A 108,870-nucleotide genomic window follows, 5' to 3' on the forward strand; every position below is an offset into this window, starting at 1 on the left:
GAAGTTTAAATTCTTTGTCATATCTCTTAGCCATTGTTTTAGGACACCTCGTTCATTATAGTTATTTCTATTATAACTCAAATCTCCATTCTATGTGTCCAATTTTTATTCTAGCATCATTTCTTAACCATACTCTTATCCCCTATCGTCTCCATATAATTTTTCAATATATTCTTCTTCCCTTCGCAACAACTCTTCCATGTCCCAATTATGTGAATACGTTGTCGTAAATTTAGTCTTGTTATTAGCTGGTTGTCTGTTATACATTCTAGGTGCAAAAGTTACTTGATCTACTTGTTGAGTACCTACTGTAGCCTTAGTAGTAACGTAATCCTGTTTAAGTTGTTTAGCTTTTTGAGATACTTTTTTAGCTACTTCTTTTACAGCTTCTACAACTTGTTGAACAGATTGTTTAAATGTAATTGTACGTTTAGCTACTTCTTTTGAATTAGGCTTATATTCTAGTGTTATATCTAAGTAACCTTCTTTAACAAGTTTTGAAATAATATGGCTGACTCTACCTTTACTAATACCTAACATAGATGCGATTTGGCTATTTGATAGGAAACACCCTTGAGTAAGTGTTTTAGCTAATGATAGGATAAATTTTTCTTGGATATTCAGATTAGGTAATTCTAAAATTTCAATAGGCATTGTAACGTATTGTAGCATATTATTTTCACCTCGCTTCTAGTAGTTTGTTTATAGCATTAGTATATCTCCAAAAATATATACTGTCAATACTATACATCCTCAAAGATTATATATTTTAAAAAATATATTTTCAACACACTATACTACTAACCTTATATATTTGGTATAATATAGTTAGAGGTGATATTAATGAAAGTATTTCTAAATGAAATTCTAGAGAAACAAGATAAAACTTTGTATTGGCTTAGTAAAGAAACTGGTTCAACATGGCAAACCCTTAAAAAGTTCGCCAATAACGAAACAGATTCTATTAAATTCTCCGTACTAGACAAGATATGTGATGCTCTTAATTGTGAGATAGGTGATATAATGAAACATAGGACTGACCAGGAATAATGGTCGGTCTTATTTTTTTGCTTATCTTCCCCACACATAGTATATTTTTATTTATAAAGTTTTTATAAGAATATTTAACCTTCTGATTATCAAAATATATAACGAGATTTCGAATATGACTATATTCAGTACACCGATAATATCTACATAAAAAAATTACAAACAAAAAGACTAGGAGTCCCCACCTAGTCTTCAATAAACACCCATCTTAACTTTTCTACTAAAGCTAATATTGTCCTATCTTTTAGATAAATTTTGTTGCCAACCCTTACATATTTTACGAATCCTTCATCCTGAAGTTCTTTTATATATTTTCTTTCCGTAGCAACACACACATTCAGTTCTTCTGCTACCCTATTTCTATTTAATTGAATGTATAGTCCTTCTTTATCTTTTCGAACTTCTTTATAAAAGAAATCAGACAATATTATTGCGTATAAGTTTCTAGCTCCAATACTAATCTCCCTAATAAAGATAGTAGATCCCAATAATTCACTTATCATATCCTCATACATTTTACTTCCTCCATTACTAAGACATATAGTGTACCCTATTCCGAATAATTTTATAAAGATATAATCAGACAAAACCTACAACTTCTTTAATAGGTTGATCTTATTTTGATACTGTGGATAGTTTATATTTTTATATTTAATTTTGTGGATTAATTTATCATAGCTATTTTTAAGGATAGGGTATGTAGGATTATGGCTAGAGGTATAGTTGTTTTTAGCCATAGGATATTTTATTGCATAAAAAGGATACATATAAGAATGCATCCTTTTAAGAACATTATTTTTTATTGACTCTAAATTCATACTAGATTAACTTTATATATTATACATCTTTTTTACTGTACTCATATAATCAACTACTTCGCCTTGACTTCCCATATCTATTACTATTGGCGCAAAATACACTCTATTGTCTCTTATAAAATAATGATACTCCATTAAAATAATTTCATCTAAAAATCTTATTTTATTACTTAGAGACTGATTAGGAATACTATTATTCGTTACTAATTCAAGAACTAATTGTTTTATAAGTTCCTTTTTATAATCATCAGTTAGATTCAAAGCACCCTCTTGCAAAAAAACAAAATGTTCATCGAAAAATCTAGTCCATATTTCTGTTATTATTTCATTCAAATAATTCATTATCTCTATACTATCACATTGAAAAAATTCTCTATTATCACTACATCTCTGTTTCTCAAATTTTTTATGCACTTTCTCTTCTATTTTTTTTGCATTTGGTACTAATCTTTCTAGCACTGTATAAAATTTCGAAGGTACTCCTGTTGTAGAAAGTTGATTCATTCTTTCTTCTACGCTCCCATTTGTATAACCTATTTTGTATACATTTTCCTCAAGATAAAAATGTCTTGCTACATAAACATGTCCATATTTAATCCCTTCCATTATAATTCCTCCTATGTCATTAACTTAATAAACCTATAGTGTGTAAAACTAGAATTTTATATTCATGTATCTTATTATTTTTTAGTTTATTTATACGTTAAATTAAAAAATGCTTATATATTCTCTTATTTCAATGACCTATTTTCACTATTTTACTGATTTATATTATTATAAAAATGCTTCTAAACCATTGATAATATTAGATTTTTAATATATATTTCAATTTATAGGTTAAATTAAAAAATGCTTATTTTAAACGTGATTTTTGGGTTATATTGGTAATATAATATCTTCTCTCATCTTATATTTTAGTGTCTTCCTCAAAGGAAAAGACTAACTCTTTCACATCTAACTACCTTATTGCCACTATTGGCAACAGTTCCTCCAAGTAAAGCCTATATCTAGATCTTCTTTATTGCAGTTATGTGCGAAACCATTATTCTTGTTGCCCCTTTAATGTATAAGGATTGCTTATCCTTTTCCCAACATTTTGGGAAACCCACATTTCACGATTTTGACCTGAAGTAAAGATTGTTTCCATTAGCTTTTAATTCTCTGGCAAAACTTGCAACGCCTCTAAGTGTCGGAATATTATTCCGAACCTTTTCGTCTTAACCAACAAGTTGTTAGTTAAAACACTTTATTTTAATTCTAAGATAAAGATTACTTCCCACAGAATTCGTAAAATAGGCTTTCTGGTATGTAATCACCTTTCGACACTTTTGCCGAAAACCCTAACTCTTTTTAGTAGGTTGTAAATTACAACTTACTAACTACTTCATTGTCACTATTGGCAACGTATGGGTGATGTCCACGCCTTATTGTCATGCATCAGATACATTTCTTTACTCGTCATCTCGTGACGGGTGGATTTAAAGTCAATAAAATCAATTACTCAAGTTAGTTAATTGTAAGGACGTGACATTTTGTCACCCCATCTTTTCATAAATACTTAATAGTACCTTTCGCAACTTGTGGCGAAATCAAGCTACTTTTGATGAACCTGTTTATATTGTTTATCGTCATATTCGACAAGGGATATTTTACCCTCGTTAATGTTATCTTCTATGTAATGGCTTTAAGTCGTTTACCTAATAACCAACCACGATTTCGTGATGCAACTATCGTTATTAACGATGGTAGTAAACGTATCCTTTGTACGGATACCTAACGTCGCACTTTACGACCTTAGAACTGAATGGAATTTTCCGTTGAGTATCAAGGATTCCCCCAAAGTGAGGCTATTTCTTCTTGAGATAAGGAGTGGCGACTGTTGCCTGTCCATTGATTTGTTCCATGCTTATTTCCTACCAACCCAACATACTCAGCAACTACCTTTACCTGTTTAGCAGTATCTACTGTGAGTATATATTCATCAGTTGTTTTATTTCCCCTTCCTGTGGCTTTCACAGTTTTGTGAAACCCAACGTAGTCTACATTTTCAACAAATCCCTTGCCTACAATTTTTCTTTTTGAGCTGAGTCGGCAAATTGCCTTGTCAGTTTAAATTAGAATAGATCATGCTAAAATTTTAGCATAGTGTATAAGAAGTTTTTGCTCTGTACTTACAAGTACACACCAAAATCAAGACTTTGCATTGGTTGCTCAAAAAAGAGCGACTAATAATCCTAAGAATCCATGGACTACAGTAACAGACCATGCTATGAAACTCTAGACTTTGTAGGGCTCGACATAGTGTCGAGGGTACTAAAATATAAGATTTTGCTATCACTTATTATACTAAACTCAATTAACTCATTTACTTTGTTTCCTACCTTTTGAAGTGACCATGAAACTTTCGGGGGCTGTTACAATTCCAAGTATCAAGCACACAATAATATAAACAATGTAATTCAAGATTGGGTGGGGTTCACCATCATGGTGAGGGTAACAGAATATAAGGTTTTGCTATTACGGACATTTTTGTCCACAACTGAAATGATAAATGATTAGTATACTGTGGATAATAATAAAGTTTGTGTGAAAAGAAATATTAGTAGTACTAAAGCAGATAATCTAACAAATTAAAAATTCATCCAAACAAGATGGACATATAATCTTATTACTATAGGGACATTCTTAATGGACGGAATTGCACCAACTTACAGTAGTAAACGGTGTTAGATTAAAAAATTTCCCTAAGTGTCTCTCTGTATAGTAATAGTATATAGATAGCAATAGAGGGAAAAGAAAGGATGATAGCAGCTAATATGTACCCACTTACTAAAACTCAATACAATATATATGAATTAAAGTAGATGGGGATATATTAAAGCAAGTAAAATAACTAATTAAAAATTTCACCATATATAGCTGTATATATATAAAGAGACTTACACATATACATGGTGAAAAATTGCACCAAGTATAGCTGTAAGTTACTCTAGACTACTAATTTTGTTGATTTTGAGTTCAAATAAAAAGTTTAAGTCGTTCATAATGGCTTAGAATTAAAAGTTTTAAGGAAAATGTTGATATTATTGACTTTAAAAAAGACGTGGGCGACACCCACAACAATTTAGCATTATTTGGATATTCCAAACAAGCAATACCCCGTCACCTCAAGTGACACCTCTATAAAAATAAGAAGGATACGCAAACTTTGTGTACCCATGGATGCAACCAAGACTTGATTTTAGAAACTATAGAATCATATTCCCAAAACGGGAATCTTGTAAAATACATGTTGATGAAGATGATACCCTAAAACAGGGCATCATAGATAACTTAGGTAGAAAGCTGATACACCAAATTAGTGCACCAGGTCAAAATCGGAATATAGTAAAACCACTACCCTAATTCAGGGGACTGATTCTAACTGCAAAAGCAAGAACCTTACTTTGTATGAAAAGATGTGGTAGAAGCATTAGGTTATGCTGATACAAAAAGTGCAATAGCTGACCATGTTGACACAGAAGATAAACAAATAATTCAAAAGGGGCAATTTACCACCTTAGAAATTCCAAACAGAGGATTAACAGTAATCAACGAAAGTGGGCTTTACTCACTAATACTAATTAATAAATTTTCATTAGCTAAAGAATTTAAAAGTTGGCTATACATCAAAAATATTGCCATCAATTATTATCTTAGTGTACTAATTGCACCACTTTTTCCCCTCTTGTGCTTAGATAGTATAAGAGCTAAAATAATGGTTGAAATAGTATAATCTTTTAGTATAGAACTGAACTGTAAAAAATAGTAAAACACGTACAAGCATTGATAATACTGAAAAATATTGTAGTACTTATACCCCCTTAAGGCAATTCCTGTATATACTATTAATAGCCTAGATAGTATAATAAAACTAGATCACTTTTCTAAAGGAGGATTTATGATGAAAAAACCTATTTTTACAGGTTCTGGTGTTGCTATTATTACCCCATTTAATGAAACAGGGATTGATTTTGATAAATTAGGTAAACTTATTGAATGGCATATTGCAGAAGGCACAGATGCTATTATCATCTGTGGTACAACAGGTGAATCTCCAACACTTCCTATTGAGGAACATAAAGAAGCCATCCGTTATACAGTTGAAAAGGTAGCTGGGCGTATTCCTGTTATTGCAGGTACAGGCAGCAATGACACACATCATTCCATTGAAACAAGCCGTTATGCAGAAGCTGTTGGCGTAGATGCTCTTTTATCTGTAGTTCCTTACTACAATAAAACTTCTCAAAGAGGACTTTATGAACACTTTAGTGCTATTTCACATGCTGTTAAACTTCCTATTATTCTTTATAATGTACCAGGACGTACTGTACTTGATATGAGTCCTGAAACGACAGCTAAACTTGCTCAAATTGAAAATATAGTAGCTATTAAAGAATGTAACTTCTCTCATGTAGGTGAGCTTATGAACCTATGTCCTGAAGACTTTAGCATTTACTCTGGTGAAGATGGATTAGTACTTCCTTACCTTGCCTTTGGTGCTAAAGGGGTTATCTCTGTTATGGCTAACATTATTCCAAAAGAAACTCACGAACTTTGTCAAGCTTTCTTCGATGGTGATATCGATAAAGCAAGAGCGCTTCAACTTAAAACCCTTCCACTTGTTAAAGCACTTTTCTGTGAACCAAGCCCTGTACCAGTGAAAAAAGCTATGAACCTTATGAATATGAATGTAGGTAAATGCCGCCTACCACTTATTGATATGGAACCTCAGAATGAAGCTTTCCTAGTAGAAACACTAAAAAGCTATGGACTTATTAAATAATTCAGCACTAAAAAATGAGTAGGCTACTTATTACTAGCCTACTCATTTTTCTTTGCATTTTATTGCATCCCCTACAAACTCTATTCTCTTTATAAATTAGTTAAATTTTTAAGTGAAAAATCTAATATAGGTGCCGAATGTGTAAGTGCTCCGCAAGACACATAGTCTACACCTATTTCTGCAATCTCCTTAAGACGCGCTTTAGTAACATTCCCAGAGCATTCCGTTTCTGCTCTACCATTTACTAAGCTTACCGCTTCTTTCATCATCTCATTAGACATGTTATCAAGCATGATAATATCTGCTCCTGCTTCTAAGGCTTCTTCTAACATCTCTAGATTCTCAACTTCTACTTCAATCTTTCTTACAAATGGAGCATATTCTTTTGCTAAACGTATAGCTTCTTTTACACCACCAGCTGCCCCAATATGATTATCTTTGATTAGGATTCCATCTGATAAGTTGAAACGATGATTGTAGCCACCACCAACTTTAACTGCATACTTCTCAAAAACACGCATACCTGGTGTTGTTTTACGTGTATCTAAAAGTTTTGTAGGCCTCCCTTTAAGCTCACTTACTAAACTATGTGTTAAAGTAGCAATACCACTCATCCTTTGTAAGTAATTAAGCGCCACACGTTCACCTGATAAAAGAATTCTTGCATCACCTGTTACAGTTGCAATAAGGTCTCCTTTTTTAATATGATCTCCCTCATTAAAGAAAGTCTCAAATTCAATTTCTCCTAAAAGTTCAAAAGTACGTTTAAAGACTGGAAGTCCTGCCAGGATGCCATCTTCTTTACAAATCAGTTGAACTCTAGAGCGTGTATTTTCTCTAATAATTGCTGCTGTTGTTACATCTTCACCAGTAATATCTTCCTGAAGTGCTAGACGTATTTTATCATCCACATTGATAGTCATTGTGACACCATTTATCATAAAAATCCCCATCCTTCTTTTTAATTTCTTCTAAGATTAGCGCTTTATAATCTTCTTCTAGTTTATCCATCTGATAGTTTTGTACATCTATAGGAACGCACTCATCTAGCATGCCTAGTCCTTCTTCTACTATACGGCACGCTGCTCTTTTGGCAAAGATTAAACTCTCAAGCAAGGAATTACTTGCAAGCCTATTACGACCATGTACACCATTGCAGCTTGTTTCCCCTACAGCATAGAGGTTGTCCATTGTTGTCTTACTATACTTATCGACCTTAATGCCCCCCATAAAATAATGCTGCGCTGGCGTAACTGGAATAGGCTCTTTTAATAGGTCATATCCCTCTTCCATACAACGCTCATAAATATTAGGGAATCGCCTTTTAATCTTTTCTTCTCCTAAGTGCATAAGTGAAAGCCATACATAAGGGCTCTCATCTTTTATCATTTGGTCATAAATAGCTACACTTACCACATCTCTTGGTAAAAGTTCATCTACAAAACGTTTACCCGCACGATTCAGAAGATGAGCTCCTTCTCCCCTTACTGCTTCAGATATAAGGAATCTTCTACCCTGTGTTTTACTATATAGTGTAGTAGGATGAATCTGAATATAATGAATGTCTTGGAGGGCTATATGATGTTTGAGAGCTATAGCCAGACTATCTCCCGTTAAATGTTTAAAGTTCGTAGAGTTTTCAAATAAACCTCCAATACCACCTGTTGCAAGTATAACCTTTTTGCTATAAATAGGATGTATATATCCTTGGTGAGATACTACAATACCTTGGCATACATTCTCTTTAGTAATAAGATCTATCATAGTAGCATGGGTTACAAGCTCTATATTACCTTGCTCTTTAACACGTTCAATTAACTTTGAGGTAATCTCTTTTCCTGTTATATCTTGATGATGTAAAATACGATTAATACGATGAGCACCTTCCCTTGTATAAGAAAGTTCTCCATCTACTTTATCAAACTCCACTCCTAATGCAATAAGTTTTTCAATGGTATTGGTGGACTCACGAATCATAATATCAACAGACTCTCTATTATTTTCATAGCGACCTGCTTTTAAAGTATCTTCAAAGTAACAGTCATAATCCTCTTTATTTCTTAAGGTAGAAATACCCCCTTGTGCCAAATAAGAGTCACTATCTTCTAATCCTTCTTTAGTTATCATAAGAATCTTTAAGTCACTTGGTAAATGAAGTGCCCCATATAACCCAGCTACTCCAGTTCCTACTATAATAATGTCGTATGAATCACGCATACTATCCCTTCTTTTCCTTGTTTAATCTGTCTTAATCTGCTAGTCTATGCATTGCAAGAAGTGCTTCTTCTGCAGCTTTTCTTTCAGCTTCTTCTAATACAACTTCATACTTCATATCTCTTAAAGCTTCATAAAGTTTACTAAGTGTAATACGTTTCATATCTGCACATTCTTTTTTCTCCCCTACAAAGTAGAAGTTCTTATTTGGATTGTTCTTTTTAAGCTCATACAGAATACCTATTTCCGTACATACAATAAAAGAATCTGCTTGGCTTTTCGCTACGTAATCAATAATACCTGTTGTACTTCCTACATAATCTGCTAAGTCTACAATTTCACTTGGACATTCCGGATGTACAAGTACTTGAGCTTCTGGTCTAAGTGCTTTTTCTCTAAGCACTGCTTCTTTTTGAATGCTTCTATGTATATGGCAATAGCCATCATTAAAAATAAATTCTTTTTCTGGCACTTTAGATGCTACATAAGTCCCTAAATGCTGATCTGGCACAAAGAAAATTTTAGATTGTTTAAGAGTTTTTACAATATTTAAAGCATTTGCAGATGTAACACAAACATCAGATTCTGCTTTAATCTGCGCTGTTGAGTTAATATAGCATACGACAGCTAAGTCTTCATGCTCTTGTCTTACTTGTTTTATCTGCTGTGGTGTTACCATATGCGCCATAGGACAGTCTGCTACATCATCTGGTAATAAAACCGTTTTGTGTGGATTTAAGATTTTCGCACTTTCTCCCATAAATTTTACACCACAGAAAACAATAACTTGCTCTTTTGCCTCCCTTGCTACTTTTGATAGATAATAAGAATCACCTACATAATCTGCAATTTCTTGTAAATCATTATCTGTATAATAATGCGCTAAAATAATCGCATCTCTTTCTTTTTTTAACCTCTTAATCTCCTGGATATATTCTTCTCGTTTCATATTGCACCTCACCTCAATGTCATATAGGTGTTAATATATCACTAATTTTACTTTTTTACAATACATGTGTCTTGTCACATGTGTTATTTTTTTATCCATATGTATTGCTTCCTTATAAATGCATAAAAAAAGACTACCCAATTGGGTAGCCTTTTAATAAGAACGTTCTAATAACATTGTAACGATTTCGAGTAAAATCTCTTTATACGGATTATCCGGAAGCTTATGAATTTCTTTATACGCTTTATCTGTATATTTTTTAGCAAGATTTTGTGCTTTTTCAATGCCTTCGTAATTTTTCACTAGCTGAATAATCTGTTCTACATCTGCATCTTCATAAGCTTCTTTCTCTAAGAGATTTATAAGATCCTGTGGCTTCTTCTCTAAAGCATAAATAAGAGGAAGGTTATAAACGCCTTCTCGTATATCTTTACCTTGATCTTTTCCTACAGTCTTTTCATCACCTTTATAGTCCAGAATATCATCAATAATCTGGAATGCCATCCCTACATGATGCCCAATACGGTGGAATCTCTTAGATAACCTCATATTACAGCCACTCTCAGCTGCTCCAATATAAAGACTTAATGAGAAAAGTTCTGCTGTTTTACCTGCAATACGTCTTAAATAATTTTTAAGTGAAACATCTGTGTCAAATCGAGAATTAAGCTGTTCAATTTCTCCAAGACAGATGCGAGACATAGCTCTGCTATCCATCTGAATACTTTGTAGTGACGCTGTCTGAGCAAGAATTTTAAAACAAATACAGAATAGGTAATCACCAATATATACGGCATATTCCTTCCCATATTTAGATTGAATAGTCTCTCTCCCACGTCTTAGCTTAGCATCATCAATGACATCATCATGAACCAGGGTAGCCATGTGAAAGAGCTCCACAACAGCAGATAAAGCACGAACTTTCTCTGATTCATAGTCTCCAAAATGCGCTGCAATAATTGTAAAGGCAGGCCTAATCATCTTTCCGTTAGCATGTACAAGTTCTTTAATTGAGTTCTCAATTATTTTATCTTTGCACTTTGCATTTTCATCCATCAAGTCAATAATTGCTTCAAGTTCTAGTTTAATATCTGGATATCTATTCCAAATGATATGCATGCCTTTACCTCTTTCTACTAACTACTTTTTATAAATGTGCCCTTTGCCGCCTACCCAAAAGTCACCAACCACCTTATTAATCCAAGGTAATACATAATGGTCTAAACCAAATGTACGTCCGCTACCATTCATAAGAGCAATACTTCCGAAGAAGAACCATAAAATATCCCAACCAGCCATTGCTGATAATACAAAGTTAATAACCATAAATGCTGAAGCTGCTGATGCAAGCCATGTAAATAAACCAGCAATTAATGCAAGACCAATACCAATCTCAGTAGCTACTACGATTGTTTGGAAAAATACTGCTACGTCTGGATTTGGAATGAAAATTTGCATAAGAGATTCATAGAAATTAGGCATTTCTTTAAGGATTGGCTCTGCAAAAGTAGTAGCTGCGTCACCTGCTTGTGATGCTGAAGATACAGCATCATATAGCCACTCGAATGGCATTTTTACATTACCAACTTTAATCCAGCTGTCTGAACCGATTGTGAAAGCAAATTCACCTTTTTGAAGAAGAGCATCCCATGCTGCATCCCATGTGCCTTCACCAACTAATTTTTTAAGACCTTCGATTAACCATAAAATACCGATATAGAATCTAAGTGGTAAAGTCCATAAACGGTTACCAAGTGAAGAAATATGCCCACGCATAATATTTCTATTTTGCTTCATTCCAAAGAATTCATGTTGTAAGTAATGATATACTGCGTAAACGTTTAACACACCAAATAAATAGTACATATTCACAATGTGTTTCATAACCATAGCAAAGAAACCAGATAATTTAATACCTGAAAGGTTAGCTACGCCATAACGTCCACCAATAGATACCATGAACCCATGGTAGTTACCTTTGAATTTTGATTTTTCTTTATTATCAATAGAAGCAATGATGTTTTTAGCAGCTGTTGCAGCTGTTTGTTCTGCAGCTTCTACAATTTGAGGGTTTGTACAGTTGCCATTTTCATCATTATATGCACAGTCACCTATTACATATACATTTTCGTAACCTTCTGCTTGCATATATTCATTTGCTTTAAGACGATTTGCACGTGTTTTTGGTGCATCAAGAGCTACTGCACTTTCAGCACATTGGATTCCACATGTCCAAATAAGTGTATGTGTAGCAATTTTTCTACCATCTTTAAGTGTGATACCTTCTGCTGTTACTTCTGTAATTGGAGCATTTTTCATGACTTCAATTTTATGTTTTGTCATGTATTTTTCTGCTTTTGCTGCTTGCTGTTGATCAAGCATATTTAAAATAGAGCCTGCTGCTTCTACAACATATACTTTTACTTCTTCTACATCTACATGGTATTTTGCTGCAAGTGTGTCTTTCCATTCTAAAAGCTCCCCTGCCATTTCGATACCAGTAAATCCAGCACCTGCTACAATGAAAGTAAGAAGTTCTTTTCTTCTTTTTTCATCTCTTTCTAAAGATGCTTTTTTGAATTGCTCTTTAATGTGCTCGCGAATTGTGAGCGCATCATCTAATGACCATAAGCTAAAGCCATGTTCTTTAACACCTGGCACGCCAAAGTATTCTGGCTCGCTACCAAGACCTACCATTAAGTATGAATATGCATATGTACCATGTGTTGTTTTAACAACTTGCTTCTCTAAATCAACATTTTCAATGTAATCTACAACTACATTCACTTTAGTTCTATGGAAAATTTTATGAAGATCTAACTTAACAGATTCTTCTGGAACACGTCCACCTGCTACTTCATGAAGCTCTGTCATAAGTGTGTGGTATGGATTTTTATCAATGATTGTAATCGTTACATCATTATTTTTTTTGTACTTCTTAGCGAGTTTCTTCGCTGCGTGTACACCAGCATAGCCTGCACCTAAGATTACAATATTCTTTGCTGCCATATCTTGTCTCCTTTTCTAGCTTATATATATTTTGATTCTTTAACTACCATATATTACACAAAATACCTATTAATGTCTAGTTTAAAAATTAACATTTTATATTAAAAAACTAATTTATGTTATTTTTATTTTAACTTATAATTAATTTTTTATCTATAGTTTTTAATCATTTTCCATCAATTTCTTTTATTAATTATGACTTATTTTACTATATAGTAAAAATTATATTTTACCCATTAATAATTTATTAATTTTTTATTTATTTTTTATTCATATATAATCTCTAAAATAAGTGAGTGCTTTTTAACAAAGTACATTTTAAATTTTACTCATGTATAAGAGGAGAAAAAAAATGAAAATGAAAAAACTTTTAGCTTTAATCTGTGCATCTGTACTTGCAATTGGAGCTCTTACTGCTTGTTCTTCAAAAGAAGAGGCTCCAGCTCAATCTGAAGCAACTACACCAGCTGAGACAGACAAAAACACTGAAGCTACTGGCTTACAAGATGGAACATACAGAGCTGAATACGATAAAGAAGATTCACGTGGCTGGAAAGCATTCGTAGAAGTAACAGTTGCTGATGGACAAATGACAGAAGTAAACTTTGACTACATCAATGCTGATGGTGCTTTAAAATCAGAAGATGAAGGCTACAATACAAGCATGAAAGAAAAAGCAGGTACAAATCCAGCTGAATTCAAAGTTGCTTTAGCAGAAAGCTTAATCGCTTCTCAAGATCCAACTAAAGTTGATGCTGTAACAGGTGCAACAAGTTCTTCTGAAGAATTTGTTACTTTCACAACAGCACTTATGGAACAAATGCAAGCAGGTAATACAGAAGTATTAGTACTTGCTGCTCCAGCTGAATAATAACTTTTATTAAATGGGGTGTTCGGTTTTCCGAACATCCTTTTTATTTTTATCCCATAGCCTACTTCTAACATTTAGGGTATGCTATAGTAAATGTGAAAGGAGATTACTTTTTATGTGTAATTTTAAAAAACGCTTCGGCCTATTCATGTGCTGTTTAACTTTAATGATTTTTACAGGGTGTGGATTAGGCCCTAATGGCTCCAAAAAAACATCCCCCTCAGATCCACTTAGACGTACTGAAGTTTTAATGGGTACGACTGTAAGTGTTTCTCTCTTTGACCACCAAGATGAAACTATTTTAGATGAAGCCTTCGAACGGGTGAAACTTCTTGAAAATGAATTAAGTCTTAATAAAGATAGCACTCTTCTAACAGAACTTAATGCCTCTGCGGGTACAACCCCTCATCCTGTCAATGAGGTACTCTTTGATATTGTACAAAAAGGATACTACTACAGTGAACTTACAGATGGCTCTTTTGATGTATCTGTGGGGCCTCTTGTAAAGCTTTGGAACATTGGTCTTCCTGAAGCTCGTGTGCCTTCTAACGATGAGATTCAAAATGTGCTGCCACTTATAAATTATAAACAAATAGATTTAGATGAAGAGGCTAAAACAATCTATCTTCAAACACCAGGTATGCAACTTGACCTTGGCGGAATTGCAAAAGGCTATACAGCTGATAGCCTTGCCACTCTTCTTAAAAGTAAAGGTGTTGAGCATGCACTTATTGATTTAGGTGGTAATATTTATGCACTTGGTACTAAAGTAGATGGCTCTTTATGGAAAGTAGGTATTCAAGATCCTTTCGAAAGCCGTAATAATACAGTAGGCTATATACCTATTGCTAATCAATCTGTCGTTACTTCTGGTATATATGAGCGCTACTTAGAGGCTGACGGAAAAAAATACCACCATATTTTAGACCCTTCTACAGGGTATCCTTTCGACAACGAAATTGCCGGTGTGACTATTATTAGTGAAACTTCTATAGATGGAGATGCTCTTTCAACAGCAGTTTTCTCTAAAGGTCTTGAAGAAGGGCTTGAGTTTGTTAAGTCACTTCCTAATATAGATGCCATCTTTATTACTAAAGACTCCAAAGTCTATCTAACAGACGGTATTAAAGATGATTTTGTACTGACTAATGGTGCCTTTACATTAGGGAATTAACTCTATTTCCCTGCAAAAAGAGTGTCATCCATGACTGTATTCATGGATGACACTCTTTTTCTTAAATTTCTATTCTATTTATACACATACTTTGCTGCAACATTAATTGCTGCTTGATGTTGTGGGTCTACTACTGCTGCAATATTACCCTCTTTATGTCTTTTACTCCCCCTAAAGTGTAAGTCTATAACACCATTCATACCATTCCCCTTAATCTCATTTAAGGAGTCCCCTGCATGTGGCATACCAGCAAGTGATGCTGCTAAATAGCGTCCATTAAACTCTACAATAACTGGACGTCTTTCCCAACTAAAGCCACCCCATATCCCCTTAATAACTTGTGTATCTGCCTTTGTCAGCGCCTCCACATCTGCATGGTTTGTGCCAAAGGTACGCTTGATTTTGAATCTCTTGCCTGTATATACATCTAAAATAGTAGCTACGCTCCCTCTTGGCATTACTTGGTTTGCCGTAGCCCAATTTAGTACTTCTACTTTTTGAGTTTTAAACTCTTTAACTGGAAGAAGCTTTAAACTCGTATCCTTTAACTGATCTTTATAAATAAATCCTTCAGTTTGATCTGATAATACTACATTGTACCAATTCCCTGATTGATAAAGTACACTAACAACCTCCCCTACTACAAGCTCTTCTACTAACTGTGCATTTGGCGAAGGTTCCTTCCTTACCTTAGTTCCTTCTACTGTAACAGGTGCTATGACTTTTCTAATATGTAGAAGGTTTTTATCAATTTCCGCTATCTGGCCTTCTATATCAATTCTATAAGTATCCTTTTCCTCTTGGAGGTCCACTACTCGTAGATTGCTTCCTTTGCTGATTTCATAAATAGCACGTGCTTCATTGCAATAAGCTACTGCGCCTTTATCTTGTACAACTGCAAATACGTTAGCAAAAATAGGCACGCTTTGCATCATCAGTAATCCTAAAAAAGCTTTCTTCATAAGTTGTTGTTTCATGTGTAATCTCCTCGGGCTTATATTATTATGTGATTATTAAAATGTATTACATAATTGTTAAGTAATCCTATTTTAATCAAATTACACACCTTTATCAAGCTTTTCAGGAGTATTTATACTTATGTCAAAACTATTACAATACTTTACTTAAAAAGAGTTTCGTACGCTCTTCCTTAGGATTTTCAAAGACTTCCTTAGGATTACCTTGTTCTAAAATTTTGCCCTCATCCATAAAAACAAGTCGTGTTCCTACTTCTTTGGCGAAGCCCATTTCATGAGTTACAATCATCATGGTCATCCCTTCTTGAGCAAGTTCCTTAATAACTTCTAATACCTCTTTAACCATCTCAGGATCAAGAGCAGAAGTTGGTTCATCAAAGAGCATCACTTCTGGATTCATAGCTAAAGCACGTGCAATAGCAATCCTTTGCTTTTGTCCACCTGAAAGCTTATTAGGATATTCATTCGCCTTTTCTTTAAGCCCTACTTTATCTAAAAGTTTATATGCTATTTGTTTTGCTTCTTCTTCACTCATTTTTTTCACTTGAATTGGAGCAAGTGTAATATTTTCTAATACCGTCATATGTGGAAAAAGATTAAAATGTTGAAATACCATACCTACTTTTTGACGTATTTCATTAATATCTATACTTTTATCTGTGATATCTACACCGTCAATAAGGATCTGACCTTGTGTTGCTTCTTCCATATAGTTGATACAACGTAGGTAAGTAGACTTTCCTGAACCAGATGGTCCAATAACAACGACTACTTTTCCTTTATTTATAGAGTCATCAATTCCCTTTAATACTTTTAAATCCCCGAAACTTTTACATAATCCTTTAACCTCTATCACAAATTTCACCTCTTTTTATACATTCTCTAAGTTTCCTAGGAAATATTTCCCTAAAATCTACCTTTATTCATTCTTTTCTCAATCACACGCATAATCATTGTAAAGGTACTTGTGAGTACAAGATATGTTATAGTCACAATCAGAATTGGCCATATAAAGCTTCCTGTATCTGACATCATAATGTTTCCTGCACGCATAATATCACGTCCACCAATCATACCAATAACGGCAGTTTCCTTAATTAAGACTATAAATTCACTTACAAGCGCTGGAAGCATTTGTCTAAATGCCTGTGGTATAATAATAAGTTTCATTGTTTGAAAATAAGAAAGTCCAAGTGAACGTCCTGCTTCCATTTGGCCCTTATCGATACCTTGAATACCTGCTCGAATAAGCTCTGCCATATAGGCGCCACTATTAATCCCAAAAGAGATTCCTCCTACTACAGGACGCGCCATAACTACATCAGCTAATACAACAAGCCAAATAAAACTTACTTGTACAATAGCTGGTGTTCCACGAATAATATCTACATAAAGCTTAGCAATCCCTTTAAGGATTTTCTCTAACCATTTAAGTTTTCTTGGAAATTCAGAGACTTGAATAATCGCTACAAAAATACCAATAATTAAACCAATAACTGTAGCAATAGCCGTCATAAGTAAAGTTTCTTGTATACCACTTAAAAGGGTCATGTAATACTTTCTTTCTATAAAAGTATTAAAAAACGCAATCATTGTTTCATAACTAAACATAAAATTCCTCCCTCATCTGAAAAACTTCACCTATAGGTATGCCCCCCTATAGGTGAAGTTCAATACTCTTATTCTTATTCTTATTCTTATTCTGTTTTACCGAAGTACTTTTCACAAAGTGCATCATAAGTACCATCAGCTTGAATTTCTGCAAGTATTTCATTAATATCCTCTAAGAGTTCGGTATTACCTTTTTTTACAGCAAGTGCATAGTTTTCATTAATGAATGGTGCTTCTATAATTTTAACACCTTCGTAGTTTGCTACAATTTTTTTAGCTGGTTCTTCATCGAGTACAACGGCATCAATTTTACCAAGGCTAAGTTCTGCTACAGCTAAAGCACCTTTATCAAATTGAATAACTTCAATTGTACCGCCATTTTCTTCTGATGTATAACCTGATACGAAAATATCTCCTGTTGTACCAAGTTGTACCCCTACTTTTTTATCCACTAAATCTTCTGCTTCTACAATATTATCATTATCTTCTTTAACAATAATAACTTGTTTAGATGCGAAGTAGTTGTCTGAAAAGTCTACTTGCTTAGCACGTTCTTCATCTACTGTCATACCTGCTGCTACAAAATCAACTTTTCCACTAGCTACAGCCCCAAGCAATTGATTAAATTCCATATCTTCTACCTTAAGTGTTTTGCCGAGTTTCTCTGCAATGATTTTACTAATATCCACATCAAATCCTACGATTTCATTGCCTTGGATTTCTTCGAATGGAGGAAATGTCGCATTTGTACCCATTACAATCACATCTTCACTTTTACTGCATCCAGTAAATGTTCCTAAGCTTAATATCCCTGCTAAAACAACTGCACTCATTTTTAATAATTTATTTATTTTCATCTTTTAAGCCTCCCAAAAATTAATTTTTATACCACAATTCAATTATTCATTCACTATACGCATAATTATAAACAGTTATGAATGAATAGTCAATAACTTTTTTCTTTATTTCCTCCTTTATCCTAGTATAAATTTCAATATATCTGTTCTAATCTCTTATAAACACTAGCCTTAATCCTTTCTAATGAATTTTAAATTTTTATTCCTCTATTTTCTCTTATAAATTTTACCAAACATATGTTTTGTGTACAGGCAACTTGTGGATAATGTGCATAACTCTGTTTATAACTTGATTACTATAGGTTTGTCCCATTATTTTCATGTGAATAACTTGTTTATTCTATGTATAAAACTCAATTTATCTGTATTGTAAACACACTTATGTTTATACATCAAAAATAAGAAAATAACTCCATAGCTATTCTATAAAGTAAAACTTTTCTTAATAAAAATTTATCTATGCCCCCTATCTCTTTCGCTAAATAATTTTAGATTCTCTTTAGTGACAAGAAACACTCCTCTTAGATACTATTAAAAAAAAGTGGATATACTTATTCTGAATCCTTTATATCCCTAGAAAAGTATAACCTTACTAGATTATAAAAAAAGAGCGAATAAACCTTCTTATAAGGAAGGATTTTATTCACTCTTTCATTTTTATCTTATTTGATTTTATAAATGTTTTAATTAAGCAAGTACTTCTCTAGCTACTTTCATAACATTTTCTACAGTAAATCCATGTTTTTTGAAGATAAGATCAGCTGGTGCTGACTCACCAAATGTGTCCATAGAAATGATTGCACCTTCGAAGCCTGTATATTTATGCCAGCCGAATGAGCTTGCTGCTTCTACTGCAATACGTTTTGTTTTATTTTTTGGAAGTACTTCTTCTTGGTATGCTTTATCTTGCATATCGAATAAATCTGTAGATGGCATACTTACAACTGCTGCTTTAATGCCTTCTTTAGCAAGCTCTTTTGCTGCTGCTTCAATAAGTTGTACTTCTGAACCTGTAGCAATAAGGATGATATCTGCATCTTTTGATGCTACATCACCAATGATGTATCCACCACGTTTTGCATTAGTACCTGTACCAGCAAGATATGGTAAGTTTTGGCGTGTAAGAACAAGTGATACTGGATGGTCTTTGCTGTTTAATGCATATTCCCAAGCAGCTACTGTTTCTTTACCATCAGCTGGACGGATTGTAACCATGTTTGGCATACTACGAAGCATTGCAAGTTGCTCGATTGGTTGGTGTGTTGGACCATCTTCCCCTACACCAATACTATCGTGTGTAAGTACGTATGAAACTGGTAAGTTCATAAGTGCTGCAAGTCTCATAGAGTTTTTCATATAATCACTGAATACGAAGAATGTAGAACAGTATACTTTCATGCCACCGTGTACAGCCATACCATTTGCGATAGCTGCCATAGCATGTTCACGGATACCAAAGTGAAGGTTACGTCCTTCGTAGCTATCTTTTTGGAAATCACCTTTGCCTTCCATATATGTTTTTGTAGAAGGTGCAAGGTCAGCTGAACCACCTACAAAGTTCTCTACTTTATTAGCAATTTGGTTAATAATCTCATAGGATGTTTGACGAGTTGCAAGTGCTTTTGAAGTATCTGCATAGTTTGCATATAATTCTTCAAGACTTACTTCTTCGTCGCTATGCCATGCTGCCCATTCTTTTGCAAGTTCTGGGTAAGCTTTAGCGTAATTTTCAAATAGTGTATTCCATGCTGCTTCTTTAGCTGCATTTTCTTCATTGATTGCCTTGATGTTTGCTTTAACTTCGTCTTCTACGAAGAATGCTTCATCATGGTGATTTAAGAATTTTCTTGTTTCAGCAATGTTGTCATTTCCTAAAGGTTCGCCGTGTGCACTTGCTTTACCTTGTTTAGCAGGACAACCATAACCAATTTGTGTTTTCACTTCGATGAAGTTTGGTTTACCAGATGCTTTTGCTGCTGTAATAGCATTTGAAATGGCTTCTATATCATTACCATCTTCTACTAAGAATGTAGCAAATCCTTGTGCTTCAAAACGTGCTCTTACATTTTCAGTGAAAGCGATATCTGTATTTCCTTCGATTGTAATATTATTTGAATCGTATAATACGATTAATTTATCAAGACCTAATGATCCTGCAAGTGATGCAGCTTCATAGCTAATACCTTCCATAAGACAACCATCACCTACTAAAGCATAAGTATAATGGTCTACAACGTCATAACCTTCTTTGTTGAAGTGTGATGCTAAGTGGCGTTCTGCCATAGCCATACCTACTGCTGATGCAATCCCTTGTCCAAGTGGTCCTGTTGTAAGTTCTACACCTACTGTATGACCGTATTCTGGATGACCTGGTGTAAGGCTTCCTTCTTGTCTAAAGTTTTGAAGGTCCTCTATTGTAAGGCCATACTCAAATACGTGAAGTAAAGAGTAAAGTAATGCTGAACCGTGACCTGCTGATAATACAAAGCGGTCTCTATTTGCCCATTTTGGATTATGTGGATTGTGTACTAAATGTTTGCCCCATAATGTATAAGCCATTGGTGCAGAACCAAGTGGTAAACCTGGATGTCCTGAATTAGCTTTTTGAATGGCTTCGGCGGACAAAATACGGATAGTGTTAATTGTCTTTTGGTCTCCTAAATTCATTTAAAATTTCCTCCTTAAAATACATACAGCTATTCATATACCTATTTTTCATTATAATATGCTTTGTTCATATTGTATACAAGTTTTAACAGAAGTTTCCCTTTTTCTACTCTTTATGAGTTTTTTATTAAAGACAGACTTTTGTATTCGCTTCACTTATGTCCATGACTAATGCTTTTATTATTTGTATAAATCTCAGAAAATATAGCTGCTAGTTAATTATAAAAAAGACTCTCACTTAACTTATTATAAGTCATGTGAGAGTCTCTTTTATTTCTACTTGCCAAGACATTATTCTAATCTTCTTTTTTCTCTTCTTTTATAACACTTTCACTTATATATAAACTGACTGGCAGTTTATTATAACGATCTAAATGATAGTGATGATATGGGAATTTAGGAATATTCTTTGTATCCTCTTCTTTAATTACTATTGTTGTGCTTGGCTTAATGACTTCACCCTCTTTTATAGGTAATCCTTGAATTAAATTAAGGAGCTGCTCATAAACGGATAAATCTGTATAATGATTTGTAGCAATATCACCTACTGTAATACCTGGATTAATATACATAAGCTCTACTTGACGGTTACGTTTAACGCCAAATTTAAAGGTAAATAGGCCTTCTGTCTCACTATCTTTTAAAATTTTCTTAGCATATCTTGAAAGCTTTGTATGCATGGCCTTTGAAACATCTGCTGGCATATAAATGTATTTCACAGCTTCATCATTTAAAGCTTCTTCCTGTACTGGATAAGTGCATACTTTATCACCAGCTTTTAATGCTGTAACACTTAAGAATCTATCATAATCATTGATTTCCTCAATAAGCCATTCAACAGCTGATTCATCGATTTCAAATAAGAAATTCTCTAAATCATCTTTTGTGTATACATCAAGTACATCATAACGATTTTCATAAATTTGATACAGTCTAAAAGGAAGTTCAATTTGTTCCATTTGTTTAAAGAATGTAAGCTTGTTATTTTGGTGATAATACTTAGGTGTAGGTACCTCACAAAGCTCAGCTGCTGTAAGCTGATGTACACGGTTACCTATAAGTTGTAAACCGTCATCACTTGGGTAAATCACATGCTCTTTCATAAATTTGGATGATAGAACAGGTGGATTACCTGTGCATAAAATAATAGCATCTGTTTTAAGAGCAAGTCTTTTAATCGTATCTTCTGTAATAGGTGCTGTAATATGTGTATCACAAGCTTCTCCTGCTATATTATTAAGTTCAGGTTCAAGAAGAACTGTTTTAATACATCTTTTTTTAGCTTCTATACAAATCATATTTGCAAGGAGATTTCCTCCTACAAGACCTAAAGTTTCTATTTGCTTCATCTTTATTCCTCCATCTTTATTGAAGTAAGTAATTAACCACCTCTAAAGCTTTTTCCATATTTTTAGGTGGATTGATTAGTGAAATTACAAGAGGTTCTAAAATGGTAGCACCTTGGAAGGCATTGGACTTTTCGATTTTAATACCATAAACATGTTCTTTACCATCTTCTGCACCTTTAGCTGTAAGAAGTTGGTCTTTATGTGCTTCAAGTATTGGCTTAAATTCAGGGACTTCTTCAAGTGGCATAAATGGGTCGAAGCCCTCTATCTCCATATATCTGTCAAAACGTGCCTGAGACATAGCAAAAACGTCTGCTTCTCGTACTTGTATTTTCAGCATCATCATTTGGTCATTTACAATCGTTGCCTGGTCTGTTACGCTCCAGTCTGCAGGAATATAATAAATATCTGAATTAAAGTTTTCCTTGAAGTAAGCCCTATCTAATTCTTCTTTATCTGTATCAAGGGTCATCATAGCTGTTACAATAAGGTGATTATCAAAATTAGGTTTTGGCTTAAGCATAGTATAGACCAGATTCCCTACTAAAAGTACACCTATTATTGTACCTAATATAGTAAATCTGTAATATTCCCAGATATACTCTAGTTTTTGCTTACTGTTCATACTCTTAAACTTTTCTTTATTTGTTTTCATTGTATACTACTCCTTCTTCTCTTATTCCCTCTTTTACTTCATTTTTTCCTATGCTATACTTGAAGCAGAATTATTTATATTACTATCATAATTTAATACTATAATTATACCATATGTACATGGTATGTACTTTAAATATTTTTAAGGAGGACTTTTCATCATTATGCAATGGTTATATAAGCTTGAAAAAAAGTTTGGTAAATATGCTATTCCCAATTTGATGCTGTATATTTTATCTTTACAAGCTATCGTGTTTTTAGCCGTTAATTTACTAGGCCCAGGCATTTTAAGTGCACTTGTATTTGATAGGGATTTAATTTTATCTGGACAAGTTTGGAGACTTATTACCTTTATCTTTGTACCAGATGACTTCAATCCACTGTGGTTTATCTTAATGCTCTTTATTTATTACTCTATCAGCAATCAAATTGAACGTATTATCGGAAGTTTTAACTTCAATGTATTCTACTTCTCTAGCATTATTGCGACAATTGCTGTATGTTTCATCTTCGATATTAGATTACTTTCTCTTGCTTACTACATTAATTTATCTTTATTTATTGCCTTTGCTACACTTATGCCTGATGCAACATTTTATTTATACTTCTTTATACCATTTAAGGCAAAATACTTATTAGTCTTCTACTTTGTGATTTTAGGTATGCAAATGCTTACTGGTGGTCTTCCTACAATTGCTTTAATCTGTTCTTCTTTACTTGGATACTTCATCTTCTTTGCGTATCCAGCACTTAAACATCAGAAATTACGTCGCAAAGGGCTAGCAGGGCAAAAACAATTTAGAGCTGCTAAACGTGAATTAGATGCAGAAAAACGTGCACCTATTAAAGTAGCTTTCCACAAATGTCATGTCTGTGGTAAAACAGAATTAGACGATCCAGATATGGAATTTAGATACTGCTCAAAATGTAATGGTAACTATGAGTACTGCATGGATCATCTAAGAAACCATGAGCATGTAAAATAAATTATCTTACACATGGACATGTATGCTTAATAAGAAATGAACATTCTAAAGGGAGTGCTATAAAACGAGTTTATACTCAGTTTTGTAGCACTCCCTTTTCTTATGAGTTATTGATTCTTTATTACCTTACTTACTACTTACTTTCTATCCTTTTGCTTATCTTCCTGCCTACTTCCATCCTCTCGCTTAGCCCTTATCTTCTTTCCTACTTCTTAGTTCTTATTACAGTACTCTTCTACCATAAAAATAAGTTCATGTAACACTGGCATAAGCAGGATAATGCCACTAGCCTGTAAACCTTTTGGATGTATGTAATAACCAAGTAAAGTAAGAATAAGTCCAAATGTAAGGATAAGACACCCTGTAAGGAAGGACTGCGCTTTAGTTGAACGTACTTTAGCATGATCTCCATAGGCTAGTAGCGCATAAAGAGGTACAACCGTTGATGTCCCTAATAGATTAAAAAATAAAGGCACAATCCATATATGTCGCATCATCTTATAAGTGACTAATTTCTTATTCTCATAAATAGGTACGCTATAAGCATGATGCCAGCCACTTGCTATAACCAGTAAACCTTCTAGAATATGTAAGATTCCAACTAGGCTAACGAGCATGGGATAATTGAGTTGATAGAAAATTCCTCCTATAATTCGCATTCCCCCTTCTATCATAAAAGCTACTGGAATCACATAAGAAAAGCAACCAAATCTCGGGTGTATCATAATAAGTAAAAAGGCAATAGGTATTAAAACTAAAATATTAGTATCTACTTCAAAATTGATTCCCTTATAAGATAGAAGACAGCTTCCTATAATACCTATGAATATCCCTACTATCAAATCTTGTCCAATTGCACCAACTAAATATTTGAAAGGGATTTTTCCCTTTATCTTTTCTATTTGTCTTTTGTACACAACTATGCTATATAAGACCATAATAAAAAAAATGGGGTCTCCTAATATGAGCCCCATTTTCCTAGCCATATACAGTATAGCATACTGTACAAAAGCCGTCATAGTTAGCCCCCTACCTTATTGAATCTGCTCTCTTAATACCTCTACAGCTTTTTGAAGCTGTAAGTCTTCATTGTATTCTAACTTAGCTTTTATCATAAGTTCAGGTGCTAAATCCACTTTATAATCTGGTTCAATACCTTCTCCCTGGATACACACACCACTTGGAGTAAAGTATTGAGAAGTTGTTACTTTAATAGCTGATCCATCTGTAAGCGGCATAATGGTTTGCACAATACCTTTACCAAATGTACGATTACCTACAAGAATAGCTCTATTATGATCTTTTAAAGCCCCTGATAAAACTTCTGAAGCACTTGCACTTCTTTCATTAACAAGTACTACAATAGGTATATCTACATACTGATCATCTGAAGTCATTTCTTTGACTTTACCATTTTTATCTTTTGTTGAGACAATAACTCCCTCTGGAATGAGTTCATCTACTATTTGAACTGTTACATCTAAAAGACCACCTGTATTATCACGTAGGTCAATAATAAGCCCTTCAGCGTTAGCTTTTGTACCTTCATCTAATGCTTCTTTAAACTGGTCATAGGTAAGCTCTTCAAAGGAACTAATTTTAATGTAATTGATATCCCCTTCTAACATTTTATGTGAGACTGAAGGATAAATGACATTTTCACGCTTCATTTCTAAATCTAATGTTTCATTGGTTGAAGGTCTAAAGACAGTCACAGTAACTTTTGTTCCTGGCTTACCTTTAATAATTTTAGGTGCTTCATTAAAGTCATCTCCTGTGAGGGGCTGCCCTTCTGCTCCTACAATTTTATCCTTTGATAACATACCCGCTTTTTCTGCAGGAGAACCTTCAAATACATCTGTTACAAGAATAGTATTATCTGTCTGGTCAACCATCATTTGTACACCAATTCCTGCATAGACACCACTTGTCTTTTCCATAATACTGTCAAATTCTTCTTTTGTATAATAAGTAGTATACGGGTCACCCACAGAAGATACAAGCCCTTTATAAATGCCTTCCTCCATCGCTGTCTTATCCAGTTCACCAACATAATATTTGTCTAATGTTTTTTCAATGACTTCAATCTTTTTATCAATAAAATCATATTTGTCTGCAAATACTGTCATCCCAAATAAGATAGTTGTTGATAATACAAAGCCAATTGCTGTACCTTTTATAAAACTTTTCTGTTTCACTTTGTATCACATCCTTAAAATGAATTAATGATAGGTTACGTCAAACTGTAAATTCTTATCCTTATTTTAGTACCTCTATTGCTTTTTGCACTACAACGTCATTCTCCAGTTTTAACATACCTGTTGTAACAAGTTCTAATGTATTATCTGTAGTAGTTTTCTGTGCAACATCTGGTGTAATGCCCTCATCCATAATTTGATTACCTGTAGCATCTAATACAATACCTGTAGTGATAGAAAGGCCTGAGCCATCTTCTAAAGGAACACGTATATGTGTTGTGCCATTTCCTGCTGTCTTGTCACCTACTACAAGGCCTCTATCAAAAGCCTGCACAGCTGCTGGGAAAGCTTCTATAACACCTTCAGTAAATGTACTCGTTAGGACTACTAGCGGTATATCATAAAGAGCTTCTGTAGTACTATAAGGCGTAACTGAACCATCTTTGTTCTTTACAGAAAAGACCTCCTCATTACCGATAAAAAGATTAGTCAAAGCTTGTACAGCTTCACAGTTGCTACTTGACGCACTTCTAAGGTCTAAAATCAGCTGTGTAGCACCATCACTAAGCAATTGATCAATAGATTGCTTTAATAAATCTGGTGTATCCTCTACTAGGCCGCTTAGCTCAATATAACCAATATGATCTTTTAGTAACTTAGAGTCAATTAGATTAACCTCTACTACATCTACTACAAGCTGAACCGTTTTGGTTTCAGTCTCCTCATTATTCATAAACACATATTCGACCGGATTGTTTCCTGTATAGGCTAACTTTTCATAGATTTTTGTATCGTTAGAACCCATGGCCTTGATGCCATCAATTTCAAAGATTTTATCTCCTACTACAATACCTGCTTGATCAGCAGGAGAGTTAGGCACTACATCCGTTACGACTAAATGTTGGTTCGTAATCCCCCATGTGAAACGAATGCCTGTACCAATATAATTTCCTTGCTCTTCTGTTTCTTCTTTGCTAAAGTTATCGGCATCTAGGTAAGTCGTATAACCATCACCTACACCATACACATAGCCTTTATAAATTCCCTCAACCATATCCTCATTATTAGTTTCCCCAATATATGCTGTACGAATAACCTCACTAAGCGCCTTAGCTTTCGTTTGATTATAAGCCCCCTTATTTAATAGCCCTGGTACCTTCTGAAAATCAGCTATAACTCCACCTTGACCATTACTATTTAAATAACTTATTCCATATAAAGTGCCCACGCTTATAACCCCAACTAAAATACCAGCGCCAACACCCATCCATCCTCTTTTCTCCACTAGCCTACCTCCTTAGGGACGGTTCATCCATTTTTATTATTTATTGAATCTTTCTCTTATTTCTTGGTAATACTCTAATATCTTTTATAGAAAGGAATTCCTTTATATGCCTAGAGTTGCACGTATTAAAACTAATAATAGTATGTTTCATATTATGGTTCATTCTATCTCAGAAATTCAATTATTTAATGATACAGAGGATAAAGAAATTTACTTAGCCCTTATTAAAAAGGCCAAGGCTAAATTTAACTTTAAACTCTATGCTTTTGCACTTATGAATACACATGCTCATCTAGTTATTGATTGTTTTGGGAGTGACATTTCTAAAGTTATGCATTACCTAAATCTTTGCTACTCTATCCATTACAATAATAAATATAATCGTCGTGGTCCTGTGTTTCAGGACCGATTTAAAAGTAAAATCATTGATTCTACTAAATACCTCATTAATGTATGTAGTTATATTCATGCCAATCCCAAAGATCTCTTAGGTAAGGATAATAAATTAATAAACTATCCTTATAATAGTTTAATTGATTACATGCAAGGTTGCAATCGATTTAAAATTCTCGATTCTTCTTTTTTAGTCACCTTATTAGGATTAAATCAAACTATAAACAAAAAACAATATTATAGCTTTATTAGTCATGATATAGATACTTCTATTATTAAAGATGTCGAAATTCCTTTCTATATGTCACAATCTAATACTACTAGAACGTACATTCCCCGCCTATTATCCCCAGATCTTATTATTAACTATGTAGCTCACTATCTTAATGTTTCTCCTAAATATATTTATATGAAGTATTCTCATGAATATACAACCTTACGTGCATTAACTTGTTTTATGCTCCATGCCTTTTCAAATCTATCCCATAAAGCTATTAGTAAGTTGCTTGGTAATATTTCTATATCACGTATATCCTCTCTTATTAATCACGGCGTATATCTTGCAAGTCATATTTCTATTATTGAAGATTTTATTCATCTTAATGCTCAATAGAAAAATAAACCTCTATAAGCTTACTGCTCATACAGGTTTATTTCCTATGTTCAAATTTATATCTTAACTCTTTCATATACATTTAAGAATGTTAATTTTGCACTCACCCTAAATTTTTCATTCTAATAGTGTATATTTTTATTAATCTTTATGAACCGTCCCTATTTCTTTAAATAATTCCACGGGGAGGTGTGGCTGCCGTTGATGCGGACTTCAAAGTGGCAATGATTACCTGTAGAACGTCCGGTGCTACCAATTTTGGCTACTTGTTGGCCTTTACTGACTTGATCACCTACATCAACTACTACAGAGGAATTATGTCCATATATAGTTACAATACCACTTCCGTGATCAATCATAACTGTATTACCAAATCCATTTACCCAACCAGCTACAATAACTTTACCGCTTGCTGCTGCATTAACGCGTTTGCCATATGGTGCGGGTATATCAATACCTTGATGAAATTCTGGAATCTTTAGTACAGGATTTTCACGTGGATTATATTCTGAACTTATTCTATAGTATCCTGGCACAGGCCATTCAAACTTTCCACCACTATATTTTACTGTGCTATTCTCCGTCAGCCTTTTAATATCTTTTTCCAACTGTTTAGAAATAGCTTCCATCTCATCGATTTCTGCATTTAGACTATTTGCCTTAGAATCCTTGGCCTTAATTTTAGCATTTTTATCTGCTCGCATGCTTTCTAATTCTTTCATAGCTGAACTTTGGTTAGCATACAGTTTCTTAATTTCAGTTTCTTCTTGTTCAAGTGTTTGCTTTTTATTCTCAATCACTTTTTCTTGCTGTTTATATTCTTCTAAAAGCTGATTATCATATTCCGAAATAACTTTTATGTATTTAGTACGATTAAGCAACTCGCCTAAACTTCCTGATGAAAAAATCAGCTCTATGTAGCCAGATTTTTTATTTTTATACATCTGAGCCATACGCTCTTTTGTAGCTTCATACTGATACTCTTTTTTCTTTATAGCATCGGCTAATTCACTTTCTGCTTTTTGTACCTGAGCTTTCTTTGTTGCCATATCCTTTTCGATGGCTAAAAGTTTTTCTTCAGCATTTATAATCTTTCTATCAAGCGCATCTACTTCCTTTTCTAGCTGCGCTTTTTCTGCTTCTACTTGTTCAAGCTGATTCTTGGAATCTTTGATGCTTTGCTGAGTAGCCTCTAGCTCGTCTTTCTTCTTGCTTATACTTGAAGCCTGAAGTGGCATAATACTTACCGCAATAATAGTCATCCATAAGACTAATTCATTTCGTTTCATTCTATGCCCCCTATACCTTAAGGTGTTTACGGATGGCGATCGCACTGCCTATCATACCGATCCCTACACCAATAGCAACAAAGATAGGAACAAGCCCTTGCATAATTTGCGCACTAGGTACAAGATGCATTCCACCCATAAAACTTCCTAATGAATCTCCCATAACCTCTATCAAGAACTGATACCCTTCTTTAATAGCATAGATAGGAATCATACAGCCAATAATCCCAATAAGCACACCTTCCACTACAAAAGGTAAGCGGATAAAGGCATCTGTAGCGCCTAAATACTTCATAATATTAATCTCTCTACGTCTTACATAGACAGTTAACTTAATGGTATTAGTAATCAAAAGAAGTGCAATAATAACTAAGCATCCAATAATAACAGTAGATACAAGCTGAATGGATCTATTCACATTCATAAAAATCTTAGACTCATTTTTAAAGTATTCTACTTGTAATTCTGGTATTGCACTTAATTTGGCTACAACTTGATCTTGATTTTCTATTTGATCTACTTTAATTTCAAAAGAAGCTGGTAATGGGTTATCATTTTTAAACTGCTCAAACAGCGTATCGTTTTCTTGTCCCTGAGCGAAAGTTTTAAGCGCATCTTCTTTAGATACATAAGTCACCTCATTGACATGAGGCGTATTCTTAATGAGCGCTGCAATCTCTGTAAGCCTTGCTTCCTCTATTTCTTCATTAACATAAGCAGAAATGCCTAGCTGAGTCTCTACTTGATGCATAATATACTCAATATTTTTAGCTATGGAGTAGGACATACCTAAAATGAGGAGGCACAACACTATAGTCCCTGCGGATGCAAGTGCCATAAGGCGATTTTTCCATAGCCCAAGAATCCCTTCTTTAAAGAGGTACTTGATGGTATTCCATTTCATCCTCATAGCCCTCCTCATAGATGTCTTTTACAATCATACCGCTATTTACTTCTATCTCACGTTTTTTCATCACGTTTACAATTTCTCTCTCATGTGTTGCCACAATAACTGTAACCCCTCTTAGATTAATGTCTTGAAGTAAAGTCATAATCTCCCACGATGTTGCTGGGTCTAGATTTCCTGTCGGTTCGTCTGCAATCAAAATAGGCGAATTATTGACAATAGCACGTGCAATGGCTGTACGTTGCTGTTCCCCCCCTGAAAGTTCATGTGGGTAACATCTTGCTTTTTTAGCCAACCCTACAAGTCCAAGTACAACGGGCACAGCTCTTCTAATCTCTTTATTAGTTGCCTGTACAACTTGCATAGCAAATGCTACATTTTCATAGACTGTCTTATTTGGCAAAAGCCTAAAGTCTTGAAAAACAACTCCAATGTCTCTTCTTAAATACGGAACTTGTCTACGTCTTAGCTTGGTAATCTCTTTATTATTTATACTAATTTTACCATGTGTAGGTTCTATCTCTTTTAGCATCAGTTTAAGTAAGGTGGATTTGCCTGAACCACTATTTCCTGTAATAAAGACAAATTCTCCTTTTTCAATACTTAGTGAAGTGGGCTTAATCCCTACTGTTCCATTAGGATAGGTTTTAGAGACATTATTTAAGTAAATCATTTGGCTCCCCCCACTTTATAGCTTCCCAGTATTTTGTCTCTCCATATATTCCATGTACTGGCTTACCATAATTGTAATTTTAAATACAATAGCATCGTCGAATTTTCTAAGGTCGAGACCTGTCATTTTAAGAAGTTTATCTAAACGGTACACAAGTGTATTTCTATGGATATAAAGTTGTCTTGATGTTTCTGACACGTTCAGACTGTTTTCAAAGAATTTATTTACAGTCATAAGTGTTTCTTCATCAAAGTTTTCTACTTTTTTACCTTTTAAGACTTCTTGAATGAACATTTTGCAAAGTGGTAATGGTAATTGATAAATGATACGACCAATTCCTAATTTTGAATAAGTTGAGATATGATCTTCACAATTGAAGATTTTACCTACCTCAAGTGCCATACTTGCTTCTTTATAAGAGTTAGAAACATCTTTAAGATCAGATACAATTGTACCTACTGCAATATGCACGTTACTCATAGCTTCTGCAGTTAATGTATCATAAATCATTTTTGAGTAAGTATCTACTTCTGTTTCTTCTCCTGAATTTACTTCTTTTACTAAAATTACACTACGTTCATCTACTGCTGTTACGAAATCTCTCGATTTGTCTGGGAAAATATTTCTTAATACTTCCGAAATATTGCCTTCTTTACTTTGGTTAGATTCAATTAAAATTACTACACGTGGTACAGTATTTTCAATGTGTAATTTTTTAGCACGACTATAAATGTCTACTAATAAAAGATTATCTAAAAGTAAGTTCTTTATAAAGTTGTCTTTGTCGAACCTTTCTTTATAAGCTACAAGTAAGCTTTTAATTTGGAACGCAGCAAGCTTACCTAATTTATAAGCTTCATCATCTGCGCCACTTACAGCAAGTACATATTCTACTAAATATTCATCATAAATTTTAAAATAATGTAAGCCTTGCATTTCTTGACTATCTGCATGTGAATTAATGAAGGCTTCTACTTCTGGTACATATTCTGTTGTACCATTTTCAATAGTTGTTGCTACAATTTTAGCTTCAGCATCTAGTATATTAAAATCACGTCTTGTAATATTCTTAAGGCCGTCAATGGTGTTTTGTAAAATTTGATTCGAAATCACATCTATCAGCTCCCAACTTGTTATCAATTTAAAATAGTTTTATCGCATTATATCTTATTTTATCCTATTTTAGTATAAAAAAAAAGTGGCTAGCCTCCTTTTATCAATAAATTTACACCTTTCTTAGAAACTATTAAAAAAAGCCCACTCTTACGAGCAGGCTTTTTATGCACTAATAAATTAGTTTGTAATTGTAAGTTGTGTTTCAATATCGAAGATATGAACTTTAGTTGTATCGATACCGATAGCAATTGTGCTACCTGGTTTAGCTTTACAGCTTGGGTTAACACGGCCTGTTACATTGTGGCCTTCACATACCATGTAAAGGTATGTTTCAGAACCAAGCATTTCTGTTACTTCTACTGTAGCAGAAATAACTGCGAATTTAGCTTTTTCATGATCGCCTACTGTTTCCATATCTGCCATATGTTCTGGACGGATACCCATCATAACTTCTTTACCTACGTAGTTACCAGCTTTTAATTTTTCAGCTTTTTCTTGTGGTAATGCAACTGTAGCATTACCGAAAGCAAGAGCTAAATCTGAACCATTAGCTACTACTTTAGCTTCAACGAAGTTCATTTGTGGTGAACCGATGAAACCAGCTACGAATAAGTTTTCTGGTTTTGAATATAATTTAGTTGGTGAATCAACTTGTTGGATGATACCATCTTTTAATACTACGATACGTGTACCAAGTGTCATAGCTTCTACCTGGTCATGTGTTACGTAGATGAATGTTGTTTGAAGTCTTTGGTGTAATTTAGAGATCTCTGTTCTCATTTGTACACGAAGTTTTGCATCAAGGTTTGATAAAGGTTCGTCCATTAAGAATACTTTTGGTTCACGAACGATAGCACGACCCATAGCAACACGTTGTCTTTGACCACCTGATAATGCTTTTGGTTTACGATCTAAGCATTGGTCAATATCAAGGATTTTAGCAGCTTCTGTAACACGACGTTCGATTTCGTCTTTAGGTGTTTTACGAAGTTTAAGACCAAAAGCCATGTTGTCATATACTGACATATGTGGGTATAAAGCGTAGTTTTGGAATACCATCGCAATGTCACGATCTTTTGGAGCAACATCGTTACATAATTTATCACCGATCCAAAGTTCACCTGAAGAAATTTCTTCAAGACCAGCAATCATACGTAATGTAGTTGATTTACCACATCCTGATGGACCTACGAAGATGATGAATTCTTTATCTTGAATATGAAGATTGAAATCTTTTACTGCTACGAATCCATTTGGATAACGTTTGTAAATATTATTTAATTTTAATTCTGCCATGATTTTTCCCCCTTGGCTTAATATGATCTTATTTGTGATTACCTATGTGCAAAAACACAATACTTATTTAATAATATAAATATACTATATTTTAGGAGTCCATGCTATTCGCTATTTCTCTAAAATCCCTAATTTTATTTTAGTTAATAGTCCTAAAAGTATTTTACATTTATTGGAAATACCCTCAATCCTAAGCATGTTTTTATGTCATATTCTACTCCATATAGCTAACCTGCACCGTAAATGCATTAACTTCCCCATAATTTTGTTACTTTTTATGGTACTTCTCTTTATAGACTTCCATAACAAATTTAGGAAGCACCAACATACGTTTTGCACGTGTTGGTTGCATCATTAAGCGATAGAACCACTCGAGGCCTACTTTTTGGAAGAACTCAGGTGCTCTTTTTACAACGCCTGCCATACCATCAAGGCTACCTCCTACACCAATAGCCACCCTAATATGAGGCAGCTGATCTTTGTATTTATCCATCCATAATTCTTGTTTTGGTGCACCTAATGCTACAAGTAAAATATTGGCATTACTATTATTAATCTCTTCAATAATAGCTGGAATATCCTCTTCTGTAAAATATCCGTCATGCGTCCCTACAATTTGAATACCAGGATAGGTGCTACGCATTTTCTCCGCTGCTAAATCAGCAACTCCTGGCTTACTCCCGAAGAAATAATAACGATATCCTTTATCCACAGCTTGCTTCATTGTATTTTGCACAAGGTCAAATCCTGCGACACGCTCTGGTAAACTATTTTTTAAAATTTTTGAAGCAAGTACAACTCCAATCCCATCTGGCACAATTAAATCTGCACGTTTCATAACGGCTTTAAACTCTGGATTATCCTTTGCCAGCATGACAATCTCAGGGTTTGGAGTAATAACAGTATGATACGTTGTAGAGTTTACAAATTCACTGATACGTCTTGTTGCTTCCTCCATGGTGATACGGTCTACTGGGACATCTAAAACATTAATAGTATCTCTCATGTTTACCTCCTAACCAAGCAGCTGCTTAATATATTCTGCTGGCAATTCTACTTTTTGTTCTTTCTTTTGGTTCATTTTGAAAATACGTTCTTTTTCCTCTTCAAAATTATCCACAAGTCTATCAATATATTCTTTAAGTCTTGTAACATTTAAGTTATCCACATCTACACAATATGGCGCATTCACTTCATTTAAGAAGCTTGCAACTTTTGGGTCATAAGAAAGACCAATCATTGGCACACCTACTGCATGAGCCATAATGAGACTGTGTAGTCTCATACCTAATATAAAATCAAACTGAGATGTATAAGCTACTACTTCATCAATAGTCATTTCTTGACTAATGACATGAACATGTTCACCAAGATCACTTGCAAGCTCTTCTGAAATACTTAGATCTTCCTTATGATACATTGGCATAAGATAAAGGTCATATCCCCTATCTACTATATATTTTGATACCTCTTTTAGCTTATCCACAAGTTCCTTATCATTTTTCCAAGGCCTAATATAAATCCCTACTTTTTTGCCTGCTACAAGATTTGGTGCAAGTTTATCCACAAGTTCTGGTTTAGCTTTAATACCAAGTACTGGATCTATGGTAACTGTAATCGGTGCTTTCTTTACACCTATTGTTTCAAGAAGGGCTTTAGACCCTTCATCTCTTACAAAAATTTGAGTTACTTTATTCCCTACTGTTTTAACGAGCCATTTACCTAGACCTTTAGCAACCGGACCTACGCCTTGTGAATAGAACACTACAGGCTTTTTGTAGAACTGAGCTATTTTAACAATGCCTAGGTAATAAGGAATAACCTTATTACTTGTTACATCTTGTAGCAGACTTCCACCGCCACTAATAAGTAAATCACTTGCTTTAATAGCTTTTGCAATTTCTTTAATCTGCCATCTATTAATGGCCTGTACACCATAAAAAGCCTTTGTCTGACTTGGTGCGTTAGATAATACTATAATGTGTACATCTGGTATATGCTTACGAAGTGCTGTAACAATGGATGAAAGTACTGCTTCATCCCCAATATTGTTAAAACCGTAATAGCCCGAAATAACTACTGATTTTTTACGATCCATTTATTCATCACCTTGCCTAATAGTTTAATCACATATATTGCTATCATACCAATTATTAGACCAAATACAATACCGTAAGCACTTCTTATGAGAGAAATCATAACAGGTGTATGAATATGTGCATAAGTATTAACTAAAGAAATTTGACCAATAATACCGAGTACAAGTAATGGAATATATTTTTCTTTATAACCGTAATAAAGCATAATAATCATAGCTGGATGTCCAATTAAGAACTCTTTTGTTCTTGGTCTTACACCAAGTGTTGTATCAAGGAACTGTCTAAAGGCAAGTTCAAAGCTTGAAATACTGCCTGTATTACCTGTTCTTGATGTATAAATCATAAGTACAACAGCTGCAATTCCAAGTAAACCTAGCGCAAGATAAGTTACTTTGTTACTTAAAAGCTCTTTGTAATACTTAAAATCTAAGCCATGTCGTTGGTAGTAAGCAATCGCTACAACAAGAACAATAGGAAGAAGCATAGCTACTTTTACGCCTGCAAAAATATCAATGCCTAAGCCAAAGCTTGTACGAGAAATAGTACCAATAATAGTAAGGGCACCACCAAATGAAATAGCACATACTTTAAGGAAAGTTAAGATGGTATCCTTCATAGAACGCTCATTGATATCTAAGATACTCAGTACACCATACGTTGGGAAGATAACTGCGCCAAAGAGTGCCATGAGTTTAAGACCTAAGTTTGGTGATAATTTAAGAAGTCCTGCATATCCAATAAGACCTAATGCACCTAAAATATAACCTACCTTTATCATCTCCATGCGATCTAATAAAAGAACAAACATTAAGATTGATGCAATCCCTGCTAAAATACTTAAAACGTAGTTACCTACTGGTAAGTTATAAGGCTCTACAGCATCTGCTACGGTATAACCTTTGCTCTGTGCTAAATCTCTAAATGTTTGAATGTTTGTTGCTAAGAAGTTTGCATCTTTTTGAATATCTAAAGTATTTGGCATCTTAAATAAGAAGACACGTAAGTTACGTTCTGTAAGGGCTAACATATAACGATCCATAAGTCCGTCTGTTGTATATTGTTTAACTTGTGCATCCGTTACAGTATGAAGTCTTTCTACACCGAAAGCTGTACCATTTTCACTACTTGCTTTTGCCAAGCTACCAAAGCCTTTTTGTTTTTCGGAGAAGAACTCTACAAAGCCTAAGCCATGTTTTTTAACCATTTCAATAATTTGAGAATTGTTTGGTTCTACTATACTACTATCTGCAAAGTAGATACTACCTATGTTAGGAATAGCTTCAATCTGCGCAATAAAGCTTGCAATAGATTCATCAGATACATGGTCCCAAGATTTAACTTGTGGTAAAATCACATAACCTAAGTCTGCGGCAATTTGTAAGTCTCCATAGTTATACCCTACACCTAGTGATGTTAAGATGCTCATAGGTACTGTTAACTCAATATAATCTTCGCCATCAATAACAGCTTTATACGCACTAATACCTTTAAGCGTTAAATTATTATAAATTAAATCAAAAGCCTCTTTGTCGTAAGCTTCGATATAGATGTTAGAACGTTTAATATTTTCGCTATCTGGGTATACTTTTTCAAGTTCATAACCTTCATAGACAGTTGCTCTACCTTGTTCTTTAAAATTCATAAAGTCGCTTCCTGCTGCAGGAATAACTGTATTTTCTCTTACAAATAAAGCATTTGCACCTAAGTCCTTAAACTTCTTCAGTACATTCTCAATTGGTTCATTTGTCTGTTTCGCAATATTTAATATATCATTATAGCGAATAGCAATTTGTATATCTTTATAATCACTTTCCACATTAACACGTTTTACACCTACAAATACGCATATCAGTAGGGATAAAATGATTAAACTACTTATTATAATTTTCGTCTGATTTTTCATTTCTTCCTCCGTATGAATCCATTATTATTGGATATTATACCCGCCTCGCACCATAACTATTAAGTCTTTTGTGGCATAAATACCTCTGCCATCTTCTCTTGGAATAATCACTAAATGATATTTAGGAATTTCACTTCCACCTAATAAATCTGTTCCTTCTGTCATATCTTGAAGGCCACCACCATCACTTGCAAGGACCTGTCCATTTCCAGAGCGTACAATAATCTCTGTTCCTTGTTTACCTACAATGCTTTGTCCTGCTGGTACGGTTACAACCTCATAGCTGCTACTTTCTTCTTTACCCATATTATTGATTTCTTGTGTTAATAAATCAATCATACTTGCTTGTACTTCAACTGTCTTTTGTAATTGTGTAACTTTGCTGTCTACATAGCTTTTTGTTACTAGTGGATCATTAGAGCTTCCTGCATCACCTTTAGCAGCATATACACTTGAACCTACTACAAGTGTAGCAAGCATAATCATACCAAGTTTCATTTTTTTTGTCATGGGTAGATCCCTCCTTTGTTTATCCTTCGCTTTGTCTTATAGATTTTTATTTTATCGTTTTATTTCATCAAGTTCTTACTTGATTCTTTTACTCTTTACTGTCATATACTTTTTTATAAACTTTTCATACCTACACCTTTTAGGCTTATGAATCTAATACCCTGTATCTTTTAAATTGTAAAAAATGGGGAGGGTATTGTAACCACTCCCCACTTTTTACATCATTGATTCAAATGTATAGTAAATCTGTCCATCTACAACTTTGAAGAGTAAATATTCACTATCGGTAAGTTTATCTGTTGGTGTAGCAAGGCCATTTAATCTTATGTATCTAATACCTTCTTCAAGTCGTACTTCTTTTGTCTGGCCTCCAGTTGTTACGACGAAGATGTTTTTACCAGTCTTTGCTTTATAATCTTTAAGATAATCATGAAGTGCCTGTCCTTCTCTCGCATCATTAAACTGCGTAAGTGGGTTTCTACTCATGACTAAAATAATATTGTTTGCCTGTGCCATCTCTAAGGACTGCTTCAACATATTCCACTGACTAGCACTTGTTTGGCGTATACCACCACCATCTGTTCCTGCAAAAATGAATTCTATATCTTTAAAGGCTACATCGCTATAGCTATTTGCATATGTATAGAGTTCTTTTGTAAGGGCTAGTGGTAAGTTGCTACTTGATGCCTGTATAATAGCTGATGCATCTTTATTAAGCTTATCTGCCATCTTCTTAAGCGTTTCTTCACTATGTGTTAGACCTGTAAGAGCTGTTGGACCTGTTACTTTAACCACATACTGATCTCCTACTGGTGCTTGAAGGTTTGGCTTATAAAGTGGGTCAAACTGATAATCTAAGCGTGTACTTGTCCCTGCTAAATCTCTTTGCCCTCTTGTAATAGAAACATGGTCTATATAAATTGCACTTGTACGTTTCTGTGTATTACCTGAAGTATAAGCATAAAGCTTTGTCATTTTAGCTGGAAGCTTCATATCTTCTGGTAAGTTGACACTCATATACTTCCATCCTTTATGACTTAAAGAATCAGCTAATTTTAAATAATGAACTTGCCCATTTGCATCTTCAACCTGTACTTTCAGTGTATCGCCTTGTCCATTAGCATAAATCCACATGTTAAGGCTTCTTGCATCGTCTGGGATAACTACTGGCTTCTCAAATACTGTATAAGCAACTTGTTTATTGGCATCTTTATTAAAGGTATAAGTCATTTTAATGGCTTGATTACCGTGGTACTTAATTTCTTTAGAGGCCTCTACTTTTCCTTCTACAGCTTTACTACTTGCTGCCCATTTACCTGTAGTCTCTTCAAAAGACTCAAGAGCTACTGTTGTCTCACCTACTACTACATTAAGTTTACCTGTAACGCCCGCATAGGAAGCATTTAAACGGTCTACACTACGTTTGGTACTTGTTATGCTATTACCAACTGCAGTTACTTGACCACTCTCACTTGTCCACTTAATCTTTTCTGGTGTAATAGGTACTTTATAGCCCTCTTGGTCTACACCATATACCTGAACCTGCTTTGTAGTCTGCTCATCCATTTGCAACGTAGCGGGCTCTATAATTAAACCTGTTGGCTTTGTTACTTTAATCTCAGCTGTTCCTGTCACATCACCTGCTGTTACCATAATAAGGGCATCACCTTCTGATTCAGGTGTGAAATTAAGACCATTAAAATTGCCTGTGACACCAGCTACCTGAATGCTTACATCTTTACTACTTAAAACTACCGAATTCCCATTCTCATCTACACCTTTTAGTATAAGTGGAACACTCTCTCCTACAAAAGTACGTTCTCTTGAAGGCTCAATAATTATTTTAGCCAGTTCACCTTGTGGCCTAGTTGAAAATACACCTATACCATTCGCTACATTTCTTTGCGAACCACCTGATGGCTTATTTTGGAGCGTAAGGTTCATATCTCCCTCATTTCTTACAACCATAGTTGTAGAGCCCCCACCATCTAAATACATAGCATCTTTAGCACCTAGTTCTTGTAAAATCTTAATAAGATCTGTGTGGTTCGCACCTAAAGACTGATTGGTTCTACCATCAATGGTAATCAGTAACACTTCATTTGGTGTATAAGTATTAGCTACAATAGTACGAGGTTCTTTTTTATCTCCAGATACTTTATGAGCTTGACCTTGGTAGGCTTGTCCATTTTTAAGAATAAGACCACCTCCACCAATACCCATTTGTAAGTCACTAACTGACTCCACAATTTCATTATTAAGTGTAATAACTTGCTGGAGTACGATTTCACTACCTTCTTCTAAATAAGGTATGTATTTACTAAAAGTATCGCCACTAATCATAATAGCGTAGGCGTCTTTTGGTATTTCTACTACTTCATTTAATCCTGATATGTAACTGACTGTATCCTCTTCAATAAGAACAGTATAAAGGCCTACTTGCTGATACTTGCTAATAAGTGCTGCATTATTTACATAGTAAGTTCTATCAATAACAAAAGGTGTTCGGATACTAGATGGTGTTTTATTATAACTTGATAAATCGAAAGCTTTTTGTCCATCTGTTTCTACCCACATTTTCACACTATAGTAATCCATAGAAGCCTGACCTTCTTCATCTACTATAAGCGTTCCCATATATTTTTGTGGTCCTAATGTGTAGTAGTCATTATGATAAGCATTGTTAAGGCTCCCCTCACTAATAGAAGGCCCAAATGCCGGTGTCTTTGTACTCATATCAAAGTAGTCTGCATTAACTGCTGCTAAGGCACCTGCACTAGTCGCTAAATTCATAATTGTATTACGTTCTCCTAAAACAGAAGACTGTATAGGCTTTAATACCACATTATCATTACTTAAATCAATTCTTAAGATATTTAAATCTTGCCAGCCACTATCTGTCAGCACTTGTTTAGAAATATGTGTTGCCCCATTTGTTACAGTTTGAGACTGAGTAATCTCATGGAGTACTGCACCATAAGTGCTATAAGTACTTCCTAAGGCTACACTCCCTATCATAAAAGATAGTAATAATTTTCTTGCCTTCATTTTGTTCCCTCCTTAACTGCCCTCTTTATAATTTATTACTTTATTCTATATTGCTTCTAATCTACTGCTTGTAGACTATTGCTCTATAATCTATTCTTTTATAGCTTATATTTTATTCTACACTTGTTTCTATATCAGTTCCTATTACAATTTGAATATCTGTGGCAATGGTTTCATCTTGTGTAATTTGTGCATTTGGATAATAAGTTAAAAACTGCTTAGCTTTTGTTTCATCTTTAGCAATCACCATGGTTGTGACTACATCATGTGTTTGATAATTCCCAACTTCACTTACTGTATAACCTTGTTCTACAAGCTGGTCACGAGCACGTCCTGCTGCACCTGTAATACCGCTTCCATTTAGGATAGTAATAGATACTTCTTTATCTATGACAACTTCCTCTTCTACTGGCTCCTGACCTGCAGGTACAGTATCAAAGAATACCTCTTGTATTACGGCATCAAGTGCATCTAAATCTGGGAAGAAATAAGATGCTCCCCCTTCATAGCGTCCTTCTCCAGGAAGGATGTGGAAAGATATGTTCTCCCCATTAAAGTTATTGATGTATTGGTAATATTGTGGGATCTCAGTTAAGTTTATATCTGTTGTAATAGAATTAAAGACAATACTTACGAGCTTTGGAATCTTAGTAATAATAGAAGGACTAAGTAGTTTATCTGCAAAAGCTCTTAAAAATACTTGCTGAGCTGCTACACGGTCTACGTCTCCATTTGGATAACTTCTAAAACGTACAAACTGCTCTGCTTTATCTCCATCTAAATGTTGTTGACCTTCTTTTAAGTCAATAAACAGTTCTCCAGCATAGTCAGTGTGCTTCATATCTTGCGGTACATAAAGATCTACCCCACCAATTGCATCTACGATTTCATTAAATGCTTTAATATTAACAATGACATAATTATCAATTGTTACACCCAACATACGCTCTAATTCATTAATAGTAAAATCTCTAATATTTTCAATTCCGCCATAAGCTGTCATTTCATTAATTTTAGATACAGTTCTAACGCCTTTTCCTAAATCACGTAAACTTTGTTTTTGTTCTTCTGACCAAGTTACTTTTGTATCCCTTGGTACTGAAAGTACTTTTACCTTATTGGTTTCACTATTAAAGTTGACTACGAAAATAACGTCTGTTCGGTATCCATCTTTATCTACACCAAATACGGCAACATTCTTATAGATATCCTCCAGCTTTTCTTCTTTCTTTGTAGCACCTTGATTTTTTCCAGGTTTATTACTTGTACCCTCTTCTTTAAAAAAGTAATTATAACAGCCCACTAAACTTACAATGGCAATAATACATATTAAACCTGTACCTAGCATGGCTCTTAAAAAAGTCCTTGCTAGCTTTTTCTTCTTATTCAACTTTTTCTTAGTACCTTTAGTACTCATTCGTTCCACTCCCTGTGTCGAAAATTTTATCCATTTCATGCCAAATTAAATTGTAATTATACATCATGCATTATAATAGCACAAAATCTGCCAAAAATAAATTGTCTCTCTCCAGCATTTTTTTATCTTTTCTATTATAGACTCAATTTATGAACAAAATAAATAAAAGAGATATCAATATTTTGACACCTCTTTAAAAATTATATTTATTTTATTAAAAGAAAAGTTCCTGTACTAAAGTACATACCGCATCTAAATCTGGGAAGAAATAAGAAAGATTATTCTCCTCATGCGCTTCTCCAGGTAATACGCTAAAATGTAACTTATCCATACTAAATTCTTTCAAATAAGGATAATAGGTTGGAATCTCCGTTAATCCTACATCTGTCTTAATAGATGTGAATAAAATAGGTACAATTTTAGGTATTTTAGTAATTATGTCAGGTGATAACACTTTCTTTGCAAAAGCTTCTAAAAACTGCTGCTGTGCTTCTATTCTACCTAGGTCTCCTGTAGGATAACTCCTGAACCTTACAAATTGCTCTGCTTTCTCCCCATCTAAAACCTGCACACCAGGATAAAGGTCAATATGTAAACCTTGGCTATAATCGTCCTTCTTCATACGCTGTTTCACATCTACTTCTACTCCACCAATAGCATCCACAATCTGTCTAAAAGCATCTAAATTGACTACCACATAATGATCAATCTTAACGCCTAACAACTTTTCTAGTGTAGCAATGGTTAGAGGTCTTATATCATCTATACTTCCCCAGCTTGTCATCTCATTAATTTTACTGACCCTCACCCACTGGTGTGCTTTAGGCAATATACTAGTCTGCTCCTTAGTCCATTCAACCTTTGTATCACGTGGTATAGAAAGGATATTCACTTCATTGGTTTCACTCTTAAAATGCGCTACTAAAATAACATCTGTCAAACTCCCTGCCTTATCCGTTCCAAAAATAGCAACTGTCTTGCTGTCATCTTTCTTAGCCTCACTAGGCTGTATACTTTCCATCTCAGCTTGTGGCGTTTCTTGTGGCTCTATGCCTTCATCTTCTGCTTGATGGACACTTGTATTGCCCTTATCATACACCAAAGCATAATAAGCCGTTACTCCTGCTATAGTGACCATTGCGCATAATACAAAAGTAATCAGTGCTACTATCAAAAAGATTTTAAGTCCTGCCTTCTTTCCACTCAAACGAGACATTTTATAACTCCCCCTAGTTTATTCTTTATTCCTTATGTTATCCCTTATAATGTGTGGCTTTTTATGTTACTATAATTTAGGAATACTTTCATTTCAGTATACTATACAGCTATTTTGTTGTAAATATTTTATATATTCTAATATTAAAAGGAGATAATACATGCTAAAAATAGGTTCTCATGTTTCTATGTCTGGCGGCCTTTTAGGCGCAGCTAAAGAAGCTTATTCTTACGGTGCAAATACCTTTATGATTTATACAGGTGCACCTCAAAATACAAAACGCTCTCCTATGGAGAAACTTAAAGTTAAAGAAGGGCAAGCTTTTATGAAAGCTTATGGTCTAGATGATATTGTCATCCACGCACCTTATATCATCAATCTTGCTTCCTGCAAAGAAGATACTTATCAGCTTGCTCGTGACTTCTTAAAACTTGAAATCGAACGTACAACTGAGATGGGTTCTAACTACCTTGTACTTCATCCAGGCTCTTTCACTACAGAAACACTTGAATATGGTACACAACGTATTATTGATGGCCTTAATGAGGTTATTACAGAAGATACTAAACCTTTTATCTGTCTTGAAACAATGGCAGGTAAAGGAAGTGAAATAGGTCGTAACTTTGAAGAACTTAAAGCCATCATTGATGGTGTTAAATATAGTGATAAAATCGGTGTCTGCTTTGATACTTGCCATATACACGATAGTGGCTATGATATCATTAATAACTTTGATGAAGTTATTGCAGAATTTGACCGCATTATTGGTCTTGATAAACTAAAAGTCTTCCATATTAATGGCTCTTTAAATGTGCGTGGCGCACGCAAAGACCGTCATGCGAATCTTGGTGCTGGTGAAGATAATCCAAAGGGCAAAGATCACATTGGCCGTGAGACACTTTATAAAATTGTTCATCACCCAGCTGTACAAGGTAGACCTTTCATTTTAGAAACACCTTGGCTTGATAAAAAAACTAACTTATATAAAGAAGAAATTGCTTATTTAAGGGGCGATGATAGTGAACTTTAATGACGAAATCGTTCTTGTTACAGGTTCTTCTAGAGGCATAGGCCTTTCTATTGCCTACCACTTTGCTAAAGCAGGTGCTACTGTCATTCTTAATGGTGCACATAATAAGGAAGCTTTGGATCAAGCAACTACTTCTTTTAAGGAAGAATCTCTTAAAGTCTATAGTTTCTTAGGCGATGTATCTGAGTATACTACTGCAAAGGCACTTTTTGACTTTACCTATACAAAACTTGGCAGCTATCCTACCATTGTTATAAACAATGCAGGAATCAGCCATGTAGGACTCTTTACAGATACAACACCAGATATATGGCATAAAGTAATGGAAATTAATATGACTTCCGCCTATAACTGCTCTCACTTAGCAGTCCCTTCTATGATTAGTCAGCACAAAGGATGCATTATCAACATTTCTTCTATCTGGGGTAACGTAGGTGCCTCCTGCGAAGTAGCTTATAGCACGAGTAAAAGTGCCCTAAATGGTTTCACTAAAGCCCTTGCCAAAGAACTTGGCCCTTCTAATATTCGTGTGAATGCCATCTCTTGCGGATGGATTGATACGGATATGAATGCTCACTTCTCTGAAGAAGATAAAAATGCTTTTGTTGATGAAGTACCTCTTTGCCGTACTGGTAAAGTTGAAGACGTAGCTAAAACCTGTCTTTACTTAGCCAGTGAGGCAGCCAGCTATATGACAGGGCAAATTCTTACTTTAGATGGTGGACTACTCTAATAATATATAGGCTTTATACATTAAACTACTAAATAAGAAAGAGGCTATCTGCTTCTATTCATCTTATATAAGATGATAGACTGATAGCCTCTTTCTTATATCCTTATTTTTAAAGATAAAAAAGCCAATCCATAAAGGATTGACTTTGAAAAATTAACGTTTTGAGAACTGTGGTGCACGTCTCGCAGCTTTGAGACCGTATTTTTTTCTTTCTTTCATTCTTGGGTCCCTTGTTAAGAAGCCTGCTTTTTTAAGAGCTGGACGGAATTCACCATCAGCTTGAAGTAACGCACGGCTAATACCATGACGGATAGCTCCAGCTTGTCCTGTTGTTCCTCCACCATATACGTTTACTCTAACATCAAATTTGTTTAATGTTTCTGTAAGTACTAATGGTTGACGAGTAATAACTTTTAATGTTTCAAGACCGAAATATTCTTCGATATCTCTCTTATTGATTGTAATTTTACCTGTTCCTGGTACAAGGTATACACGTGCTACTGAGCTTTTACGTCTACCTGTTCCATAATATCTAACTGCTGCCATTTGTATTGCCTCCTCTCGATACGATTAATATTTGAATGTAAGTACTTCTGGTTTTTGAGCTTCATGATTGTGCTCTGTTCCAGCATATACACGTAATTTTGTAAGCATTTGTCTACCTAAAGAGTTTTTAGGAAGCATACCTTTTACTGCGTACATAACAACGCGTTCTGGATGTTCGTTAAGCATATCACGAGCTTTAGTTTCTTTTAAACCACCAGCGTATCCAGAGTGTTTTCTGTATAATTTTTGGTCAAGTTTTTTACCTGTGAATACTACTTTTTCAGCGTTGATTACGATTACGTGATCACCACAGTCTACGTGTGGAGTATAAGTAGGTTTGTTTTTACCTCTTAATACTGCTGCGATTTGGCTTGCAAGTCTACCTACTGTTTGACCTTCAGCATCAATAATATACCATTTTCTTTCAACATTTTGAGCATTTGCCATGTATGTTGTTCTCATATAAATTCCCTCCTTCGGCCTAGTCTTCGCTAGTTAAACCGTCTATTTGATATAAAATCCGGGGCATTTGGATTCTATAAGTGGGCTTATTAACACAAATTACATTATAGTATAGGTGACTTGGACTGTCAAGAGACTAGGTCCGATTTATTTATGCACAATTTAACCATTTTTTCTTAAAAGTTATCCACATTTTTATATATAAATTGTTTATAACTCTTTATATTTGTTAATAAGTATAAAATTTTTCTCATTAATTAATTTTTTATGTCTGTTCATAACGAAGCGCGGCATCATAGTACACTTCTAATAAGGTAAGACCTTCTGGTGGAGCTGTTGGACCACCTAATGTACGGTCCCTTTTTTCGAGCATCTCTTCAATAGTCTGTGCAGTTAGTCTATGTCTTCCTACATCAATGAGTGTTCCTGCAATAATACGTACCATATTATAAAGGAAACCATTCCCACATACATCTAGGTAAACTATATCATCTTGCTCATGTACTTCTATACTATAAACTGTACGCACTGTATCTTTGACTGTACTTCCAGAAGCGCAAAAACATTTAAAGTCATGTGTGCCTTCTATTCTACGTGCTGCTTCTTTCATAGCTTCTATATCTAAGCTATAAGGATAGAAGTAACAATACTTTCCTATAAACGGGTCATTCACTTTACTTGTAAGAATCTGATAACGGTAAGTCTTCTTCTTCGCCATAAAACGTGGGTGAAAATCTGATTTTACATCCCTTGCCTCTTTAATGACAATTTCCTTTGGTAATCTGCTATTAAGCGCTTTAGCAAAACGTTCTGTTGGAATAGGTGTATCAATATCAATAATACAGCATTGCCCTTTAGCATGAACCCCAGCATCTGTTCTCCCTGACCCTACTAAGTCTACTTTCTTACCCGTTAAACTATAAATTGCATTTTCTACAGTTCCTTGTATAGTTATTGCATGTTCCTGTTTAGCAAAGCCATGATAATCTGTTCCATCATAAGCTATAATAAGTTGTATTCTTCTCATAGCTCCTCCTTATTCATTCTCTCTTTAAGTCTCTTTTTTTATCTTTTAATCTTATAACACAATACACATTACAATATAAAGCACGCCAAATCCAAAGGCTAGAAAGTCTCCTTTGTGGTACTCTAACTTATTCATACGCGTTCTCCCCGCTCCCCCTTGGTAGCACCTAGCTTCCATAGCCATAGCTAAATCCTCTGCCCTTCTAAATGCAGAAATAAATAATGGCACCATAATTGGAATCATAGCTTTCGCACGTTGCATAATATTACCACTCTCAAAGTCAGCACCTCTTGCTGTCTGAGCCTTCATAATCTTATCTGTTTCCTCTAATAAAATAGGAATAAATCTTAATGAGATACTCATCATCATAGCAATTTCATGCGCTGGCACATGAATCTTTGTAAATGGCATTAATAAACTTTCTATACCATCTGTAAGCTGAATAGGTGAAGTCGTTAATGTCAGAAGTGAACTTCCCACAATAAGTAGGATTAATCTCGTTCCCATTTCAAGTGCAAAGAAAATCCCTTCCCATGTAATGCGTATAAAACCCCAGTCTACAATAGTATGTTCACCTGTTGTAAAGAACACATTCAGTACAACAGTAAAGAGTAAAATGACCACAATACTCTTTAGTCCTTTTAGCATGTATTTAACAGGTACTTTACTTACTTTAATAGCTAGTGCTAATGCTAAGAATACACCTAAGTATCCCCATACAGTATCTACGAAAAAGAGTGCAATAATATAAGCAAACGTCAGAAGAATCTTAGTTCTAGGATCAAGCTTATGCACAGGTGAGTTAATTGGATAATACTGACCTATCGTAATATCTCGTATCATGCGTTATTCACCTCTTTCTCTAAACAAGCTATAAGCTTACTTGCTGCTTCTTCTACAGTTAATACATCTGTATCTACTAACATGCCTTTTTCCTTTAATGCATCCATAATATGTCTAATTTGTGGTACGCCAAGACCTATCTCTTCTAGTCTTTCTCTATGCTTAAAGACTTCTCTTGTATCTCCCTTAAAGGCAATCTCACCTCTATAAAGTACAATAAGCTCTTCTACATAACGTGCTACATCTTCCATACTATGTGAAATAAGTACAATGGTTAAATGCCTTGTTTCATGCATCTCTTTTAATTGACTAAACAGTTCTTCTCTCCCCTTAGGATCAAGTCCTGCTGTAGGCTCATCTAAAATTAAGATATCTGGGTTCATAGCCAACACACCTGCTATGGCTACACGTCTTTTCTGTCCACCTGATAATTCAAAAGGCGACTTCTGCCAAAACTCTTCATCTAAACCTACCGCTTTTAAAGAAGATTCTATTCTTTCCTTTAATGCATCTCCCTCTAGCCCTAAGTTCTTAGGTCCATAAGCTACATCATCATATACAGTCATTTCAAAAAGTTGGTATTCTGGGTACTGGAATACAAGACCTACGGATTGTCTAATATGTTTTTTATCTACGCCATCTTCATGAATATTAATCCCTTTGACATATACCTCTCCTCTTGTAGGTTTTAAAAGCCCATTAAACATCTGAATAAGTGTACTCTTTCCAGAACCTGTATGTCCAATAATCCCTAAAAAGCTTCCATCTTTTATATGCAGGTTAACATCATGAAGAGCTACTTTCTCAAAAGGCGTTCCTTCATTATAAATATGTGTTAGTTGTTTGATTTTAATTGCCATATTGCATCTACAACCTCCTTTGTTGTTAATAAGGTTGGATCTAAATCATACCCTTTTTGTCTGAGGAGATAGATAAGATAAGTAGAATCTGGTACATCTAAACCTATTCTTCTAATTTCCTCTACATTTTTGAAAACTTCCTTCGGAGAACCTGAAAGTAATACCTTACCTTCATCAATAACAATAATACGATCAGCTAAAATAGCCTCCTGCATGTAGTGTGTAATATGAATAATAGTAATACCTTGCTCCTTATTCAGCTTTTGCATAGTCTTCATAACTTGGGAACGGCCTATAGGATCTAGCATAGCTGTAGATTCATCAAAAATAATACATTTAGGTTGCATAGCTATAACACCAGCAATAGCAATACGTTGCTTCTGCCCACCCGATAATTGGTTAGGTGATACACGTTTATAGTCATCCATCTCTACTGTATGGATAGCTTCATCTACACGCTTTCTAATTTCACTAGGCTCTACTCCTAAATTTTCTGGACCAAAGGCTACATCTTCTTCCACAATCGTTGCAACGATCTGGTTATCTGGATTCTGAAATACCATTCCCACATCTTTACGTACTTCCCATATATGCTCGCCATTACTTAGGTCAATATTATTAACCCATAACATTCCTGATTTAGGGGATAAAATACCATTCAGATGTTTGGCAAAAGTAGATTTACCAGAACCATTGTGTCCAAGTACCGCTACAAATTCACCTTCTTTAATAGTTACATTAATATGATCCAAAGCAATAATCGTATCTTCTACTTTACCTTGGTCATCATGAATTAAGTACTCAAATGTTAAATCTTTAGCTTCTACTATATTCTTCATGTACATTCCTCTTTCTATATACTTACACATCTATATCTACTTAAATAAATAGGCTATACACCCTTTTTAAGATACAAGGATAATCTACTCATGTAAATAGATATTTAAAAATAAATAGAGAAAAGGGATTAAGAGCAAATTCTTAATCCCTGGACATTATACTAATTCAATAATAACTTCTTCAGCACCGTCACCTTTACGAGGTCCGATTTTGATGATTCTTGTGTAACCACCATTACGGTCTGCGTATTTAGGAGCGATTTCGCTGAATAATTTATCTGTTAAATCAACAGATTTAGCTTGTCTTCTCTTATTAGCTTGAACTTCTGTTACAGGGTATAATACCTTTAACATTTGTCTTCTTGCATGTAAGCGAGTAGCGCTATCTTTTTTGATTGTTTTTTCTACTTCTTCAAATACAGTTACTTTTTTGCCATCTACAACTTCTTTAACGCGTTTACCGTTAACGTCTTTTTTAGCAACTTTAGCAGTAACTTTTACTTCTTCATAGTTATCTTTTTCACGTACAGCCATTGCAATTAAGCCTTCAGCAATCTTGCGAATCTCTTTAGCTTTTGCTGTAGTAGTTTTGATCTTACCATGGTATAAGAGATTTGTTACTTGATTACGAAGTAATGCTTTACGTCCAGCTGCATTACGTCCAAGTTTTCTTTGAGCCATGCCTTAACCTCCTTTAGTTTGTCACTAATCTTCGCTTGGTTTTAATGCAAATCCAAGCTCTTCAAGTTTTTGGAACACTTCTTCTAATGATTTACGTCCTAAGTTACGTACTTTCATCATTTCATCTTCTGTTTTATTTGTAAGGTCTTCAACAGTGTTGATACCTGCACGTTTTAAACAGTTGAATGATCTAACAGAAAGATCTAACTCTTCGATAGTCATTTCAAGTGTTTTCTCTTTGGAGTCATCTTCTTTAGTTACCATGATTTCAGCATTACGTGCATTTTCACTTAAATCAATGAAAAGATTTAAATGTTCACTTAATACTTTAGCAGCTAAGCTAACTGCTTCATCAGGTTTTAAAGTACCATTTGTCCATACTTGTAATGTAAGTTTATCGTAGTCAGTTTGTTGACCAACACGAGTATCCTCTACAGTAAAGTTTACGCGCTCTACTGGAGTGTAACTTGCATCTACTGGAATAACTCCGATTGGTAAATCTGTCTTTTTAAGTTTATTAGTACCGATGTATCCACGACCTCTAGTGATTGTGAGTTCGATATATAAACGACAGTTTGAACCGCCATTTAATGTAGCGATATGATGTTCTGGATTAAGGATTTCAATTTCAGCTGGACATTTAATGTCTGCGCCTGTCACTGTGCCCTCACCTGTAGCTTCAATGTAAACTACTTTTGGTTCCATATTATCACTAATGTCTTTGATAGCAAGACCTTTAATGTTTAATAGGATTTCAAGAACGTCTTCTTTAACACCTGGGATACTGCTGAATTCGTGTAGTACGCCTTCAATTTTTACGCTGCTTACTGCAGAACCTGGAAGAGAAGAAGAAAGGATTCTACGTAATCCATTCCCTAGGGTAGTCCCATATCCTCTTTCTAAAGGTTCTACAACAAAACAACCGTATTTACCGTCAGGTGACATTTCTTTAATCTCAATTTGTGGTTTTTCAAATTCCAACACCCGATAAACCCTCCTTTAATATTAAAATAGTCTTTTGAGGGTGACGAACTATTACTTAGAGTAAAGCTCAACGATAAGTGTTTCTTGGATATCTGTATCGATTTGATCTCTTGCAGGAGCTGCTTTAACAGTTCCTCTTAAGTTTTCGATATCAGCTTCTAACCATTCTGGTACAATACGAGAACCTGTTACTTCAGTGATTTGTTTGAAGCGTTCGAAGCTTTTAGCATCTTCTTTAACTTCAATTACATCACCAATTTTAACTTGGTATGATGGAATGTTAACTCTTTTACCGTTAACTGTAACAAGGTTGTGACGAACAACTTGTCTAGCTTCTGTACGAGAACGTCCAAGACCTAAGCGGTAAGCTACGTTGTCTAAACGAAGTTCAAGGTTACGAAGTAAGTTCTCACCTGTGATGCCTGGTTGTGCATCTGCTTTTTCAAAGTATGTTCTGAATTGACCTTCAAGAACACCATAGATTCTTTTAGCTTTTTGTTTTTCACGTAACTGTAAGCCGTACTCAGATAATTTTGTTTTTTGTTGACCATGTTGACCTGGTGCATATGGTCTTCTTTCAATAGCACAAGCTGCTGTGTAGCATCTTTCGCCTTTTAAGAATAATTTTTTACCTTCACGACGACATTGTTTACATTTCGCTCCGATATATCTAGCCATTTCTATTTACACCTCCTATTACACTCTTCTACGTTTTGGTGGACGACATCCGTTATGTGGTACAGGAGTTACATCTTTAATTAATGTTACTTCTAAACCAGCTGCTTGAAGCGCACGAATAGCTGCTTCACGTCCGGATCCTGGACCTTTTACCATTACTTCAACTGATTTTAAACCGTGTTCCATTGCTGCTTTAGCTGCTGTTTCAGCTGCCATTTGAGCTGCATATGGAGTTGATTTTCTAGAACCTCTGAAACCAAGGCCACCTGCACTTGCCCATGAAAGAGCATTGCCGTTTGTATCAGTTAATGTAACCATTGTATTATTGAAAGTAGATTGGATATGAGCCATACCACGTTCTACATGTTTTCTATCACGACGTCTACGAGTTGTACCCTTTTTTGCCGCTTTTTTTGCTGCTGCCATGAGATCTTAACCTCCTTTATTTAACTATTTTTTCTTATTAGCTACTGTTTTCTTAGGACCTTTACGTGTACGAGCATTCGTTTTAGTTTTTTGTCCTCTTACTGGAAGGCCACGTCTATGACGAATTCCTCTATAGCATCCGATTTCCATTAATCGTTTAATGTTAAGGGCGATTTCACGACGAAGGTCACCTTCAACCATTTGAGTTTTCTCGATGATTTCGCGGATTTTGTTAGCCTCATCATCAGTTAAGTCCTTAACGCGTGTATCTGGATTGATACCTGCTTCTGTAAGGATTCTACGAGAACTTGGACGACCTATACCATAGATATAAGTAAGACCAATTTCAACACGTTTATTTTTTGGTAAGTCTACACCTGCAATACGTGCCATTCAGATTGCACCTCCTATTGGTTGATATATATATAATACAGCATTTTACCATGAAATGCCGCAGCCGCTTTTTAGTTAACTCACAAAATCATATTATATATGATTTTGTGACATAAATCAATGCATTTGTAAAGCATTAACCTTGTTTTTGTTTGTGTTTTGGATTTTCACAGATAACGCAAACACGGCCTTTTCTTTTGATTACTTTACATTTTTCACATATCTTTTTAACAGATGGGCGTACTTTCATTTTCTGCTCTCCTTTCCGTTTACCATTTATTTAGAACGCCAAATAATTCGTCCCTTGGTTAAATCATATGGAGAAAGTTCCACAGTTACTTTATCACCCGGTAAAACACGGATAAAATTCATACGAAGTTTACCTGAGATATGAGCTAAGATCTTATGTCCGCCTTCAATCTCTACTTGAAACATCGCATTTGGTAACTTTTCTATCACTGTTCCCTCTACTTCAAAAACATCACCTTTTGCCAAGTTACAAACCTCCTCTATATAGAAGTCTTTATCAAATACTCTTTAATTCCTTTACGGATATCCGCATTCGATACGTTTTCTTCGATTATTTTTTGTTTGATCCAATCGATAACATCATTGGTTCTTTGAATATGTTTATTTTTCTTACGTTTTGGGTTCTCTACTTTACGCAAATCTCCATCAGCAAGGTACACATATTCTTCTTCTACACTAACCACTATAAAAGATCTGCCTTTGTCTCTTCCACTTTTTGAAAACACTATTTGACCTACTTCTAACATTCCAATCATTTCTCGCCCTCTTCTTCCGATCTGAGCGTTAAAATGAGTGGCTCATCATCTGTAATTACTATAGTATTTTCATAATGCGCAGATGGCAGTCCATCTCTAGTGACAAAAGTCCAATCATCGTCTAAACATCTTACTTGACATGTTCCTAAGTTAATCATAGGTTCAATAGCAAGTGCCATGCCTTTTTCAAGTTTTACACCGCGCCCAGGTGCCTTATAGTTAGGTACCTGTGGCTCCTCATGTAATTCTTTCCCAATTCCATGACCCACTAAATCGCGTACTACACCATATCCGAAGGATTTTGCATAGTCCTCGATAGCTTGGGATATTTGTCCTAAATGATTGCCAGCTTTTGCATATTTTAGTCCTTCAAAGAAACACTGCTTTGTAACTTCAATTAGCTTCAAAACATCAGGTGATACATCTCCGACTGGATACGTTCTAGCTGCATCAGAATGGTATCCTTTATAGTATACCCCAAGATCAACACTTACTATGTCGCCTTGTTTGATTTTCCTTGCACCTGGAATACCATGTACAACTTCCTCATTAATGGATATACACGCTGATGCTGGGTAACCACAGTAACCTTTAAAAGAAGGTATAGCGTGTTTACTTGTTATGAACTTATAAGCCACCTGGTCTAATTCTTTTGTTGTTACACCGGGTCTAATATGCTTTGCCACCAGTTCATGTGCCTCAATGAGTATTTGAGCTGACTCTTGCATTAACTTAATTTCCGCGTCGGATTTAATGGGAATTGGCATTTTAGTTCACTCCTAATGCTTTCTTTACCCTTGCACTAACTTCTTCTACTGTACCAACACCGTCAATTACAAGGACTTTCCCTTGCGCTTCGTAATGATTGATAAGAGGTTTAGTTTGTGCATGATAAACTTCTAATCTTTTCTTAACTGTATCTTCTTTATCATCTTCTCTTTGAACAAGATGAGTAGAACATTCATTACAAATACCTGGTACTGTTTCTACTTTGAATAATTTGTGATAAGAAGCGCCGCAGCTAGGACAAACAGTTCTACCAGCCATACGCTCAATGATCGCTTCGTCTGGTACTTCTACATCAACTACTGCATCAATTGGTCTATTGATCTCTTTAAGCATAGCATCGAATGCTTCTGCTTGTGGTATAGTTCTTGGGAAACCATCCATGATCATGCCATTATCACAATCTTCTTGAACTATACGATCTTTGACAAGTTCAATTACGAGCTCATCTGGTACCAATTTGCCTTCATCCATGTATTTTTTTGCTTCTTGACCTAACTGAGTATTTTTAGAAATATGTTCTCTAAAAATATTTCCTGTTGAGATCGTTGGTATATTGTATAGTTTCATAAGCATTTCTGCTTGTGTGCCTTTACCTGCTCCAGGTGCACCTAATAATATTAATCTCATTACGGCAACCCCCTAATCTAATTCTTATAGAAATCCTTTATAATGGCGCATTAGCATTTGTGATTCTAATTGCTTAATTGTTTCAAGTGCAACACCAACTACGATAAGTAATGATGTTCCTCCAAACTGAATTGGCATACTAAAGATAGCACCAAGTAAGAGAGGAGTTAAAGCTAATATTGCTAAGAATATTGCTCCCATTAATGTAATGTGTGTTGCAACCTTTGAAAGGTACTCAGATGTTGGTTTTCCTGGTCTAATACCTGGGATAAAACCGCCACCTTTTTTGAGGTTAGATGCTATATCTATTGGATTAAATGCTATTGTTGAGTAGAAGAATGCAAATGCAAAGATTAAAATGACATAAAGTGTTCCTCCAAATGGATGAGTCCATCTAAGCCACTCAATAGCAGTTGCCCAGAATTCACTTGGATTTTTAACAAATAAACCTGTTATAATCTCAGGGAATTGGATAAGTGACATTGCAAAGATAACTGGAAGTACACCAGCTAAGTTTACTTTGATTGGTATATTTTGTGATTGACCACCATATACCTTTCTACCTGCTACACGTTTTGCATATTGAACTGAAATTCTTCTTTCACCAAGTGACATAGCCACAGTGAAACCAATAATAACAATAAAGAATAATAATAGAATAGCAACTTTTACATAATTATCATATGCTAGTAGGCTTGTAGCTGCTTGTGGAAGTCTAGATACGATATTAATAAAGATAATTAATGAAATACCATTTCCAATACCTTTTTGTGTGATCTGTTCACCTATCCACATTACTAACATAGAGCCTGCAATAAATGAAATAAATGCAAGGGCAAATACTATTACGCTTTTTTCAACTAATACATTACTTCTATATAACATAAGTGTTGTTGCACCTGATTGCATCATGGCAATTACTAATGTTAAATATCTAGTATACTTGTTGATTTTTTTACGTCCATCTTCGCCTTCTTTTGATATCTCTTCTAGTCTAGTAATAGCGATAGTGAGGAGTTGGATAATGATTGACGCTGTGATGTAAGGACCTACACCAAAGGCAAAAAGTGCCATTTGGCTGAATGCACCACCTGTGATTGCATTCATAAGTCCTAACATGTTGTTAGAATTCGCTCCTAACATTTGCTGTACAGCATCCGGATTGATGCCTGGAACAGGAATATGAGCTCCTATTCTAATTAAGGCAAACATCCATAGGGTAAAAATTATCTTTTTTCGCAGTTCTGGTACACTCCATGCATTTTTAAGAGTCTTAAACAACCTACATCACCTCTGCTTTTCCACCCACAGCTTCAATTTTTTCGATTGCACCTGCACTAAATGCATTTGCTTGTACTGTTAATTTTTTAGTAAGATCGCCTTTAGCAAGGATTTTAACACCATCTCTAGTGTTTTTAACAATTCCTGCTTCAACCATAGCGTCTACTGTAACAACAGCTCCATCTTCGAAACGGTTTAACATATCAACATTGATACCTACGATATCTTTGCTGTTACGATTTGTGAAACCACGTTTTGGAAGTCTTCTGTAAAGAGGCATTTGTCCCCCTTCAAAACCTGGTCTTACACCGCCACCACTTCTTGCTTTTTGTCCTTTATGTCCTTTACCGGCTGTTTTACCGTTACCTGAACCATGTCCTCTACCTGTACGGAAAGAGTCTCTTTTTGAACCTTCAGCTGGTCTTAATGAGCTTAAATTCATGCGTCGCACCTCCTTTTGCTAAATCTACAATTATTCGTTGATTTCTTCAACTTTAACTAAATGTTTAACTTGTTCAACCATACCACGGATAGCTGCGTTATCTTGGTGAATGTTTGAACTATTTGTTTTTCTTAATCCGAGCGCTTCGATAGTTTTTTTATGTTTTGGAATTGCCCCGATTGTGGATCTTACTAAAGTTACTTTTAAATTAGCCACTGACTATTCCTCCTATCCTAGAAGCTCTTCAACAGTTTTTCCACGAAGTTTAGCAACTTCTGCTGGAGTTTTTAATGCTGCAAGACCTTCGATTGTTGCGTGAACAACGTTTTTCTTGTTATTTGAACCTAAAGATTTAGTTCTGATGTTACGGATACCTGCAAGTTCAAGTACAGCACGAGCTGGACCACCTGCGATAACTCCAGTACCTTCTTTAGCTGGTTTAAGAAGAACGTTTGCACTACCGAATGTACCTACAAATTCATGGTAGATACTATCTGCATCGTTTCTTTCTACGAAGATAAGGTTTTTCTTAGCATCTTCAATTCCTTTTCTGATTGCATCAGGAATTTCCATAGCTTTACCTAAACCTACACCTACGTGTCCGTTTCCATCTCCTACTACTACTAAAGCAGAGAAACGGAATGTACGACCACCTTTAACTACTTTTGTTACACGTTTAATAGTAACAACTTTTTCTTTTAATTCCAAAGTATTTGGATTAATATTGAGTTTTTTAGCCACCGTCTGTCCCTCCTTTACTAGAATTGTAACCCAGCTTCACGAGCTGCGTCTGCTAATGCTTTTACTCTACCATGATATAAGAAACCACCACGGTCAAATACTACTTCTTCAATACCGTTAGCAAGTGCTTTTTTAGCAATTGCAGTACCAACAGCTACTGCTGCTTCTACGTTAGAACCAACTTTAATACCAAGATCTTTTTGAACTGTAGATGCTGATACTAATGTTACAGCTTTTACGTCATCAATAATTTGAGCATAGATGTGTTTTTCACTTCTGAAAACTGCAAGTCTTGGTCTTTGAGCTGTACCTTCAATCTTGTTACGAAGTCTTCTATGTTTTTGAACACGAACTTTACTACGTGATTGTTTATTGATCATTTAATTCACCCCTTTGCTATTATTTTTTACCTGTTTTACCTACTTTACGTCTGATTACTTCATCAACGTATTTAATACCTTTACCTTTGTAAGGTTCTGGTTCACGTTTAGAACGGATATCAGCAGCAAATTGGCCTACTTGTTCTTTATTGATACCAGCAACTGTGATTCTGTTACCATCAACTGTTGTTGTGATACCTTCTGGATCTTCCATTTCTACTGGGTGAGAGTAACCTAATGAAAGAACTAATTTTTTACCTTGTTTTTGTGCTCTGTAACCAACACCATTGATTTCTAATACTTTAGCGTAACCATTTGTTACACCTTCGATCATGTTCGCAATAAGTGTTCTAGTTAAACCGTGAAGAGCTCTATTTCTTTTTAAATCATTTGGTCTTGTTACAACCACTTGATTTTCTTCAAGTGCAATGTTCATTGCACTATCGAATGCTTTTGTTAATGTTCCTTTTGGTCCCTTAACTTCTACTACATTAGCTTCACTAACAGTAATAGTTACGCCTGCTGGAACAGTAATTGGTAGTCTACCAATACGTGACATGCTCGCACCTCCTTAAACTTTTGCTGTTATTACCAAATAAATGCTATAACTTCTCCACCAACACCAAGTTTTCTAGCATCTTTGTCTGCAATTACACCTTTGTTTGTAGAAATAATTGCTGTACCAAGACCACCTAAAACTTTTGGAAGGTTTTCTGTATCTGCGTATACACGAAGACCTGGTTTAGAAATTCTTTTAATTCCTGAAATAACTTTTTCGTTTTTATCTTTACCGTATTTAAGAGTGATACGGATATTTTCTTTAACACCGTCAGCTGTTACATCGAAAGCTTTGATGTATCCTTCATTTAATAAGATCTCAGCAATCGCTTTTTTCATTTTAGAAGCAGGAACTTCTACTGTATCATGTTTTGCAACATTCGCGTTTCTGATTCTTGTTAACATATCTGCAATTGGATCGCTCATCATCATTTTTAGTTACCTCCTTTCTGGTATTACCAGCTTGCTTTTTTAACGCCTGGGATTTGACCTTTATATGCTAATTCTCTAAAGCAAATACGACAAATACCAAATTTTCTAATGTATGCATGTGGACGTCCACAAATACGGCATCTACTGTATGCTTGTGTTGAAAATTTAGCAGGTCTAGCTTGCTTTACTTTCATAGATGTTTTTGCCATTTTGAACCCTCCTTATTTTTGGAATGGCATTCCGAATTGTCTAAGAAGCTCACGAGATTCTTCATCTGTGTGTGCTGTCGTAACAATAATTACGTCCATACCACGAACTTTATCGATTTTATCGTACTCGATCTCTGGGAAAATGATTTGTTCTTTAAGACCTAAAGCGTAGTTACCACGGCCATCGAAAGCTGTAGCATCTACCCCACGGAAGTCACGTACGCGTGGAAGTGCTAAATTCACTAAACGATCAAGGAATTCATACATTTTTTCTCCACGAAGAGTTACTTTACATCCGATTGGCATACCTTCACGAAGTTTGAAAGCAGCAACAGATTTTTTAGCTCTAGTTACAACTGGTTTTTGACCAGAGATTTTTTCCATATCTCCGATAGCGTTTTCTAATACTTTAGCATTATCTTTCGCTTCACCAACACCCATGTTAATAACGATTTTTTCGATTTTTGGAGCTTGAAGTTTATTTTTGTAACCAAACTTTTCTACCATTGCATCGATGATTTGTTCATTGTAAATATCTTTTAATCTACTCATTGTCTAACGTCCTCCTTTCGCCAATTAGTCAATTACTGTACGACCGTTTTTAGTAATTGCTACACGAACTTTTTTGTCATCTTTAATTTCTACACCTAAACGAGCAGGAGCTCCGTTTAAAGAGTACGCAACGTTTGAAATATGAATTGGGAATTCTTTTTCAACACGTCCACCTTGACCCATAGCGTTAGGTTTTTGATGTTTGAACCCTTGGTTAACACCATCAACTAAAACGCGTCCATGTTTACGATCAATGAAAGTAATATTGCCTTCTTTACCTTTGTCTTTACCAGCAATAACGATTACTCTATCGCCTTTTCTTAATTTAGTTTTCACGTCTTACACCTCCTTATAGAACTTCTGGAGCAAGTGATAAGATTTTTGTAAATTTCTTATCTCTTAATTCTCTCGCAACTGGTCCGAAAATACGAGTTCCTCTTGGGTTTTTATCTTCTTTGATGATAACAGCAGCGTTTTCATCAAATTTAATGTAAGATCCATCTGGTCTTCTAATTTCTTTTACAGTACGAACTACAACAGCTTTTACAACGTCACCTTTTTTAACAACGCCGCCTGGTGTTGCATCTTTAACAGTAGCTACAATAATGTCGCCAACACTTGCATATCTTCTTGTAGAGCCACCTAACACACGGATGCAAAGGATTTCTTTAGCTCCTGTATTATCTGCTACTCTTAATCTACTTTCTTGTTGGATCATGAGAAGTGCCCTCCTTTCAAGATTACTAATACTATTTTACTTTTTCTACGATTTCAACAAGTCTAAAACGTTTTGACTTGGATAAAGGTCTTGTTTCCATAACTCTTACACGGTCACCGATTTCACATTCATTGTTTTCATCATGTGCATGAAGTTTGTATGTTTTTTTGATGATTTTACCGTAAAGAGGATGTTTTACATTGTTAACTACGGCAACAGTAATTGTTTTGTCCATTTTGTTGCTAACTACGTTACCTACTAATGTTTTACGTAAATTTCTTTCTGCCACGATTTCTCCTCCTCTCTATTACACTGCTTGTTTTTGTGTAATAATAGTTTGAATACGCGCAATATTTTTTCTTACTTCTTTGATTCTTGCTGTATTATCTAATTGGTTGGTAGCGTTTTGGAATCTTAAGTTGAAAAGTTCTTTTTTCGCATTCACCAATTCGATATTTAATTCTTCAGCTGATTTTGCTCTTAAATCTTCTAAGAATGCTTTAGTTTTCACTACCATCACCTGCCATTTCTTGTTCAGCACGAGATACGATCTTACATTTCATAGGTAATTTGTGAACTGCAAGTCTTAACGCTTCTCTTGCTATTTCTTCTGCTACACCTGATAATTCGAACATAACGCGTCCTGGTTTAACTACTGCTACCCAGTACTCTGGAGAACCTTTACCAGAACCCATGCGTGTTTCAGCTGGTTTAGCTGTTACTGGTTTATCTGGGAAGATTTTGATCCATACTTTACCACCACGTTTGATGTAACGTGTCATCGCGATACGGGCAGCTTCGATTTGGTTTGATGTAACCCAGCTTGGCTCTAAAGCAACAATACCGTATTCACCGTAAGTGATTTTATTTCCACGGGTAGCTTGGCCTTTCATACGTCCACGGAACTGTTTACGACGTTTAACTCTTTTAGGCATTAACATTAGTTATCGCTCCCTTCCTTTTTAGCTTTTTGAGGAAGTACTTCTCCTTTATACATCCATACTTTAACACCGATTTTACCGTATGTTGTATCTGCTTCAGCAAATCCATACTCAATATCAGCTCTTAATGTTTGAAGTGGAATTGTACCTTCTGAATATTGTTCTGTACGTGCCATTTCAGCACCACCTAAACGGCCTGAACATGCAACTTTAATACCTTTAACACCGAATTTTTGAGCTTTACCGATAGATTGTTTCATAGCTCTACGGAAAGATACACGGTTTTCTAATTGAAGTGCAATGTTTTCTGCTGTTAATTGAGCAGAAGTTTCTGGACGTTTAACTTCAACGATGTTGATAGAAACTTTTGCAGTTGTAAGTTTCTCTACTTCTTTACGAAGTGCATCGATAGATGCTCCACCTTTACCAATTACAATACCTGGTTTTGATGTGTGAACATGAACTCTTACGCGTTTTGACATTCTTTCGATATCAATTTTATCGATGCCAGCACTGTAAAGTTTCTTTTTGATATAATTTCTAATTTTGTTATCTTCTACTAGGTAGTTAGCAAAGTCTGTTTTATCAGCGTACCATTTTGCGCTCCAGTCTTTAATAACGCCTACTCTTAATCCATGAGGATTTACTTTTTGGCCCATACCTAACCTCCTTATCTCTCATTTAATACCACTGTAATGTGGCTTGTTTGTTTGTCGATTCTGTAAGCACGGCCTTGAGCACGAGGACGGATTCTTTTAAGTGTTGGTCCTTGTGTTGCGTATGCTTCTTCAACAAATAATTTGCTTACATCCATAGAATTGTTGTGCTCTGCATTAGCGATAGCTGATTTTAATACTTTTTCGATAACGTCAGCAGCATATCTTGGAGTGTATGCTAAGATAGCGAGTGCTGTTTGCACGTCTTTACCTTTGATTTGATCAAGCACGATTTTAGCTTTTGTGCTAGAAACACGTACGAATGTTACTTTAGCGCTTGGTCTTCTATCGTTATTTTGATTTCTTTCTCTTTTTATCTGGGTTCTATGTCCTTTTGCCATCGTAAGACCTCCTTCCGATATTATTTATTAGCGAACTCTTGATTTTTTCTCTGCGTCTTTACCATGTCCACGGTAAGTTCTTGTTAACGCGAATTCACCAAGTTTGTGTCCTACCATATCTTCTGTAATGAATACAGGAACATGTTTTCTACCATCATGAAGGGCAATTGTATGTCCTACCATTGTTGGGAAGATTGTTGAACGACGTGACCAAGATTTAATTACTTTTTTCTCATCTGCAGCATTCATTGCATCGATTTTTTTAAGTAAGTGTTGATCTGCGAATGGTCCTTTTTTAACTGAACGAGCCATTATAGATGCCTCCTTTCAAATACTTAAATTTATTTATTACGTGAACGTACAATATATTTATTTGAATGTTTGTTTTTCTTTCTTGTTTTGTATCCAAGAGCAGGTTTACCCCAAGGAGTACATGGATTTGGACGTCCAATTGGAGATCTACCTTCCCCACCACCATGAGGGTGATCGTTAGGGTTCATTACAGAACCACGAACTGTTGGGCGGATACCCATGTGACGTTTACGTCCAGCTTTACCAATTGTGATAAGTTCGTGATCAATGTTACCAACTTGTCCAATTGTAGCTTTACAATCGATTGGTAATAAACGCATTTCTCCTGATGGAAGTTTAACTGTTGCGTATTTACCTTCTTTAGCCATAAGTTGAGCTGACATACCAGCAGAACGAACTAATTGTCCACCTTTACCTGGTTTCATTTCAATGTTATGGATTGTTTGACCCACTGGAATATCTCTCATTCTAAGAGCATTACCTACACGGATCTCTGCTGTTTCACCGCTCATTACTTTTTGTCCAACTTGTAATCCAAGAGGAGCTAAAATGTAGCGTTTTTCACCATCTGCATAGCTAAGTAATGCGATGTTTGCTGTTCTGTTTGGATCGTATTCAACACCTACTACTGTAGCTGGAATGCCATCTTTATTACGTTTGAAGTCGATTACTCTGTATTTTAACTTGTAACCGCCACCACGGTGACGAACAGTGATTTTACCTTGGTTGTTTCTCCCTGAATTTTTCTTTAATGTTACAATTAAAGATTTCTCAGGAGTTGTTTTAGTGATTTCTTCAAATGTTGAAGAAGTCATATGTCTTCTAGAAGGGGTATAAGGTCTGTACTTTTTGATACCCATACTGTTTCACTCCTTTCAATCGTTTACGTTACACATAGCCGTGTGTTTCATCTTTTTCTATTTAACTACATTCCTTGGAAAAAGTCAATGTCTTTACTTGCTTCTGTAAGTTTTACGATTGCTTTTTTGTATTTGTTAGTTTTTCCAACTGTTCTTCCACGACGTTTTGTTTTTCCATCGTAATTCATAGTGTTTACTTTGTCTACTTTAACGCCGTCAAACATTTTTTCTACTGCATCTTTAACTTGAGATTTTGTAGCAGTTGGGTGTACTAGGAATGTATATTTCTTTTCTGCCATATCGTTCATACTTTTTTCAGTAACGACTGGTTTTAAAATGACGTCATAAAATTTTAAATCTGCCATTATGCGTACACCTCCTCAATTTTAGCTAATGCTTCTTTTGTTACTACAACTGTATCGTATTTTAAGATGTCGTATACGTTAATGTTGTTTACGTTTGCAGTTTTAACATTTTGGATGTTACGAGCTGCTAACATAACGTTTTTACTATTATCTGTAGCTCTACCTTCAGATACTTTATCTTCAGTTACGATTAAAGCTTTGTTAAGGTTTAATGCATTTAATACATTTACCATTGCTTTAGTCTTAGCTTCAGCTAATGTTAATTCATCTAATACGATAAATTTGCTTTCATTTACTCTTGTTGTAAGAGCTGATTTAAGAGCAAGTAATTTTTCTGTTCTGTTCATTTTGAATGAGTAATCACGTGGTTTTGGAGCAAATACTACCCCACCACCTGTCCATTGTGGTGAACGAATAGAACCTTGTCTAGCTCTACCTGTACCTTTTTGTTTCCATGGTTTTCTACCACCGCCACGTACTTCAGCACGTGTTTTAGCACTTTGAGTTCCTTGTCTTCTGTTAGCAAGGTATGCTAATACAGCAGAGTGAACTAAATTTTCTTTTACATCTACAGCAAAGATTGAATCTTTTAATTCAACTTCACCAACTTGTTGTCCGTTCATATTTAAAACAGATACGTTTGCCATCTTTGTTCCTCCTTTCTCAAGCAGCCTTAAGCTTTAACGCTGTCTTTGATTGTGATGATTGTTCCTTTTGAACCTGGAACAGCTCCTTTTACAAGGATTAAGTTTTTATCTGCATCTACTCTTACAACTTCAAGGTTTTGAACTGTAATTTGAACGCTACCCATATGTGATGGAAGACCTTTACCTTTCATTACACGACCTGGGCTTGTAGCAGCTCCCATAGAACCTGCAACTCTGTGTGATTTAGAACCGTGACCCATTGGTCCACGACTTTGACCATACTTTTTAATTGCGCCTTGGTAACCTTTACCTTTAGAGATACCTACAACGTCAATTTTGTCACCAGCTACGAATACGTCAGCTTTGATTTCAGCGCCTACTTCGTAAGCAGCAGTATCTTCTAAACGGAATTCTTTTAAGTGTTTTTTAGCAGTAACACCAGCTTTTGCAAAGTGACCTTTTTCTGGTTTAATAAGTTGTTTTTCTTTAGCATCGATGAAACCTACTTGGATCGCTTCGTATCCATCGTTTTCAACTGTTTTCTTTTGTACTACTGTACATGGGCCAGCTTCTAATACTGTAACTGGGATTAAGTTGTTAGCTTCATCAAAAATTTGTGTCATACCAATTTTTTTAGCTAAAATTGCTTTTTTCATCCTTTACACCTCCTAATATCTACAGCGGATTACCAACTTAGGGTAATCATACTAGACGATTAATAACCGTCCTAGTGTGTGTTTCTTACTTACTATCTAGCGTCAACTTTGATATCAACACCAGCTGGTAAGTCAAGACGCATTAATGCATCACCAGTTTTTGGTGTAGCTTCTACGTCGATTAATCTCTTATGAGTTCTCATTTCGAACTGCTCTCTAGAGTCTTTATATTTGTGTACCGCACGTAAGATTGTTACTACTTCCTTTTTAGTTGGAAGTGGGATTGGTCCACTTACTGTAGCTCCAGTTTTTTTCGCAATATCAACGATTTGCGCTGCAGTTTGATCGATTAATTTGTGATCATAAGCTTTTAATGTGATACGGATTTTTGGGCTTGCCATAAAAAAAGTCCCCTCCTTTTCGTACTTTATTTGAAGCAGCACGACTAGTGGTGACTGTACACTCATCCAGGTGTTTCACAAACTTATTTTTGCACATAGAGATAACCCCTACATACTTATAAATTTGTCGACCTAATATAAATGATACAGTGACTTGTCGTCTGGTTTCATGAACCGGACATTCGCTCCTCAGAAATCTGCTTATTACTAAGCAACAACCTTCTGGATCATCGTTCTCAATGTCACAACAAGTTGATTATACATGATATTTTTTGGTATTACAAGGTTTTTTTTGTTTTTTTATAAGATAATTTTTTCCAACTTGTTCAGACTACTTTTTTGCGAGTCATACTGTATATTATAGTACTTATTTTAGATTTTTAAAGTGTAATCATCTGGTAATTTTCTTATTCTTATTAGACACTTAAAGTATCTATTACATATTATCCTTTACAGATGATACAACTCGTTTAGTATTGGCTCTCTTCTTCTTCTTAACTCTTCTTCAAGGGGAATGCCCTTTAACTCTATCCTCTATTAGTACAATTCATTTCCCTTTCTTCATATAGAAGAAATTCCCTTTTATAAAGACTATTAATATAAATCACACTTTTAAATCTTCACTAAAAAAGATCTCTATAATATTCTATTAGCAACTTATAAAATAACTTATAGAACAATTTACAGCTGATTTATCTCTTAACCTACTCCTATCGCTCTATACTTCAATCCAACACATTTCCTTTATAAGCTTTATAGACATTATAGGCGAATATGAAATATAAATAAAAATAGATATTAAAAAAGCACATCCCTAGGGATGTGCTTTTTATACTCAAGGTATAAATTATTCGATGATTGATGCAACAGCACCAGAACCAACTGTACGTCCACCTTCACGGATAGCGAAACGTAAACCTTGAGCCATAGCGATTGGGTGAATTAACTCGATTGTCATTTCAACGTTATCGCCAGGCATGCACATTTCTGTACCTTCTGGTAATGTGATTACACCTGTTACGTCAGTTGTACGGAAGTAGAACTGAGGTCTGTAGTTTGAGAAGAATGGTTTATGACGGCCACCTTCTTCTTTTTTAAGAACGTATACTTGAGCTTTGAATTTTTTATGAGGTGTGATTGAACCTGGTTTACAAAGTACTTGACCACGTTCGATATCTGTTCTTTGAACACCACGAAGAAGTGCACCGATGTTATCACCAGCTTCAGCTTGTTCAAGAAGTTTACGGAACATTTCTACTCCTGTACAAACAACTTTACGAGTTTCTTCTTGGATACCAACGATTTCGATTTCGTCTTGAACTTTAAGAACACCTGATTCTACTCTACCTGTAGCAACTGTACCACGACCTGTGATTGAGAATACGTCTTCTACTGGCATAAGGAATGGTTTGTCAACGTCACGTTCTGGAGTTGGGATGTATTCATCGATGATTTCGAATAATTCAACGATTTTATCTCCCCATGGACCCATTGGATCGTTAAGAGCTTGAAGAGCTGAACCACGGATAACTGGTGTGTCATCGCCTGGGAATTCGTATTCATTTAATAATTCACGAATTTCCATTTCAACTAATTCTAATAATTCTTCGTCATCTACCATATCACATTTGTTTAAGAAAACAACGATGTATGGTACACCAACTTGGCGTGATAATAAGATATGTTCACGAGTTTGAGCCATAGGACCGTCTGTAGCAGCACATACAAGGATTGTACCATCCATTTGAGCAGCACCAGTGATCATGTTTTTAACGTAGTCAGCATGTCCTGGACAGTCAACGTGTGCGTAGTGACGAGCTGGAGTTTCGTACTCAACGTGAGCAGTAGAGATTGTGATACCACGTTCTCTTTCTTCTGGAGCTTTATCAATGTTCGCGAAGTCTACAGCTTCACCGAAGCCATATCTTTCATGAAGAGTTTTTGTGATTGCAGCTGTTAAAGTTGTTTTACCATGGTCAACGTGTCCGATTGTACCGATGTTAACGTGTGGCTTACTTCTTTCAAATTTAGCTTTAGCCATTTTGAATTTCCTCCTTTTATTTGGCTGAGTTTTACTCAGATTAGTTTCATTATATTTAATTTGCAGCTACTTTGCAAGTAGCTGCAAAGGTAAATCTTGTATAAAATTATGCTTTTCTGTCAGCAATAACTTTATCTTGGATATTTTTTGGACATTGTTCGTAGTGATCAAATTCCATTGAGTAGTTACCACGACCTTGAGTTCTTGAACGAAGATCTGTAGCATATCCAAACATTTCTGAAAGTGGAACGTAAGCTCTAATTTCTTGAGCACCATTTCTAGCTTCCATACCTTCCATACGACCACGACGTGAGTTAATGTTACCAATAACATCACCCATGTAATCATCTGGAACAGTTACGATTACTTTCATGATTGGTTCAAGAAGTAATCCACCAGCTTTTTTCATAGCATCTTTAACTGCAAGAGAACCTGCAACTTTGAATGCCATTTCTGATGAATCGACATCATGGTATGAACCATCATAACAATCCGCTTTGATACCAAGTACTGGGTAACCTGCAAGAGGACCACTTGAAAGTGCTTCTTGGATACCTTTGTCAACAGCTGGGATGTATTCTTTAGGAATTGATCCACCAACTACTGAGTTTACGAATTCGTAAGTATGTTCAGAGTTAGGATCAAGTCTTGTGAATCGAACTTTACAGTGACCGTATTGTCCACTACCACCAGACTGACGAACGAATTTAGAATCAATATCAACATCAGAAGCAAGAGTTTCTTTGTATGCTACTTGTGGTGCACCAACGTTAGCTTCTACTTTGAATTCACGAAGTAGACGGTCAACGATGATTTCAAGGTGAAGTTCACCCATACCAGCGATGATTGTTTGTCCTGTATCAGTATCTGTGTAAGTTTTGAATGTTGGATCTTCCTCTGCAAGTTTTGCAAGAGCAATACCCATTTTTTCTTGACCTGCTTTTGTTTTTGGTTCAATGGCAACAGAGATAACTGGCTCTGGGAATTCCATTGACTCAAGGATAACTGGATGATCTTCATCACAAAGTGTATCCCCTGTTGTAGTTCCTTTAAGACCTACAGCAGCAGCGATATCTCCTGAGTATACTCTGTCGATATCTTGACGTGCGTTAGCATGCATCTGTACGATACGGCCTACACGCTCTTTTTTACCTTTTACTGAGTTGTATACATATGAACCTGAATCAAGTGTACCTGAGTATACACGGAAGAATGCAAGTTTACCAACGAATGGGTCAGTCATAATTTTGAATGCAAGAGCAGCAAATGGCTCTTCATCAGAAGAATGTTTCTCCATTTCTTCACCAGTATCAGGGTTAATACCTTTGATAGCTGGGATATCTGTTGGTGCTGGCATGTATGCTACTACAGCATCAAGTAATCTTTGAACACCTTTATTTCTGTAAGCTGTACCACAGAATACAGGAATGATTTGTACATTGATTACCGCATTACGAAGTGCAGCTTTTAATTCATCAAGAGTGATTTCTTCACCCTCGAAGTATTTCATCATAAGCTCTTCATCTGTTTCACAAATAGCTTCGATTGCTGCAGCTCTATATTCTTCAGCTTTATCAGCCATATCAGCTGGAATATCTGTACATTCGATGTCTTTACCTAAGTCATCTTTGTAGATATAAGCTTTATTTTCTAATAAGTCGATGATCCCAACGAAATCATCTTCTGCACCAATTGGTAATTGCATTGGAACAGCATTTGCACCAAGACGTGATCTCATCATGCTTACTGCATTGTAGAAATCAGCTCCCATGATGTCCATTTTGTTAACGAACGCCATACGTGGTACGTGATATTTGTCAGCTTGACGCCAAACAGTCTCTGATTGTGGTTCAACCCCACCTTTAGCACAGAATACACCGATAGCAGCATCAAGTACACGAAGTGAACGTTCAACTTCAACTGTGAAGTCTACGTGCCCAGGAGTATCAATGATGTTGATACGGTTGTTATTCCAGAAACAAGTTGTTGCAGCAGATGTGATAGTGATACCACGTTCTTGCTCTTGTTCCATCCAGTCCATAGTAGCTGTACCTTCATGGCTTTCACCAATCTTGTGATTTCTACCTGTATAGAAAAGGATACGTTCTGTAAGAGTTGTTTTACCAGCGTCGATATGAGCCATGATACCAATATTTCTGGTACGCTCAAGTGGATATTCTCTTCCTGCCAAGGTAATGCCTCCTTAAGGTTATAAAACCTAGAATCTGTAATGAGCAAATGCTTTGTTTGCTTCTGCCATTTTGTGTGTATCTTCTTTTTTCTTAACTGATCCACCTGTATTATTAAGTGCATCTAAGATTTCAGCAGCTAATGCTTCTGTTGTTGTTCTCTCACCACGGTTACGTGTGTAAGTTGTTAACCAACGAAGTCCTAATGTTTGACGTCTTTCTGGACGAACTTCCATAGGTACTTGGTAAGTAGCACCCCCTACGCGGCGTGCTTTTACTTCTAATACTGGCATGATGTTTTCTAAAGCTTCTTGGAAAACCTCTAAAGCATCTCTACCTGTTTTTTCTGCAATGATGTCAAACGCACCATATACGATTTTTTGTGCAGTTCCTCTTTTACCATCAAGCATGATGTTATTAATAAGTTTAGTAACAAGCTTGCTGTTGTATAATGGATCTGCTAATACGTCTCTTTTTGCAACATGTCCTTTACGTGGCACGGTCTTCCCTCCTTAACTAATATTGTGATAAATCATCGGTACTCGTCCCCCCTTTGGGGGATCGTGCGTGCCCTAATCTCATCTATATTAAACGCTCTCTAGCAGTTTATATTCATAAGCGGGCACCGATAAGTTTAAGCACTTATCTTGAAATTATTTTTGTTTTGGTTTTTTTGCACCGTATTTAGAACGAGCTTGGTTTCTTTTAGCAACACCAGCTGTATCTAAAGTACCACGTACGATATGGTAACGTGTACCTGGTAAGTCTTTTACTCTACCACCACGGATAAGAACAACGCTATGTTCTTGTAAGTTGTGTCCTTCACCTGGAATGTAAGCTGTTACTTCGATCCCGTTTGTAAGACGTACTCTGGCAATCTTACGAAGAGCAGAGTTAGGTTTTTTAGGTGTAGCTGTTTTTACTGCTGTACAAACACCTCTTTTTTGTGGAGCTGAGATATCTGTAGCGCGTTTTTGTAAAGAGTTGAACCCTTTTTGTAACGCTGGTGCAGTAGATTTTTTCTCGATTGATTTTCTGCCTTTACGTACTAACTGATTAAATGTAGGCATTCTGGCACCTCCTCGCTTAAATGAATAATTACTGCTTATTGCAGTTTGTACTGTGGAATATATCACACACTGAACGATTTTATCATTCTACAATGCAAATGTCAAGGTTGAAATTTTTTGGAATAAAAAAGCCGCCTTAGGTAAGGCGGCTTTCTAAAACCCTTTAAAAATCAGCTACTTCGATATTTATCTTACGATATCTATCCATACCTGTTCCCGCAGGGATAAGTTTACCAATAATTACATTCTCTTTAAGACCGATAAGTGGGTCCATTTTTCCTTTAATTGCTGCTTCTGTAAGAACTCTTGTTGTTTCTTGGAATGAAGCTGCTGAAAGGAATGATTCTGTAGCAAGAGATGCTTTAGTAATACCAAGTAAAGTTGTTTTACCTGTAGCTGGTTCTAAGCCCTCTGCCTCCATTTGATTGTTTACATCCTCAAATTCAAGGATATCTACTAAGCTACCTGGAAGAAGATCTGTATCTCCATTTTCTTCAATCTTAACTTTTTTAAGCATTTGTCTAACGATAACTTCAACGTGTTTATCGTTGATGTCTACCCCTTGAAGACGGTAAACGCGTTGAACTTCTTGAAGCATATAGTCTTGTACGCCACGAACACCTTTAATTTTAAGGATATCATGTGGATTTACACTACCTTCTGTAAGCTCATCACCCGCTTCAATATAAGTACCATCTAATACTTTAATACGTGATCCATAAGGAATAAGGTAAGTTTTTGACTGACCACTTTCGTTATCAGTAATTGTTACTTCACGTTTTTTCTTAGTTTCAGTAATTGTTACAACACCACCAAACTCTGCGATGATTGCAAGACCTTTTGGTTTACGTGCTTCGAATAACTCTTCGATACGTGGAAGACCTTGTGTGATATCATCTCCAGCGATACCTCCTGTATGGAATGTACGCATTGTAAGCTGTGTACCTGGCTCACCGATAGACTGAGCAGCGATAATACCAACTGATTCCCCTACTCTTACTTCGTTGCCAGATGCCATGTTTGCACCGTAACATCTTGCACATACACCAATCTTAGATTTACATGTAAGTGCTGTTCTAATTTTAACTTTTTCAATACCAAGATCATCAATGTATTCTGCAACATTTGGTCTAATCATTTTATTTGCTTCAATGATTACTTCACCAGTTTCTGGATGTACAACTGGCTCTGCTGCAAAACGACCTGTAATTCTTTCACTTAATGGTTCAATTACTTCTGCACCATCTTTGAATGCTTTTACCCACATACCTGGAATCGCTGCATCATCATCATGACGACAGTCTCTCTCTCTGATGATAACATCTTGAGATACGTCTACCAGACGACGTGTAAGGTATCCTGAATCGGCTGTACGAAGCGCTGTATCGGCAAGACCTTTACGAGCACCATGGGCAGAAATAAAGTATTCAAGTACAGATAAACCTTCACGGAAGTTAGCTTTGATTGGAAGCTCGATGATACGTCCTGATGGAGATGCCATAAGACCACGCATACCTGCAAGCTGTTTAATCTGGTTGTTAGAACCACGGGCACCAGAGTGAGCCATCATGTAGATAGGGTTGTATCTTCCAAGTCCATCAAGAAGAGCTTTAGTAATCTTATCGTTGGCTGTATTCCATGCTTGGATTACTTTATTGTAACGTTCTTCATCTGTCATAAGACCACGTTTAAACAGTTTTGTTACATGGTCTACTGCTTTATCTGCTTCAGCTAAATATTCACCTTTTTTCTCTGGAATAACCATATCAGATACTGATACTGTAAGAGATCCACGAGTTGAGAACTTAAAGCCTAAGTCTTTAATGTTGTCAAGCAGGATAGCTGTATCAGTTGCACCATGTGTATTAATGCATTTTTTAATTAATTTACCTAGTTCTTTTTTACCAACTAAGAAATCAATTTCATATTTGAATTCATTCTCTGGTTTACTGCGATCTACGAAACCAAGATCTTGAGGAATTACTTCATTATAGATAATACGTCCAACTGTTGTTTCTGTAATACCTGTTTTCATTTCTCCATTGATTTCGATTGTACGACGCACTTTAATACGAGCATGAAGTGTAATAACACCATTTGTGTAAGCTAAAATCGCTTCAGCTTCATCTTTGAAGTATTTACCTTCGCCTTCTTCGCCTTCTTTATCAAGTGTTAAGTAGTAAGTACCAAGAACCATATCCTGAGATGGAACTGCTACTGGGCCACCATCTGAAGGTTTAAGTAAGTTATTTGGAGCTAAAAGAAGGAAACGACATTCTGTTTGTGCCTCTACAGATAATGGTACGTGAACCGCCATCTGGTCACCATCGAAGTCAGCATTGTAAGCTGTACATACAAGTGGGTGAAGTTTAAGTGCACGACCTTCAACTAATACAGGTTCGAATGCCTGAATACCTAAACGGTGAAGTGTAGGGGCACGGTTAAGCATAACTGGATGCTCACGAATAACTTCTTCGAGTACATCCCAAACTTCTGGGTGAAGTCTTTCAATCATGTGTTTAGCATTTTTAATGTTATGTGCTAATCCATCAGAAACGAGTTTTTTCATAACGAATGGTTTGAATAACTCGATAGCCATTTCTTTTGGTAAACCACATTGGTAAAGTTTAAGTGATGGTCCTACTACGATAACTGAACGTCCAGAGTAGTCAACACGTTTACCAAGTAAGTTTTGACGGAAACGACCTGCTTTACCTTTAAGCATGTCTGATAAAGATTTAAGTGCACGGTTACCAGGACCTGTTACTGGTCTACCACGTCTACCATTGTCGATAAGCGCATCAACAGCTTCTTGAAGCATACGTTTTTCGTTACGAACAATAATATTAGGAGCACCAAGATCAAGAAGACGTTTTAAACGGTTATTACGGTTGATTACTCTTCTGTAAAGGTCGTTTAAGTCTGATGTTGCAAAACGTCCACCATCAAGCTGGATCATAGGTCTTAAATCTGGTGGTAATACTGGAACAACGTCAAGAATCATCCATTCTGGTTTATTGCCAGAAATTCTAAACGCTTCAATTACTTCTAAGCGTTTAATGATACGAATACGTTTTTGTCCTGTAGTATCTTTAAGAGCAGCTTTAAGTTCAATACTTTCAGCCTCAAGATCGATATCTTGAAGAAGTTTTTTAATAGCTTCAGCACCCATTTCAGCTGTAAATGAGCCCCAACCATATTTTTCTTCTGCTTCTCTAAATTCTTTTTCTGTAAGTACTTCTTTATATGATAAACCTGTATCTTTAGGGTCTGTCACAATATAGCATGCAAAATAAAGGATTTTCTCTAATAATCTTGGTGAAAGATTTAAGATAAGTCCCATTCTACTTGGTATACCTTTAAAGTACCAGATGTGAGACACAGGAGCTGCAAGCTCAATGTGTCCCATTCTTTCACGGCGTACTTTTGCTTTTGTAACTTCAACGCCACAACGATCACAAACTACACCTTTATATCTGATACGTTTGTATTTACCACAATGACATTCCCAGTCTTTGCTAGGTCCAAATATTTTTTCACAAAATAGCCCATCACGTTCAGGTCTTTGTGTACGGTAGTTAATTGTTTCTGGTTTTTTTACTTCTCCTCTAGACCATTCACGGATTTTATCTGGGGAAGCTAATCCAATTCTTATTGCTTCAAATAGGATTGATTGATCCATATTAGTCATGACCTTTACTCCCTTCTAAGCTTTTATAAATCCAAATCATCTAATGAATCTTCAAATAAATCTTCTACAACTGCATCATCAAAGTCAAAGTCTAATGCTTCTTCTTCAAGGTCAGACTCTGATTCTAATAAATCTGTTTCAGTTAATTCAACATCTTCATCAATGAATTCTGGATTTTGTGGTGCACCTTCAACGCCTTCAATGTTAACAGCAAGACCTTCTCCCTCTTCAACACTTTCTTTGATTTGAAGTTCAGTCATATCGCTAGTTAATACACGTACATCAAGTGCTAAAGATTGAAGTTCTTTAAGAAGAACTTTGAATGATTCTGGAATACCTGGTTCAGGTATATTTTCACCTTTAACGATCGCTTCGTAAGTTTTAACACGTCCAACAACGTCGTCAGATTTGATAGTAAGAATTTCTTGTAATGTGTACGCAGCACCATAAGCTTCAAGTGCCCAAACCTCCATCTCACCGAAACGCTGACCACCAAATTGTGCTTTACCACCAAGAGGTTGTTGTGTAATTGTTGCATATGGTCCTGTAGAACGCGCATGCATCTTATCATCAACTAAGTGGTGAAGTTTAAGGTAATGCATGTACCCTACTGTTACAGGGTTATCAAATGGTTCGCCTGTTCTACCGTCACGAAGTTGTACTTTACCTGTACGATCGATAGGAACACCCTCCCATTCACTACGGTGGTCTAAGTTTTCTTCAAGATAGTTATACACACTTTCATCAATGCGATCTTTCCATTTTTCTGTGAATTCTTCCCATGTGCGGTTTACATAGTCATTTGCCATTTCAAGTGTATCCATGATGTCATATTCGTTAGCACCATCGAATACTGGTGTTGCAATCTTAAAGCCAAGAGCTTTTGATGCAAGACCTAAATGGACTTCAAGTACCTGACCGATGTTCATACGAGATGGTACGCCTAGTGGGTTAAGTACAATATCAAGAGGTCTACCGTTTGGAAGGAATGGCATATCTTCTACTGGAAGTACTCTTGAGATAACCCCTTTGTTACCATGTCGACCCGCCATTTTATCCCCAACAGAGATTTTTCTCTTCTGAGCGATATAACAACGAACCATTTTGTTTACACCTGGAGATAATTCATCACCATTTTCACGTGTAAATACTTTAACATCTACAATGATACCAGCTTCACCATGAGGTACGCGTAAAGATGTATCTCTTACCTCACGTACTTTCTCACCGAAGATTGCACGAAGAAGTCTTTCTTCTGCTGTAAGTTCTGTCTCACCTTTTGGTGTTACACGACCTACTAAGATATCGCCTGAACGTACTTCAGCACCAATACGGATAATACCTCTTTCATCAAGGTCTTTAAGTGCATCTTCACCTACGTTTGGAATATCTCTTGTAATTTCTTCTGGACCTACTTTAGTATCACGCGCTTCTACTTCATATTCTTCAATATGAACAGATGTGTAGATATCTTCTTTAATAAGTCTTTCACTTAAAAGGATAGCATCCTCGTAGTTGTAACCTTCCCAAGTCATGAAACCAATAAGTGGGTTTTGACCAAGAGCAAGTTCACCATGATCTGTTGAAGGACCATCTGCAAGTACATCACCTTTTTTGATCACATCACCTTTGTTGATGATTGGTCTTTGGTTGATACATGTACCTTGGTTACTTCTTGAGAATTTAGTTAATTTATAAACGTGTTTTTTACCATCTTCTGATTTGATGATAATTTCATCTGATGTTACTTTTTCTGCAATACCGTCTTCTCTAGCAATTACAAGTACACCTGAGTCTACTGCAGCCTTATGTTCCATACCTGTACCTACAATTGGGCTATTTGTACGGATAAGTGGTACTGCCTGACGTTGCATGTTGGCACCCATTAGGGCACGGTTAGCATCATCATTTTCAAGGAAAGGAATCATTGCTGTCGCAACAGATACAATCTGTTTTGGAGAAATATCCATAAGATCGATTTCTTTATAATCAAATTCAAGGATTTCTTCACGACGACGTGCTCTTACCTTTTTATTTACAAATTCTCTATTTTCATTAAGCTCTTCTGTAGCTTGACATACTGTGTAGTTATCTTCCTCATCTGCTGTAATATAGATGTAGTCATCTGTTACACGTGGCACACCTGTGCTCTTATCAATGATACGGTATGGTGCTTCAATAAAGCCATATTCGTTAATACGTGCGAATGTAGCAAGTGAGTTAATAAGACCGATGTTTGGACCCTCAGGAGTTTCGATAGGACACATACGACCATAGTGTGAATGGTGAACGTCACGTACCTCGAACCCTGCACGTTCTCTTGAAAGACCACCTGGTCCTAACGCAGATAATCTACGTTTGTGAGTAAGTTCAGCAAGAGGGTTATTTTGATCCATGAACTGTGAAAGCTGTGAACTACCAAAGAATTCTTTGATTGCAGCTGTTACAGGTCTAATATTAATGAATGTTTGTGGACTGATAGCTTCTGAATCTTGAACTGTCATTCTTTCACGCACTACTCTTTCCATACGAGCAAGACCGATACGGAATTGGTTTTGAAGGAGTTCTCCTACGGCACGAATACGACGGTTACCAAGGTGGTCAATGTCATCTTTATGTCCTAATTCATATTCTAAGTGAATATTATAGTTGATAGAAGCTAAGATATCTTCTAATGTAATGTGTTTTGGTACAAGTTCATTATGTCTTTCGATTAATGCTTTCTTGATATCCTCTTCATCATCAAATTCTTCAATAATACGTACTAATGCTGGATAATATACAGTATCTTTGATACCTACTTCATCAGCATCAATAGTAGGGAAGAAGTGTGAAAGTTCTACTGTTTGGTTAGTAAGTACTTTAACAGGACGATCTGTCTCTGGTACTGAAACATATACATATGCTACACCAGTATTTTGGATCTTATCTGCTAAAGAAAGAGATACTTTCTCTCCTGCACTTGCAACAACTTCACCTGTGAACATATCCACAACGTCCTCAGCAAGTTTAGCACCTGTGATACGGTTTCTAAGCGCAAGTTTTTTGTTGAATTTATAGCGACCTACTTTAGCAAGGTCATATCTACGAGGGTCAAAGAACATATTGCCTAAAAGTGTTTGAGCACTTTCTACAGTTGGTGGTTCACCTGGGCGAATACGTTTATAAATCTCTAAAAGACCTTCTTCGTAAGTTTTAGTAGTATCTTTCTCGATTGTTTGAAGAATTTTTGGTTCTTCCCCAAATGTTTCAAGAATTTCTGCATCACTACCAAGACCTAATGCACGTAATAATACAGTTACAGGAACTTTACGTGTACGGTCTACTCTTACATAGAAAATATCGTTTGAATCAGTTTCATACTCAAGCCATGCACCACGGTTAGGAATAACTGTTGCTGAGAAGAGTTTTTTACCGATTTTATCAAAATCAATAGCATAATAAATACCAGGAGAACGTACTAACTGGCTAACAATAACACGTTCAGCACCATTAATAATGAAAGTACCGTTTTCTGTCATAAGTGGGAAATCACCCATGAACACATCGTTATCGATTGTTTCTCCTGTTTCTTTGTTATGAAGACGCGCTTTTACTTTAAGAGCGGCACTATAGTTAGTGTCTCTTTCTTTCGCTTCTTCTACTGAATATTTAGGTTTGCTGTCTAGAACAAAGTCTACAAATTCAAGACTAAGGTTACCATTGAAATCTGTAATTGGTGAAATGTCTTGGAATACTTCTTTTAGTCCCTCTTTAAGGAACCAGTTGTAAGAATCTTTTTGTACTTCGATAAGGTTTGGAATTTCAAAGATTTCGTCTGTGCTTGCATAGCTCATACGAATTTGTTTGCCCACATTAATAGGACGAATTTTAGATTTTTGCATGTGTTCTCTCACCCCTTGCAAAATTTATAAATCATGCAACAAAAGCTGCATTATTTCGAGTTGAATAATAATCATAATCTACTTTAATAATATTAAAATTTTGCATTGTCATACATTAAAGTAAGATTATGTATTGTCAAGCTGATAGGCATATGCTATAATACTAGCATAATTATTTACATATTGACACATTCTAATATGCTATCAGAAAAAAAAGGGTAAGTCAACCCTTTTTTCTTATTTTATGGATAAGCATTTTAAATATAGCATTCATGGTAGTTTCTTTCAAGGGGAACTACTTATTTTTTTACCCTTTTTAGGAAAAATAAAAGACAGCCTTATGAGCTGCCTTTTAAACATAACCGAAATTATTTTAATGTAACTTTAGCGCCAACTTCTTCTAATTTAGCTTTGATTGCTTCAGCTTCTTCTTTAGCTACGCCTTCTTTAAGAACTTTTGGAGTTCCTTCTGTTACTTCTTTAGCTTCTTTTAAGCCAAGACCTGTGATTTCACGAACCACTTTGATTACTTTGATTTTTTCTGAACCAGCATCTGTTAATTCAACGTCGAATTCTGTTTTTTCTTCTGCTGCTGCACCTGGTGCTGCTGCTACCATAACGCCTGCTGCTGCTGATACACCGAATTCTTCTTCACAAGCTGTTACTAAATCGTTTAATTCTAAAATTGTTAATTCTTTAATAGCTTCCATGATTTCTTGGATTGATAATTTTGCCATGATAAGCACCTCCGTAAATTTTAATTTAAATAGCGAACTGTACGTTCTTTAGATTATTCTGCGTCTTTTTCTGCAACTTGTTTAATAACACGTGCAAAGCTTGCAATAGGTGATTTGAAGCTTCCAAGTAAACGACCAAGTAATTCTTCTCTTGGAGCGATATTACCGATAGCTAACATACCATTTGCATCATAGTAAGTACCTTCAACAACACCGCCTTTGAATTCTAACTTCTCGTTAGCTTTTGCAACTTTTGCTAATACTCTAGGACCAGCAGTTGCATCTTCGTAGCTGATTGCGATAGCTGTAGGTCCTTCAAGATGTTTAGAAATAGCTTCGAACTCTGTACCTTGAACTGCGAAGTTTACCATAGTGTTTTTGTATACTCTGTACTCAACACCTGCTTCACGAAGTTCTTTACGAAGAGTTGTATCTTGTTCTACTGTAAGACCACGATAGTCTACTAAAAGAACAGAACTTGCGCCTTCTAATTTTGCTTTAATTTGATCAACAACAACTTGTTTTTGTTCAACTTTTGCCATTGTTACACCTCCTAATTCCAGGTTATGTCAAAAAAATACCACTTTGCTTCTTTCCGCAGGCAAAGTGGTGATACATCCGTCCATCTATGATATAGACCTCGGTAGGTTGTATACGTTATGCCTTGTGGCACCTACTGTCTGCGGTACAGTATTCATTTTCAACAACTAAGATGATAACATGTCCACCTTAGATTGTCAACATTTATTTAGCTACCAGTTTCTGTTAATTATTCAGCTTTTGTTGGGTTAACTTTTACGCCAGGACCCATTGTTGAAGAAACAGAGATGCTACGAAGGTATTGACCTTTAGCAGCAGCTGGTTTAGCTTTTATGATTGCACTCATTAATGTGGAGAAGTTGTCTTGTAATTTTTCTTGACCGAATGAAACTTTACCAATTGGAACGTGGATAATGTTTGTTTTGTCAAGACGGTACTCAATTTTACCAGCTTTGATATCATTGATTGCTTTAGTAACATCCATAGTAACTGTACCAGCTTTTGGGTTTGGCATTAAGCCTTTTGGTCCAAGTACACGACCAAGACGACCTACAACACCCATCATATCTGGTGTAGCAACTACAACATCAAAATCGAACCAACCTTCGTTTTGAATTCTTGGGATTAAATCTTCAGCACCTACGTAATCTGCACCAGCAGCTAATGCTTCATCAGCTTTAGCACCTTTAGCAAATACAAGTACTTTATGAGTTTTACCAGTACCGTGTGGTAATACTACCGCACCACGTACTTGTTGATCAGCATGACGGCTGTCAACACCTAATTTGATGTGTGCTTCAACTGTTTCGTCGAATTTTGCACTAGATGTTTTTACTACTAAATCAAAAGCTTCAGCAACATCGTATAAGTTTGCACGATCTACTAGTTTAGCAGCTTCGATATATTTTTTTCCTCTTTTCATAACGTTACCTCCTTGTGGTATTATCGGGGACTACGCCCTCCCACGTACTATATACGCGCTCAAATAATTTAAAATACTAGTTTTGAATTAACCTTCAATAACAATACCCATTGAACGTGCTGTACCAGCAATCATGCTCATAGCAGCTTCAATGCTTGATGCATTAAGGTCTGGCATTTTAAGTTCTGCAATTTCTCTGATTTTTGCTTCAGTGATTTTTGCAACTTTTGTTTTGTTTGGTACTGCTGAACCAGATTGAATGTTAGCTGCTTTTTTAAGTAATACAGCTGCTGGTGGAGTTTTTGTGATGAAAGAAAAACTTCTGTCAGCATATACAGTGATAACTACTGGAATAATAAGACCAGCATCTTTTGCTGTTCTCTCGTTGAATTCTTTTGTGAAGCCAACGATGTTAACACCATGTTGACCAAGTGCTGGACCAACTGGTGGAGCTGGTGTTGCCTTTCCAGCTGGAATTTGTAATTTAATCATTCCTGTAACTTTTTTAGCCATAGTTAGGCACCTCCTAAAAAAATGTGGTATTCGCGGGGAATTCCCTCCCACTCGCGCGTTGCTTAAATATTTTACTAAATATCGTGTGTAATTTACACACTCGAAGCTGAAATTTTAGATAAGACTCTCAACTTGTTCGAAACTTACCTCTACTGGGAACTCACGCCCAAATCCTTGAACAGATACAATAATTGCACCTTTTGCTTCATGGATTTCTTTTACAATCCCTTCAGAATCTTGGAAAGCTCCTGCTAGAATTCTAACTGGGTCGCCAATTTCTACATGTGGACGTAATGCTGCAAGATCAATTCCCATGCCTTTGATTTCATCGACAGTTAAAGATACTGGTTTAGAGTCAGGACCAACGAAACCTGTAACCCCACGTGTGTTACGCACAACATACCAAGTATCATCAGTCATAACCATCTTAATTAGTACATATCCAGGGAAAGTCTTTCTCTGAACAGTTCTTTTAGTCCCGTTCTTTTCCTCTACTTCATCTTGCATAGGAACTTCAACCACATGGATTAAGTCTTGCATATTACGATTTTTAATAGCTTTCTCAATATTAGCTTTTACTTTGTTTTCATATCCAGAATATGTGTGTACCACATACCATCTTGCTTCATCCATTGTTGTGCCTCCAATTATGCTAGTTGATGTAATAGTTGCATTCCGTAACTAAATACAAAGTCCATACCAAAAATTATAACAGCTACCACAAGTGAAAATAAAATGACATCTGTAGTTTTTGTCATAAGTTCTGATTTGCTTGGCCAAACTATTCTTTTACTTTCTGCTATGAAGTCTTTAAAAAATTCAACCATCTTCATATTCCTCCCTGGGTATACCGATTCATACACTCTTATTTTTTAGTTTCTTTGTGAAGTGTATGTGTTTTGCAGAATTTGCAATACTTTTTAGTTTCCATGCGATCAGGATGTGCTTTCTTATCCTTTGTCATGGTGTAGTTTCTACGCTTGCAATCCTCACAAGCTAAAGTAATTTGTACTCTCACGATCGACACCTCCACTTGAGTTAAAGCTCTTAAAAATTGCCATAAAAAAAAGACCTATTTAGGTACAAGTTTAATATATCACACCCGAAATCTTATCGTCAAGCTAATTATACAAGATTTCTTTGTTAAATTTTATCAATTCTTGTTAATCTAAAAGCGTCTGTGCTTCCTTCGGCATGGTCATAGATTAGCACTTCTTTATAAAGTTAGCAATAGGAATATCTATCCAAATCATCAAGGCTTAGCCCATAGACTATAAGCTAAGCCTGTTAAATTGATTTTTAATCTAATTTAAATAAATCTTTTATTTCTTCTTCACTCATATGACTAATAAAGGTCTGCTCCCCTGTTAATACCTGATCAGATAAACCAATCTTCTTATCTTGAAGCTTCTTGATTTTTTCTTCTATCGTATTTTGAGTAATAAGCTTAAAGACCTGTACATTATTCTTTTGCCCAATACGGTGTGCCCTGTCTGTTGCCTGGTTTTCACTTGATACATTCCACCAAGGGTCATAATGGATAACAATATCTGCTCCTGTAAGATTCAGCCCTGTTCCTCCTGCTTTAAGTGAAATCAAGAATATAGGTGTTGTATCTTTATTAAAGAGCTCTACCATTTCAATTCTTCTTTCTGCCTTTGTTGCACCTGTCAGCATATAATAAGAAATCCCTCTTACTTGTAGCTCATAAGCAATCTTATCAAGCATGGTTGTAAACTGTGAAAAGAGTAAAATCTTATGTCCTGATTCAATACTGTCTTCAATAAGCTCTATACATTGGTCGAGTTTACTACTTCCTCCTTCATACTCATCAAGATATAACCCTGGATGGCAGCATAACTGTCTAAGCCTCGTAAGCATAGCTAGTATTTTAATATGACTTCTACTTATACCATTTAATTTCATTTCCTTTTGGAATTCTTGCTGTAAGAGCGCTAAGTTAGCTTTATAAATTTTTTCCTGCTCTGGCGTCATTTCATTATAGAGAATGGTTTCGGTTTTCTCTGGGAGCTCTTTTAAGACATCTTTTTTTAGTCGTCGTAAAATAAATGGTGCTACCATAGTTCGTAGCTGATTGGTTGCACGCTCACTTTCAAACTTTAAAATAGGTGTCTCAAAGCTCCCTTTAAACTGCTGATAACTAAATAAATAACCCGGCATAATAAAATCGAAGATACTCCATAACTCTGCTAGTGTGTTTTCTATAGGCGTTCCTGTTAAAGCAAAGCGTACTTCACTTCTAACACATTTCAGTGCCTTAGCATTTTGTGTATTCGGATTTTTAATATAATGGGCCTCATCTGCAATACAATATTTAAAATGAAGAGATTCATAAAGCTCAATATCACGCTTTAATAAATCATACGAAGTAATAAGAATATCATAGCCTTCTATATGTTTAAGCTTCTCTTTTCTCTCTTCTATAGTACCATTTAAGACTAATACTTTAAGATGAGGTGTGAACTTTTCGATTTCTTTCTGCCAATTCAGTACAAGTGACGTAGGTGCTACAACTAAGTTCTGCTTAGATTTCCCATTCTGCTGCGCTGCTAATAAGGTAATCACCTGTAAGGTCTTTCCAAGTCCCATATCATCAGCCAGTATACCGCCAAATCCATATGCTGCCATAGTCCTTAACCATCTATAACCTACTTTCTGATAGCCTCTTAAAGTCTTCTTTAAAAAAGTTGGCACTTCAAAATCTGCATCTGCCACATTTTTTACATCACGAATAATCTGCTTAAAGTACTTATCGCGTTCTACACTTAAGTCTTCATTCTGCTTCGTAATCTGATCTAGATATAAGGCTCTATATTTAGGCAAAGTAACTTCTCCACTACTGATTGCATCACTACCCAGTCTTAACCCTTCCATAATTTGAGCCAGCTGGTCTACCTCACGATTTCCTACATCTATAAAGCTACCACTACGTAACCTATAGTATTTCTTCTTAAGGTGATACGCCTCCATAATGGCATCAATTTCTTCCGGTGTTAAGTTAATCTCCTCAAAATTCACCTTAAGCAAATCACTTTCTATCTTAATACCCACACTACCAATAAGCGGTTTTCTAAATTTCATAGCCTTAAGCTCATCTGTAATATGCACTTCACTTATAGGCAAAAGTTCATCTATCCCATAGGTAAGGAAGTTGTAAATGCTCTCTTCATCATCTAGGTGAAGCTGTCCTTTATTATTTTTGAACTGGTAGTTCTCCAGTATATTAGTGTAAGCATGCTCCTTAGTAATATCTCTAGCAAGGTCTACAGGTTCTCCCCCATGTGTATCATAAGGATTAAAAGTCGTAACGCCATAAGTAAAGGTCGTTTTTTCTACAATATTATTAGACCCATCTTTATCTAAGTAAGTTTTAATAACGAGTTCAGGTGGCGTATAACGTGCTAATAAACCTTCTTCTATATGAAGCTCTACATAACGTTTAATACGCGGTAAGATGGTGAGAACAAAACGTTGCCAGCCTCTCTCATCAAAATAAAACTGTCTTGTATGCATCTGATTCATATAATCTAGTATAGGCATAACGTTATCCGCAAAATTTTTATTACATTTATAAAGTTTATCTTCTATTATAATGTACTTATTTTTAGGATACTCAATCAGGCTATATTGATTCAAATTAGAAGTAAGAACAAACTGTTCCTCTTCCTTAGCTACATCAAAGTAAAGCTTTGGATTATCTTTTACTAATGTAATCTCTTCATTACTATCATCGTAATAAGAAATAGTTCTACCTTCCATAAGTTCAAAAAACTTATCAAAGCCGCCTGGAGTCAGTGCAATATATTTCTTGTCTAACTTAGTAAGTCTACCTGACATTTGGTCTAATGTAGCTTGCCTTGCCACTGCTTCATCCACAATCCACTCAATAAGTGGCCTATCTTGTTCACAAAATGCACCTACATGGTGGATAAATGCCAAATTCTTTCCATAACCTAGCTGTTCTTCTTTTAAAATAGCATCTACAAACTCCATTATATCTTTTACAATGTAAAGTCGATCTTCCCCCACTTGTAGACCTACCCCATATACATTCTCCCAAACTTTATAAAGTTTAGGCTGTACTCTTATATACCCTTCTCTATTCTTTTGCATCTTACGTATAGCTTCCTCTTCATAAAAGGCTAGCATTTCCATGCCATAAATCTGCTCAATAGGTTGAATTTTAATAGTCCCTGTCTGAAGTCTTTCCCAAAATTCCATAAGCAGCGCTGCACCATGCTCACAAATAGACCAATAGCCATAAGGTGGATGACAGCCGCACTTTACTCTTACACGTCCATCATCAAATATACGTACTATTGTCTCTACTTGATGATATTTATCTTCTTCTATTGTTCCATGTACCTCATAGCCATCCCTTTCCTTAAAGGCACTCATATGCTTAATACTCCCCAGCCCATAAAGACGCTTTGCATTATTGAAGGTAACTACGTTAGGACATAAATCTCTAATCTCTTCTAGCGTTAACATATTTTTCTCCTCGCCAATAATCTATCCTTTTATTATACCCCTTTTTAACCTAAAATAAAATTTCTAAAATTTTTCTCAATAAAAACAGGGAATTTCACCTACAAAGGACTATATATCTTATGTAAGTAGTCAAACAAATCCTAGGTAGTGTACTACTTACATCTTAGTAGACAAGCTAAAAAATCTAGTTCCCCCTTCTAGATTTTTTAGACCCTGCCTACTAACCTTAAATACTAGATGTGGCACTAGTACTTTAAGGCACCCATCACATAAATGCTATACTTATACAAAATTTATAGTCTTTCTTTGTAGAAAGCGCAAGCCAATCCCTACCGCAGATCCATATGTTCTAAGTGCTACTGTCCTACTTGCCGTGATAAATGTACTAGCATCCCTTTCACTTATAGTAGCGTCAAACACCCACCTAGTACCTATGCTAGCTTACGGATCTCCTTGCCCTTTCTAATCTAAAGCCTATATATTGGTATACAGTAAGGCAAAGTGATTTTGCCACATATAAAAGCCCAGCTAAATGCAGTTATTTTAAGGGGGAACTGCGCTTAGCTGGGCTTTTGTTGTCTTTATTTATAGTGCTAGACATACTGTTAGGATATAAGCTTTGTTTATTTTCACAACTTCTTCCTCTAATACACGCATACATTCACGGACAGTGCTACCTGTTGTATAAATATCATCTATAAAAGCAATAGTAATACCTTCATTAAAAGGTACTACTTCTTTTACTTTTATAGCTCCTTTAATATTGGTAGCACGTTCTTCTTTCTTGCAAGATGACTGTGGCTTAGTTTCCTTGCATCTTTCTAATACGTCATATACAGGGATACCTGTTTTATAACTAAGCTCATTAGCCAAATCTAGTGCCTGATTAAAACCTCTTTTCTGATACCTTTTCTTAGAAATTGGAATAGGTACTAAAACATCTAGCTCCCTCTTTAATTCCTCCATCCAACTTTCTATCATGAGTTCACTATAGCCCTTAGCATATTTTCTAATTCCTGTGTACTTCCATCTTTGAACACTTTCCTTATATAAATCTCTGTAAGGAAAAAGAGCCCTTACGCGCAATAAACGCAAAGGCTCCTCATTACAGTAAATGCATGTTTCCTCATGAAATGCATAAGGTTTCCCACATCTATTACATATATCCCTCTCTAAAAGCTGTACCTTACACTGATTACAAGTCAAGCTTTCTATAGGTGATTCTAAAATCTTAGAGCAGATTATACACTTATCCGGACATATCATTTCCTTTAAAATAGCCTTTAACACCTTTGTACCCCTTTGCCTAAATGATCCCAAGCTAAATTAACTGTCTAAGATGTGTCATTAAATTTGTATAACGTTCAAGTTCACTGTTATTTGCAATCATACGCGAAACTGTATCTTTAAGCCCTACTACAACAACCATTTTCTTCGCTCTTGTAACTCCTGTGTACAGTAGATTACGACTTAAAAGCATCGGTGGGCCACTATGAATTGGTAAGATGACTACCGGGTACTCACTCCCTTGTGACTTATGGATGGTAACTGCATAAGCGAGCTCAAGTTCATCAAGCTGATTAAACTCATACTCCGCCGTCTTGTGGTCGTCAAACAATACAGTAAGTACTTCCCTCTGTAAGTCAATGGCTTTCACCATACCACAGTCGCCGTTAAATACGCCAATCCCTTCATCTAAAGGATAACCTGTAGGTGCTAGGATTTTCCAAGGCGTATTGTAGTTATTCTTAATCTGCATAACTTTATCTCCTATACGGAAGATGGTGTCACGATACTCCTTCTCTACTTTTGTAAGCGCTGGAGGATTAAGGGCTTTTTGAAGCACCTTATTGAGCTCATTCACACCTAGGAGCCCTTTACGCATCGGTACAAGTACTTGTATTTCCTTTAGCGGGTCTACCTTCTGAAACTTAGGAATACGTGTTGTAATGAGCTCAATAATGGTATCTTGTACTTGCTGCTGTACGCTACGTGCCATAAAGAAGAAGTCTGTATTCTTTTCATTATAAACAGGCTCATCTCCTTGATTGATACGATGGGCATTCATAACAATAGCACTCTCTTGTGCCTGCCTGAAAATCTGAGTCAGTCTTACCACTGGAAGGCGTTCACTACGAATCATATCCTTAAGAACATTTCCTGCTCCTACTGAAGGGAGCTGATCAGCATCCCCAATAAGAATAACTCTTTGCCCTTCTTGCACTGCTTGCATTAAGGCATACATAAGGTTCACATCTACCATAGACATCTCATCAATAACAATAACGTCTGCTTCTAGAGGATTCTCTGCATTACGATTAAACATCTGTCTTTGGTCATCTTCTTTAAGGTAGCCTATTTCAAGTAAACGGTGGATGGTTTGAGCCTGCATGTTAGTTGCTTCGCTCATACGCTTTGCAGCTCTTCCTGTAGGTGCTGCAAGAAGTACATCCTCTCCAGCCTTCTCTAGCATATGCAAAATAGCTTTAATAGTTGTAGTTTTACCTGTACCCGGCCCCCCTGTTAGGATCGTTACCCCATTAAGAAGGACGTGTCTTACTGCCTCTCTTTGTTCTTCTACTAGCTTAATTTCAAGTTCTTTCTCTGTCTGCTTCAGCTCTCTTTCAAAATCAAAAGGCATATCTTTTTCATAAAGAGCTGCTAAGTCAATAAGCTTACGTGCAATCTGCAACTCTCTGTCAAATAAGTACTTAAGGAATACACAAATCCTATTATCATAATTCTTGACAATAATCGTACGTTGTATACTCAACTCGTCTAAAGCATTCTCGATAAGCATAATGGCTTCTTCTGGCACCGTAAGCAATTCTCTTGCCCGCCCAATAAGTAGGTCACGTGGTAAATAAGTATGCCCTTCTAAAGAAGCATTATTAAGGAGATATAACACACCTGTCTTAATACGTTGTGGGTCATTGCGCGCAATACCAATCTGCATAGCAATTTCATCAGCCTTTTTAAAGCCTATACCAAAGATATCCTCTGCTAATCGATAAGGATTAGTCTTAATCACTTCTACTGTCTGATCTTTATAGCGTTTATAAATCTTAATAGCATAAGTCGGTGTAATACCAAACTCTTGAAGAACCATCATGGCTGTCCTTAGCTCATGCTGCGCTCTAAAGACTTCGCTAATTTCCTTTGCCTTTTTCTCGCTAATTCCTTGGATTTGAGAAAGCACTGTAGGTTCACTTTCTATAATTCTAAAAGTATCTAAACCAAAGTGCTTAACAATTTTACGTGCTGTCTTGGGCCCAATCCCTTTAATGGCACCTGAAGCCAAATACCTTTCAATCCCCTGTACAGTCTTTGGAATACTTTTATCAAAGGTATCTACTTTAAGCTGTCTGCCGTATATAGGATGCGTGGTCCATTCCCCTACAATACGCACCTCTTCACCAGGATGAACACCTAGCATCATGCCTACACAAGATACTTCTTCACCTTCATATTCAATGGTACAAACTGTATAGCCATTTTCTTCATTTTGATAAATAATATCTTCTACAATGCCCTCTACTACTAATTGTTCTTCCATCTCTACTCACCTTTTCATTTATTACGAATGAGTTCAATCACAACCTTCTCTTCATCATACCCAATCGTAGCTTCATCTATCATTGTTCCTACTAGTCCAAGTTCTTCTGAGCTGTCTGTCTCACCAGCTAACTCCCAGTAATACTCTTCCATCTCACGCTCTCTCGGATAGCTTAAAAACTGTTTTAAATCATTAATACATTCTTCTATATAATCTAATGCCTCAGCCTCTACTGTAATGACTTCTCGATCTGGCAAGTCATTGATTTTTATATTCAAGCTCTTTGGATGATGCTCCATAAAAAATGTTGTTAACTCATCCACCATTTTAGCTATTTTTTTTATCTCATGTCTCATTCTTCTTCTCCTTTTTAAATGCATCAATTAAAGGGATTAAAACAGCTGCTACAATACCACCAGATAATCCATTGTTATAAAGCATAAGTCCACCATGCATAGCTCCTATATTAACAACAAAAGCCATATGGAGCATCCCTGCTACAATACCCCATAACGCGCCAAATTCACCGGCAACAGGTGCAAGTGTTGTCCCAAACAAAGCTGACATGACTAATGTAGAGATAGGCTTATCAATCCCAAACATGACCCACCCTAAACATACACCTAATACAATAGGCCATGTATTTTTAGGATGCTTACCAAAGCTTCCAAATCCCATTACAGCTAGGACAGCTGCTATGGTTGGTCCATTCATAACGCCACCTACTACAAGGACAAAGGCAATACTTAAAAGCCCTAATATGCCCATGTTCATAATACTTAAACCAAAACCATCCTGTTTTATCACATCTGTAACAAGACGCCCCGTATGTTTCATAACATCTCTGTAGCCTTTAAAACTTCGTTCATTAATTCGCCAGCCCAGTATAATTAAAGTTATACTATATAAAACAAAAAAGATAATAACAGCTGGATTGTTTTCTTGCAACAAAAGACTATTTGCCTCAATATTCACCTTAGAGACATCTAAAATAGAATAAACAAGCATCCCTACCAAGCCTGCTGCTGTACCCATATTATAAAGATTGTAACCTGAATGGAGAGTAAGTATATGGGCAGAAATAGTTGGCATAATAAATCCAATAAATCCACCGACTACAGCATTCATCACTATCACAAGCATTAAATGGTCAGACATAGCCCCTGCAATAAGGCTACTGATTGGACTAAAGGCTGTGGAGAACATATTAATTAATACAACGTTCTTATAAGGAATCTGATGATACCTACTATATATAAAGCCCCCAAAATAAAAAGGCCATATATTAAAGATATTTTTTCCCATAAAACTAAACCCTGCTAATAGGAATAAAGCTGCAATAATAATCCCATTAGGCTTTAAATCTAACTTTTTTATTAACCATAAATTAATAAGTAATACTAAAGCTGCATTGACTAGGGTAGGTCCTACTCCTGCTATAGCTAAATAATCTGTAAGAAGTACATCATTTGATTTTAAAATGATTTGAAACCCCTGCGAAAGCTCGCTTAAGTTGGTAGTCAAAAATGCATAAAGCAACATTGCCAAAGGTAGAATATACAGTACTCTGTACATGACTCTACTGGAAACTTTTTTTCTTCTGGTAATCTTGACTGTCTTCATGTATTCTCCTTTTTATTATGATGATACTTCTATGATAAAAAGACTTGCCCTTTTGGGCAAGCCTTTTATGAAATAACTTTATTGAATAGCAGCTTTAAGCGCTTCTGCTTTATCTGTTTGTTCCCATGGAAGAGATACATCTGTGCGACCGAAATGTCCGTATGCAGCTGTTTGTTTGTAGATTGGTCTTCTAAGATCTAGCATTTTAATAATGCCTGCTGGACGAAGGTCGAAGTTTTCTCTTACGATTTCTACAAGTCTTTCATCACTTACAACACCTGTACCATGTGTATTTACAAGGATAGATACTGGGTGTGCTACACCGATTGCATAAGCAATTTCGATTTCACATTTTGTAGCAAGTCCTGCTGCTACAATATTTTTTGCAACGTATCTTGCTGCGTATGCTGCTGAACGGTCTACTTTTGTTGGATCTTTTCCTGAGAAAGCTCCACCGCCGTGGCTTGCATATCCACCGTATGTATCTACGATGATTTTACGTCCTGTAAGACCTGCATCCCCTACTGGACCACCGATTACGAAACGGCCTGTTGGGTTGATGAAATATTTTGTTTCTGCATCAAGAAGCTCTGCTGGAATAACTGGTTTAATAACATGTTCCATAATGTCTTCATGAATTTGTTCTTGTGAAATTTCTTCTGCATGTTGAGTTGAGATAACAACTGCATCTACTCTTACTACTTTATCTCCATCATACTCAACTGTTACTTGTGATTTACCATCTGGACGAAGGTAAGGAAGTGTACCATTTTTACGTACTTCTGTAAGTCTACGTGTAAGTCTGTGTGCAAGAGAAATTGGCATTGGCATAAGCTCTGGTGTTTCATTACAAGCAAAACCAAACATCATACCTTGGTCCCCAGCACCTGTAGCTTCAATACCTTCTTCTGTTAAATCCCCTTTTCTATTTTCAAGAGCTGTATCAACACCCATAGCAATATCTGGTGATTGTTCATCAAGTGCTACAATTACGCCACATGTATTACCATCAAAACCAAAGTTTGGATTGTTATAGCCAATTTCATTAATTGTGTCACGTGCGATTTTATTAATGTCTACATAGCAACTTGTAGTAATCTCTCCCATTACAAGTACAAGACCTGTTGTAACTGCTGTTTCACATGCAACTCTCGCCTGTGGGTCTTGTGCGTAGATAGCATCTAATACTGAATCTGAAATCTGGTCAGCAATTTTATCTGGATGTCCTTCTGTTACTGATTCTGATGTGAATAGTCTTCTTGCCATTTCAAAATCCTCCTTAAAATTGTTTTAAATAAAGTTGTTTTAAAGATGTATAAATGCGATCTAGATAAAAAAATAAAGGCCTCACGAATGAGGCCCTGTCTACATAATCACTAAGTGATACATCCTCATCTTACAAGTACATTATGTACTTGTGGGAATTGGCACCCGCTATACGCTGGTTGCCGGGTTTCATAGGGCCCTGTCCCTCCACCTCTCTGGATAAGAATTACTCATCAATATTTAATTTACAATTTATTATTATAAATAAGATTTATTATTTGTCAAGCGTAATTTTTAGAACTTTTATTAGATGCCTTTTAATGATCTATCACGAAATGCTTTATACATAAGGATTTCTTTTCTTATTTTTAGAATATTTATACTCTACAAATAAACCTGTTCCCACAGCCACACAAGAAATAGCTTCATCTGCAATAACTGCATTAATACCTATTTTTTCTGTAATAAGTTTGTCTAATCCATAGATTAAGCTACCGCCACCTGTGAGTACAATTCCTCTATCAGATATATCGGCTGCAAGCTCTGGTGGTGTCATTTCTAACACATCTCGAATAGCTTCAACCATATCATCAATAGGTTCACGAAGTGCCTCTAATATTTCATCTGAAGATAGCACAACATTTTTAGGCAAACCTGAAACAAGGTTACGCCCCTTTGCTGTCATCTCTACAGGTACCTCTCGTTTAAAAGCACATCCTATTGTCTTTTTAACTTCTTCCGCAGTTCTTTCCCCAATCAAAATATTATGTTTACGTTTTAGATAATATGCAATAGCATCATCTAAATTGTCTCCCGCCGTTTTAATAGACTTGTTAACAACCGTTCCACCTAATGAAATAACAGCAATATCCGTTGTTCCTCCCCCAATGTCTACAATCATGCTCCCACACGGTCTACTAATATCTATCCCCGCACCAATAGCTGCTGCTATCGGCTCTTCTATAATATCTACTTTTCTTGCACCTGCTTGCCTTGTAGCATCCTCTACAGCACGCTTTTCTACTTCAGTGACCCCGCTCGGTACACATACAGCAATTCTAGGTTTAATCAGCCTAGGTCCAATTGCCTTATGAATAAAATATTTCAGCATTTTTTCTGTTGCTTCATAATCATCAATAACGCCACGTCTAAGTGGTCTAATAGCTGTAATATTCTGTGGTGTACGCCCAAGCATAGCACGTGCCTGCTCTCCTACTGCAATGACTTCGCCGGTCTTAGTATGAACGGCTACAATAGAAGGTTCCTGCAAAACGATGCCTTTACCTTTTATGTAGATAAGAACAGATGCTGTTCCTAAATCAATGCCTATATCTGCTCCGCTTCCAAACATCTCTCATTTCTCCTACTTTTCTGCTATTTTTCATCATAAAATTACTTTCATTATACTAGAAAAGAATTTCTAGTGCAAAATGTTTTTTCTCATGTAAAAAGGGGCTACTTTGCAGTAGCCCCTTCTCTTTTATCTATTTCATTAATCCTGAGTACTTTTCTTTCGTCGCTAATCCACCTCTTAGATGCCTTTCAGCTTTATTAAGTTCAAGCACCCTTCTGGCTTCCATAGCAAGTTTTGGATTAATTTTCTCTAATCGTTCCGTAACATCTTTATGGACTGTCTATATTAAATGGAACGGTTAAAGGCATCCCCTGTTCACTAAGCATTTTAAGTTTTACTTTAACATCTCCTGTATGGGATACTTGAATCTCTTCAATGAGTTGCTTCAAGTCCATATTAGACCATTTAGACACTTCAAGTAGTTTATCAATGTCTTTAAAGTACGTTCTTACTTCCTCTCCTATACTACTTGTTATACGTGTACTATCTATAATGTGTGCAAGCTGTAATTTGACTTTCTCAATCTCTTTATCTACAGGTAGAAGACATTCGTCTAACTCCTCTTCCGTAATAGATGATTTTGCATATAATTTGATATACTTTTTCCTTTCCTTCCTCAATTCTTCATACTGTTTTTTAAGTTGACTTTCATCTAAGTCAATTCCCCTTGTTATATCACTCACTAAAGCTTCTACTTCCTTAATCACTAGTTTAATAAAAGACTCTTTAGTAGAGATTAACTCCTTAAGATATTCTCTTATATGACCTAATAGAATATCCTCATCTATAACTGATTTATTGATACATGCATCCTTTCCTTTAGCATTGCGAATCGAACAACACCACCTCTTATAGACTTTTCCCTCTTTACTGTACTGTCTTGTTCTTCTTCTAAATGTGTAACCACAATCTGCACATTTAATAAGATTTGAAAAGGGATACTTGGTGCTTTCTCTCTTATTTTCTAGATTAAAGCTCTTACTCCTTTCCTTTAGAATCCTCTGAACCTTTTCATAATCTTCATCACTTACAATTCTCAATTCTGGTCTTTCTACTACAATGTGGTCTTTAGCATCTATGACACGTCTTTTTTCTGTAATGAAGTCCGTAACTTCAGTCTTCCCATTCACAATTTTTCCAGTGTATATAGGATTTCTTAGTATGTCTATGACTGTCTTTTGATACCAGTTAGCTCGTTGTTGTTTCTTTGTTAACACTCCATTCTTATTTAGGTACTCTGCAATCTTGAGAGTGCCATAACCTTCCTCTAGAAATAATTCATACATCTTCCTCACTGTATTTGCTTCGTACTCATTAATCTCTAATGTAAATGTATCTACTTTATTGTAACCAAATACAAAGTTAGGTACTCTACCTTTCTTAGCATTAATTGCCTTCCCAAACTTAACACGTTCTGAGAGCTTCAAACTTTCCTCTTGAGCTATAGAGACTAATACTGAGAGTACAAATTCTGAGTCAGTAGAACATAAGTTATTGTTTGTAAATAATACCTTGACCCCTATGGACTTGAGTTCTCTCACAACTTTTAAGAAATCTACCGTATTTCTGGAAAATCTAGAGATATCCTTAACCGCTACCACTTCAAACTTCTTCAATCTTGCATCCTCTAACATCTCTTGGAATTTAATCCTCTTCTTGACTTGCTTCCCACTAATCCCCTCATCTGCATAAATACCATATAGTTCATAACCATTATCACTCGCAAATTTTTCAAAATATTCCTTTTGTTTTTCTAAACTCTGTAGTTGTTCCTCTTTATCTGTAGATACTCTACAGTAGCATGCCATTTTCTTCGTCGTGTGTTTTGTAGTATTCATCGTGAATCCATCCTTCTCTTGTGTATTCATTAGTCCGTTCATATGTATTCCTCCTAGTTATAGTGCTACTGGTTGATACGCAATCTTATCTAATATGTTCTCTTTGAATGATTTATCCTCAAATATTTGTGTCGCTAATACCTTAGCTAACTTTCTCTGTGTCGCTTTTTCAAATAACTTCTCATCCACATTCCCCTCTAATACAAACTCAATTTTCCCACCTACTTTTTTATCTTGTGTAATGGTCTTAATTACTTTAAATTGTGTATTCATATTAACCACTCTCCTATCACATTTATATGTGTAGTGAGAACTATCTAGAATTATTTTTAGGAATAACCCTATGCTCATCTACATAGAGTGTTATTTTTGAGGGAAACCAAGATTGCCATGCGATTTTACAGGGAATCGAAAGTTTTTCACTAGGACTTTTATAGCATTTAGTTCGAACTTTCATTTTACGAACTAAATATGGTATACTTAGTTCGTACCTATTACTTTAAAAGGAGCCTAACAAATGAACTACAAATGCGTGCTTACACTAGATGATAACCAATTAGAACTTCTAAAATCCTTTTGCACCTCCACTTTAGGTGTAGAGCCTATTATCACAAAGGTACACCCTAAAGAGGTAGATGCTAAAACCTTCATGCGTCTATACTATTCTTATCTTCTTGAACAAATTGACATGACTGCTTTACGTCGCTCACTAGGTATGGGGAAAACTAAATTTCATGAGGTACTTAAATCTCTGCGTAACCAAGGCTATCCGCTTCCATCAAAAGCAGATTTCAAACGCTACAATCCTCTTTTGAATCCTTTTCACATCTATGATTACAGCATTCAAAATTCAGCATTACCTACAAATGAATTAACTCCAACTGACATTTACTTTGATGAAGATGACATAGACTTTGATTTTGATAAAGAGAATATAGACTTTAATGATGATGATGATGACTTTATCATGGACGGAGAAGAGGACATAGATATGCCTTAGCGCATATCTATGTCCTCTTCTTATTTTGACTGCTCTGTTATTTGTATAAGTTTATAAAACGATGACCGTTTCAAACCACAGGCTTTCATAGCTGCAACTGCTGTTATTTCTCCAGACTTCCATTGTGCATATACATTGTCCCAGTTCTTAGGTGTCTCTATCCTTGGTCTTCCACAATGAACTCCTCTCATCTTTGCACTTTTAATTCCTTCACGTTGTCTACGTTTTATCTTTCGTAGTTCAGATTCACTAATATACGCTAAAAGTTCCAAAACTATCGTATTGATTAGGCACTTCTCTAAATCATCTTTATCATAGGTACTTAACATAGGGGAGTCTAATATTACCAAATCCACTCCCATCTTCGCTAACTCACCCATTTCCGTTTTAATCTGTGTGTAATTTCTACCTAAGCGGTCTAACTCCTTGATTACAAGCACATCACCTTTACGTAGCATTTGTGATTTCAAACTTTGATACCCATTTCTCTCAAAGTTTTTACCCGTAGCCTTATCACAAATAATGTCACGCTCCTCTATCCCATACTCTATTAAGGCATCAAATTGTCTCTCAAGACTCTGTCCTTGTGAGGATACCCTTGCATACCCATATACTCTCGGTTCCATACTCTATATACCTCCAATTAATCTATCTTTCCTATATGTATATCAGCATTATGACCCTTTTATATCCATAAAGGTATCAATATTTTCAGCTATATCCGAATTTTATATACTTGAGGATTCCGAATACAGTTTGGGTACTTTATAGACATATCTGTAAAGGTATACGTTTCCGTAAAGGTCTCTATCTATTTTCAGACTTTGTATCACCTCCTCAAACTATGTTCTCTCTCGTATTCTCTAGGTTCTTCATCACCATTTCTTCTTTATCACCTCCCTATCCTGTCCTAGATTAAGATTTCCTTCTTCCTCTGATGGTTCACATAGAAAAATCATCAAAAATCGTCTTCAATTTTTGAAATTTCATTGCCAGAAAAAATGGGATTGCCAAGAATTTTGCCTTCCTTGGACGTCTTCATTAAAAATAATGGTTTTATACTAAAAAATTCAATTTTATCTAAATCTTGAATGTTTTACTCCTGTCCCATTAAGGCATTTTGTAAGATAATTTCATCGATTAAATGAAGACCCATAGCGGTAGGGATTTTGGTGTAGGAAGTTAAGTTTAATCGAAAATGTATAAAATTACTTCCTTGAGTACTTATTTGAGCAACGTGCTTAATTTGAATATTTTTAACTTCTAAATTTGATTTTATCCTTCTCCTAACAAAGTATCACTGAACGCAAAGAAAGCTAACCCAAAGTCTAGGTTAGCTTTCTTAATCCTTATTTTTCTTCTACAAATTTCAATGTGTTACCACTATTTACAAGGTTTCCTGTTTTGACTACTTTATCTCCACTGTAAATCACATAATCAGACATGTGTAGTACATGAGTTTAGGCATGATTCAAAATAAACATGTATATAGAAGTATAGAAGGAGCCTATATCTACTCACTCCTATACTTTCTAGTTACTTCTTCTTTACAATAATTAGTTCTGTTTGTCTGTATTTTCCATCAATAAACCATTCCTCTGGAATCATAAAATCAAACCTAGCTCCTGTAACAACATCATTAAATTTAGCTTTGAATTTCAAAGTCTTTCCATCATCTGAAACAATGCTATCAAATACTTCTACCCAGTATGAGCCATTATATTTTCCATGAATTTCTCCATTTACATTCGGAATAAAAATAGCTGAATCTGTTGTAACTGTAAATTCAACCACATCCCCTGATGATACGCTAATAGCTCCAGGTGTAGTTGTTAGTCTCTCTGTCCCATTTGGTACTTCATCTACTTCTGATAAAGGTTTTAATGCAACAAATACTTGTTTTTGTTGTTCCATTCCCTTATAGCTAATTGCTACATTTATTGGAATAGCCTCTCCAATAGAATTGTCTGGATAATTAATTACTCCATCATTATTGATGTATTCATGGAATGCTAGAACCTCTACATCCATCTCCAAGTCTGGAATTGCATTAATCCCTGTCCATGTCTCTAGTACTCTAAATATATTATCCCCATGTTCATCAATAGACATCTCAAACATATCAGGAATACCATTTAAAGCTAATTCAAATATTTCTTCTGAAGTATCTTCCACAATAGGTACACTTATCTTAATATCTTTATTGGTTGATAAAATACTTTCTGGAAGAACAAACTCCCAACGTGAAGGCAGTTTATCAATTGCTATCCTACTTCTAATATGTACTCTAAAAGTATCTTCATCTACAATCTCTGTTCCAACTGAACCATTTAAATTAAATGTTGGTTCAATCGCCTTCCATAAATCACCAGCCTCTTTTATGGTTAATTTAGTGTTCTTAAGATTAATTTCAATATCAACTCCTGTACCTGATACTTGAAATTGAGAGACTTTAGATGGTGTTACAATTGCTTGAGGTTTATTAACAGTTTCTCCACCACCGTTAGAGCCTCCTCCTGAACTATCATCTGATGAACTTCCACCTGATGAGCCACTTCCAACTCCAGCTAGTGGTTTATTAACGGCATCCTTATCTAATAAATGTCCACCAATAGATACTTTGATATCTCCTTCTAGTGTAGTATGACTTGGCTGTGTTTCTAATTTAACACCCTCTACACTAACAGTAGCATTTTCTATTTTACCTTTACCTTTTACTTGACTCTCTACATTAAATATAGCCTCTTTTATCTCTACTTTATCACTTAATGTTATCGCTACACCTTTAGCTTCTTTGCTAAATGTAAGGTTCTTAATTATTCCAGAGAGAACTTGTACTGGTTGAGTTGTTTCTACTGTTAATGAATTTACAGTACCATCAATTTTTGCACCTGATTCAAGTACAACATCTGTTACAGTTGACTTGTCATCTACAAAGATACGTACTTTGCCATCTGCTTTTTCTACTTTTACATTGTCTGCTTTTGAACCATTTGTAAACTTAACGGAGTTCTCTCCACCACCTTCAACAATAACCCTTCCTGTAACTGTTGTATTATCTAAAATAACATCACCATTACCTACACCTTCTGCAATATATAAGTTTCCTTTTATGATAGCATCTTTTAGAACTACATCTTTAGTATTAACTACTACATTTCCATCTGTGTTTGGTGTATATGTACCTGATTGATTGTAAAACTCGGCTGTTAATCTATCTAGCATTGTCACAACTTCAGCTCTTGTTACAGAATCTTGTGGTGCAATAGTAGTTTCTGTTTTGCCTTTGAGAATACCATGTTGTACCATAGCTCCTATTTGTTCTTCAGCCCATGCTGAAATCAATCTCTCATCATCAAATGATTGTGGACTTGTCCCTGTTAATTCGTAAGCATTTGCTAATACATGTGCAGTCTCTTCTCTTGTTGCAAAATCATTTGGTCTAAATGATGTCCCATAGTCTTTCATAATCCCTGATGAACTTACTGTATTAATTGCTTTGGTGTACCACTGACCTTCTTGAACATCATCGTATTTTTTTGCATTACTTACTTCCGTTAACCCAAATACTCTGACAACAAAAGATGCAAGCTCCGCTCTTGTCACCTTTTGATTAGGTTTAAAAGAACCATCTTCATACCCTTGTACAACTCCATTTGTACTCCATCTTTCAATAGCCTCCTTTGCCCAATGCTTCGAGTAATCATTTGCCCATACTGGCATTGCTGTTATCAGCATTGTTCCCGACATTAACATAGCTAATCTTCTTTGTAATTTCATAATTTAACTCCTTACCTTTCTCATTTTAAATTTGTATAAAATCTAGTTCTGAAACACTTACCCAGAACTATTCATAAAACATTATACTTCTATTAAAACTAGAAATAAATACATTTTTCTATTTTTAACAGAATTAAATCGATTAGTTGTTAAATTCATCTAGACTATTCTCTAAAAGGAGGTGCTACTAATGAGCCTTGGCGAACGTTTACGCAAATGTCGTGAAAATAAAGACCTTAAGCAACTAGATGTTAGTAAACAACTGCATATTAACAATAAAACACTTTCATGTTATGAACTTGATAAGATTTCTCCTGATGTAGAAACGCTTAAAAATCTTGCACAATTTTATGAAGTATCCCTTCCTTGGTTACTAGGTTCTAACCCCTACCATGAGCATATCTATTCTGATATTATTGAACGTCTTGAAAAACTAGATAAAACCTCTGTTCAGTCTGTACGTGAATATATTGAATTCCTTGAGTTTAAAAAGAACAAGTAGCATGGAGTTATGATACCCTATGCTACTTATTCTTTTAATCTATATCTACATTTCTTATTGATTCTTCTAATTTAGAAGCATATGTAACTCGGAGCTCTAATTCAAATAATTCCTTATCAGATACATTAATACAAAGCTTATCCTCCATTCTATAAATCCTCAATACAAGTTGTGTGGTTACAGGTCTTAAAAATAGAAACTGATATATGATACCTTGACAAATACTTAATATGAGTGGCTGTAACTCTTCTTCTCGTTCTATTCGTATTCTCTTATTCAGCATTATAATTCGCTCCTTTTTCATCTAATCTATATTCTACATATCCCTTATACAAAAGCTGATTGTGCTCTACAATCTCTCTCCACTGTCTGTACTTAACAAGATACTTTTTGAACTTTGCGATGGAAGCTCCTTGGAAGTTTAGCCTAGTTAACTCTTCTGTCAGAACAAAATCCTTTGTAGGTCTATAGGCATTTTCTAGTAACATCAAGTTTTCCTTAGTTAAGTTAAGTACCTTGTACTGAGACCCTATCTCTATTGATAAAGGTATAATTTCTTTAACTTTTCCTTCCAACATCCTTATATCTTCTGCAATAAATATCGCATTCAATATAGGGGAATTCATACTCTTAATTCCTTCAATAAACTTTACATATCTACTGTAAGACAGACCTTCACCACTGTTCATCTGAATCTCCTCTTGAGTATTCAAATATGCTCTCAACATACTTTCTATTTTCTCGAGTTTCCTTTTAAGTCTCACGTGTTCTCTTACTATCTCCTGTAAGTCCACCTCATGTAATTTGTCTTGTCTCTCATATACCTTGTGTTTTTCAATATTGTGTTCGTTACTAATCTTTTTTGCCACTGTCATTATCCCTCCTTATATTGTGGTAAAAACATAGTCTAGGGAAGTATAAGAGTGTAACCTATCTTTGCTAACTTTCTCAAAATTTAATACAGTTTATATTATGTTAGTACTATATTTATCCTCTTTCCTACAAATATAGTTATATGTATTATTCCAATGAACTTGAGTATGTATAGGGTTCACTTTAACATACTCAAAAGTCTTCCTTACCTTAACATTCATTAATTGCTGAATTTTTCTCCCACAAACACGTTTGAATTGCTCCATATAGTTATATGCTTCATTAATATCCCACTGATATTTTGCTAGAATATGAAAGTGTATATAAGGTTTTAACTCTATTGCCACTTTCTCTAAGACCATATTATGATTATTCGCACATCCTTGTATATCTGATAACATGATGTGATATCCTTCCGTTGTTAAGTTAATGTGTGTATTTAACTTAATAACGATATGTATACCTCTCATATAAGAACTATCTATACTGTATACTTCATCACCCATACTCTCTAAAAAGTTCATCTGTTATTTCCTCTCTTTTATTATTCTTATCACATATCTAATGATAGATTTATCCTCAATGATTATCTTTATTGAGGCTCATAGCAATTGATTCGGTCATCTTACCCTCTATAGTTAACTGCAACGCTTTCCGTACATACTTTATTCTATACGTGTTCTAATGCCTTTATTTGAACCTGTTCCTTCATACCTTCTTCCTATCCCTTTTTAAAAGGGTAGACTTCCCCTAGGGACTTGCTTCTTAGGCAAATTATGGTCAGCTCTCTATGCTAACATTAAAGTACTCATTGCTAGAAGCTATCTAAGTGCAGATATAACTACCATATCCCTCAATGAGTCCACCTTTTTGACGGACTCCTAGCAATAAAAAAAATCTAAACGACTAGTCGTGACAATTGTCTACATGACTAATAGTTTAGATTCTTCATAACTGTATCTACTTGATACCATAATTTAACCTACTTCAAGACTTTCTACATACCTACATCCATTTTAACAGCTTTCATGAGTAACTGATGTATATATGCCTGTTTAGACAGATTACACTCCTTTGCTTTCTGTATGAGTGCCTCATTTAATTCTTTCTCAACCCTTAGACTAAATGCTACTATACACTTCCCCAATCTCTTGTCCAAAGTCTCCCTTGTAGATTGAAGTTGTGTAATAATCTCACTATTATCCACCTCGAATATCATAATCTATCTCCTCCTCATTCTCTACTCCCTATATCATATACAAATACCTCTTATATTGTATCTATTTAACATACCTCTCCTACTTTACTGATAGTATATTTTCTAGTGTATAGGCATAAGCCTTGTATATCTTCTCAAAGATACTTACTATTACCCCCGTAATCTCTATGTTTCTTCTCGAGAATACTTATTATCACTCCCATAATCTCTATGTTTCTTTTCGAAGATACTTACTATCACTCCCATAATCTCTATGTTTCTTTTCGAAGATACTTACTATCACTCTCGTAATCTCTATGTTTCTTTTCGAGAATCCTTGCTATTACCTTTAGGGTTTCTCTATATCTTCTCACCTATATACAAAAAAAGACACCTAGCACCTTGTCTCTAAGTAAATGGGTATTGTGATAGGTCTTGGTAATCTTCTCTTAACATCATATTCTCTTGACATAGCTTTCGTAACATCATAGCTGTGATATATTCAATTATATGGAATAACATTGTTCTATCATTGCTTATCTGATTCTCTATAAAAATAATAAATAGGGCAGTATATAGAAGACCATATATGCCCCATTTGTTTAGAAAGTTTCAAATATCTCTGCTATATTAAATACCAAACCATCAAAAGCCGCTGTCTTAAATTCTGTCACGATACTATCCCTATCTTCTTCAGACATTCTCTCTAATTCATGCTCATCATAATCGGTATAAATGTCCTCAAGAGCATATCTCCCATCTACCAAATTGTAAATCTCAAGATTTTTGTTTTTAGGGTCAATCAACCAATAATGTGCAACACCCATGCGTTCATATAATGCTCTCTTCTCAATTCTATCACGTTTAACAGAACTCGGTGAAATGACTTCTACAATTAACTTAGGAACCCCTTCATATCCCCTATCAGTAAACTTAGTCTTATCACAAAGTACAGATACATCTGGAATTACCCGATTACTTTCATCTAAGTATACGTCTATGGTATCCGTAAAAACACGACACGGCTTACCCTTTAAATAGTTCGCTAACATAACATAAATATTTCCAATAATCATTCCATGAAGTGGAGATGCCGAAGGTGACATGTAGAAAGTCTTACCATTTATTAGTTCACTCTTGAAGTCATATATTTGAGCTGTATTTCCCATTTTATCACTTCCTTAATTATAGTATGGTTATATAAACTTATAATAACATAGTACCAAAAATATATTCAATGCATTTAATCCACTCTCCAAACCATTACTAAAACTCGCACTATATTCCTCCTCTTATAAGTTTAGTATAAAATAAAAAGCTGACCAAGAAAGGTCAGCTTCTTATTTTGACCTACTCTCTATATTCTATAGTTACTTCATCTCCTCTCGATGTGTCTTTAAAGACTTTCGTAATTTCTTCATTTTCTCTCAAGAATAACATTAAAAATTCTCGAGAATTCTTTACACTACCTTAACATAGCATTAAAAACTCTCGAGAGTCCTTATAAAACTACTATATAAATTTCTTAATATTAAATACTCCATTATAGAAAATTATTTACAATATATTTGATACATTTTATTATAATGTTTATATTACTCTAAATCATTGTTATACTAGAATTAATTGAACCTTTCATCCAAATTTATTTTCTTATTTTATTAACAGTTCCATTTTGTAACCTCTTTGTGCACTGTACTTTTACTGATACCAAACTTCTTGGCCGTTTCCCTTACTGTAGCGTTAGAATTGATAATAAATTTTGCAGCTTCTATGGCTCTTTCTTCGATATAAGGTTTCAAGAAAAGGCCCCCCTTAACACAACTCTTGATTAATAAATATGCTAAGAAGTCCTCTTTTATGCCGAAAAACTTGACGAGGGACAAGCCAATTTGATTAAAGTTCATTTTTCCCCATAAGCTTACTCTCTATAGAAACTCTAAATCGAAACCAATAAGGAATTTATTTTTTCTCTAAGACTAAGTCGAAATTTAAAATGTAAGTTATCCCTTACCATATGTAAAGGTGGTTGCAACATCTATCTTTGCAACCACCCTTTATTAACTTCACATGGGCTATTTTAGTCAGCTGTATGACCCATATCTACACCAGCAACTTCTTCTCTCATTCCTAAGATTGTTGTTGGGTCTACATAGTCATCCCCATGTTTAACACGCATATATACGTTAGTACCTAAGTCTGCAAATGGACCTGTAGCTTTACCTGCTTCACCAAGAACCTGCATAGCATCTACAGTTTGTCCTAATAAATCCATATCTGCTGTACCTTCTTGAATACCAAGTTCTGTTGTATAACCATTACCATGGTCAATAACGATAACCTGTCCAACATTACCTACAAGTTTCATGCTATCAAGTGTGGTAGCATCATCGATAATGTCTACAACAACACCTTTAGCTGGTGCTTTGATTGCTTCACCTTCATCAGCAGAAATACAAATACCATAAGTACGCATCGTTTGTTCTAAAGCTGTACTATACCAATGGCTTGTACTATCATCTTTGAAAGGTACAATAACTTCACCATCTACTGGCCATACCATATTATCTCCCTCTGCAAAGAAAGGTGTCTCTTCTTGGTCTGCTGTTGTAGAACTGAAGGTTTCTGCTACAAGGTCATCTTCTGATTCTTTTGGAGCTTCTGCTGGATTAGAAGCTACATCTACGCTCTCATCTACATTTCCTTCTTCTACTTCAATGATTTCATCTGATGTAGAAGGCTCTAAAGTTTCAGAAGCTTCATCTCCTGTAAGACCTACATCTTCAAGATTATCTTCCTCTACGTCTACATTCTGGTCAAGTACATCTTCTACGTATGCACCATTTGGATTATCTACCTGTGTAGTATTTTGAGAAAGTACGATAGCTGCTCCAACGGCACTTACACTGATAACACCTACTGCTAAATAAAAACCATATTTTTTTGTAAAGTCTTTAAGTTTATTCATTCTTTACACCTCCGACGTCTAAATTATCGCCAGAGGAATTTGTTATTATTCATCAAAAATTAAAAATTTTTAATCTCTATATCTGTATAGTAATATTTTAAGATTTCCTCATAAGTAGCACCTGCTTTAGCCATTCGAATAGCCCCTTCTTGGCTGAGTCCTACACCATGCCCAATCCCCTTTACACGAAACTGTATGGATGTATCATCATAACTCATAGTAAAACAAGCTGAAGGAAGCTTAAAAAGCTTTCTAAAGCTCTCACCATCTATAATGCTGTTCCCTACTTGTAAACTTTCTATGTAGCCCCCTTGATCTTTGGCAATAATTTGAATCTGCTGCTCTAAGAAGCTAGGTTGCACAACAAGTGTAGGATATACGCTTTGGAGTGTACTCACAACTTCTTCTTTTGTGACAATAATGTCTTCTACTGCCTCATCCTCGCTGACTACAGGCTTTAGATAAGGAATATCCATATTATATATGCCTTTAGCATCTCTTGTCATACCTGCACTTGCCTTATGATAAATAGGCTCAATCAGTTCATTATTACAATACATGACAAGCCCTGATGTCTCTTTGACTGCATCCTCTAAACGCTTGTAATTCTTATCATAGTCTTTCTGCCATAGCGTCTTCATCTCTTCCTGCGTCATATAGCTTAGCTCACCTTCACTTACTATGCCCAGCTTCCTTCTCATCCTATAAGTTCTAATCATGACCGCATGAGCTTTAAGCACTTCTTCCTGTTCATCTGCTGATACCATTTTGGCAAGTGCGCTGATGAGTTCTTTCTCATCTTCCTTACTCTCTATATCTTCCCCATCTGTATTCATAGTTTGCACATTAGCAAGTAAGGATGCATCATAAAAGCCTCCCCCAAATACCATTACCATGGGGACTGCCAATAACATTCCTAAAATAATCAGACACCATATCCCTAGTTGTTTCATACCTGCCTCCTTTACCTTTTCGGCTCACGCCTATGCCTAATACATTATATTGAAAAGTAGACAAGTTTATGCCTCCTAGAAGAACAGGTCTAGTCCCATAATACACACTGCTCCAATCATTAGAGTAGTTACAATAATAATAATATTTTTTCTATCCCTCATAAAAAACCTCCTGCTCTTTTTATAGAGTATGGAGAACTTTTGATTACTTTATTCAATGACTCTTTATTTCGCTGTTTAATACTTATAAATTTTATAGGCATTTTATAACGATTTTATTCTATATTTATACCACTTTATAAGGCTATAATAAATAAAAACAGTAAGTACGGTAAAACTAAACATCAATAGTATTTTACTTCATTTAAGGGAGGATTTTATTTGCAAACACGTACAAAATTATTAACCTTACTTCTTATTCCTATTGCTATTTTAGTTTCTTATTTATATGGCTTATTTCCTGATAGCTGGGAACGCTTTTATTCCTTAGGTATTAATAAATGGTTTATTAAGATTCTAAGTTCTATTACAGGAATTTTTCCTTTCTCACTCTTTGAATGGGGTATTTATATAGGTGTTATCACTCTTATTGGTTATACCCTATATACCCTTTTTAGGATTTTTACACACCTAGATATGGGGCTTAAAATCTTTTTAAACTATCTTCTTAATTTAGGTGTAACTGCTTCTATTTTATTCTTTATTTTCATTGTAGGCTGGGCAGCTAACTATAAACGCCCACACTTTAGTGAGAAATACGGCATTGTTATGGCCGACTACACGCCAGAGCAATTAGGTGAACTTTATAGTTATCTCCTAGACCAAGCTGGCAAAATACGTGAAGAGCTTCCCGAAGATGAGAATGGTAATGCTATCCCTTATGGAGACCATCAAGATATCTTTAGAAGGGCTCAAGCAGGCTATGATATAGCAGGGCAAGCTTTTGAAGCTCTTAATGGCCATTATGGCAAAGCTAAAGCAGTCTTTGCTTCACCACTTATGAACTATACAGGCATCACCGGTATTTATTCACCTTTTACAGGTGAGCCTAACATCAATATAGCTGTACCACCTATTACCATTCCTTCTACCACCTGTCACGAAATGGCTCACCAACGTGGCTATGGTTTTGAAAGTGAATGTAACTTTATTGCCTATATTACCTCTATGGCTAACCCTGATCTAGACTTCCAGTACTCTGCCTATATTATGGCTATCTCCTATACAAGTAATGCGCTTGCTCAGGCAGATAGGGAGATTCTTCTCTCTATAAATGCCACTATGTCTGATAAAGTGTATAAGGACCTAGTCAATATTAATGAATTCTGGGATAGCTATAAAGGAGGTGTAAAAGAAACTGCTGAGCAGATCAATAATGCTTACTTACAATCTAATGGTGTTGAATCAGGAACAGAAAGCTACGGCGAAATGGTCAATCTCTTATTAGCACTTTATGACAAATATCACTAGTCTAGAAATTTCAATAAAAATAAAAGGGTAATCTATGAGCTATGAACTGCTACCCGTCAAGTAGACAACTAAAAAAATAAAAACTTGGGCATGGTATGATAAAGTAGACACAAAGTTAAGATAAAATAGTGAAAGGTGGTCTACTTATGAGAAGAAGTTAT

112 protein-coding genes, 2 pseudogenes, 1 riboswitch and 1 other annotated feature are annotated in these 108,870 nt (G+C 35.5%); of the genes and pseudogenes, 12 read left to right on the forward strand and 102 right to left on the reverse strand.

Annotation, left to right across the window (positions count from 1 at the left end):
• Window positions 1–135: 135 nt before the first annotated feature.
• Window positions 136–672, reverse strand: coding sequence for a winged helix-turn-helix transcriptional regulator (locus H8718_RS08655; RefSeq protein ID WP_249332603.1), 537 nt, complete (start codon window positions 670–672; stop codon window positions 136–138).
• Window positions 673–843: 171 nt separating this feature from the next.
• Between H8718_RS08655 and H8718_RS08660 the strand changes: the two genes are divergently transcribed.
• Complete coding sequence (locus tag H8718_RS08660) at window positions 844–1,050, forward strand: helix-turn-helix domain-containing protein (protein ID WP_249332604.1); 207 nt, start codon at window positions 844–846, stop codon at window positions 1,048–1,050.
• A gap of 185 nt (window positions 1,051–1,235) precedes the next feature.
• Here H8718_RS08660 and H8718_RS08665 read toward each other — a convergent pair whose 3' ends face one another.
• From H8718_RS08665 to H8718_RS21065, 3 genes are all read right to left on the reverse strand, one after another.
• Complete coding sequence (locus H8718_RS08665; RefSeq protein WP_249332605.1) at window positions 1,236–1,565, reverse strand: hypothetical protein; 330 nt, start codon at window positions 1,563–1,565, stop codon at window positions 1,236–1,238.
• Between the two features lie 315 nt (window positions 1,566–1,880).
• A complete protein-coding gene (locus H8718_RS08670; RefSeq protein WP_249332606.1) occupies window positions 1,881–2,474 on the reverse strand; it encodes a GIY-YIG nuclease family protein in 594 nt (197 codons plus the stop codon).
• Window positions 2,475–3,692: 1,218 nt separating this feature from the next.
• Window positions 3,693–3,965, reverse strand: coding sequence for an antA/AntB antirepressor family protein (locus tag H8718_RS21065; RefSeq protein ID WP_408646576.1), 273 nt, complete (start codon window positions 3,963–3,965; stop codon window positions 3,693–3,695).
• 1,363 nt (window positions 3,966–5,328) lie between these two features.
• Between H8718_RS21065 and H8718_RS08675 the strand changes: the two genes are divergently transcribed.
• A complete protein-coding gene (locus tag H8718_RS08675) occupies window positions 5,329–5,643 on the forward strand; it encodes a BRO family protein (RefSeq protein WP_249332607.1) in 315 nt (104 codons plus the stop codon).
• A gap of 168 nt (window positions 5,644–5,811) precedes the next feature.
• Window positions 5,812–6,693 (forward strand): 4-hydroxy-tetrahydrodipicolinate synthase, encoded by an 882-nt coding sequence (gene dapA / locus H8718_RS08680; protein WP_249332608.1) that lies wholly within the window; start codon window positions 5,812–5,814, stop codon window positions 6,691–6,693.
• A gap of 89 nt (window positions 6,694–6,782) precedes the next feature.
• Here the strand turns inward: dapA and nadC are convergent, their stop codons facing one another.
• The 5 genes from nadC to H8718_RS08705 form a co-directional block, all read right to left on the reverse strand.
• Window positions 6,783–7,631: a carboxylating nicotinate-nucleotide diphosphorylase gene (nadC, locus tag H8718_RS08685; RefSeq protein ID WP_334299082.1), complete on the reverse strand. Its 849-nt coding sequence runs from the start codon at window positions 7,629–7,631 to the stop codon at window positions 6,783–6,785.
• On the reverse strand, window positions 7,597–8,910 hold the full coding sequence (locus H8718_RS08690; RefSeq protein WP_249332610.1) for an L-aspartate oxidase: 1,314 nt from the start codon (window positions 8,908–8,910) through the stop codon (window positions 7,597–7,599). The genes nadC and H8718_RS08690 overlap by 35 nt, the downstream gene beginning before the upstream one ends.
• 31 nt (window positions 8,911–8,941) lie before the next feature.
• On the reverse strand, window positions 8,942–9,856 hold the full coding sequence (gene nadA / locus H8718_RS08695) for a quinolinate synthase NadA (RefSeq protein ID WP_249332611.1): 915 nt from the start codon (window positions 9,854–9,856) through the stop codon (window positions 8,942–8,944).
• Window positions 9,857–10,009: 153 nt separating this feature from the next.
• The gene (locus H8718_RS08700; protein ID WP_249332612.1) at window positions 10,010–10,975 is read right to left on the reverse strand and encodes a polyprenyl synthetase family protein; all 966 of its coding nucleotides are present in this window, start codon (window positions 10,973–10,975) and stop codon (window positions 10,010–10,012) included.
• A gap of 21 nt (window positions 10,976–10,996) precedes the next feature.
• Window positions 10,997–12,865 carry an FAD-dependent oxidoreductase gene (locus tag H8718_RS08705; RefSeq protein WP_249332613.1) on the reverse strand — a complete coding sequence of 623 codons (1,869 nt, stop codon included), beginning with the start codon at window positions 12,863–12,865 and terminating at the stop codon, window positions 10,997–10,999.
• Between the two features lie 352 nt (window positions 12,866–13,217).
• Here H8718_RS08705 and H8718_RS08710 point away from each other — a divergent pair, with 352 nt between their 5' ends.
• The gene (locus H8718_RS08710; protein WP_249332614.1) at window positions 13,218–13,736 is read left to right on the forward strand and encodes an FMN-binding protein; all 519 of its coding nucleotides are present in this window, start codon (window positions 13,218–13,220) and stop codon (window positions 13,734–13,736) included.
• 115 nt (window positions 13,737–13,851) lie between these two features.
• Entirely contained in the window at window positions 13,852–14,910 is a 1,059-nt protein-coding gene (locus H8718_RS08715; protein WP_249332615.1) for an FAD:protein FMN transferase, read from the forward strand.
• 74 nt (window positions 14,911–14,984) lie between these two features.
• On the opposite strand, the gene H8718_RS08720 is transcribed toward H8718_RS08715, so the two are convergent.
• The 7 genes from H8718_RS08720 to H8718_RS08750 form a co-directional block, all read right to left on the reverse strand.
• Window positions 14,985–15,887: an SH3 domain-containing protein gene (locus H8718_RS08720; protein ID WP_249332616.1), complete on the reverse strand. Its 903-nt coding sequence runs from the start codon at window positions 15,885–15,887 to the stop codon at window positions 14,985–14,987.
• A gap of 133 nt (window positions 15,888–16,020) precedes the next feature.
• Entirely contained in the window at window positions 16,021–16,743 is a 723-nt protein-coding gene (locus H8718_RS08725) for an amino acid ABC transporter ATP-binding protein (RefSeq protein WP_249332617.1), read from the reverse strand.
• A gap of 50 nt (window positions 16,744–16,793) precedes the next feature.
• Window positions 16,794–17,498, reverse strand: coding sequence for an amino acid ABC transporter permease (locus tag H8718_RS08730; protein ID WP_249332618.1), 705 nt, complete (start codon window positions 17,496–17,498; stop codon window positions 16,794–16,796).
• Window positions 17,499–17,584: 86 nt separating this feature from the next.
• Window positions 17,585–18,355: a basic amino acid ABC transporter substrate-binding protein gene (locus H8718_RS08735; protein ID WP_177670797.1), complete on the reverse strand. Its 771-nt coding sequence runs from the start codon at window positions 18,353–18,355 to the stop codon at window positions 17,585–17,587.
• A gap of 687 nt (window positions 18,356–19,042) precedes the next feature.
• Window positions 19,043–21,022 carry a transketolase gene (tkt, locus tag H8718_RS08740; RefSeq protein ID WP_249332619.1) on the reverse strand — a complete coding sequence of 660 codons (1,980 nt, stop codon included), beginning with the start codon at window positions 21,020–21,022 and terminating at the stop codon, window positions 19,043–19,045.
• 296 nt (window positions 21,023–21,318) lie between these two features.
• Entirely contained in the window at window positions 21,319–22,371 is a 1,053-nt protein-coding gene (locus tag H8718_RS08745) for an ATP-grasp domain-containing protein (protein WP_249332620.1), read from the reverse strand.
• Between the two features lie 16 nt (window positions 22,372–22,387).
• Entirely contained in the window at window positions 22,388–23,026 is a 639-nt protein-coding gene (locus tag H8718_RS08750) for a hypothetical protein (RefSeq protein WP_249332621.1), read from the reverse strand.
• Window positions 23,027–23,189: 163 nt separating this feature from the next.
• On the opposite strand from H8718_RS08750, the gene H8718_RS08755 reads away from it, so the two are divergent.
• A complete protein-coding gene (locus H8718_RS08755; RefSeq protein ID WP_249332622.1) occupies window positions 23,190–24,011 on the forward strand; it encodes a rhomboid family intramembrane serine protease in 822 nt (273 codons plus the stop codon).
• A gap of 212 nt (window positions 24,012–24,223) precedes the next feature.
• Here the strand turns inward: H8718_RS08755 and H8718_RS08760 are convergent, their stop codons facing one another.
• The 3 genes from H8718_RS08760 to H8718_RS08770 all read right to left on the reverse strand — a co-directional run bounded on the left by H8718_RS08760 (window position 24,224) and on the right by H8718_RS08770 (window position 27,494).
• On the reverse strand, window positions 24,224–25,030 hold the full coding sequence (locus H8718_RS08760; RefSeq protein WP_249332623.1) for a hypothetical protein: 807 nt from the start codon (window positions 25,028–25,030) through the stop codon (window positions 24,224–24,226).
• A gap of 15 nt (window positions 25,031–25,045) precedes the next feature.
• A complete protein-coding gene (locus H8718_RS08765; protein ID WP_177670787.1) occupies window positions 25,046–26,209 on the reverse strand; it encodes a S41 family peptidase in 1,164 nt (387 codons plus the stop codon).
• 61 nt (window positions 26,210–26,270) lie between these two features.
• Entirely contained in the window at window positions 26,271–27,494 is a 1,224-nt protein-coding gene (locus tag H8718_RS08770) for a S41 family peptidase (protein WP_249332624.1), read from the reverse strand.
• A 106-nt stretch (window positions 27,495–27,600) separates the two neighbouring features.
• Here H8718_RS08770 and H8718_RS08775 point away from each other — a divergent pair, with 106 nt between their 5' ends.
• Complete coding sequence (locus H8718_RS08775) at window positions 27,601–28,500, forward strand: transposase (RefSeq protein WP_249332625.1); 900 nt, start codon at window positions 27,601–27,603, stop codon at window positions 28,498–28,500.
• Between the two features lie 161 nt (window positions 28,501–28,661).
• On the opposite strand, the gene H8718_RS08780 is transcribed toward H8718_RS08775, so the two are convergent.
• From H8718_RS08780 to H8718_RS08835, 12 genes are all read right to left on the reverse strand, one after another.
• Window positions 28,662–29,789 (reverse strand): murein hydrolase activator EnvC family protein, encoded by a 1,128-nt coding sequence (locus H8718_RS08780; protein ID WP_249332626.1) that lies wholly within the window; start codon window positions 29,787–29,789, stop codon window positions 28,662–28,664.
• 10 nt (window positions 29,790–29,799) lie between these two features.
• The gene (gene ftsX / locus H8718_RS08785) at window positions 29,800–30,693 is read right to left on the reverse strand and encodes a permease-like cell division protein FtsX (protein ID WP_249332627.1); all 894 of its coding nucleotides are present in this window, start codon (window positions 30,691–30,693) and stop codon (window positions 29,800–29,802) included.
• Window positions 30,662–31,369: a cell division ATP-binding protein FtsE gene (gene ftsE, locus H8718_RS08790; RefSeq protein WP_249332628.1), complete on the reverse strand. Its 708-nt coding sequence runs from the start codon at window positions 31,367–31,369 to the stop codon at window positions 30,662–30,664. Before ftsE ends, ftsX begins: the two co-directional genes overlap by 32 nt.
• 15 nt (window positions 31,370–31,384) lie before the next feature.
• The gene (locus H8718_RS08795; RefSeq protein ID WP_249332629.1) at window positions 31,385–32,482 is read right to left on the reverse strand and encodes a PucR family transcriptional regulator; all 1,098 of its coding nucleotides are present in this window, start codon (window positions 32,480–32,482) and stop codon (window positions 31,385–31,387) included.
• Between the two features lie 180 nt (window positions 32,483–32,662).
• Window positions 32,663–33,781: an ABC transporter ATP-binding protein gene (locus H8718_RS08800; RefSeq protein WP_177670774.1), complete on the reverse strand. Its 1,119-nt coding sequence runs from the start codon at window positions 33,779–33,781 to the stop codon at window positions 32,663–32,665.
• Between the two features lie 268 nt (window positions 33,782–34,049).
• Entirely contained in the window at window positions 34,050–34,787 is a 738-nt protein-coding gene (locus H8718_RS08805; protein WP_177670772.1) for a WecB/TagA/CpsF family glycosyltransferase, read from the reverse strand.
• A gap of 9 nt (window positions 34,788–34,796) precedes the next feature.
• On the reverse strand, window positions 34,797–35,879 hold the full coding sequence (gene csaB / locus H8718_RS08810) for a polysaccharide pyruvyl transferase CsaB (protein WP_249332630.1): 1,083 nt from the start codon (window positions 35,877–35,879) through the stop codon (window positions 34,797–34,799).
• Complete coding sequence (locus H8718_RS08815) at window positions 35,858–37,783, reverse strand: DUF5693 family protein (RefSeq protein WP_249332631.1); 1,926 nt, start codon at window positions 37,781–37,783, stop codon at window positions 35,858–35,860. The genes csaB and H8718_RS08815 overlap by 22 nt, the downstream gene beginning before the upstream one ends.
• 24 nt (window positions 37,784–37,807) lie before the next feature.
• On the reverse strand, window positions 37,808–38,293 hold the full coding sequence (locus H8718_RS08820; protein ID WP_177670766.1) for a hypothetical protein: 486 nt from the start codon (window positions 38,291–38,293) through the stop codon (window positions 37,808–37,810).
• A 216-nt stretch (window positions 38,294–38,509) separates the two neighbouring features.
• Complete coding sequence (locus H8718_RS08825; protein ID WP_249332632.1) at window positions 38,510–41,341, reverse strand: phosphodiester glycosidase family protein; 2,832 nt, start codon at window positions 41,339–41,341, stop codon at window positions 38,510–38,512.
• Window positions 41,342–41,453: 112 nt separating this feature from the next.
• Window positions 41,454–42,758: an LCP family protein gene (locus H8718_RS08830; RefSeq protein ID WP_177670762.1), complete on the reverse strand. Its 1,305-nt coding sequence runs from the start codon at window positions 42,756–42,758 to the stop codon at window positions 41,454–41,456.
• A 214-nt stretch (window positions 42,759–42,972) separates the two neighbouring features.
• Window positions 42,973–43,974: an LCP family protein gene (locus H8718_RS08835; RefSeq protein ID WP_249332633.1), complete on the reverse strand. Its 1,002-nt coding sequence runs from the start codon at window positions 43,972–43,974 to the stop codon at window positions 42,973–42,975.
• 160 nt (window positions 43,975–44,134) lie between these two features.
• Between H8718_RS08835 and H8718_RS08840 the strand changes: the two genes are divergently transcribed.
• Both H8718_RS08840 and ymfI read left to right on the forward strand, forming a co-directional pair.
• Window positions 44,135–45,004, forward strand: a complete 870-nt coding sequence (locus H8718_RS08840) for a deoxyribonuclease IV (protein WP_249332634.1) — start codon at window positions 44,135–44,137, stop codon at window positions 45,002–45,004.
• The gene (gene ymfI / locus H8718_RS08845) at window positions 44,988–45,737 is read left to right on the forward strand and encodes an elongation factor P 5-aminopentanone reductase (RefSeq protein ID WP_249332635.1); all 750 of its coding nucleotides are present in this window, start codon (window positions 44,988–44,990) and stop codon (window positions 45,735–45,737) included. Before H8718_RS08840 ends, ymfI begins: the two co-directional genes overlap by 17 nt.
• Window positions 45,738–45,890: 153 nt before the next feature.
• On the opposite strand, the gene rpsI is transcribed toward ymfI, so the two are convergent.
• The 61 genes and pseudogenes from rpsI to H8718_RS09150 all read right to left on the reverse strand — a co-directional run bounded on the left by rpsI (window position 45,891) and on the right by H8718_RS09150 (window position 96,238).
• Window positions 45,891–46,283 carry a 30S ribosomal protein S9 gene (rpsI, locus tag H8718_RS08850; protein WP_177670756.1) on the reverse strand — a complete coding sequence of 131 codons (393 nt, stop codon included), beginning with the start codon at window positions 46,281–46,283 and terminating at the stop codon, window positions 45,891–45,893.
• A 24-nt stretch (window positions 46,284–46,307) separates the two neighbouring features.
• Window positions 46,308–46,745 carry a 50S ribosomal protein L13 gene (gene rplM / locus H8718_RS08855; RefSeq protein WP_177670755.1) on the reverse strand — a complete coding sequence of 146 codons (438 nt, stop codon included), beginning with the start codon at window positions 46,743–46,745 and terminating at the stop codon, window positions 46,308–46,310.
• 265 nt (window positions 46,746–47,010) lie between these two features.
• Window positions 47,011–47,772 carry a tRNA pseudouridine(38-40) synthase TruA gene (gene truA, locus H8718_RS08860; RefSeq protein ID WP_249332636.1) on the reverse strand — a complete coding sequence of 254 codons (762 nt, stop codon included), beginning with the start codon at window positions 47,770–47,772 and terminating at the stop codon, window positions 47,011–47,013.
• A gap of 51 nt (window positions 47,773–47,823) precedes the next feature.
• The gene (locus tag H8718_RS08865) at window positions 47,824–48,615 is read right to left on the reverse strand and encodes an energy-coupling factor transporter transmembrane component T family protein (RefSeq protein ID WP_177670752.1); all 792 of its coding nucleotides are present in this window, start codon (window positions 48,613–48,615) and stop codon (window positions 47,824–47,826) included.
• Window positions 48,612–49,475, reverse strand: a complete 864-nt coding sequence (locus H8718_RS08870; RefSeq protein ID WP_177670750.1) for an energy-coupling factor transporter ATPase — start codon at window positions 49,473–49,475, stop codon at window positions 48,612–48,614. Before H8718_RS08870 ends, H8718_RS08865 begins: the two co-directional genes overlap by 4 nt.
• Window positions 49,451–50,314 (reverse strand): energy-coupling factor transporter ATPase, encoded by an 864-nt coding sequence (locus tag H8718_RS08875; RefSeq protein WP_249332637.1) that lies wholly within the window; start codon window positions 50,312–50,314, stop codon window positions 49,451–49,453. Before H8718_RS08875 ends, H8718_RS08870 begins: the two co-directional genes overlap by 25 nt.
• Window positions 50,315–50,470: 156 nt before the next feature.
• Entirely contained in the window at window positions 50,471–50,995 is a 525-nt protein-coding gene (locus H8718_RS20960; RefSeq protein WP_177670747.1) for a L17 family ribosomal protein, read from the reverse strand.
• 24 nt (window positions 50,996–51,019) lie between these two features.
• Window positions 51,020–51,979, reverse strand: coding sequence for a DNA-directed RNA polymerase subunit alpha (locus tag H8718_RS08885; RefSeq protein WP_177670745.1), 960 nt, complete (start codon window positions 51,977–51,979; stop codon window positions 51,020–51,022).
• Window positions 51,980–52,030: 51 nt separating this feature from the next.
• Window positions 52,031–52,657 carry a 30S ribosomal protein S4 gene (gene rpsD, locus H8718_RS08890; RefSeq protein ID WP_177670743.1) on the reverse strand — a complete coding sequence of 209 codons (627 nt, stop codon included), beginning with the start codon at window positions 52,655–52,657 and terminating at the stop codon, window positions 52,031–52,033.
• An 18-nt stretch (window positions 52,658–52,675) separates the two neighbouring features.
• Entirely contained in the window at window positions 52,676–53,083 is a 408-nt protein-coding gene (rpsK, locus tag H8718_RS08895; RefSeq protein ID WP_053983255.1) for a 30S ribosomal protein S11, read from the reverse strand.
• Window positions 53,084–53,107: 24 nt separating this feature from the next.
• Complete coding sequence (gene rpsM / locus H8718_RS08900) at window positions 53,108–53,476, reverse strand: 30S ribosomal protein S13 (RefSeq protein ID WP_177670741.1); 369 nt, start codon at window positions 53,474–53,476, stop codon at window positions 53,108–53,110.
• Window positions 53,477–53,612: 136 nt separating this feature from the next.
• Window positions 53,613–53,726, reverse strand: a complete 114-nt coding sequence (rpmJ, locus tag H8718_RS08905; RefSeq protein ID WP_010167328.1) for a 50S ribosomal protein L36 — start codon at window positions 53,724–53,726, stop codon at window positions 53,613–53,615.
• A 26-nt stretch (window positions 53,727–53,752) separates the two neighbouring features.
• A complete protein-coding gene (gene infA / locus H8718_RS08910) occupies window positions 53,753–53,971 on the reverse strand; it encodes a translation initiation factor IF-1 (protein ID WP_177670739.1) in 219 nt (72 codons plus the stop codon).
• 14 nt (window positions 53,972–53,985) lie between these two features.
• Window positions 53,986–54,261 (reverse strand): KOW domain-containing RNA-binding protein, encoded by a 276-nt coding sequence (locus H8718_RS08915; protein ID WP_249332638.1) that lies wholly within the window; start codon window positions 54,259–54,261, stop codon window positions 53,986–53,988.
• Window positions 54,258–55,028 carry a type I methionyl aminopeptidase gene (gene map / locus H8718_RS08920; protein ID WP_249332639.1) on the reverse strand — a complete coding sequence of 257 codons (771 nt, stop codon included), beginning with the start codon at window positions 55,026–55,028 and terminating at the stop codon, window positions 54,258–54,260. Before map ends, H8718_RS08915 begins: the two co-directional genes overlap by 4 nt.
• A gap of 1 nt (window position 55,029) precedes the next feature.
• The gene (locus tag H8718_RS08925; protein ID WP_177670735.1) at window positions 55,030–55,677 is read right to left on the reverse strand and encodes an adenylate kinase; all 648 of its coding nucleotides are present in this window, start codon (window positions 55,675–55,677) and stop codon (window positions 55,030–55,032) included.
• A 24-nt stretch (window positions 55,678–55,701) separates the two neighbouring features.
• Complete coding sequence (gene secY / locus H8718_RS08930; protein WP_249332640.1) at window positions 55,702–56,958, reverse strand: preprotein translocase subunit SecY; 1,257 nt, start codon at window positions 56,956–56,958, stop codon at window positions 55,702–55,704.
• 1 nt (window position 56,959) lies between these two features.
• Window positions 56,960–57,400, reverse strand: a complete 441-nt coding sequence (gene rplO, locus H8718_RS08935; RefSeq protein ID WP_177670731.1) for a 50S ribosomal protein L15 — start codon at window positions 57,398–57,400, stop codon at window positions 56,960–56,962.
• Between the two features lie 30 nt (window positions 57,401–57,430).
• Window positions 57,431–57,616, reverse strand: coding sequence for a 50S ribosomal protein L30 (gene rpmD / locus H8718_RS08940; protein WP_177670729.1), 186 nt, complete (start codon window positions 57,614–57,616; stop codon window positions 57,431–57,433).
• 12 nt (window positions 57,617–57,628) lie between these two features.
• Complete coding sequence (gene rpsE / locus H8718_RS08945) at window positions 57,629–58,141, reverse strand: 30S ribosomal protein S5 (RefSeq protein WP_177670727.1); 513 nt, start codon at window positions 58,139–58,141, stop codon at window positions 57,629–57,631.
• 17 nt (window positions 58,142–58,158) lie between these two features.
• Window positions 58,159–58,521 (reverse strand): 50S ribosomal protein L18, encoded by a 363-nt coding sequence (gene rplR / locus H8718_RS08950; protein WP_249332641.1) that lies wholly within the window; start codon window positions 58,519–58,521, stop codon window positions 58,159–58,161.
• A gap of 19 nt (window positions 58,522–58,540) precedes the next feature.
• On the reverse strand, window positions 58,541–59,080 hold the full coding sequence (gene rplF, locus H8718_RS08955) for a 50S ribosomal protein L6 (protein ID WP_249332642.1): 540 nt from the start codon (window positions 59,078–59,080) through the stop codon (window positions 58,541–58,543).
• Window positions 59,081–59,109: 29 nt separating this feature from the next.
• Window positions 59,110–59,511, reverse strand: coding sequence for a 30S ribosomal protein S8 (gene rpsH / locus H8718_RS08960; protein WP_177670720.1), 402 nt, complete (start codon window positions 59,509–59,511; stop codon window positions 59,110–59,112).
• A 23-nt stretch (window positions 59,512–59,534) separates the two neighbouring features.
• Window positions 59,535–59,720, reverse strand: coding sequence for a type Z 30S ribosomal protein S14 (locus tag H8718_RS08965; protein ID WP_177670718.1), 186 nt, complete (start codon window positions 59,718–59,720; stop codon window positions 59,535–59,537).
• A 12-nt stretch (window positions 59,721–59,732) separates the two neighbouring features.
• Entirely contained in the window at window positions 59,733–60,272 is a 540-nt protein-coding gene (gene rplE, locus H8718_RS08970) for a 50S ribosomal protein L5 (protein WP_177670716.1), read from the reverse strand.
• Window positions 60,273–60,296: 24 nt separating this feature from the next.
• The gene (gene rplX, locus H8718_RS08975; RefSeq protein ID WP_177670714.1) at window positions 60,297–60,608 is read right to left on the reverse strand and encodes a 50S ribosomal protein L24; all 312 of its coding nucleotides are present in this window, start codon (window positions 60,606–60,608) and stop codon (window positions 60,297–60,299) included.
• Window positions 60,609–60,621: 13 nt separating this feature from the next.
• The gene (rplN, locus tag H8718_RS08980) at window positions 60,622–60,990 is read right to left on the reverse strand and encodes a 50S ribosomal protein L14 (RefSeq protein ID WP_177670712.1); all 369 of its coding nucleotides are present in this window, start codon (window positions 60,988–60,990) and stop codon (window positions 60,622–60,624) included.
• 31 nt (window positions 60,991–61,021) lie between these two features.
• Entirely contained in the window at window positions 61,022–61,279 is a 258-nt protein-coding gene (gene rpsQ / locus H8718_RS08985; protein WP_177670710.1) for a 30S ribosomal protein S17, read from the reverse strand.
• 18 nt (window positions 61,280–61,297) lie between these two features.
• Complete coding sequence (rpmC, locus tag H8718_RS08990) at window positions 61,298–61,501, reverse strand: 50S ribosomal protein L29 (RefSeq protein WP_249332643.1); 204 nt, start codon at window positions 61,499–61,501, stop codon at window positions 61,298–61,300.
• Window positions 61,491–61,931: a 50S ribosomal protein L16 gene (rplP, locus tag H8718_RS08995; RefSeq protein WP_177670708.1), complete on the reverse strand. Its 441-nt coding sequence runs from the start codon at window positions 61,929–61,931 to the stop codon at window positions 61,491–61,493. The genes rpmC and rplP overlap by 11 nt, the downstream gene beginning before the upstream one ends.
• Entirely contained in the window at window positions 61,931–62,590 is a 660-nt protein-coding gene (gene rpsC / locus H8718_RS09000; protein WP_177670707.1) for a 30S ribosomal protein S3, read from the reverse strand. Before rpsC ends, rplP begins: the two co-directional genes overlap by 1 nt.
• Window positions 62,591–62,601: 11 nt before the next feature.
• A complete protein-coding gene (gene rplV, locus H8718_RS09005; protein ID WP_177670705.1) occupies window positions 62,602–62,988 on the reverse strand; it encodes a 50S ribosomal protein L22 in 387 nt (128 codons plus the stop codon).
• A 27-nt stretch (window positions 62,989–63,015) separates the two neighbouring features.
• Complete coding sequence (gene rpsS / locus H8718_RS09010) at window positions 63,016–63,300, reverse strand: 30S ribosomal protein S19 (RefSeq protein ID WP_177670703.1); 285 nt, start codon at window positions 63,298–63,300, stop codon at window positions 63,016–63,018.
• 29 nt (window positions 63,301–63,329) lie between these two features.
• Entirely contained in the window at window positions 63,330–64,160 is an 831-nt protein-coding gene (gene rplB, locus H8718_RS09015) for a 50S ribosomal protein L2 (RefSeq protein ID WP_177670701.1), read from the reverse strand.
• 65 nt (window positions 64,161–64,225) lie between these two features.
• Window positions 64,226–64,525 (reverse strand): 50S ribosomal protein L23, encoded by a 300-nt coding sequence (gene rplW, locus H8718_RS09020; RefSeq protein WP_177670699.1) that lies wholly within the window; start codon window positions 64,523–64,525, stop codon window positions 64,226–64,228.
• The gene (gene rplD, locus H8718_RS09025; protein WP_177670697.1) at window positions 64,525–65,172 is read right to left on the reverse strand and encodes a 50S ribosomal protein L4; all 648 of its coding nucleotides are present in this window, start codon (window positions 65,170–65,172) and stop codon (window positions 64,525–64,527) included. The genes rplW and rplD overlap by 1 nt, the downstream gene beginning before the upstream one ends.
• 26 nt (window positions 65,173–65,198) lie before the next feature.
• Window positions 65,199–65,828, reverse strand: coding sequence for a 50S ribosomal protein L3 (rplC, locus tag H8718_RS09030; protein ID WP_177670695.1), 630 nt, complete (start codon window positions 65,826–65,828; stop codon window positions 65,199–65,201).
• A 92-nt stretch (window positions 65,829–65,920) separates the two neighbouring features.
• Entirely contained in the window at window positions 65,921–66,229 is a 309-nt protein-coding gene (rpsJ, locus tag H8718_RS09035) for a 30S ribosomal protein S10 (protein WP_053983227.1), read from the reverse strand.
• A gap of 847 nt (window positions 66,230–67,076) precedes the next feature.
• Window positions 67,077–68,270 carry an elongation factor Tu gene (tuf, locus tag H8718_RS09040; RefSeq protein WP_177670694.1) on the reverse strand — a complete coding sequence of 398 codons (1,194 nt, stop codon included), beginning with the start codon at window positions 68,268–68,270 and terminating at the stop codon, window positions 67,077–67,079.
• Between the two features lie 106 nt (window positions 68,271–68,376).
• Window positions 68,377–70,461 (reverse strand): elongation factor G, encoded by a 2,085-nt coding sequence (gene fusA / locus H8718_RS09045; RefSeq protein WP_177670692.1) that lies wholly within the window; start codon window positions 70,459–70,461, stop codon window positions 68,377–68,379.
• A 27-nt stretch (window positions 70,462–70,488) separates the two neighbouring features.
• Window positions 70,489–70,959: a 30S ribosomal protein S7 gene (gene rpsG, locus H8718_RS09050; RefSeq protein ID WP_177670690.1), complete on the reverse strand. Its 471-nt coding sequence runs from the start codon at window positions 70,957–70,959 to the stop codon at window positions 70,489–70,491.
• Window positions 70,960–71,112: 153 nt separating this feature from the next.
• Entirely contained in the window at window positions 71,113–71,529 is a 417-nt protein-coding gene (gene rpsL / locus H8718_RS09055; RefSeq protein WP_177670688.1) for a 30S ribosomal protein S12, read from the reverse strand.
• 163 nt (window positions 71,530–71,692) lie between these two features.
• Window positions 71,693–75,220: a DNA-directed RNA polymerase subunit beta' gene (gene rpoC, locus H8718_RS09060; protein ID WP_249332644.1), complete on the reverse strand. Its 3,528-nt coding sequence runs from the start codon at window positions 75,218–75,220 to the stop codon at window positions 71,693–71,695.
• Between the two features lie 23 nt (window positions 75,221–75,243).
• Window positions 75,244–79,104 (reverse strand): DNA-directed RNA polymerase subunit beta, encoded by a 3,861-nt coding sequence (gene rpoB, locus H8718_RS09065; RefSeq protein WP_177670684.1) that lies wholly within the window; start codon window positions 79,102–79,104, stop codon window positions 75,244–75,246.
• Between the two features lie 368 nt (window positions 79,105–79,472).
• Complete coding sequence (gene rplL, locus H8718_RS09070; RefSeq protein ID WP_177670682.1) at window positions 79,473–79,841, reverse strand: 50S ribosomal protein L7/L12; 369 nt, start codon at window positions 79,839–79,841, stop codon at window positions 79,473–79,475.
• Between the two features lie 53 nt (window positions 79,842–79,894).
• Window positions 79,895–80,383 (reverse strand): 50S ribosomal protein L10, encoded by a 489-nt coding sequence (gene rplJ / locus H8718_RS09075; protein WP_177670680.1) that lies wholly within the window; start codon window positions 80,381–80,383, stop codon window positions 79,895–79,897.
• Window positions 80,384–80,406: 23 nt separating this feature from the next.
• Window positions 80,407–80,545, reverse strand: a sequence feature (ribosomal protein L10 leader region).
• A gap of 65 nt (window positions 80,546–80,610) precedes the next feature.
• A complete protein-coding gene (gene rplA / locus H8718_RS09080) occupies window positions 80,611–81,303 on the reverse strand; it encodes a 50S ribosomal protein L1 (RefSeq protein WP_177670678.1) in 693 nt (230 codons plus the stop codon).
• Window positions 81,304–81,390: 87 nt separating this feature from the next.
• Window positions 81,391–81,816 (reverse strand): 50S ribosomal protein L11, encoded by a 426-nt coding sequence (gene rplK, locus H8718_RS09085; RefSeq protein WP_177670676.1) that lies wholly within the window; start codon window positions 81,814–81,816, stop codon window positions 81,391–81,393.
• Between the two features lie 114 nt (window positions 81,817–81,930).
• The gene (nusG, locus tag H8718_RS09090; RefSeq protein ID WP_177670675.1) at window positions 81,931–82,449 is read right to left on the reverse strand and encodes a transcription termination/antitermination protein NusG; all 519 of its coding nucleotides are present in this window, start codon (window positions 82,447–82,449) and stop codon (window positions 81,931–81,933) included.
• 14 nt (window positions 82,450–82,463) lie between these two features.
• Window positions 82,464–82,643 (reverse strand): preprotein translocase subunit SecE, encoded by a 180-nt coding sequence (gene secE / locus H8718_RS09095; RefSeq protein ID WP_177670673.1) that lies wholly within the window; start codon window positions 82,641–82,643, stop codon window positions 82,464–82,466.
• A gap of 38 nt (window positions 82,644–82,681) precedes the next feature.
• A complete protein-coding gene (gene rpmG / locus H8718_RS09100; protein ID WP_053983214.1) occupies window positions 82,682–82,834 on the reverse strand; it encodes a 50S ribosomal protein L33 in 153 nt (50 codons plus the stop codon).
• A gap of 281 nt (window positions 82,835–83,115) precedes the next feature.
• Entirely contained in the window at window positions 83,116–86,328 is a 3,213-nt protein-coding gene (locus H8718_RS09105; protein WP_249332645.1) for a DEAD/DEAH box helicase, read from the reverse strand.
• A gap of 585 nt (window positions 86,329–86,913) precedes the next feature.
• Window positions 86,914–87,618 (reverse strand): ComF family protein, encoded by a 705-nt coding sequence (locus tag H8718_RS09110; protein WP_249332646.1) that lies wholly within the window; start codon window positions 87,616–87,618, stop codon window positions 86,914–86,916.
• Between the two features lie 31 nt (window positions 87,619–87,649).
• Entirely contained in the window at window positions 87,650–89,884 is a 2,235-nt protein-coding gene (gene recD2, locus H8718_RS09115; RefSeq protein ID WP_177670667.1) for an SF1B family DNA helicase RecD2, read from the reverse strand.
• A 14-nt stretch (window positions 89,885–89,898) separates the two neighbouring features.
• Window positions 89,899–90,240 carry a hypothetical protein gene (locus tag H8718_RS09120; protein WP_177670665.1) on the reverse strand — a complete coding sequence of 114 codons (342 nt, stop codon included), beginning with the start codon at window positions 90,238–90,240 and terminating at the stop codon, window positions 89,899–89,901.
• Window positions 90,230–91,507, reverse strand: a complete 1,278-nt coding sequence (locus tag H8718_RS09125) for a DUF1576 domain-containing protein (RefSeq protein ID WP_249332647.1) — start codon at window positions 91,505–91,507, stop codon at window positions 90,230–90,232. The genes H8718_RS09120 and H8718_RS09125 overlap by 11 nt, the downstream gene beginning before the upstream one ends.
• A gap of 78 nt (window positions 91,508–91,585) precedes the next feature.
• Complete coding sequence (gene metK / locus H8718_RS09130; protein WP_249332648.1) at window positions 91,586–92,773, reverse strand: methionine adenosyltransferase; 1,188 nt, start codon at window positions 92,771–92,773, stop codon at window positions 91,586–91,588.
• 122 nt (window positions 92,774–92,895) lie between these two features.
• Window positions 92,896–92,999, reverse strand: a riboswitch (SAM riboswitch).
• Between the two features lie 114 nt (window positions 93,000–93,113).
• Entirely contained in the window at window positions 93,114–94,124 is a 1,011-nt protein-coding gene (gene mreB / locus H8718_RS09135; RefSeq protein ID WP_177670658.1) for a rod shape-determining protein, read from the reverse strand.
• 133 nt (window positions 94,125–94,257) lie between these two features.
• Window positions 94,258–94,407 (reverse strand): annotated as a pseudogene (locus H8718_RS20965) (sporulation transcriptional regulator SpoIIID); the annotation flags it as partial.
• On the reverse strand, window positions 94,397–96,007 hold the full coding sequence (locus tag H8718_RS09145; protein WP_330597624.1) for a recombinase family protein: 1,611 nt from the start codon (window positions 96,005–96,007) through the stop codon (window positions 94,397–94,399). The pseudogene H8718_RS20965 and the gene H8718_RS09145, both read right to left, overlap by 11 nt.
• 15 nt (window positions 96,008–96,022) lie before the next feature.
• Window positions 96,023–96,238 (reverse strand): hypothetical protein, encoded by a 216-nt coding sequence (locus H8718_RS09150; RefSeq protein ID WP_249332649.1) that lies wholly within the window; start codon window positions 96,236–96,238, stop codon window positions 96,023–96,025.
• A gap of 244 nt (window positions 96,239–96,482) precedes the next feature.
• Here H8718_RS09150 and H8718_RS09155 point away from each other — a divergent pair, with 244 nt between their 5' ends.
• Entirely contained in the window at window positions 96,483–96,965 is a 483-nt protein-coding gene (locus H8718_RS09155) for a hypothetical protein (protein WP_249332650.1), read from the forward strand.
• A gap of 20 nt (window positions 96,966–96,985) precedes the next feature.
• On the opposite strand, the gene H8718_RS09160 is transcribed toward H8718_RS09155, so the two are convergent.
• Both H8718_RS09160 and H8718_RS09165 read right to left on the reverse strand, forming a co-directional pair.
• Window positions 96,986–97,591: a recombinase family protein gene (locus tag H8718_RS09160; RefSeq protein WP_249332651.1), complete on the reverse strand. Its 606-nt coding sequence runs from the start codon at window positions 97,589–97,591 to the stop codon at window positions 96,986–96,988.
• A gap of 910 nt (window positions 97,592–98,501) precedes the next feature.
• The gene (locus H8718_RS09165) at window positions 98,502–100,745 is read right to left on the reverse strand and encodes an S-layer homology domain-containing protein (RefSeq protein WP_249332652.1); all 2,244 of its coding nucleotides are present in this window, start codon (window positions 100,743–100,745) and stop codon (window positions 98,502–98,504) included.
• A gap of 190 nt (window positions 100,746–100,935) precedes the next feature.
• Here H8718_RS09165 and H8718_RS09170 point away from each other — a divergent pair, with 190 nt between their 5' ends.
• Window positions 100,936–101,247: a helix-turn-helix domain-containing protein gene (locus H8718_RS09170; RefSeq protein WP_249332653.1), complete on the forward strand. Its 312-nt coding sequence runs from the start codon at window positions 100,936–100,938 to the stop codon at window positions 101,245–101,247.
• A 34-nt stretch (window positions 101,248–101,281) separates the two neighbouring features.
• Here H8718_RS09170 and H8718_RS09175 read toward each other — a convergent pair whose 3' ends face one another.
• The 8 genes and pseudogenes from H8718_RS09175 to H8718_RS09210 form a co-directional block, all read right to left on the reverse strand.
• Complete coding sequence (locus H8718_RS09175) at window positions 101,282–101,530, reverse strand: hypothetical protein (protein WP_249332654.1); 249 nt, start codon at window positions 101,528–101,530, stop codon at window positions 101,282–101,284.
• Window positions 101,520–102,116 carry a hypothetical protein gene (locus tag H8718_RS09180; protein WP_249332655.1) on the reverse strand — a complete coding sequence of 199 codons (597 nt, stop codon included), beginning with the start codon at window positions 102,114–102,116 and terminating at the stop codon, window positions 101,520–101,522. Before H8718_RS09180 ends, H8718_RS09175 begins: the two co-directional genes overlap by 11 nt.
• Before the next feature lie 96 nt (window positions 102,117–102,212).
• Window positions 102,213–102,644, reverse strand: coding sequence for a hypothetical protein (locus tag H8718_RS09185; protein ID WP_249332656.1), 432 nt, complete (start codon window positions 102,642–102,644; stop codon window positions 102,213–102,215).
• Between the two features lie 473 nt (window positions 102,645–103,117).
• Window positions 103,118–103,339: a hypothetical protein gene (locus tag H8718_RS09190; RefSeq protein ID WP_249332657.1), complete on the reverse strand. Its 222-nt coding sequence runs from the start codon at window positions 103,337–103,339 to the stop codon at window positions 103,118–103,120.
• A gap of 581 nt (window positions 103,340–103,920) precedes the next feature.
• Complete coding sequence (locus H8718_RS09195) at window positions 103,921–104,487, reverse strand: Uma2 family endonuclease (RefSeq protein WP_249332658.1); 567 nt, start codon at window positions 104,485–104,487, stop codon at window positions 103,921–103,923.
• Between the two features lie 507 nt (window positions 104,488–104,994).
• Window positions 104,995–105,120 (reverse strand): annotated as a pseudogene (locus H8718_RS09200) (sporulation transcriptional regulator SpoIIID); the annotation flags it as partial.
• A gap of 278 nt (window positions 105,121–105,398) precedes the next feature.
• The gene (locus H8718_RS09205; RefSeq protein WP_249332659.1) at window positions 105,399–106,286 is read right to left on the reverse strand and encodes a murein hydrolase activator EnvC family protein; all 888 of its coding nucleotides are present in this window, start codon (window positions 106,284–106,286) and stop codon (window positions 105,399–105,401) included.
• A gap of 59 nt (window positions 106,287–106,345) precedes the next feature.
• Window positions 106,346–107,239 (reverse strand): SpoIID/LytB domain-containing protein, encoded by an 894-nt coding sequence (locus H8718_RS09210; RefSeq protein WP_249332660.1) that lies wholly within the window; start codon window positions 107,237–107,239, stop codon window positions 106,346–106,348.
• A gap of 381 nt (window positions 107,240–107,620) precedes the next feature.
• Here H8718_RS09210 and H8718_RS09215 point away from each other — a divergent pair, with 381 nt between their 5' ends.
• On the forward strand, window positions 107,621–108,709 hold the full coding sequence (locus tag H8718_RS09215; RefSeq protein ID WP_249332661.1) for a DUF3810 domain-containing protein: 1,089 nt from the start codon (window positions 107,621–107,623) through the stop codon (window positions 108,707–108,709).
• Window positions 108,710–108,870: the final 161 nt, after the last annotated feature.

This window comes from Zhenhengia yiwuensis (genome assembly GCF_014384995.1).
Taxonomy (GTDB): domain Bacteria; phylum Bacillota; class Clostridia; order Lachnospirales; family Cellulosilyticaceae; genus Zhenhengia; species Zhenhengia yiwuensis.

Excerpts from the sequence above, each read along its gene's own strand:
- H8718_RS08655 (WP_249332603.1), bottom strand. The coding sequence starts at position 672 with ATGCTACAATACGTTACAATGCCTATTGAAATTTTAGAATTACCTAAT.
- H8718_RS08660 (WP_249332604.1), top strand. The coding sequence starts at position 844 with ATGAAAGTATTTCTAAATGAAATTCTAGAGAAACAAGATAAAACTTTG.
- H8718_RS08665 (WP_249332605.1), bottom strand. The coding sequence starts at position 1,565 with ATGTATGAGGATATGATAAGTGAATTATTGGGATCTACTATCTTTATT.
- H8718_RS08670 (WP_249332606.1), bottom strand. The coding sequence starts at position 2,474 with ATGGAAGGGATTAAATATGGACATGTTTATGTAGCAAGACATTTTTAT.
- dapA (WP_249332608.1), top strand. The coding sequence starts at position 5,812 with ATGAAAAAACCTATTTTTACAGGTTCTGGTGTTGCTATTATTACCCCA.
- H8718_RS08690 (WP_249332610.1), bottom strand. The coding sequence starts at position 8,910 with ATGCGTGATTCATACGACATTATTATAGTAGGAACTGGAGTAGCTGGG.
- nadA (WP_249332611.1), bottom strand. The coding sequence starts at position 9,856 with ATGAAACGAGAAGAATATATCCAGGAGATTAAGAGGTTAAAAAAAGAA.
- H8718_RS08700 (WP_249332612.1), bottom strand. The coding sequence starts at position 10,975 with ATGCATATCATTTGGAATAGATATCCAGATATTAAACTAGAACTTGAA.
- H8718_RS08705 (WP_249332613.1), bottom strand. The coding sequence starts at position 12,865 with ATGGCAGCAAAGAATATTGTAATCTTAGGTGCAGGCTATGCTGGTGTA.
- H8718_RS08710 (WP_249332614.1), top strand. The coding sequence starts at position 13,218 with ATGAAAATGAAAAAACTTTTAGCTTTAATCTGTGCATCTGTACTTGCA.
- H8718_RS08715 (WP_249332615.1), top strand. The coding sequence starts at position 13,852 with ATGTGTAATTTTAAAAAACGCTTCGGCCTATTCATGTGCTGTTTAACT.
- H8718_RS08720 (WP_249332616.1), bottom strand. The coding sequence starts at position 15,887 with ATGAAACAACAACTTATGAAGAAAGCTTTTTTAGGATTACTGATGATG.
- H8718_RS08730 (WP_249332618.1), bottom strand. The coding sequence starts at position 17,498 with ATGTTTAGTTATGAAACAATGATTGCGTTTTTTAATACTTTTATAGAA.
- H8718_RS08735 (WP_177670797.1), bottom strand. The coding sequence starts at position 18,355 with ATGAAAATAAATAAATTATTAAAAATGAGTGCAGTTGTTTTAGCAGGG.
- tkt (WP_249332619.1), bottom strand. The coding sequence starts at position 21,022 with ATGAATTTAGGAGACCAAAAGACAATTAACACTATCCGTATTTTGTCC.
- H8718_RS08745 (WP_249332620.1), bottom strand. The coding sequence starts at position 22,371 with ATGAAGCAAATAGAAACTTTAGGTCTTGTAGGAGGAAATCTCCTTGCA.
- H8718_RS08750 (WP_249332621.1), bottom strand. The coding sequence starts at position 23,026 with ATGAAAACAAATAAAGAAAAGTTTAAGAGTATGAACAGTAAGCAAAAA.
- H8718_RS08755 (WP_249332622.1), top strand. The coding sequence starts at position 23,190 with ATGCAATGGTTATATAAGCTTGAAAAAAAGTTTGGTAAATATGCTATT.
- H8718_RS08760 (WP_249332623.1), bottom strand. The coding sequence starts at position 25,030 with ATGACGGCTTTTGTACAGTATGCTATACTGTATATGGCTAGGAAAATG.
- H8718_RS08775 (WP_249332625.1), top strand. The coding sequence starts at position 27,601 with ATGCCTAGAGTTGCACGTATTAAAACTAATAATAGTATGTTTCATATT.
- H8718_RS08780 (WP_249332626.1), bottom strand. The coding sequence starts at position 29,789 with ATGAAACGAAATGAATTAGTCTTATGGATGACTATTATTGCGGTAAGT.
- ftsX (WP_249332627.1), bottom strand. The coding sequence starts at position 30,693 with ATGAAATGGAATACCATCAAGTACCTCTTTAAAGAAGGGATTCTTGGG.
- ftsE (WP_249332628.1), bottom strand. The coding sequence starts at position 31,369 with ATGATTTACTTAAATAATGTCTCTAAAACCTATCCTAATGGAACAGTA.
- H8718_RS08800 (WP_177670774.1), bottom strand. The coding sequence starts at position 33,781 with ATGGCAGAATTAAAATTAAATAATATTTACAAACGTTATCCAAATGGA.
- H8718_RS08805 (WP_177670772.1), bottom strand. The coding sequence starts at position 34,787 with ATGAGAGATACTATTAATGTTTTAGATGTCCCAGTAGACCGTATCACC.
- csaB (WP_249332630.1), bottom strand. The coding sequence starts at position 35,879 with ATGGATCGTAAAAAATCAGTAGTTATTTCGGGCTATTACGGTTTTAAC.
- H8718_RS08815 (WP_249332631.1), bottom strand. The coding sequence starts at position 37,783 with ATGAAAAATCAGACGAAAATTATAATAAGTAGTTTAATCATTTTATCC.
- H8718_RS08820 (WP_177670766.1), bottom strand. The coding sequence starts at position 38,293 with ATGACAAAAAAAATGAAACTTGGTATGATTATGCTTGCTACACTTGTA.
- H8718_RS08825 (WP_249332632.1), bottom strand. The coding sequence starts at position 41,341 with ATGAAGGCAAGAAAATTATTACTATCTTTTATGATAGGGAGTGTAGCC.
- H8718_RS08830 (WP_177670762.1), bottom strand. The coding sequence starts at position 42,758 with ATGAGTACTAAAGGTACTAAGAAAAAGTTGAATAAGAAGAAAAAGCTA.
- H8718_RS08835 (WP_249332633.1), bottom strand. The coding sequence starts at position 43,974 with ATGTCTCGTTTGAGTGGAAAGAAGGCAGGACTTAAAATCTTTTTGATA.
- H8718_RS08840 (WP_249332634.1), top strand. The coding sequence starts at position 44,135 with ATGCTAAAAATAGGTTCTCATGTTTCTATGTCTGGCGGCCTTTTAGGC.
- ymfI (WP_249332635.1), top strand. The coding sequence starts at position 44,988 with ATGATAGTGAACTTTAATGACGAAATCGTTCTTGTTACAGGTTCTTCT.
- rpsI (WP_177670756.1), bottom strand. The coding sequence starts at position 46,283 with ATGGCAGCAGTTAGATATTATGGAACAGGTAGACGTAAAAGCTCAGTA.
- rplM (WP_177670755.1), bottom strand. The coding sequence starts at position 46,745 with ATGAGAACAACATACATGGCAAATGCTCAAAATGTTGAAAGAAAATGG.
- truA (WP_249332636.1), bottom strand. The coding sequence starts at position 47,772 with ATGAGAAGAATACAACTTATTATAGCTTATGATGGAACAGATTATCAT.
- H8718_RS08865 (WP_177670752.1), bottom strand. The coding sequence starts at position 48,615 with ATGATACGAGATATTACGATAGGTCAGTATTATCCAATTAACTCACCT.
- H8718_RS08870 (WP_177670750.1), bottom strand. The coding sequence starts at position 49,475 with ATGGCAATTAAAATCAAACAACTAACACATATTTATAATGAAGGAACG.
- H8718_RS08875 (WP_249332637.1), bottom strand. The coding sequence starts at position 50,314 with ATGAAGAATATAGTAGAAGCTAAAGATTTAACATTTGAGTACTTAATT.
- H8718_RS20960 (WP_177670747.1), bottom strand. The coding sequence starts at position 50,995 with ATGGCTCAAAGAAAACTTGGACGTAATGCAGCTGGACGTAAAGCATTA.
- rpsD (WP_177670743.1), bottom strand. The coding sequence starts at position 52,657 with ATGGCTAGATATATCGGAGCGAAATGTAAACAATGTCGTCGTGAAGGT.
- rpsK (WP_053983255.1), bottom strand. The coding sequence starts at position 53,083 with ATGGCAGCAGCAAAAAAAGCGGCAAAAAAGGGTACAACTCGTAGACGT.
- rpsM (WP_177670741.1), bottom strand. The coding sequence starts at position 53,476 with ATGGCACGTATTGCAGGTGTAGACTTACCAAAAAATAAACGTGTTGAA.
- rpmJ (WP_010167328.1), bottom strand. The coding sequence starts at position 53,726 with ATGAAAGTACGCCCATCTGTTAAAAAGATATGTGAAAAATGTAAAGTA.
- H8718_RS08915 (WP_249332638.1), bottom strand. The coding sequence starts at position 54,261 with ATGATTGGAATGTTAGAAGTAGGTCAAATAGTGTTTTCAAAAAGTGGA.
- map (WP_249332639.1), bottom strand. The coding sequence starts at position 55,028 with ATGCCAATTCCCATTAAATCCGACGCGGAAATTAAGTTAATGCAAGAG.
- H8718_RS08925 (WP_177670735.1), bottom strand. The coding sequence starts at position 55,677 with ATGAGATTAATATTATTAGGTGCACCTGGAGCAGGTAAAGGCACACAA.
- rplO (WP_177670731.1), bottom strand. The coding sequence starts at position 57,400 with ATGAATTTAAGCTCATTAAGACCAGCTGAAGGTTCAAAAAGAGACTCT.
- rplR (WP_249332641.1), bottom strand. The coding sequence starts at position 58,521 with ATGATCAATAAACAATCACGTAGTAAAGTTCGTGTTCAAAAACATAGA.
- rplF (WP_249332642.1), bottom strand. The coding sequence starts at position 59,080 with ATGTCACGTATTGGTAGACTACCAATTACTGTTCCAGCAGGCGTAACT.
- rpsH (WP_177670720.1), bottom strand. The coding sequence starts at position 59,511 with ATGATGATGAGCGATCCAATTGCAGATATGTTAACAAGAATCAGAAAC.
- H8718_RS08965 (WP_177670718.1), bottom strand. The coding sequence starts at position 59,720 with ATGGCAAAAACATCTATGAAAGTAAAGCAAGCTAGACCTGCTAAATTT.
- rplE (WP_177670716.1), bottom strand. The coding sequence starts at position 60,272 with ATGAGTAGATTAAAAGATATTTACAATGAACAAATCATCGATGCAATG.
- rplN (WP_177670712.1), bottom strand. The coding sequence starts at position 60,990 with ATGATCCAACAAGAAAGTAGATTAAGAGTAGCAGATAATACAGGAGCT.
- rplP (WP_177670708.1), bottom strand. The coding sequence starts at position 61,931 with ATGTTAATGCCTAAAAGAGTTAAACGTCGTAAACAGTTCCGTGGACGT.
- rpsC (WP_177670707.1), bottom strand. The coding sequence starts at position 62,590 with ATGGGCCAAAAAGTAAATCCTCATGGATTAAGAGTAGGCGTTATTAAA.
- rplV (WP_177670705.1), bottom strand. The coding sequence starts at position 62,988 with ATGGCAAAAGGACATAGAACCCAGATAAAAAGAGAAAGAAATCAAAAT.
- rpsS (WP_177670703.1), bottom strand. The coding sequence starts at position 63,300 with ATGGCTCGTTCAGTTAAAAAAGGACCATTCGCAGATCAACACTTACTT.
- rplB (WP_177670701.1), bottom strand. The coding sequence starts at position 64,160 with ATGGGTATCAAAAAGTACAGACCTTATACCCCTTCTAGAAGACATATG.
- rplW (WP_177670699.1), bottom strand. The coding sequence starts at position 64,525 with ATGGCAGATTTAAAATTTTATGACGTCATTTTAAAACCAGTCGTTACT.
- rplD (WP_177670697.1), bottom strand. The coding sequence starts at position 65,172 with ATGGCAAACGTATCTGTTTTAAATATGAACGGACAACAAGTTGGTGAA.
- rplC (WP_177670695.1), bottom strand. The coding sequence starts at position 65,828 with ATGAAAAAAGCAATTTTAGCTAAAAAAATTGGTATGACACAAATTTTT.
- rpsJ (WP_053983227.1), bottom strand. The coding sequence starts at position 66,229 with ATGGCAAGCCCAAAAATCCGTATCACATTAAAAGCTTATGATCACAAA.
- tuf (WP_177670694.1), bottom strand. The coding sequence starts at position 68,270 with ATGGCTAAAGCTAAATTTGAAAGAAGTAAGCCACACGTTAACATCGGT.
- rpsL (WP_177670688.1), bottom strand. The coding sequence starts at position 71,529 with ATGCCTACATTTAATCAGTTAGTACGTAAAGGCAGAAAATCAATCGAG.
- rpoC (WP_249332644.1), bottom strand. The coding sequence starts at position 75,220 with ATGACTAATATGGATCAATCAATCCTATTTGAAGCAATAAGAATTGGA.
- rpoB (WP_177670684.1), bottom strand. The coding sequence starts at position 79,104 with ATGCAAAAATCTAAAATTCGTCCTATTAATGTGGGCAAACAAATTCGT.
- rplL (WP_177670682.1), bottom strand. The coding sequence starts at position 79,841 with ATGGCAAAATTATCAATCCAAGAAATCATGGAAGCTATTAAAGAATTA.
- rplJ (WP_177670680.1), bottom strand. The coding sequence starts at position 80,383 with ATGGCAAAAGTTGAACAAAAACAAGTTGTTGTTGATCAAATTAAAGCA.
- rplA (WP_177670678.1), bottom strand. The coding sequence starts at position 81,303 with ATGAAAAGAGGAAAAAAATATATCGAAGCTGCTAAACTAGTAGATCGT.
- rplK (WP_177670676.1), bottom strand. The coding sequence starts at position 81,816 with ATGGCTAAAAAAGTTACAGGAATGATTAAATTACAAATTCCAGCTGGA.
- nusG (WP_177670675.1), bottom strand. The coding sequence starts at position 82,449 with ATGGATGAAGCAAGATGGTATGTGGTACACACATATTCTGGATATGAA.
- secE (WP_177670673.1), bottom strand. The coding sequence starts at position 82,643 with ATGGTTGAATTTTTTAAAGACTTCATAGCAGAAAGTAAAAGAATAGTT.
- H8718_RS09105 (WP_249332645.1), bottom strand. The coding sequence starts at position 86,328 with ATGTTAACGCTAGAAGAGATTAGAGATTTATGTCCTAACGTAGTTACC.
- recD2 (WP_177670667.1), bottom strand. The coding sequence starts at position 89,884 with ATGGAAGAACAATTAGTAGTAGAGGGCATTGTAGAAGATATTATTTAT.
- H8718_RS09120 (WP_177670665.1), bottom strand. The coding sequence starts at position 90,240 with ATGAGACATGAGATAAAAAAAATAGCTAAAATGGTGGATGAGTTAACA.
- H8718_RS09125 (WP_249332647.1), bottom strand. The coding sequence starts at position 91,507 with ATGAAGACAGTCAAGATTACCAGAAGAAAAAAAGTTTCCAGTAGAGTC.
- metK (WP_249332648.1), bottom strand. The coding sequence starts at position 92,773 with ATGGCAAGAAGACTATTCACATCAGAATCAGTAACAGAAGGACATCCA.
- mreB (WP_177670658.1), bottom strand. The coding sequence starts at position 94,124 with ATGTTTGGAAGCGGAGCAGATATAGGCATTGATTTAGGAACAGCATCT.
- H8718_RS09145 (WP_330597624.1), bottom strand. The coding sequence starts at position 96,007 with ATGAACGGACTAATGAATACACAAGAGAAGGATGGATTCACGATGAAT.
- H8718_RS09150 (WP_249332649.1), bottom strand. The coding sequence starts at position 96,238 with ATGAATACACAATTTAAAGTAATTAAGACCATTACACAAGATAAAAAA.
- H8718_RS09155 (WP_249332650.1), top strand. The coding sequence starts at position 96,483 with ATGAACTACAAATGCGTGCTTACACTAGATGATAACCAATTAGAACTT.
- H8718_RS09160 (WP_249332651.1), bottom strand. The coding sequence starts at position 97,591 with ATGGAACCGAGAGTATATGGGTATGCAAGGGTATCCTCACAAGGACAG.
- H8718_RS09165 (WP_249332652.1), bottom strand. The coding sequence starts at position 100,745 with ATGAAATTACAAAGAAGATTAGCTATGTTAATGTCGGGAACAATGCTG.
- H8718_RS09170 (WP_249332653.1), top strand. The coding sequence starts at position 100,936 with ATGAGCCTTGGCGAACGTTTACGCAAATGTCGTGAAAATAAAGACCTT.
- H8718_RS09175 (WP_249332654.1), bottom strand. The coding sequence starts at position 101,530 with ATGCTGAATAAGAGAATACGAATAGAACGAGAAGAAGAGTTACAGCCA.
- H8718_RS09185 (WP_249332656.1), bottom strand. The coding sequence starts at position 102,644 with ATGAACTTTTTAGAGAGTATGGGTGATGAAGTATACAGTATAGATAGT.
- H8718_RS09190 (WP_249332657.1), bottom strand. The coding sequence starts at position 103,339 with ATGATATTCGAGGTGGATAATAGTGAGATTATTACACAACTTCAATCT.
- H8718_RS09195 (WP_249332658.1), bottom strand. The coding sequence starts at position 104,487 with ATGGGAAATACAGCTCAAATATATGACTTCAAGAGTGAACTAATAAAT.
- H8718_RS09205 (WP_249332659.1), bottom strand. The coding sequence starts at position 106,286 with ATGAATAAACTTAAAGACTTTACAAAAAAATATGGTTTTTATTTAGCA.
- H8718_RS09210 (WP_249332660.1), bottom strand. The coding sequence starts at position 107,239 with ATGAAACAACTAGGGATATGGTGTCTGATTATTTTAGGAATGTTATTG.